The following is a 115,343-nucleotide window of genomic DNA, read 5'->3' as shown; positions in this document are numbered from 1 at the left end:
TGTGATTCGGTTTGATTATGAAATGCACCGTCATATATAAATACGCCTAAATGCATGAACTGTCTTTCTAAGTGCATGAACGGGAATTCACCATCAATTGGTAAAGTTGGAGCAAATTTAACCGCTCCGACCAAAATCAAAGGAGCGACCTCCCCAGCAGCTCTTGCGATTGCCAGGATTACACCCGTCAAAATACCTGGGCTTGCCATAGGCAAGACGACGCTTTTAATTGTTTCATATTTAGTTGCTCCTAGCGCTAATGCACCCGCCCGTTGATTTTTAGGCACACGCCTTAAGCCCTCTTCTGTTGATACAATGACAACCGGCAAGGTAAGTATTCCCATAGTAAGAGATGCCCATAGTAAGCCAGGCGCGCCAAAAGTAGGTGAAGGTAAACGATCGCTATATAGCAATGAATCTAAAGAGCCACCCAAACCATATACAAAAAAACCTAACCCGAATACACCGTAGACAACCGATGGTACAGCAGCCATATTACTTACGCTGATTCTGATCATACTTGTGATGCGATTTTTGGGCGCATATTCATTTAAATAAATAGCGGCAACTGCACCAAATGGCGTCACCAACACCGCCATAATAATTACCATCAATAAAGTACCAAAAATTGCCGGGAAAACACCGCCTGTTGTCGCGCCTTGTTTAGGTGAATCGCTCAGAAAGGTAGCAAGTTTTTTAAACATGAAGACAGTACTTTCTATCCAAGTAAGCTGATTTGGCTGGTATAGTGATTGGATGTCACTCACAGCAATACTCAGTTGTTCATTATTTGCCAATTCTAAGTGAATTCTATGACTCTGAATTTGATCGTTAATATCATTAGCATAGCTTTGCCAGCGTTCAAATTCAGCTAACTTGCGTTTGAAAACTGGCGTTGTTTTATCAACCTGTTTTCGCGTGAGACTTTCTATTTCACGATGCAGAGCCTGTAATTTCTGACTTTGGATATCTTTTAAATTGACTTCTAGGGTCTGCACTAAAGACTGCACATTGACCAACTCAGTCAGATCCAATAAGCTTTCTTCATCGCTAACAAGTTTTACAAACTCCCCTACATATGCCTTACCATTGCGGGTTTCTAATAAATATAAATGACTAGCTTCGGAGACTATAAATTGTGGCTTTTGTTGAGACCTGTCTCCATACTGAATACTAATCTTCTGTTCTATACTCTCGGCTAATCTCTCAGCGGATTGATGGCTTAAACGATATTCCACAATTGGAGGAAGGTTGGGGTTATAAGTGCTAACCTGATAAATTGACATGGGTAAAAAATATCGCACGCCTTGGCCGCCGACAAACAAAAACATTGCGCCTAAACTTACTAACAAAATTGCGCAAGACAACATCACTAATACTTCTACTAAAGATTGCTTAAGCTGTTCTTTATAAGCTCGCAAATTGTTACTTAACAGCACTTATTCATCCTTATATACGCGACGCTTTAACATGGAAGCAATGGTGTTTACACAAAACGTAAAAACAAACAATATTGCTGCTGTTAAAAACAATACATGGTATAGCGTGCTATCAACTTGCGCTTCTTGTAATTCGATGGCTAAATTAGATGTCAGCGTTCGAAGACCTGAAAGCAAGTCCCAATCAGCAATGGGCGTGTTACCCGTTACCATTAGCACAATCATTGTCTCTCCAAAAGCACGTCCAAAGCCCAACATGATGGCTGATATGATACTTGGAAGCGCGACGACCAAAACGACTTTATTTAAGGTTTGAATAGGAGTAGCACCCAAGGCAAATGAAGCTTGTTTAACACCTTCTGGTACCTCATATAATGCATCATCGATTAAGGTGTAAATTGTTGGCGCTATCGCTACTCCTAATGCGAGAGACACTACAATGGCGGTTTTTGATAGGGTAAGATCAGATATGTTTTGGACAATCTCACTACTTTCATTAATATTTGACCAATCAGTAATTAATAAACTAAGTAAAAATATAAAGACAACTGCCAGCAGCATTAATAGTGCATTTAGTGGTAGTTGCCAATTTTCCAATAGCGTATGCGAAAACCGCGATTGCAGATACCCATGGATTGCCGCTATCGAGACAACAACAATTGGTAACAGCACTAAAACAGCAAATATCGAAATCAAGTATTGTTCAGCAAAAGGCGCAAGCCAAACTGCTGCAATAAATCCGATAATGACAGAGGGAATGGCTTCTAACATTTCAATACTGGGTTTAATTGCATTGCGTACATTAGGTTTAGCAAAATAAGCAGTATAAATTGCGGCCCCTAATGCGAGTGGTAGAGCAACAATCAATGCCAATATAGATGCTTTTAAACTACCGATAATTAAAGGAACAAGGCTAAATTTAGGTGACTGATATTCAGATGCCGCTGACGTTTGCCAAATGTAAGCTGGTGCAGGATATGCAGCATAGTCATTTTTTGCAAAGAGCATATCCAAATTGACCAAACCTTGGATATTTTGGAAATTATAATGACTAAACCTGCTCGGATATTGAATCAATAACTCACCATTTTCATGTTTATAATCAATAATTTCGCTTGCTAATTGCATACTATATTCAACATCACCGGTGACTGGATTTAGTAAACGTAATTGGCCTTGCTTGTTAAGAATAATTAACAGGTTATTACTCAAGTCGCTCATTAATTTTGTGTTTGACGCGCTATCTAATGCTAGCTGACGTCTAAAAACCGGCCTAAATACAAACTGACCGTTTTGGTTTATCAAAGTATGCTTAACCAAAGTGTTATCATCCAAAATTGCATACAAATCTAAACCAGAAGGGCTTGCATATAACTGATTAATATTGCGTTGATAATTAATAGTTTGAATAGCTTGCTCACCAACAGGAATCAAAGTAGCCGTTGAGGCCTGCCATTTTATTACATGGGCAAGTGGTATTAAGGGCAACACTTTTTCGTTGACTCCCACTTTAAATAACAAGGGGGACGAAACGCTATTGGTATCGTGCCATAAGTAAGCCGCTTCATTTTGTCCCGGCATAAAGATAAAAACACTATTGTTTCTTTTTTGTATATCCCACAAATATGATGAGGAAACGCCCATAAATGAAGGTAATTTAAAGGATGCATTAAGCCGTAAACTGGGGTTAGACATGTTATCAAGAGTAAATATTTCGAGTATATTGTTATCTCGAAGCATGATTATTTCATTTGCAGAGACATAATTAAGTAAGCGTTTACTGCAGTTAGGTGCAAATTGTTTAATTGGCGTTACGTTTAACGAGTTTTGAAATAATCCATTTACCCTTAATTGACATCCAGATACATCAATAGCATACCATCTACCATTATACTTCGAGACTATTGGCGCGAGTAACGAATCTTCTGCACTCTCAACCTTGCCTTTAGACTGACTGCTATTGAAACTAAGATCGGGAGATTGAAAAAGTGGCGCAGCATTTAAGAGAATGTGTACAATAAGGGTAGTAAATATGGCTAGCACAAAAAAACCAAAGCCAGTGACAAATCGACTAAAAAAATAGTCTATGCGATAGCGTCGTTTATTCTTTGAGATTGACTGACTTTTCATTGGCAGGGTTTCATCAATGTATACTGCAGTTGTAGATCATACGCCGTTGATTTAAAGAAATATCATAAGGTCGTAATAAAACACTAATAAAGTATACAAATCAACTAAAAGGTAAAATGAATATGCAGGCAATGGTGCTTTCAATTATTGGGAAAGACAAATCAGGTTTAGTCGAGCAACTAGCCCAAGCGGTTAAGAATGCAGAAGGAAACTGGTTAGAAAGTAGTTTTTGCCAACTTGGTGGTCAATTTGCTGGTTTTGTTGAAATTATGCTGCCTAGGGAAAACCATAATGCGCTTATTCAACATTGTCACTCCTTATCAAACCTTCAAATTACGCTTGTACCTGCCTCAGAAAAGAAGGCAAATACTCATAAAATAATTAAACTACTAGTCACTGGCAATGATCGCTTAGGAATAGTCAACGACATCGCAAGTGCACTAAAAGGCTTTGATATTAATATAGAGTCATTATCAACAGTTTGCGAGAGTGCGCCAAATTGGGGTAGCCCAATGTTTTCAGCATCTATCAAAATTTCTGCTGAAGAAGGCTTTAACATCGACAGAATAATAGAAACATTAGAGGAAATAGCAGATGACTTAGTTGTTGATATCAAGTCTTGAATATCATTTTTTAATTACTTGGTTTGGCATGTGCATTACAGTAACTGTTGAACTGAACTATTTATCTACATTTATAGGTTTACGCCATGAATTCGCAACATTTTAGTAAGCTTTATTTTCCCAAAGAATTAAGTTGGTTAGCGTTTAATGAACGCGTTTTGCAAGAAGCGATGGACGAAAAGACTCCCCTCATAGAACGGATACGTTTTTTAGGTATTTATAGCAATAATCTCGACGAGTTTTACAGAGTAAGAGTTGCTGATGTGAAGCGACTCATTACTATCAGTCAAAACGAAGAGGATAATGAGCAAGCTGAAAGCTTGTTAACATTAATGCGCACCATCCAACAAAAAGTGAAAGCCTTATCGAAAAAATTCGACAAAACCCACAAGCAAATCACCAAAGAACTAAAAGCGTACAATATTCATATTCTTCATCATGAACAATTAAGCGAAGCGCAACGTGAATGGGTACAAGACTATTTTCGAAATAATGTCCTATTGCATGTCGCCCCTATATTGCTCGACAACAAAGTACAATTGATACAGCGTTTAAACGATAGTTCTGTATATTTGGATGTTGCGCTGTATCGTCCAGGTCGAAATACAAAATATGCGGTGGTTGAGATTCCAACAAGTGCAATGAGCCGATTTGTTGTTCTGCCCGCCGAAAAAACTAAAGCAAAAAAAGAAATTATTTTACTCGATGATGTAATAAAGTTGTGTGTACACGAGATATTTAAAGGATTTATTAAGTTTGAAACTGCCGAAGCCTATTCTTTCAAAATAACGCGAGATGCAGAATATTCGATTAATGACGAAATTGACGAAAGCTATGTTGAGAAAATGTCTGAAGGAATGAAACAGCGTTTAAGTGCCGAGCCTGTGCGCATTATTCATGATTATGGAATGACTGAAGAAATGGTGACGGATTTACGTAAAAGACTTCGAATTTCGTCAGCCGATACTATTCAATCTGCCGGTCATTATCGTAACTTTAAGGATTTTATTGGTTTCCCTAATGTTGGTAGAGCTTATTTAGAGCATCCGAAACTACCTCGTATTAAAAGTAAGATGTTTACTGAACATGACACTGTATTTGAAGCGATCGATAAGCAAGATATTCTGCTGTATTACCCATATCACGACTTTTTACATTTTACTGAGTTTGTTCGCCAGGCCGCGTTTGATCCAATGGTTAAACATATTCGATTGAATATATACAGAGTCGCTTCGCAGTCTCGCATCATTAGTTCCTTGGTTGATGCTGTTGACAATGGCAAAAAAGTCACTGTCGTTGTTGAATTGCGAGCACGCTTTGATGAAGAAAACAATATAGCTTGGTCAAAAAGAATGACTGATGCCGGTATAAAAGTAGTGCTCGGAAACCCAAGTATTAAAATCCACAGCAAACTTTGCATAGTGACCCGTGAAGAAAGAGGCAAAGTACGACATTATTCGCATTTTGGTACGGGTAACTTTAACGAAAAAACCGCTCGAATTTATACTGACCTATCTCTGTTCACCTGTAATGAAGAAATGGCATTAGAAGGTATTCAAGTAATTGAAATGATTCAAAACCCCTATCGTAAATACCGTTTTAATCATCTTCAAGTATCACCGATTAATGCGCGCAGTAAAATTCAATCCCTCATACGACAAGAAATTCAACGCAGCACAGAGGGGTGCGACGCCAAAATAACAATTAAAATCAATAATTTAGTCGACAATGAGCTTATTGATGATTTATACCGAGCAGGTCAAGCAGGCGTCAAAATAAGGGCTATTGTTCGTGGTATGTGCTCTTTGATACCTGGGGTAAAAGGCCTAAGCGAAAATATTGACGTCATAAGTATCGTCGATAGATTTCTTGAACACCCCCGTATTATGGTGTTTGAAAATGGCGGTGATAGCAAAGTCTACATATCTTCTGCAGATTGGATGACGCGAAACATGGATTACAGGATCGAAGTAGGTTGTCCGGTATATGATGAAGATGCAAAAAATACTATCGCTGATTTATTAGAGATTCAGTTTCAGGATACCTTAAAGGCACGCGTGATTGATGCCGAGCAAAAAAATGAATATGTCAAACGAGGAAATCGCAAAAAAATTAGGTCGCAAATTGCCATTCACCAATATTTGACACAAAAAGAGATGCCTTAATTTGAATAATTTGTATCAGGTCTTTAATGATAATCAACAGCGTAAGACTGAACTTTATGCAGCTTTAGATATTGGCTCTAATAGTTTCCATTTAGTTGTCGCCAGAGTCGTCGCAGATGCTTTTCAGGTCATTACCAGAGTCAAACGTAAAGTTAGATTAGCAGAAGGTCTGGGGCCAGATAATACATTATCACAAGATGCAATTGAACGCGGAATCGCCACTCTCGAAAGCATGAAAGAGTCGTTAAAAGGCATTCCCCCCGATGGTATGCGCATTGTAGCAACACATACATTAAGACGCGCAAAAAATGCTAGAGAGTTTCTACAGAAAGCTAAGCTTGTATTTCCATATCCGATTGAAATTATATCGGGCAATGAAGAAGCTCGTTTAATCTTTGTTGGAGTGTCGAGCAATGCCACTTTTGCATCGCAACGCTTGGTATTCGATATTGGTGGGGGCTCTACGGAATTTGCTGTCGGAGAAGGGATCATTGCAAAAATATGCAAAAGCATACAAATGGGTTGCGTAAGCTATCAGCAACGTTTTTTTGCTAATGGATTGATTACACAAGACAACGCCATTCGGGCTATCACAGCAGCTAATATAGATTTAGAACTCGCTGCTGGTAATTTAAATCGCTTTCAATGGCAACAAGTTGTTGCTAGTTCGGGCACCGCAAAGGCAGCTTGTGCAGTTATAAATAATATGAACAAGCGGCCTCTCGACGCGCCTATTAAAGCTCATGAATTAACTGATTTATTAAATAACTGCATTCAAATACAGAATCCACAGTTATTGTCATTTATAGGTTTGAGTGAAGACCGAAAATCAGTTCTTGCGCCAGGTTTGTGTATTTTAATTGCTATTTGTCAGTCTTTACATATTGAAGAGCTCATTTATAGTGACTCTGCTCTAAGAGAGGGAGTATTATTTGAGCTCCAGCCTAACCATAACACGCAAAATATACGGGTTAAAACTGCGCAGAGTCTTGCGACAAGATATGACGTAGATACCAATTATGCACATAAAATACTAACTACCTGTATGTATATTTTAGATGGGGTGAAACTAGACTGGGGTATCTCAGATAAAAGCTATAGGCATCTACTTGGCTGGGCAGCATTGTTACACGAAGTGGGTCTTCAAATTAATTCGCGGGCTATACAAAAACATTCAAGTTATGTATTACTGAACACTGACTTACCGGGTTTTAATCAGGAACAGCAACAAATAATAGCTTATTTGGTTAGATATCATCGCAAAAAAATTGTACCAAACAACTTACTTAATGAAGTCTCTATTGCGCCAGACAAATTAAAATATCTACTCATTATTTTAAGGTTGGCAGTGGTTTTGAATATAAATAGGCATCAAGCTGAGCTACCTCAGTTTTCTATCAAAGTTGGTGTAAATGAAATAAAAGTTGGTTTTGACCAGAGCTGGTTTGAGTTATCACCACTATTACTTGCAGATATTGGCAGAGAGAACGCTTACCTCTCTACCATTGACATGCAATTATCGTTGTTATAATCGAATCCTAGGTGTTAGAAGCGTCATATATAGCTTGAATGGTACTATCTAACTCGCTATCAAAATCACTGTCGCTTTGTTGAGCACTTAAACCCTGCGTTAATGCTCTAGAGAAGCTAGCGATCATACTATTGTTCTCGCGCAATTTATTATTAGCATCATCTCTGCTGTAACCACCTGACAATGCAACCACTTTAAGCACCCGCGGATGCGCAATAAGTTCAGCATAAAAATTAGCTTCCTCAGGCAAGGTCAATTTTAACATTACATTTTGCGTATCAGGCAATGCATCTAACTCTTTTAAGATAGCTTCTTTAAGTAAGGATTCTGCAGCTGCTTTTTCAGGGCTGTTAATATCAACTTCAGGCTCAATAATGGGTACTAAGCCCGCTTCTATGATTTTTTTTCCGACTGCAAATTGTTGTTCAACAACGGCCTTAACACCTTTAGCGTTTGCCATTTTAATTACCGAACGCATTTTTGTACCAAAAACATCCTGGGCAGTTGCTTTAGCTAATAAAGTGTCTAGGTCAGGAATGGGCTTCATGACCTGAGCACCATTGTCTTCGTCAGCTAAGCCTTTATCAACCTTTAAAAATGGAACAATTTGTTTGTCTTGCCATAAAAAATGAGCAGAAGACTTGCCGCCTATGTCTCGGTCTAAGGTATTTTCAAATAATATAGCACCTAACACTCTTTTACCTTCAAATGCTGGACTAGTTACAATCCGCGTCCGCATTGCGTGCACACATGCAAACATTTCATCGTCATTTGAATAAGCGCTTTCGTCGACCCCATATAATTTTAATGCTTTTGGGGTACTGCCACCGCTTTGATCTAACGCGGCAATAAAACCCACTGTTGTTTGTACTTTCTCCAACATTGCTTGTTGTGCTGGACTTGTCATGTAAATGCTCCTTAAATTAAAACAAAATATTAGGGTCTATCTAAAATGCTAACTGCAGGCAACTCTTTTCCTTCTAAAAACTCCAAAAAGGCGCCACCACCCGTCGAAATATAAGACACTTTATCAGCTATCTTATATTTATCGACAGCGGCTAAGGTATCACCGCCTCCTGCAATAGAAAATGCTGAGCTCTCTGCAATTGCTTGCGCAATGGCTTTGGTTCCCTCAGCAAATTGATCAAACTCAAAAACGCCAACTGGACCATTCCAAACAATAGTACCCGCATTTTTGAGTATTTCAGTTAATTCTTTCGCCGATTCTGGACCGATATCAAAAATCATATCCGACTCTTCTACATCTTGCACGGACTTTATGATGGCAGTTTCATCTTTTGAGAAATGCTGGCCAACAACTACATCAGATGGCACAGGAATATTTCCACCATTGCTCTTAGCGTTATTCATTAATAGTTCTGCTTGTGCAATTAAATCACTTTCAAATAGTGATTTTCCAACATTATGTCCCTGCGCAGCAATAAAAGTATTAGCAATGCCCCCACCAACAATAAGTTGGTCTACCTTGCTCGACAAGCTTTCTAGAACAGTCAGTTTTGTGCTGACTTTCGACCCACCAACAATGGCGACCATGGGCCTTGCAGGTTTATCTAAGGCCTTTGCAAGCGCATCGAGCTCTGCTTGTAACAAGGGGCCTGCACAGACTTGGTCGGTATACTTGGCCACGCCATGAGTACTTGCTTGAGCTCTGTGCGCCGTGCCAAATGCATCCATTACAAACACTTCTGCTAGCTCTGCATAGCGTTTTGCTAATTCATCAGCATTCGATTTTTCGCCTAAATTAAACCTCACGTTTTCCAAGAGAGCGACTTGGCCGGGTTCCAGCGTAAAAGCAACATCTAGGTAGTCTTTAACAAATTTAACTGCTTGCCCAAGATGTTCACTTAAATAATCTGCTACCGGTTTTAAAGAATACTGAACATCATATTCACCTTCTTTAGGACGACCTAAGTGCGACATTAAAATTACCGCAGCATTTGCCTTTATCGCTGCTTTTATGCTTGGTAAGGAAGCTCTTAATCTTGCGTCAGATGCAATGATACCCTCATTAATTGGGACATTAAGGTCTTGTCTAATTAATACACGCTTTTGACTTATATCAATATCTAACATGGCACGAATAGGCAATTTTCTTTCCTCTTTATTTATGAATATCCAATAGTATGCATATGCAATGCGGTATCTAACATACGGTTTGCAAAACCCCATTCGTTGTCACACCACACTAGAGTTTTCACCAAGGTGCGATGACTGACTCGTGTTTGTGTTCCATCTACTATGCAAGAGTTAGGGTTATGGTTAAAGTCAACAGATACTAAAGGCTCTTCGGTATAATCGATAATATTGGGGGGTAAATGCTTGCCAGCGTCTTTTAATGCCGCGTTGACTTGTTCAGTTGTCACCGATGCTTTTACGCTAACACTTAGATCCATTGCGGTAACATTGATTGTAGGCACTCTCACCGCAATTGCTTCAAATTTACCGGCAAATTCAGGCAAAATACGTTCAATCCCAGCAGCCAGTTTGGTATCTACTGGTATTATTGATTGACTAGCAGCCCTAGTACGCCGTAAATCCGAATGATAAGCATCAATCACCTGTTGGTCATGCATGGAAGCATGAATGGTTGTTATTGTGCCAGTTTGCACTTCAAAATGCTGATGTAAAGCTTGAATCACCGGTACAATACAATTTGTGGTACACGAGCCATTAGAGACTATTTGATCTTCTGCAGACAAATCAAAATGATTGACACCATAGATAATAGTAGCATCAACATCTTGGCTACTTGGGTGCGAAAAAAGTACTTTTTTAGCCCCTTGTGCAATATGTTTGTGAGCATGTTCTGTCTCGGTATAGACACCAGTGCATTCGAGCACTATGTCAACGTCATGCTCTCTCCAGTTGATGTCTTCAATATTATGTTTGTGTAGTAAACTTATTTTATCCTGGCGGATGGTTAAGCATTGTCCTACAACACTTAATTTTTCATTAAAGCGGCCATGAGAAGTATCATATTTTAATAAATGTGCTATAGCTTTAGGTTCAGCAATCTCGTTAATAGCCACTACTTTGATATGCTCATTGTAGTGATTTTCATAGAGCGCACGAACGATATTACGCCCTATTCTACCAAAACCATTTATTCCTATTCGAAGCAAAAATTAATCCTTTAAGACATTTAGCTCAACATCGACGCTGTTTCTACAATAGCATCTACCGTGATCCCAAAATGCTTAAACAGCTCTCCCGCGGGTGCTGATTCACCAAAACTGTCCATGCCGACAACTGCTCCATTAAGCCCTACATACTTGTACCACGTATCCTTTGCCAACGCTTCTACTGCAACACGCTTGCTTACACTGGTAGGCAAAACCGACACTTTGTATTCGCTTGATTGTCTATCAAATACATCTGTAGAAGGCATTGACACCACTCTCACCGCATTACCTTTATCTGTCAAAATTGATGCGGCTTCGGTGGCTAGATGCACTTCTGAACCCGTTGCGATTAAAATAAGGTCTGGCTCACCGCTACAATCTACCAATATATAACCACCGCGCTCTGCATCTTTGAGTTGTTGTTCATCTCGCGCTTGCTGTGGTAAGCCCTGGCGTGTGAAAATCAGAGTAGTTGGACCATCTTTACGCTCAATAGCAGCTTTCCAAGCAATTGCCGATTCAACTTGATCACACGGACGCCAATTGTCTAAATTTGGTGTCGCTCGTAACGCAACCAATTGCTCAACAGGCTGATGGGTGGGACCATCTTCACCTAAACCAATAGAGTCGTGAGTATATACAAATATGGCCGGTAAACGCATTAATGATGCCATTCTCACTGCATTTCTTGCGTATTCCATAAACATTAAGAAGGTTGCACCATAAGGCGTGAAACCGCCGTATAGCGCTAAACCATTCATCATTGCCGACATACCAAATTCGCGAACACCATAGTAAATATAGTTTCCGCTAGCATCTTCAGCAGTAATGCCTTTGCTCGTTTCATGAATGGTTAAATTTGATCCAGCCAAATCTGCAGAACCACCTAATAATTCCGGTAAAGCCGGTGCATAAGCATTGAGCGTATTTTGCGATGCTTTGCGTGTCGCAACAGCAGCGGGATTACTTTGTAGTTCGTTAATATATTGCGTGCAAGTCTGTGCCCAGTTTTCCGGCAATTCATTTGCTTTACGACGCTTAAATTCTTCGGCTAACTTTGGATACTCTTTTTCATAAGCTGCAAACTTATCATTCCATGCATCTTCAGCAGCCTGTCCTTTCTGGAGGGCGTTCCACCCCTTATAAACATCTTGTGGCACTTCAAATGGTCCATGGTTCCAACCTAAAGCTTCTCGTGTAAGTGCAATTTCATCCTCACCTAAGGGCGCTCCATGACAACCCTCTGTTCCTTGCTTATTTGGTGAACCAAATCCAATTGTTGTTTTACAACAAATCAACGTAGGTCGACTTGAGTCTTCATGCGCTTTAGCAATAGCCGCCGATACTTCCGAGGGGTCGTGTCCATTTACGTCAGCAATCACTTCCCAACCATAGGCTTCAAAACGCGCGGGTGTATCGTCGCTAAACCAAGCTTCTACTTCTCCATCGATAGAAATGCCATTATCGTCCCAAAATGCGACCAGTTTACCTAGGCCTAAAGTGCCAGCTAGCGAACAAGCCTCGTGAGATATCCCTTCCATCAAACAACCATCGCCTAAAAAAGCGTAGGTATAATGGTTAACAATATCAAAACTGCCTTGATTGAACTGCGCTGCTAGTATTTTTTCCCCTAAAGCCATGCCAACGGCATTAGTGATACCTTGTCCTAATGGCCCGGTAGTTGTCTCAACGCCCGGTGCATAACCATATTCTGGGTGTCCTGGTGTTTTTGAATGTAGTTGTCTGAAATTCTTTAACTCTTCAATAGGTAATTCATAGCCGGTTAGATGCAGCAACGAATACAACAGCATTGAACCATGCCCATTTGATAACACAAATCTATCTCGATTAGACCATTGTGGATTTTGTGGATTGTGATTTAAATAATCGCACCACAAAACTTGTGCAATATCCGCCATTCCCATTGGCGCTCCCGGATGTCCAGATTTTGCTTGTTGAACGGCATCCATACTAAGAGCACGAACTGCGTTGGCTAAATGGCGACGAGAGGGCATGAAAACTCCTTAAGGTGTTTGGTCGGTTTTGAATGTTGGGCAAAAAGGGCCTTAATTTAATGTCGGCTATTGTTACCCAGCAGACACACTTGTTCAATAATTAAATCGCCTTTTTCTTATGTTTTATTTCACAAATAAATTTTTCCGCTGAGTTTAATTAAAATTGTATTTTTTTCATAAAGCATATCAATCTGAAATTTACTTTTAGACGTCTAGATGTAAATATAGTCAAAACAGATAATCCGGACCTTTTTGTTAGGCGAAATTTTGCGATAATCTTGCAAAATTTGGCCACCAAAACCAACTTAAAAATTATAGGATACTAAATGACTACAACACTTTTCACTTCAGAATCAGTATCGGAAGGACACCCTGATAAAATAGCAGACCAAATCTCTGATGCTGTTTTAGACGCTATATTAGCATCGGACCCTAAAGCACGGGTTGCCTGCGAAACATTTGTTAAAACAGGTATGGTTTTGGTAGGAGGTGAAATAAATACAAGCGCTTGGGTCGATATCGAAGAATTGACGCGTGATACCGTAAAACAAATTGGTTACACCCACTCTGATATGGGCTTCGACGGCGAGTCTTGTGCTGTTTTAAATGCGATAGGTAAGCAGTCCTCAGATATAAACCAAGGTGTCGACCGCGATAAAGCTGAGAACCAAGGTGCAGGTGACCAAGGTCTTATGTTCGGTTATGCAAGTAATGAAACCGACGTGCTTATGCCAGCCCCGATTACGTTTGCGCACAGATTGGTGCAAAAACAAGCGGAATTAAGAAAATCAGGTGCCCTTGCTTGGCTACGACCAGACGCCAAAAGCCAAATCACTTTTGTATATGAGAATAATAAACCCGTTGGTATAGATGCGGTTGTATTGTCAACGCAACATTGTGACAGCGTTAGCACCGAAACACTGCGAGAGGCTGTGTTAGAAGAAATTATAAAACCTGTTTTGCCAGCAAAGTGGCTAAGTAACAATACCAAATACCATATCAATCCTACTGGTCGTTTTGTAATAGGCGGACCTATGGGCGATTGTGGTCTCACAGGCCGTAAAATAATTGTCGATACTTATGGTGGCATGGCCCGTCATGGCGGCGGAGCTTTCTCAGGAAAAGATCCATCAAAAGTAGATAGAAGCGCAGCCTACGCGGGTCGCTATGTCGCTAAAAATATCGTTGCCGCTGGTTTAGCTGAACGTTGTGAAATTCAAATTTCTTATGCCATTGGAGTGGCTGAACCTACTTCGATTAATATTGAAACCTTCGGTACTGGAAAGGTAAGCACTGAAAACTTAGTGGCCTTAGTTGAGCGCCACTTCGATTTAACGCCTTATGGCTTGATTAAAATGCTTGACCTTGAACGGCCAATTTATAAAGAAACAGCGGCCTATGGTCATTTTGGTCGGGAGTCATTCCCGTGGGAGCAAACAAATAAAGCAGAAGATTTGAAAGCAGACTCAAGTTTTTAATTTGGTCACCATAAAATACTAATCTGTTAGAGTTTGATAAAATTATGAGAATGGTAAAAGTTGTTGTTATTTTAATTACATTAGGGGCAATCTCCGCTTGTGCTACATCACCTACAGGGCGTGCCCAAATCTTATTGTATTCTGACGCTCAGCTTGCGGCTATGGGCAAACAAGCATTTACTGGCATGAAGTCAGAGCTTAAGGTATCAAACAAACGCGTGGAAAATACATTAGTCCAGTGCATCGCTGGCCATATTGCCAAACAAGTGCCAACATCTGTATTTGCGGGGGACTGGGAAGTAGTTGTATTCGACGATCCACAAGTAAATGCGTTTGCCCTTCCTGGTGGTAAAATTGGTGTTTATACCGGGTTATTAGATGTTGCTCAAAATCAGCACCAAATTGCAGCAGTTATTGGGCATGAAGTAGCACATGTAATTGCAAGACATGGTAACTCTCGAATGTCGCAGTCGACTATTCTGAATATTAGTCAACAGGCCGCATTACAAGCGCTTGAAGCAAATCAAGTTGCGCAAACACCAAGCATCATGCAAGCATTTGGACTAATAAGCAACTTAGGTACATTAAAATACGGTCGTGATGACGAATCCGAAGCAGATATTATTGGTCTTGAATTAATGGCAAAAGCCGGCTTTCAACCAAATGCAGCGATTGAGCTTTGGCAGAATATGGCAGTACTTAGTCAAGGCCAAAAGCCACCAGAGTTTTTATCAACTCACCCTTCTGAGGAAACTCGCATTACTGAATTACAAACCAATCTAGCAAGGGCTGAAGCACTTTACCAACAATCGCCGCAAAGACCTAAGTGTTAGAATTAGTAAAAAGCCGTTGCATTTTTAATGCAACGGCTTTTTCAGAACCGGGTTTATGAGCGCTTAAGCGACATAAAAAACCGTTTTAACTCTCTTTATGAACATGCACATCCATTTGTGGGAATGGAATACTAATGCCTTCTGCGTCAAAACGTAATTTTACTGCTTCAGTGATATCAAACTTAACACCCCAGAAATCCCCTGATTTAACCCATGGGCGTACTACAAAATTAACGCTGCTATCACCGAGTTCGGCAACCGCGATTTGTGTACCAGGATCTTTAAGAATGCGTTCATCTGCAGAGACAATCTCTTCAAGCAATGCTTTTGCCTTTTTAAGGTCATCGCCATAGCCAATACCAAATACCATATCTACTCTGCGAGTTTCTTTTGCACTATAGTTGGTAATATTGTTGCTATAGATAGCACCATTTGGCACGATAATTTCTTTGTTATCGGGAGTCACTAATAAGGTAGTAAAAATACTGATATTCTTCACCGTACCCGAGTCACCACCGGCATCAACAAAGTCTCCCGCCTTGAAAGGACGGAAAATCAATAACATCACACCTGCTGCAAAGTTAGACAATGAACCTTGAAGTGACAAACCGATCGCTAAACCTGCCGCACCTAATATAGCGACCAATGAAGTTGTATCAACTCCTAGGTGCCCAATCGCGGCAATAATGACAAATAACATCAATACTGAACGCGCTATGGCTTTCAAAAAATCGACCAACATTGGGTCATATTTTGATTTAGACAATAATTTGCCTAATACACCAATTAGGATGTTGACGACAATTTTACCAACAACGTAAATGATAATCGCAACGACTAATTTCAGACCAAATGGAATTATATAATCATTGAGAATTGCCGAAGCATTTTCGGCACTAATATTTTCTAACATGGACATTTCCTTTGTATTAATTTTATTAATTACATCAAATTTACCGCAAAATTTATAAAAACTAGCCTAAAGTTGTATGTAATTTTCATTTTTTTGTTTTATGAACACCCCGCAAACACAGGGATTTCACTAACATAACAACAAAGTTGAAAAAAACAATAAAAATCTTTTGAAAAAGTGTCACTAATTTGCAACACTATAGGGGTAGACTAAAAAAACAATAACGACTTGAGTAATTTTGTACCCAAGTATGTAATTTTTTAAGGGAGTACTCACATTATGAATTTAGATTTAGTATTAATGATAGGCGCATTGATTTTATTAGCCATTTCAGGATTATTGGTATTCTGTTTTACCGAGTCAAAAGGCAAAAATACACCTCACGCACGCAGAGGTGTTGCAAGTCATACTGAGCGTCAGGCTAGCATAAAGACTGGTCAAACCTTTGGCGTTAACAGTTAATATTTTTCCTCTCCTAGTTTTGATATTATAGGGCGGCATCATAAAGATTGCCGCCTTTTTTTGGGCCATATTAAAAGTACTTTTTTCACCAACGTCGAGCATAATTATCGCACTAATTGAGGATATATGCGCATTTCACGGTTTTATATTGATTCATCTTTAAGTGTAGACACAGAAGTCACGCTCCCTATTGAATTAGTGCACTACATAAACAATGTATTACGATTAAAAGAAAATACACCCATCGTGCTTTTCAATGGCGATGGGAATGAGTATCCCGCAGATTTAACGGTCATAGGAAAAAGAAGGGCCGAGGCCATTGTCACATCTCAAATTGGGATTAGTACAGAATCTCCTCTGTACCTGCACCTTGCGCAAGGCATTTCTAAGGGTGAACGTATGGAAATTGCTTTGCAAAAGGCTGTAGAGATAGGAGTAAGTGAAATTACTCCGGTCATCACGGAGCTCTGTAATGTTAAATTGACTGAATCACGATGGGAAAAGAAACATCAATCATGGCGTAAGTTGGTTATATCAGCCTGTGAACAATGCCATCGTAATGTTATACCCAAAATAAATAAGCCTTTGCCCTTGCATACTTGGTTTGGATTGGCGACTGATTTGCAAAAACTCATATTAGTACCCGGAGCCTCTACATACCTATCGGGATTAACGAAGCCACAAAATGGATTTAAATTACTGGTGGGTCCTGAGGGCGGGTTTACTAAACAAGAAGTTTATACCGCTCAAGAATTAGGCTTTAAAGCGGTAAATTTAGGTCCTAGGGTGCTTCGCACTGAAACAGCTGCGGCTGCAAGTCTTGCCATTCTTCAGGCGCAACATGGCGATATGTAAGCAATATTGGCTTGCTTTTATGCCAAAATCCCACACAATTAGTTTATGAATAAAACGCTTAAAACTCAAAAGTACAATCAATTATGAGACTTAAACTAGGTATCGTGATGGATCCAATTGAATCCATTAATACAAAGAAAGACACTAGCTTTGCAATGTTATTAGAGGCTCAAAAGCGAGGTTATGAGCTTTATTATATGCAAATTGGCGATTTGTATATTAATAACGGACTAGCAAAAGCGCAGGTAAAAAAAATAACTGTCAATATTAACGAAGATCCTGAAAACTATTATTCAGTTTTGAGTGCTCACGATATTGACTTGCACCAACTAGATGTCTTATTGATGCGCAAAGACCCACCTGTTGATAGTCAATTTATATATGCCACGCATATTTTTTCCCTTGCCCAAGCCAAAGGCACTTTAGTCGTCAATGATCCACAAGCATTAAGAGATTTTAACGAAAAACTTTTTACCTCATGGTATCGGCAATTTATTCCAGATACGCTTGTCACGAGCAAGAAGGAACAAATCAAAGCCTTTCATGAAGAACATAAGGACATTATCGTAAAACCCCTTGATGGCATGGGGGGGACTAGCATATTTAGAGTCAAAGAAGATGCGAATAACCTAGGGGTTATTAGCGAAATAATAACTGCCAATGAGCAAGTTCATGCAATGGTCCAAGCCTATATGCCTGAAATTAGTAAAGGCGATAAAAGAATCTTACTGGTAGATGGCGAAGTTATCCCTTATTGTTTAGCCAGGTATCCTAGTGGTACTGAAACCAGAGGCAATCTTGCTGCTGGCGGTAAAGGTGTTGCACAAGAAGTATCTGCCGAAAATTTTGAAGTTGCCAACGCAATCGCGCAAGATATGCCAGAAAAAGGGCTTATCTTTGTAGGTTTAGATATGATCGGTAATAAGGTTACTGAAATTAATATTACTAGTCCCACTTGTGTTAGAGAAATAGAAGCCGCGTTTAAAATTAACATATGCGCCAAACTTTTTGACGCCATTGAAAAACGTTTAAACAAAAGTAATAACCACTCAGGTTTGCATTAAGATTAATTCAAAAAGGAATATAGCCAAGGTGCCTGGTATACAAACACTAACAAGTCTGCAGAATCAATTTTTGATCGCCATGCCGTCGTTGACCGATCGCTATTTTATGCGTTCAGTAATTTTTGTAGCAGAACATTCTGCCGAAGGCGCTATGGGTATTGTAATCAATCAGCCCTCGAGCATGACCTTCAGAGAACTTATTAAGCAAACAGATAAAACCGCGATTATAAATGAAGACTTTAGTGAAAAAATCATTGTATGCGGAGGGCCTGTGCATCCAGACAGAGGCTTTGTTGTGCATTCTAGTCAAACAGGATGGTCATCTTCGGTAGAAGTCAGCTCTGACATTATGATTACAACCTCAAAGGATATTTTATCGGTATTGGGCAATGAAAAAGGTCCAAGAAAGTCCGTAATAGCCCTTGGATATGCTGGATGGGATGCTGGGCAACTTGAAAAAGAAATTGCCGATAATGCTTGGTTAACAGTTCCTGCTGATGAAGAAATATTATTTGATGTGCCCATTAAAAATAAATGGCAGGCAACTATGCAAAAATTAGGTGTAGATGTGTGGCAACTCAGTCAATCAAGCGGAAGTGCTTAAGTGCAATCAAATACTTGTTTAGCATTTGATTTTGGTATGAAAAGCATCGGGGTGGCTATTGGCCAATCAATTACAGGAACGTCTTCCCCATTAAAAGCATTACACGCTGTAGACGGCATTCCTGACTGGCATATCGTTAATTCACTAATCGATGAATGGCGACCCAACATCCTCCTCGTAGGCTTACCTTTAAATATGGATGGAACTGAGCAGGACATTACCAAAAACGTTAAACGTTTCGCAGGCAGACTAAAACATAAATATAATGTAGATGTTCACTTGCATGATGAGCGCCTTTCTACCGTGGATGCTAAAGCGCGTCTATTCGAGTTAGGTGGTTTTAAAAAGTTAGGTAAAGGAAAAGTAGATAGCGTTTCAGCCTGTTTAATATACGAAAGTTGGCTATCTTCACAATAAGCAATTAATGCCTTAAGATTCAGTTAAATTTCGTGGTTGTTGGCATTTCCAACACACCATAAACTGTCCTTCATTATGTTCGTCACAACGCCCACAATACCAAACTGTCCCCGTATTAAAAGATAAGTCTTGCTCTAATTCATCCACTATTCCTTGCGCTTTTTCCCACCACGTTTCGTCTACTAACCAAATTTCAGGTAATGCCTCATGAGGAGGTATTTCTCCACTGGCGCCCTGAATATATTCATTTTTGATAAACGAAGGGATTTTTGCATCGTCGAGCAGTTCTTTTATTTGACGCATTTTGACCAGATTGTAGTCGGCATAAAATCGTTTCATCGGCTTCCTTATGACTATGCATAAAATAGAAAATGGATCTGATCTAATATGTCACAAGCACAAGAAATAGGGAATATTTATTAGTCCATATCAATAGAAACACTAGAGAGCGAGCCCAGTGCTGAGGGATTTTCGCTAGAATCTAGTTTTATCATCAATCGTAAGTCATTTGGTGAGTCAGCATGATGTATTGCCTGCTCTTCGCTTATTCGACCATCTTTAAAAAGCTCATATAGTGCCATGTCGAATGTTTGCATACCTTGTTCTTTGCCTTTTTCCATGGCTTCTTTCAACCCTCCAATTTCATTGCGCTGAATGAGGTCTCGAATGAAAGGGGTATTTAACAAAATTTCTATTGCTGCAACCCTGCCCTTTCCGTCGATTGTTGGCACTAATTGCTGGGCTACTATTGCTCGTATGTTCATACTTAGATCAAATCGCAGTTTATCATGAGATTCTTTAGGTGCTAAATGCATAATCCGCTCGATTGCTTGGTTAGCATTGTTAGCGTGCAATGTAGCGACGCACAAGTGGCCAGTGTCAGCAAATGACATTGCATATTCCATCGTTTCCATTGATCTGATTTCACCTATTAATATAACGTCAGGTGCTTGTCTAAGGGAACTTTTTAAGGCATCGTCAAAAGTATGTGTATCGATACCGACTTCGCGTTGAGTGACGACGCATCGTTGGTGCTCATGTACAAATTCTATAGGATCTTCAATAGTCAGAATATGACCTTTAGAATGTTGGTTACGGTGTCCTATTAAGGCTGCTAAAGAAGTGGATTTTCCGGTACCGGTTCCTCCAACAAACAATACTAAGCCTTTTTTGGCCATAATGATGTCACTTAATACTTTGGGCAAGCCGAGACCCTCAGCTTGTGGTATTTCTGTCACTATGCGGCGCACAACCATGCCAACTTGGTCACGTTGCCAAAAAGCACTGCATCTGAAACGGCCGATTTGTTCACGGGCAATTGCAAAATTACACTCTTTTATTTCTTCAAAGGATTCTTGCTGTTCAAGTGTCATAGCTTGATAGACTAGATCGATAGCATCGGTGCTGCTCAACTCTAAGCTAGTCAAGGGCTCAAGTTTACCGTTTATTTTGGCACTCACTGGCATACCCACTGTTATGAATAAGTCAGAGGCTTCATGCGCCACCATATCTTGTAAACACTGGTCAAGTGTCATCATAGTGCAAAAGTCCTAAAAACCAGGGGTCTTGGGTTTATCAATGGCAAGCGCAGCAGCGTCTTGTTGAGTCACTACGCCCTGGGCGACAAGCTTCTGTAAACACTGATCCATGGTTTGCATACCATGTTGTTGACCTGTCTGAATCACTGAATACATTTGTGGTACTTTATCTTCTCTAATCAAGTTTCGAACCGCCGGTATGCCAATCATGATCTCGTGAGCTGCTACACGTCCTCCGCCTACTTTTTTAAGCAAGGTTTGAGAAATAACAGCACGAAGAGACTCTGATAACATCGAGCGGACCATTGATTTTTCTTCTGCGGGAAATACATCGATGATTCTATCAATCGTTTTTGGCGCCGAATTGGTATGTAGCGTACCAAATACCAAATGCCCGGTTTCAGCAGCAGATATAGCAAGTCGAATAGTTTCCAAATCACGTAGTTCGCCGACTAATATCACATCTGGATCTTCCCTTAGTGCTGAACGTAAAGCGTTATTAAAGCTATGGGTATCACGATGCACTTCACGTTGATTTAGTACACTCAGTTTGTTGTCATGCACAAATTCGATTGGATCTTCGATGGTTAAAATGTGCTCACGTTTATGCGAGTTAATATGATCAATCATCGCAGCCAGTGTCGTTGACTTGCCCGAACCTGTAGCACCCGTGACCAATACAATGCCAGTAGGTTGATTAATAATTTGCTTAAAAATATCGGGAGCGCCCAAGTCATCAAGTGATAATATATCACTTGGAATTGTTCTCAATACAGCCGCTGCACCGCGATTTTGCATAAATGCATTTACCCTGAAGCGAGACAGATTTTCAATTTCAAAAGAAAAATCAACTTCAAGGTTTTCTTCGTATTCTTTACGTTGCTTATCGTTCATAATATCGTAAATAAGCGCGTTCACCATTTTATGGTCAAGGTCTGCAATATTCAGTCGACGCATTTCACCATCGACTCTAATAATAGGGGGCAGCCCTGCTGAAAGATGTAAATCAGACGCTTTATTTTGAACGCTAAAAGCTAATAATTCGTTAATATCCAAAGAATATTCTCCAAATAAGGGTAAAAATCTGTATGGCCGACCAAAGTGATTCGATGTCTAGCAACTGCATTAAAGACAGACTGAGACAAGTCGAAGCGCGCATTCAAAAAGCCGCTTCACTTGCAAACCGCGATGCAAACCATATTACCTTGCTCGCGGTAAGTAAAACCAAACCCGTATCAGATATCGTAACTGCGTATAGCAATGGACACAGACACTTTGGTGAAAACTATGTCCAAGAAGCTGTCGATAAAGTTAAAATACTGTCTGATAAAAAAGACATCCTTTGGCACTTTATCGGCCCATTACAGTCAAACAAAAGTAAATTTATTGCGGAATATTTTGATTGGTTTCACTCACTTGATAGAATCAAGATCGCCAAGCGCTTAAATGAGCAAAGAACGCCTTATCAAAATCCACTGAATGTATGTGTCCAGGTCAATGTAGATGATGAAAACAATAAAGCCGGTATTGCTGTAGAGGAGGTAGAGGATTTTGTTGCTTCTATACAAAAATATGAGCGCATATGCTGCCGCGGCTTAATGACAATCCCCAAAGCTGGGGTCGATGACTCGGAGCGTCGGCAAAGCTTTGCAACAATGCAGGTATTATTTTCTAAGTGTGCCCAAAAATTTGAGCGTTTTGACACGCTTTCAATGGGAATGAGTCAAGATTTGGAATTGGCGGTAGAGTATGATGCCAATATCATTAGGGTTGGTACTGATATTTTTGGTGCACGAAAAAAATGAATTCATTTAGGATAGTACATGAGCCAACTAATTAATAATCTCAACAAAAACATTTGTTTTATAGGGGCCGGAAATATGAGTACAGCAATTATTGCTGGCTTAATAAAAAAGGGATTTCCGTCTGATAAAATTATGGCAAGTAACCCTAGCACACCCAAATTAGACACTTTAGCTGCAGATTTTCGAATAAAAGTCACCCAAGATAATCAAGAAGCTGTCGATTTTGCTAACATTATCATTATGGCGGTGAAACCCCAGATGATGCAGCAAGTGTGTAGCGATTTGGTTTTTTCCCAAGACAAAGTATTGGTGTCAATTGCGGCAGGTATAAAAGTCGACAGGCTCAGCAGTTTTAGTCGACATACCTCTCCTATTATAAGGGTCATGCCGAATACACCTTCTGCTATCGGCCTTGGTATGAGCGGCATTTATGCTTCAGACGATGTAAACGAAGCCGATACACAAATGTTGGTGCAGATCATGAGTAGTGTAGGCAAAGCAATCATTGTAAAAAATGAAGAAGATATCGATACTGTTATCGCGGCCGCAGGCTCTAGTCCGGCTTATTTTTTCTTAATTGCCGAAGCAATGCAAAAAGAAGTTATCAATATGGGGATGTCGCCAGAACAAGCACGCATCCTTATTGAGCAAGCGATGCTGGGAAGTGCTACACTAATGCAACAATCGCCGAGCCTTGAATTTTGCACATTAAGGGCCAATGTTACTTCAAAGGGCGGCACGACCGCAAAAGCAGTAGAAAGTCTGCAACAGTCTAATATTAACGACATTATGGCGAAAGCCATGCGAAGCGCAGTAAAACGCGCGCAAGAAATGTCTAAACAGTTTTAACGGAAGAAAAATATCATGCAAGCACTTACCACCCTTGTGGTTTCAATCATTAATATTTACTTAATGGTTATTGTAATAAGAATTTGGCTACAGCTCGCTAGAGCAGATTTTTATAACCCTTTTAGTCAATTTGTGGTGAAAGCAACGCAACCGGTTGTTGGTCCCTTACGTCGCTTTATCCCTTCAATAGGAAAACTAGACACAGCTTCAGTTGTGTTTGCCATCGTTGTATCGATTATTAAAGTACTTGTATACCATGGGATGCTTACGGGTAGCTTGCCTCCAATTGTGCCTTTAATTATGGTTAGCTTAATGGGCCTAGTGAAAAGTGTGTTGTGGATGATTTTCTGGGTAATGGTGATAAAAGCCATTCTAAGTTGGGTAAGCCAAGGAAATAATCCGATGGAGCTAGTCATTGCACAACTAACTGAACCCCTTTTGACACCTATTCGCAAAATCTTGCCACCTATGGGTGGTTTAGACTTATCTGTATTGGTTTTTTTACTCTTGTTACAGTTTGTCATTAACTTGCTTACTGGTATTTTTGGTCCAACCATCTAAACTATCGTACAAGTAGCTAAATAATGCTGGGGCGAGAGAAATGAAATTGAATATTACACATAAATGGCTAATCGCAAGCATGATTGGACTGTTTTGTATGCATGCCAATTCGGAGCAAAAGAAAACCTTAGGCGATTGGGATATCCACTATATTGCATTCAATACCACAATACTCACGCCGCAAATTGCGAAAGCTAATAATATTGTCCGCAGTGGAAAACGCGCATTAGTCAATATTTCTGTATTAGACAAGCAAACAAAAGAAGCTCAAGAAATTGTTATATCTGGTTCGGCGAGAAACTTACTTGGTACAAAAAAAGTTCTCGATTTTAAGAAAGTGAACGAGGGCGATGCAATATACTATTTAGCGACTGTCGACTACAGCGACAAAGAAGTCTTGAGGTTCGATATTGATATTCAACAAGGCCGAATCTCTCAAAACCTCAAGTTTCAACAAACCATGTATGTAGAAGATTAAACTTCTTAGCTATTTATTGTTGTTCAGCTCGTTTAAACACCAACTCAGTGTCTGTTGACGAAGTAGCATCAAATTGGTATCCAGCCGTATCAAACTGCTTTAGTTGTGCTATTTCGGTTACCTGATTTTCTATGATATATCGAGCCATCAGGCCTCTCGCTTTTTTAGCATAGAAGCTGATAATTTTATATTTACCGTTCTTCTCGTCTTTAAATTGAGGTGTTATTACCCTAGCACTCAATTTGGCAGTATTTACCGATGAAAAATATTCGTTTGATGCTAAATTCACAAGTACTTCAGCCTGACAACCCTGTAAGCTAGTGTTAAGTGAATCAGTAATTGTGTCGCCCCAATATTGATACAAATTATTGGCTTTATTTACCGCTATTTTTGTCCCCATTTCTAGGCGATAAGGTTGCATAAGATCAAGTGGCGCTAATACCCCATATAACCCGGACAAAATGCGTAAATGAGATTGAGCAAAAGTCACCGACGCTGGCGATAAAGACTTTGCATCTAAGCCAGCATATACATCACCATTAAAAGCATACATAGCAGGTCGTGCATTATTACTGGTAAACGGAAACTCAAAACTAGAAAATCGTTCCGCATTCAAAATTGCCAGCTTGTCACTAATTTTCATCATAGAGCTCAAATCGGCAGGAGATAATTTCTTACAAATGGCCACGAGTTCTTTAACATTTTTAATTAAACTCGGTTGAGGGGCCCTATCTTGCTCAATATCCTGTTCAATAAAAGCAGGCAATTCGGAATCATAATCAAGATTTTTGGCTGGAGATACGACAACTAACATGATGAACTTTTTCCTAAAACAATAATGCATATAACGTACGTAGATCATAACATTTACGACCAATGTATTTGAGCGTAAATTTAGTAATTATTGCATTTATGTTAATTTTCAGCAGGATGTTCCATTTTTGTTAGGCATACATCACAATTAATTGATATGCTTTTGATTATAAGCAATAGACATCCCATCCAGTCCTTGGTAACGAAGTGCTAAAACAAAAAGAGAGAATACAATGGAAAAGCTAAAACAAACGCCTGCTTGGATCAATCTCGAACATCATGCGCCTTTAGTAAAACGCTATCACATGCGGGACATGTTTGTTGCTGACAAAAACCGTGCGACAAAATATTCACTTGATGCTGCAGGTATTCACTTAGATTATTCAAAAAACAGAGTGACACAAGAAGTACTTGATAATCTTTTTGACTTAGCAACTCAGCGTCAACTTGCAGAAAAAATTAGCGCAATGTTTTCTGGCAAGAAAATTAATACGACAGAAAATCGTGCTGTACTGCATACAGCGTTAAGGAATTTTTCAGATAAACCAGTGATGGTCGACGGCGAAAATGTCATGCCACAAGTCAAAGCAACCTTGACAAAAATGGAACAATTTACCGTTGACGTGCATAGTGGAAAACATACAGGGTATACCGGTAAAGCCATTAAAAAAGTGGTGAGCATTGGTATTGGAGGTTCCTTTTTAGGGCCTAAAATTGTCACCGAAGCCCTCAAGCCATATTGGCACAAAGACATTAGCGTAGTATTTGTAGCAAACGTCGACGGTTGTCATATCCACGACGTACTAAATACTTGTGACATCGAAGAAACACTATTTGTGATGTCTTCAAAATCTTTTGGTACCCAAGAAACACTGCAAAATACCCTAAGTGCCAAAGCCTGGTTTTTAAATAACGGTGGTAACCAAAACGATATTGCCAAACACTTTGTTGCCGTTTCATCAAATGTGAAAGCAGCTGTTGATTTTGGGATGGCTGAACAAAATGTTTTTCCTATGGCAGATTGGGTCGGCGGCCGCTATTCTTTATGGTCTGCTATTGGTTTGCCAATTTGTTTAGCATTAGGCTACCAACACTTTGAAGCATTGTTACATGGTGCCTATGACATGGATTGTCACTTCCAAAGCGCACCGTTTGATCAAAACATGCCTGTGATTCTTGCCATGCTAGGCATTTGGTATCGTAATTTCATGGGAGCCCAATCCCATGCCCTGCTACCTTATTATCACTATTTACGGGGCTTACCCGCATACGTGCAACAACTCGATATGGAAAGTAATGGCAAAATAGCCACTCTGGACGGCAGAACCGTTGACCATGGCACTGGGCCTATTATTTGGGGCAGTGAAGGTAGTAACGGACAGCATTCTTTCTACCAATTAATACATCAAAGTAATTTGCCTATTCCCGCTGATTTTATGTTTCCAATAAATGTTCCGTCTCTTAGTGACGAAAAACAAGAAAGAGAAAATCAAACACTTCATCACCAAATGCTTGCGTCAAATTGCTTTGGGCAAACCCAAGCTCTTATGCAAGGAAAATCATTTGAAGAGTGTTACAAAGACCTAGATGGTAAGGGATTAAGTGATGATGAACGCCATACCTTAGCCGCTCACAAAACCATGGCTGGAAACAATCCAAGTAATACCTTGGTATTCGATACCCTCAACCCTAAAACACTAGGTGCGCTGATTGCTATGTACGAACACAAGGTCTATGTACAGGGCTGCATTTGGGGATTAAATTCCTTCGACCAATGGGGTGTTGAGCTAGGAAAAGTGCTTGGCAATCAGGTGCTTGATATGATCCAAGGTAAGTCATCGATGAATGAAGCAGATGCTTCTACCCAAGCATTAATAAAACGTTTTTTACAACAATAAAAATATTAGTTTGTTAATTAATTAACAAATTTGTAACTTTTATGTTTTATTCTTAATATAGCTGTGCTAAAAAGACTGTAGTCTTATGTGCGCAATTGGTCACGATGACCATTGTTAGCTCACTATAGACTAATTGGATAACAAGGTACTCATTTAGCCCAGTTTTAATTTTTATAAGATTAACGCTTTTCTAAATTGCAGTAGTTATCATAATTCGATGTAGCTTGAAGGAGTAGATTCATGGAATCAGTAGATTTTCTTAAAACCATCGATCGCGAGACCCGCGGTGCCAAAACTAACAGTAAAAAAAGAAAATGGAGAGAAATAGAAGCGATTCAAGAAAATTATCGCTTGAAAAAAGAGCTTTGCGATATGGATATGGAGTTTGCCCAAGAGCTTGAACGAGCTCGCTAAGCTCGGCTAATTATATATTTGCCAATCAACAATTTGTTTGCCGGCATTCTTTAATAGCTCGTTCGCTTGAGTAAAATGTCGGCAACCTAAAAACCCTCTGTGCGCGGACAAAGGTGAAGGATGTGCAGACGTTAATATATGGTGTTTTTCAGCACTTATTAACGTAGATTTTAGTTGCGCGGGTTTACCCCAAAGCAAAAATACTATATTTTCACCATGTTCACTTATTTTCTCGATGACTGTATTAGTGAAATTTTCCCATCCTTTATTTTTATGCGAATGAGCCGCACCATCTTCAACAGTTAGCACTGTGTTTAATAATAATACCCCCTGCTTTGCCCAGTAACTTAAATTACCATGCTCAGGCATAACAAAACCGTCTATATCGTTATTGAGTTCTTTATAGATATTCCTTAATGATGGCGGAATTTTCACTCCCTTTTTGACCGAAAAACTTAAACCATGAGCCTGTCCCTGGCCATGATAAGGGTCCTGCCCTAAAATTACGATCTTAAGATCCTCAAATCTTGTCAGGCTAAATGCATTAAAAACATCTGCCGCTGGTGGGTGCACTATAACACCAGACTCTCTGCGCTTGCGCACAAAGTTTAATAACTCAAGAAAATAGTCTTTTTCTTTTTCGGCTGCAAGTAAGTCAGACCAAGTCAACATGCGTAATACCCCAATATTGACATGATTAACTAATGACTGACATTTAAGCTTCACCTACAATAGAAAATAAATGCGCTTTCAAGGCAGCATAGCTATTATCTACATCAATCGCCAAGCTCTCTTTAGCAGAACTATCTGCCAGTGCTTGAGGTAGGCTTATTGGCTGGCCAAGGACATTTTCTACTGTTTCTCTGAATTTAGCAGGATGTGCTGTCCCTAAAAATATACCCACTTCATCTTCTACAAGCGATTGACTGAGGCTTTTAAAAGCAACAGCAGCATGAGGCTCAGATATATAACCTAAGTTAGCAAGCTTGCGCATGGTAGCTTGTGTATACTCCTCATCTATTGCTTCTCCTTTTAAAAGAGAAGCATCGAACATTCCAGTGTCTACCATTGCTTGTATTCTGGGCCAATTATTCGGCTGACTCACATCCATTGCATTCGAAATCGTAGCAACAGTTGGTTTTGGTTCCCATTTTCCGGTTTGTAAAAAACGTGGCACCGTGTCGTTACTATTGGTTGCTGCAATAAAACGTTTGATGGGTAAACCCAGCAATTTAGCAATAATGCCCGCTGTTAAATTACCAAAATTACCACTGGGAACCGAAAATACAGCTTTACTTTGTTGATCTTTTGGCAGCTGAGCAAGGGCTTCAAAGTAGTAACATATTTGTGCCATTAAGCGACTAATATTTATTGAGTTTGCTGAATTCAAGTGCAAACCTTCGCGCACTTCGGGGTCGTCAAATGCTGTTTTAACTAATTGCTGACAATTGTCAAAGTCACCTGGAATCGCAACCGTGTGAATATTTCTATCTAAGGTACTAAACAACTTTTCCTGCAGTGGACTAATCTTTCCTTTTGGGAACAATATAACCACCTTAATGTTGTCGATACCATAAAATGCATGTGCTACTGCTGCACCAGTATCACCAGAAGTGGCTGTTAAAATAGTAACGGGTTCACCTTGACTAATATGAGCGAGCGTTTGTGCCATAAATCGACCACCAAAGTCTTTAAATGCTAAGGTTGGGCCATGAAACAACTCCAAACTATGAATATTGTCAGTCACTTTTTTTAGTGGTGCTGCAAAGCTAAAAGCCTTGGTCACAAAACTTGAGATATCTTCCTGGGATAATTCGTCACCAATGAGGTGAGTCAAAATTTTAATACTGCGTTCAACCAAAGGTAATGCCAATAAAGTATCTATATCCTCCATTGGTGTTATTGATTCAGGGAAATATAAACCTTGATGTTTGCCCAAGCCTTTTTTTACCGCTTCACTAAATGAAGCAACATCACTACTGTCTTTCAAATTTACTAATTTCACTTACTTAATATTCCTGTTTATATATGCTAAGCAGCAAAGCGCTTTTCTATAATGGTTTAGCTGTTGTGCTCTACTCTTCTAACTTTACAATGTTCGGGTACCTGCTTGGTCAATTTTGCAAATATGACTAAAGCCATCTTCATTTTGTATATAGTGTTGGGCCAACCAACTTTGAATCGATTGCGCAGATTCGAGTGTCTTAGTAACGGCAAAGACTGTCGGGCCTGAACCAGAAATCCCAAAACTTAAGGCCTGATTTTGTATCGCAAAAGCACGGGCCTCATCAAAATATGGCAACAAGGCTTTACGATGTTGCTCTGCAATGACATCAATCATAACACTTGCAGCGAGTGCCTCATCGCGTTTATGCAGGCTATCAACAAACACCGCTAATTGCCTTCCAAACTGTAAAGTATCACTCATCGAATAACTGGTGGGTAAGATCGCTCTGGCCTTGGCTGTTGATACTGACAATCCCGAGTAGCATGCTACCCAATACCACTTATCTAAAACAGGCAAGTTTAAAGCGATTTGTGTGTCTTGACCGCTCATTAAAGTCATACCGCCCAAATAACTCGGAGCAACATTGTCATAATGAATGCTGCCACTTATTTGCCCTTCTAATTCGCCCATCATTTTTAATAATGTATTTTTGTCAAAAACCTCGGCTTCAAAAACCTTTGCCGAATACTGATTGAGTGCATAAAACGCAGCCACAATAGAACTAGCGCTAGACCCTAAACCACTGCCAATAGGCAAGTCTTTGTGTAAATGCATTTTTACTTTAAGCGCTTTATAGCCAAGTGCTAATCGTTTTTTCTGAAAATATTCATAACACTGAGTAACAATATTATCGACCGAATTTGGTGGTAATTTATGCGCAAAACGGCCATCACAACTTAAACTAAACTGCTCAGCGTCAGCGACTTCGACCCAATCGCCTAACAAAGAATTGTCTATTGGCGCAAGCGCAGCCCCTAAAACATCGAAACCCAAACTAACATTGCCGATAGATGCAGGTGCAAAAGCTTTGGTGGTATTATCTGTTTTAAGCATTAACTAAATTCCGTTTGATTGGGCGTAGTGCGCATTACATCTGCAAAAACACCAGCAGCGGTGACCGTCGCTCCTGCTCCGTACCCTCTTATTACAAAAGGAATGGGTTGGTAATATTTACTGTGGATTGCCAATGCATTCTCACCGTCTTTTACTGCAGCAAGTGGATGCGAGAGTGACACAGCTTGTATAGTGACCTTGCATTTTCCCTCTTCAATACTGCCCACGTATCTTAATACTTTATTTTGTTCTTTTGCGCTTAGTCCAAGTTCTGCAAAATGCGAATCAAGCTTAGGTAGATTGCCCATAAACTCATCTATGCTGCCGCTTGCATCAAACCAATCAGGTAAAACTGACTCTATTTCAATATCTACCAACTCGAGCTGTAAACCTGACTCTCTGGCCATAATGAGTAGCTTTCTGGCGACATCCATACCACTTAAATCGTCACGAGGATCGGGCTCAGTAAAGCCATTATCTTTTGCTATTGATGTCGCTGCGGAAATACTCAAGCCTTCGTCTAGCTTACCAAAAACATATGACAAAGAGCCTGATAATATTCCTTCAAATTTTGTTAACTTGTCGCCGGCAAGCACGAGTTTTTGTAAATTATCGATAACAGGTAAGCCTGCGCCTACGGTGGTTTCATACAAAAACTGACGGTTATATTCTAAAGAGGTTTTTTTAAGGGTTAAATACGAGGCGTAGTCACCCGTGTTGGCCTTTTTATTAGGTGTTACCACATGGAAACCCGCTCGCATTAAATAGGTATATAAACCTGCGATATGTTGATTACTAGTGCAGTCAATTAATACAGGGTTAGTTAAGCTATTACTGGCGACAAACTTTGCCAGTAAATCGATACTCAATTTGTCTGTTGCTTGTGGTAATTGTGGCGCTATTTCAGCGTCTAAATTGATACCATTCGGTGCCAGTAAACACTGCTTTGAATTAGCTATTCCAAATACTTTGAGCGAAATATTGCGCGCCAACAAAGCCTTTTGCTGACTACCAATTTGTTTTAGTAACTGTGAACCCACAGTGCCAATACCAATTAAAAACACATCGATATTAAGCATATTGCTGAAGAAATTCTGATGGATAACTTTTACGGCTTTCTTTGCTTTTTTGTTTTCAATGACAGTCGATATTGAGCGTTCTGAAGAACCCTGCGCTATGGCCACATTATTTACTCTAGCCTGTGCCAATGCTTTAAAAAATTTAGCGGCTAAGCCTTTTGATTGACGCATACCATCACCAACTAAGGTAACAATGGCAAGGTCTTCTCTTACTTCAATAGGTTCAAGCAGTTTATTGCTGAGTTCTAAAGCAAAACTCTCTTCTAATAACTCACGCGCTTTGTCTGCATCTTTATGGGTAATACAAAAACTAATGCTGTATTCAGACGAACTTTGAGTGATTAGGCTAATCGATATGTTACCTTTCGAAATGACATCAAAAATCCGACTGGCCATACCGACCATGCCTTTCATACCTGGACCAGACAAATTAAACATGGTGATATCTTCAAGGTGCGATATGCCTTTAACACTTGTCCATTTTTCACTTGCCTCGTGACTGATCAATGTTCCTGGAGCAGATGGGTTTAAGGTGTTTCTTATTAAACATGGAATACCAAATTGAGCAATTGGCCCTATCGTTTTTGGATGAAGGACTTTGGCACCAAAGTAAGACAACTCCATTGCTTCTTGATAAGTCAGTTTATCGAGTAACACAGCACCTTCAACTTGGTTTGGATCAGCATTGTACACACCATCAACATCGGTCCAAATTTCACAACAATCCGCATTAATACAAGCAGCTAGAATGGCTGCTGAATAATCTGAACCATTGCGGCCCAATGTGACTTTTTCGTTATCTTCATTTACTGCGACAAAACCAGGCATTATGAGCAATTTACTGCCGTCGGAAGGGATTTCACTAAATCTAGCACGGCTTTCTGAAAGTAACGCTAAACTATCAAGGTAGTCCCCTTCAGCAATCACATATTCAACAGGGTCTATAATGAGATTTTCAATGTTTTTGGCCGTCATAATAGCACTAAAAATATTCACACTGACATATTCGCCCATGCTTAAAATACTTGCTGTAACTTGATCAGGGCATGTATTTAGTAAGCTAATTCCCTGTAATTGATGGCTAAGTTTATTGAGTTTGTCGGTAATGAAAGCATCGACATTATCGTATGCAAAATTTGGCAATTCATCGTGCAATTCGCGAGCAATACCGTGCAGAGTCATATCAAGTTTGGCCAACAGTTCTCTGTAGTCTTTGCCTTGTTGAGCCTGTTCGCATAAAAGTGAAAGCGCATTTGTTACGCCTTTGGGCGCAGACAACACCACCGCGGCACCTTTAGAATTTTTCCACTTTTTATCAGATTTATTATGCGCATCAGCACTAATTTCAAATACTCGCATATAGCGTGTCGCATCTGCTAATGAAGACCCGCCAAATTTTAGCACTTTCATGGATAACTCCTGTCCACTTTTTCAATTTTTGTCAACGCGCTTTTTACTTGTTTATCTTGCATAAACGATTAAGCAAAAAAAGCCAAAAAAAAACCCGCTATTTGCGGGCTTTCGTTAAATTGTTTTATGACACAAACTAACGACCGCCCCCTATTAAGGTGGTTCCCATAATGCGCATAATCTTCTTAGATGTTACAACTATGGCTTTATAATTCATGTCGTTAATATTATTGTTTGTTTTCATAGCATCAATTTGCCGTATAGACGTCTATATGTCAACCAGTAATTTGGTTCAGACGCTTATTTTTGAGGATTATTTCAGAACACTTACCAATATTGAAACATATCAATAGGTGAGCTCAAATGTTTTTTGTATTATTAAGGCGTCGTTACTTGCGCGATGACGAGATAGTTTTAAGATTTCAATTGCCTGCTCTTTCGATTGATGCCACCTTTCCATTTGGTGCGATTTCAATATCATTTCCAAAGAACTGACTCTAAAAGACATACTGATACCCGCCCGCGAAAATAATTTGTTAATCCAAGGTAAATCAACTACCCAGCCATCGCAATATACTTCAGAACTAGCTAAGAACGCATTTAACTCCAAACAGGCTTGGACACCAGATATCCCTGTTTTTGTTAATAGGGAATGCGAGATGCCGTGGACTTTTTCGGCCTCTTGATCCCAGTATGTCCAGTCTTCAAAAGGTTTTATTAGTTTACAGAAACGATTACCATCTTGCCGCACAACACCCACTTCTATTGGGTAGCTGTGCGGCCCAAAACCACTTGCTTCTATATCTATGATAGTGGGTAAATTAATAAGTAATATCCTTTTAAAACTTAGGCGAGCAGCAACCAATAATGACCAATAATTGTTGCCATCCCTATTAACCAGAAGGCACTTCTTACCTTGTCCCAATTTGCCCAATAGCATACTAGATAGCATAGTCTTGCTATCACAAACACTAGTGACAGTTGCACTGTATTTACCGTGTGTTCATCTAAAGCCATCACTAAAATAACTGTTGGTGCAAAATAAGCGATCGCCTCATAACAATTTTGATGCGCGGCTAACGCTCTTTCTCCTAAACCACCCAATGTAGCCTGTTGTTTTCGCGGGTATTTATTGTCATACCCACCGGCTTGTGACATTTTTATAGCGACAGGAATTTTGGCTATTAGCGGCATAAAAACGACTATTGCCACACAAATAATAATAACGAACATAAAAAGAATCCAATAATTACACCAATTTAACCTGACAAAGTTTACCTTTTTGACTATCTTTTTGATATGAAAATATTATTAGTTGAAGATGAGCCAACTGTCGCAAGATTTATCCAATCTGGATTAGTAGACAATGGCCATGAAGTAAAGCACGCCGATAACGGTAAAACGGGACTAGATTGCGCACTATCTGGAGACTATGACGTTGTCATACTTGACCGGATGTTACCGCAAATAGACGGCATAGACGTATTAACCGAGTTTCGTGGGCAAGGCATATTGACCCCTACTTTAATTTTAAGTGCAAAAAACAAAGTAGACGACAAAGTCAAAGGTCTACGTGCTGGTGCAGATGACTACTTAACTAAACCTTTTGCCTTTGAAGAACTACTAGCACGTGTGGAAATTTTAGCCTCACGCGCGCTTGCCAATTCGCCCGCTCAAACGAGCTTAGTACTCGGTCAATTAGAACTCGACTTGATTAATCGCAAAGTGACTCGTGAGGGCCAGATTATTGATTTGCAATCCAAGGAATTTAAATTACTTGAATACCTTATGCATAACCCTGGCAAAATAGTGACTCGAGCCATGTTGTTAGAAAAAGTATGGGAATACAACTTTGACCCGCAAACAAACGTCATTGACGTACATATAAGCCGCTTACGTAACAAAATAGATAAAGGTTTTGGACAGCAAATGATTGAAACTATTCGCGGTGCTGGCTACATGATTAGCGTCAAATAACAAGAGTGACCGCATATGCGCGCGATTAAGGCCTATAGAAAAAGCTCTAGTTTTGTTGTTAGCTTTGTTTTCACAAGTCTACTGATGTTCGGTGTTGGTTTTAATTCATACACGCTTAGCGTAGCTAACGACGACCTTCTAATTCGTGAAACTGAAGCGGCCATACAAGCAGACATTGGTGGTTTTAGAAGTTTATATAATACCGCTGGCCGCAAAGCAGTAATACAAGCGGTAGAAGACCGACTTCAAAGTTATTCCAACGATTTTTTATATTTCCTCAAAGATAGCGATGCTAACTATATCAGCGGCAATCTTGCCTCATGGCCTGAAGATAACGTAGATTTTGTCAAAAACGGCTTACTCGAGATAAGGGTAGAGCTGCGTGAGGAATACCGTTCCGAGCAAAGCTCAACGACAAGAGCTGTAGCAATGGTAATGGAATTTAGTAATAAAGATACCTTATTGGTAGCGCGCAATGTTCAAGATATCGAGTTTGCAGTCGCACTAGCGCAAACATCCTCATGGGTAATGATCGCTATTCTGTGCATTGTTGCTATAGGAAGTTTAGGTGTTGCATATTATGTGGTAACACGCATCAACAAGATATCGGATACAGCTGACGCAATAATTTCAACAGGCGATTTAAGTGACCGTTTGCATGTCGATTCTAGTTGGGATGACCTCAGTAAACTAACCTTAGTGTTAAATCAACTTCTCGATAAAATAGAGCAATCGGTCCACGCTATTAGTTTAGTATCTGATAACATCGCGCATGATTTACGCACGCCACTCACTCGTTTACAGAGTCATATTGAAGTCATTAACGACGACGAAGAGAAACAACAATTACGCAAAGAGTGTGACAATTTGCTCGGAATTTTTAATTCTTTGTTGCGCATTAGTGATATTGAAAATACGAGTAAAAGAGCAGGGTTCGCTCTCATTTCGCTGACAGACGTTGCAAATGACGCCGTTGACCTTTATCTGCCAATTGCAGAAAGTAAACAGATTGAAGTACACAGTATTATCGAAGATCAAACACCCATACTTGAAAATTTTTACGGTGATAAAAATTTATTGTTTCAAGCTTTTGCAAATGTTTTGGACAATGCAATTAAATTTACGCCGGAACATGGAAAAATCGAGATACATTTGACCAGCCACAACAAACAAATAGTGTTTTCGGTTAACGATACTGGCTCTGGTGTAAACGCCCAAAGCATTGACAAGCTAACCCGCCGCTTTTTCAGAGAAGAGAAGAGTCGCACCACAGTTGGCAATGGTTTAGGCTTATCCTTAGTGAGTGCAATTATCGCTTTACACGACGGTGATTTAATATTTGAAAAAAGCCACATACCCTCAACAACAAAGGAAGTTGGAGGAGGTTTGTGCTGCAAGATGATTTTTTCAGTAGCATAACCACAAACCTTATTATAACTCTTATTGTTTTTGCATGAATATAGTAACTTCTGCCATGACAATACCAAATTTTTTGATGTAAGAACGATTCATCATTTGTTTGTCGTCAAAAGCCCAAAACCAATCGTCAAAATTTACCCGATATGTACTGCCATCAACATCTAGGTCCATTTCGTATACAAAATTAAACGCATTTCCATAAGACGTTCCCGTCGCTGGCCCAGCAATGTCACTCGCGTTCCCTGTGTAGATACCATTAGCATTTTTTGATAATGTCCAAATTCTCTTTACCGGACCATCACCTAAGCCATAGTCGAAGGTTTCATCCAAAATTAACTTATCGTTTTCAATGCGTCCGTCAATATCAACAACAAACCGTTGCACTAGCTCACCCGAGCGATCTTGCACAATTCCCCAGGCTATCACCTTTCCGTTAAAAAACGTTTCTAAATCAAAAGTTGGTTGCTGAGATTGATAATTGCTACCGTCAATTGATACCGAACACCCGATCGTCAGCGATATCGCAGCAAACAATATAAGACATTTTGAAATTATTTTAGCATGCATGAATGTAATCTCTTTTAATGATAGTGATTATTTTGATTTTCCAATAAGCGCCAAACGCATATCAGGTTGTGAGGTGTTTTCGGCCAGCCAAATGTTAAAAAACCATTTGCTGAATTCCTTATCTTCAACTTTCCCTAAATGTTGTGAATCAAAATAAAAATGACTTACTTGATTTGCATCGACAATACCCGTAATGGTTTGCCCCTCCTTGACATTAGGAAAAAGCTGCTTCATCTGTTGAAACCATTTAGCGAGTTTTACCTCGTCTTCCATACCCTGTTTTCGCATTTCATCAATGCTACGACTAGCGATGTCTTTCCCATCAAAATCGCGTAAATACTTGAGTTTTAATGCAAAAGGTTGGTCGTCAACAAACACGCCATTTTGCGCAATTAATGACGCATCATATATTTTGAAAAAAAACATCTTCAGTCGCGCTTCACCAACCACTTCAGGATTGTCGATATAAGCTTGTAGGTTTTTAGCCTCTGCATGGCTTAAATGGCTTAAGTTCATAAATATTATAGAGAGCAAAAAAATCAAGCGTCTCATTATTGTTCCTCTAATCATTGATTTGCTTTTCAGGTACACTACTTCTTTAATAAAAAGCACTATTTGGTATCTTATAGTATCGGTCGTTATGAGAATTAAACGAGTGCACCACATACATCAGATCATTAAGTTTGTGTAATTTAAGAATAGCTGGCCAATGACCATACAAAAGCCCTTAGACATTATATTACCTTCTCCTTTGCAGCGATTGCCCTCTTTTGACAGCGAATCGGAACAAGCTGTTAACACCTATTGCAAACGTGACGACCTTATTCATGAATTAATATCTGGCAATAAGTGGCGTAAACTAACAGGTTTAGTCCCTATACTACTAGACTTAAAACGCACAAATAAGGAAATTAAAATACTAAGTTTTGGCGGCGCTTATTCAAATCATTTACATGCTTTGGCTTATCTTTGCTTTACCCTAAATATACAATTGATCGCCATTGTTCGTGGTCACTATGAAAAACACCTAACGCCTACCTTAACTGACATTCAAAAGTGGCATGCGCACATCCATTTTGTTGATAAAACAGAATATAAATTGCGAACTGATGAAGAGTATTTATTCCGCTTAAAAACAATGCATGGTGCTAACTTGATTGTCCCTGAGGGAGGCTCGAGCGAATTGTCATTTGTTGGTCTTAACTCATTAGGAAAAGAGCTCGATGAGCAAATTGATCAAGCAACACATATTATAATGCCAGTTGCTAGTGGAGGTACAATGGCAGGCCTTATAGATTATTATGTTAGGCAAGAGCACAAACCAAACTTAATCGGGATTGCTGTGCTAAAAGGCGAAGGCTATCTTGAACAACTTGTTACAGACTTATTGCCTTCAACTACCAACGAACTGCTGAAATATACGCCCTTGTCCTGGCACATTCTGCACGACTTTCACCAAGGTGGATATGCAAAAAGCACCCTCGCGTTAAGCCAATTTATTAGCGACTTTACAAGTCTTAACAAAATTCAATTGGAGCCTGTTTATTCCGGCAAGTGTTTTTATGCAGTTAAACAACTTATGAATAATGCTTTTTTCCCTAACGGTAGTAAAATCGTTATCCTTCATACGGGTGGTTTACAAGGAAAAAGAAGAGTGAATGTATAGCCAAACTGAACCAATATGCCTTGCAGCGCGTTTTTATTATATACATTCTGCCATTTAGACGAGGAACAAGTGAAACAAAGCATGATATTACATCAACATGTGCCTTTTGCGTCTGTGATATATAAGGCCATTGCATTTTGCGAAACCATGCTTACTTTTTCTGACGTAATGTACCCTTTTGCAGTGCTTACCATAGACAACGACACACAATGTGTATTTACGCCAAGCACAGAGCAGCAGGCTTCTGAAGGAATGATTGAAGAGCTAGAAATGCGTATTAACGAACGCAAGGTCTTTGCTGAATTGTCGGTTAGCTTACTTGTTTACTCTGCCACTATAAAACATGCAACACGCAAAACAACAGACGCTATGGTGTTCACTATCACTGACAGTGCAGGTAACAACACATTAACAGTGTATCCTTATACTCGCGCGCCGAAAGGCGTTAAATTTGAGCGACCTTACACTTGCGATTTTTCTGACTAACACCTACGATATCAGTTCTTATAAAACAAATTGGTAAGGTTAATTCTTAATGGCAAATGTGTTAATCATTGGAGCTGGCGGTGTTTCGGCTGTTACTCTGAAAAAATGTGCTCTTTTACCACAGCATTTTGACGATATCTATTTGGCAAGTCGTACGTTAGCGAAGTGTGAAAACCTGCAACAAGAAATAGGTAAAGACCGAATAAAAGCCGTTTTTGCCCTTGATGCTGACAATGCACAAGAAGTCACCACGCTAATTAAAAAGTTAAATCCAGATCTAGTCGTCAATTTAGCTTTGCCTTATCAAGACTTACCAATTATGGATGCTTGCTTAGCGACACAAACCGACTACCTAGACACTGCTAATTATGAACCTAAAGACCTAGCGAAATTTGAATACTCGTGGCAGTGGGCCTATCAAGCAAAATTCAAAGAAGCAGGTATCATGGCATTGTTAGGTAGCGGTTTTGATCCTGGCGTGACAAATGTATATACCGCATATGCAGCCAAGCATTTTTTTGATGAAATACACTACTTGGATATAGTCGATTGTAACGGTGGTGATCATGGACAAGCATTTGCCACTAACTTTAATCCAGAAATTAACATTAGAGAAATTACACAGCCGGGCCGTTTTTTTGAAAATGGTGAATGGAAAGAGACCGCGCCATTAAGTGTAAGGGAAGATCTTGATTATCAAAACATTGGTGTCAGAGCATCATATTTGATGTTCCATGAAGAATTAGAGTCGATTGTAAAACACTTTCCTAGCATCAAAAGAGCTCGATTCTGGATGACTTTTGGTGATGCCTACCTAACTCATTTGAGGGTGCTAGAGAGCGTCGGCATGACGAGTATTGCACCCATCGATTTCAAAGGTCAGCAAATTGTACCATTGGAGTTTCTAAAAGCAGTATTACCTAATCCTGGCTCTTTAGCAGAGGGATATACCGGAAAAACCTGTATTGGAACATACATTACGGGGCTTAAAGATGGAAAAGAAAAAACGATTTTTATTTATAATAATTGTGACCATAAGGCTTGTTATGAGGAAGTAGGCGCGCAAGCAGTTTCTTATACAACAGGGGTGCCCGCCATGATTGGTGCGGCTCTTATGCTAAATAAAACTTGGCATAAGCCTGGTGTTTGGAATATGGAACAATTTGATCCTGACCCATTTATGGAAATGCTAAACGAACATGGTTTACCTTGGCATGTGCTTGAATGTGAGAGCCCCTTTACAAAATGAACGATATTGATATTCCAAGTCCATGTTACGTATGTGACGAAAGTAAGCTATTGCGTAATCTTCGCATTATGCAAAACGTGCAAGAGCAAGCAGGTATCGACATCATACTTGCACTAAAAGGCTTTTCTATGTGGTCGACCTTTGACATGGTTCGACAATTCTTAAAAGGTGCAACAGCCAGTTCTGTTTGGGAAGCAAAATTAGCAAAAGAAGAAATGCGCGGTGAAGTACATGCATATTCACCCGCATATAAGGATGCAGATATTAAACAGCTTGTTTCACTATGCGAACATATTTCTTTTAATAGTATTTCACAATTTCGACGTTTTGAAACCCAAGTAAAAGCTGCAAAGGTATCGATTGGTTTGCGAGTAAACCCAGAAAATCAAGAAGCTCAGACGCCCATTTATGACCCCTGTGCACCCGGCTCTCGTTTAGGTATTTTAGCGAGTCAACTTTCCAATCAGGATTTAACAGGGGTTGAAGGTTTTCATATACACAACTTATGTGAATGTGATTCATATGCCGCTGAACGCACACTATTGGCAATAGAGGACAAATTTGCTCAATATTTACCTGGCTTGAAATGGTTAAATCTAGGTGGTGGGCATTTAATGACAAGTGCTAATTACGACCTTAGTCACTTAATTTCAGTGCTTAATACGTTTAAAGCAAAATATCCCCATTTACGAATTATCATGGAGCCTGGTTCAGCGGTTGCATGGCAAGCAGGCTATTTAGTTAGTGAAGTAGTTGACATTGTTAAAAATGAAGATGAAATCGCTATTTTAGATATTTCAGCTACCGCCCATATGCCTGATGTATTAGAAATGCCTTACCGACCAGAAGTACGTTATGCCGCTATGCCTAATGTCTTACCTTTTAACTATAAACTTGGTGGTAACTCATGCTTGGCTGGAGATGTCATAGATAAGTACAGTTTTGAAAAACCTTTAAAGATAGGTCAGCAACTTATATTTGAAGATATGCTTCATTATACCATGGTGAAAACAACTTTCTTTAATGGCGTAGAACATCCAGCTATTGGTATTTTGCGCGAAAATGGTCAATTTGAACTAGTTAAGAAATATTCATACTCGGACTTCAGAAACCGTTTGTCGTAGCAGATGAACCCTATTGGCTTTGAGTATCTTGCACGTTTTTCTGGTTTATTATTTTGCAAATTATTAATTAAATTGATGTCGATGCGCAAAGACATGATCCACAAATAAATGTAACGGTTAAGAATAAATAAAAAACCCGAGCATAGCTCGGGTTTTTTTTACGTATCTATTACTCGTTATTAGAACTTGTAATTAACACCTACACGAATTTCCCAAAGCGATGGAGCACGAGAAATACTTTGTCCCGGCTCACTGAAGTCACTGTAGAAGAAGTTACCCGCTCCGTCAGTATCAACATCTATGACAGTGTCACCGACAAACGAACCTTGTCTGTAATCACCCCATTCATCGTTTAAGAGATTAGTGAAGTTTTCGATAACCAAGAACGCGCTTGCTCTATGACCTTCCATAAAACCAGGTAATTCTTGTGATATACGCACATCGGTTTTTATCCACCAATCAGCATTACGGCTATTACGTGACGTGTTTTCGCCTCTTTCGAAACCTTGAGCATCTGCCCATGCAAAGAAAGCAGCTTCATCAGCAGCATCAGTGAAGGTAACGCCATCAGAACCGTCGCCTACTGGTACGTATAACAATTGACGTCTGTCAACTGTATCCCAAGGGAAGGCGTCTTCGAAGCCATCTCTAGCGTTGCCTTGATCCATTGTGTAAGAAATCGGCTCACCGTCAGACGCTTGTCCAAACATTGTGAAACGAGTTTCGTAACCATCAATGAACTCTTGTGCATAACTAAGGCTCAAAGTAACACGATGCGGTGTTTCGTAATCCGAAGTTGCAACAACTGGATTATTAGGATCAGTAGTCGCAAAGTTAACATAGTTAGAAAATGCTACTGCACTTGTCATAGGGTTTGCGTCTTCAGCTTCAACATAAGCATAACCAAATGTCGCATCAAAACCGTTGTCCCAATCTTTAGATATACCAATTGAAATAACAGTTGATTTACCATCACCACTAGCATTGCTTAAGATATAATCAGAACCTACACGACGTCCTGAGTCAACTAAACCATACGCTGGACGACCGCCAATAGACGTAGTAGAACCAACATAGGTAAGGTTAGCATCACGATACAAAGCAGAATCTTCTTTGTTTGTGAATATGTAATCACCAGTAATTACATAATCGCTTTCAGTTAGGTATGTGAAGCCTAGTGAATACTTCCACTCTGACGGAATAGTAAAGTCAGGGTCAGTTGCAACAGTATTACCGTCGCCTGATGCTAGACTAGTACCAGCAACAACATCTACAAGATCCTGAGGAGGATTATAGATTGGGCTACCATCACCCGAAATTGTTATACCGAATAAGTCAGTCGTTCCACCCGCATAACCGGTAAGATCAAATTCACGTGTGCTAATGTTAGTTACACCGTCATTAGAATAAGCATTAGAAATCCAAACATTTGGATTACCACCAGAATACAATCCTAAGCCACCACGTAGTTCAAAATCATCACTAATTGCCCAGTTAAACCCAGCTCGTGGCTGTAATAGGTCAATTCCGTCAACATTATTAGTGTTGAAGAAACCATAGCGAGCAGCAAAGTTTTGGTTTAGGCGTGGTTCATCATCTGTTGACCAAGCATCATAACGCAAACCAAGCATTACTTGTAAATCGTCAGTCAAATAAAACTCATCTTGAATATAAAACGTAGTCAATTTTTGAGTAAACGATGCACCGGCATCTGCTGGGTTATTTGTGCCTGCAGAGTTGTTGTAATAAATTCTGTCAACTAAACCAGATTCAAACTCTTCAATGCTTCCAAAACGGTATTCACCGATAGTGTGCTGCATAAATAAGTTAAACACGTCAAGCTCTTCTACTTCAACACCTGCTGTAATAGTGTGGTTATCCATATAATAGGTACCAGCAAGTTTAAAGTTCAGCATTTCCCAATTAAGGTCGTTAGATTGACGAGAATCATCTGGTCCAATGAACACAGTTCCGCCATCAGCCGTTCTAATTTGTGCTTCACCGAATCCAGAAGCCGCGTCTAACGATGTCTGACGGTTGTCTAGGTTAGTACTGCCAATACGAAGCTCTGTAGAGAAATTATCTGTCCAGTTAGAATAAACTGACAAGATAGTTGCATCTAACTCTGCGCCACGCTCATAAAAGTGGTTTGACAATGAAACACGACCAAAACCACCATCTGATTGGCTCAAACTAAACCCATCATTGTAGTTGTAAGTTAATGTAGCACGGTGATCATCGTTAATGTTCCAGTCCAACTTAACTAAGATTTTTTCGTCTTCAACTGGAGCACTACCCGGGGTACCACCTACATCGTAGTTATATACGCGCTGGGCAATTTCAGTGATTCTTGAAATATCATCACTGGTAACACGGTCGCCAAAGTTGTAATCAAACAACTGGGCACCTTCTAATTTTTCGTAAGCTGCAAAAATAAACAACTTATCTTTTATGATAGGCGCGCCAATATGAACACCATATCGTTTTTCAGTATAATTACCGTTGTCTTGCTCTACGCCATCTGCAGTATCGCCGCGGAAAGAGTCGCTGGTGTAATCATAAAAAACACCACCAGATATTTTATTAGTACCTGATTTTGTTACCGCGTTGATATTACAAGCAGTAAAACCGCCATATTGAACATCAAAAGGTGCAAGTTCTACCGCAACTTCTTGGATAGCGTCAAAAGAAAACGGCATACGCTCAGTAGGGTAACCGTTACTGTTCAAACCAAAACTGTCGTTCATACGAACACCGTCGAGGGTTAAACTGTTGAAACGAGGGCTTGCACCACCACAACGCACGGCATCATTAAAACTTTCGTCAACGAAAATACGCGGGTCAGCTCTTATTATGTCGTTAATATCGCGGTTTATGGCAGGGGCATTTTGTAAATCTTCAAGACTAAAAATTGACTGAGGACCAGTTGAACCAAAAGCCGAAGTACTAACAGAAGAAGCATTAACAGAAATAACTTCAACGTCCGATGCATCTTCTAGCTGAAGACTTACGTCAAACGCTTCACCTAGGTTCAAGAATACGCCATCAACCGTAGTGTCTTGAAACACATTAGAATCAGCAATAATTTGGTAAGGACCACCAACACGTAAACCACGCATTGTGAATGTTCCGTTTTCACTTACAGTTACTTGGCGACTAGTACCTGATGGCACGTGAACAACTGTCACTAATGTACCAGCAGCAGATTGGCCACCAGGCCCTATTACTCGACCTTCCATCGCTGAAGATGTTTCTTGTGCCATAGCGGCAGTAGAAAGACCAACAGATAAAGCAACCGCTGCAGCGATTTTGCTTATTTTGTTGTTTGTAAACATTATAGTTTTCCCTATGTGTATTTTAATAAAGCTATGAAACCGGCGCAATTGTCGGCTTATTTCTTTACAGTTTTATTACAGTTTTGTCATTTAACCAATTCTTAATATATTTTTTGTTTTGTAATGTTTTCAAAATGCCCCTAATATGTAGGGCAAATCAAAAATATAAAAGAATTCGCGTTACAACTTTTTATGCTTAAACCTATTATTCTTGCTATCTCCGGCGCTTCGGGTTCAGGTAAATCTTTGTTTACTCAGAACCTTACGCTCTCATTAGAAAAACATGAACAACTTGTGCTTGTATTGCAAGAGGACCATTATTATAAGTCTCAGGATCATATAGCAGTGGCGGATCGCGCAAAAACAAATTACGACCACCCTGATGCCTTTGAACATGATTTATTATTGCAACATTTGCAGGCTTTATGTAACAAGCAAAGTATAGACTATCCAAGCTATTGTTACAAAACTCACACCAGACTTCAAGAAACACAAAAAGTACAAGCAAAACCTATTATCATTATCGAAGGGATCATGCTGTTAACTCAAATCCAACTATTTGACTATTTTGATCTTAAAGTGTTTGTCGATACACCTTTGGATGTTTGTTTAATGCGTCGAATGTTAAGAGATACCCAGGAACGAGGCCGAACTTTAGATTCTGTTGCTCGTCAATATGAAAAGACCGTAAAGCCGATGTATCACAAGTTTATTCGACCAAGTAAAAACTTTGCCGATTTAATCGTACCCCATGGAGGCGAAAACTTTATCGCTGTGGATATTTTAGGGGCATACCTCCTTAACCAACAACACGGAAAAAAAAATAATGGTTAGTTTGATTGGCGTAATATTTATTTTAGCGCTTGGCTATGCTTGCAGTCGCTCCAGAAAAGACATCAATTGGCGCACAGTAGGAGGTGCTTTTGCGCTACAGGCGTCCATAGGAATATTTGTCTTGTATACCGATTTTGGCGTAGAGTTTTTAAACAATGTCACTGTTTTTGTGCAAAACATCATTGACTATAGTAAAGCTGGCATCATGTTTTTGCTAGGGCCAATATTGGGTGATCCTGCTTCAGGTAGTGAAAAATCACTTGGCTTTATTTTCGCCTTTAATGTGCTACCTGTTATTATTTTCTTTTCTTCGCTTATTTCAGTCTTATACCACCTAAAAATAATGAATGTCATTATTGCAGCGATTGGCGGCGGTCTGAAAAAACTACTGGGAACAAGTAACCCTGAATCCATGTCAGCAGCGGCGAACATTTTTGTTGGGCAAACTGAAGCACCTTTGGTGGTCAAGCCTTTTATTCCTAAGTTTACTCGCTCTGAGTTATTTGCGGTAATGGTAGGTGGATTGGCATCCGTTGCAGGCAGTATTATGGCTGGTTATTCAAGTTTAGGCGTTGAACTTAAATATTTATTGGCGGCTAGTTTTATGGCAGCGCCTGCGGGCTTAATGATGGCAAAATTATTCGAGCCTGAAACCGATACCCCAAACCAATCACTTGACGATATTAATAAAGACAAGCAAGAATATGCCAATATTTTTGATGCAGCGGCGAGCGGTGCCTCATCCGGATTAAAACTGGCGGTAAATGTTGGCGCAATGTTACTTGCATTTATTGCCCTTATAGCGATGTTAAATGGCATTATTGGATTTTTTGGTGGTTTAGTGGGACAAGAAGAGCTAACCATACAAATGATATTAGGTTACGTTTTCCAGCCAATAGCATGGATCATTGGTATACCTTGGAACGAAGCGCAATTGGCAGGAAGTTTTATTGGACAGAAGTTGGTCGTAAATGAATTCGTCGCTTATTTGGACTTTCTCAGTTACAAGGATCAACTAACTGAGAGTACTCAGGCAATCGTCACTTTTGCTCTTTGCGGCTTTGCTAATTTAAGCTCCATTGCGATACTGTTAGGCGGAATTGGCGCAATGGCGCCAAATAGGCGCACTGAAATTGCTAAATTAGGCCTTAAGGCGGTTATGGCTGCAACCTTAGCTAATCTAATGAGCGCTGCTTTAGCCGGCATATTTTTATCCATCGCGTAAAGTAAGAATTGTTTAGAGGAATATTATGAAACTAGTTGCAATTGATTATAAGTCACCAACAGCTGCTGAAGAGTTTGTTGAGTCTTTGCGTCAAACCGGCTTTGGTGTTTTGAAAAACCATCCTATCCAACAGAGTCAGGTTAGTTCGATATACCAAAGCTGGGAAGCATTTTTTAATTCTGAGCAGAAATCGGATTTTGTTTACCACAAAGGGACCCAAGATGGCTTTTTTCCACAATCCGTCTCCGAAGTTGCTAAAGGGTTTAAGAAAAAAGATATAAAAGAATATTACCATTATTATCCTTGGGGCCAATGTCCTACTGAACTTAAGGCACAGGCACAAAATTATTATGACGGCGCTCTTTCTTTAGCAATAGAATTATTAAATTGGATAGAAGAGTATTCACCTAGTGAAGTTAGCGTTCACTATAAACAAACACTATCATCTATGATTGCAGATAGTGATCAAACACTACTACGGATTTTACATTATCCACCTCTTCACGGAAACGAAGAATCGGATGCAATTAGAGCGGCTGCGCACGAAGATATTAACCTAATAACAATATTGCCGGCTGCTAATGAGCCAGGTCTGCAGGTCAAAAGTATGGAAGGAGAGTGGTTAGACGTGCCAAGTGATTTTGGTAATTTAATCGTTAATATAGGCGACATGCTACAAGAAGCATCTGGTCATTACTTCCCATCAACAACCCATAGGGTGGTTAACCCCGTGGGCAGTGATATGAGCAAAGCTCGCATTTCACTTCCGTTATTTTTACATCCAAGCCCAAACGTAGAATTGTCTGACAAGTATACTGCCAAGAGTTATCTAAACGAACGTTTAAAGGAACTTGGGGTGATTTAAGCTCAAGGGCTTGCGCTCAACAAAGCGTGCTTTGTTGCATAAAGCTCTGTTTGACTTATATTTTGGCTGTGTCTTATGGCTTTTTGTAAGCTCTGTTTAGTGCGCTTGGTATCTCCCATTGCCCAATGAGCACGGGCTAAGCCAAAATAAAACTCGCTATTTTTTTTCTTCAATTTTATTGCTTTTTTAAAATACGTAACAGCCTTGTCATACTGACCATTTTCTAGCGCTATCTCAGCCTTCATGGACTGATAATACGGGTTGCTCTCACGTTCATTTGCAAGCCGGAGCAGCATAGATTTAGCTTTGTTGTATTGCCCAAGTCGTTTATAAAGCTTTGCCATATTTTCTTTTGCTGAATTATATGACGGCTTTATTGAAAGCGCTTTTAAGTAGGCCTCTTGTGCTTGATGGTACAGGCCCTTTTTCACATACAAAACACCCAAGTTCAACCACGCTTCGGTACTATATTCATTGCTGTTTAAAGCCGCTTTAAAATACGCATATGCTTGGCTAAGTCTTTTATTCATCATTAACTCCGCCCCCTTATTGACGTAAAACAACGATACAACTTCAGATTTGCTCAAGGCTTGAACAGGAAAACTTTGACGGGTTTCTAAAGGTTGGAAGTCAATGATTGTGTCAGAATTGGAATTAATAATTAAATTTGAATTACTTTTCTTGACCCTTAAATTAACGTGGCCATTCAGAATAGTATTACCGTCTCTTCGAGTCCAATATTCAGGTATCATTATTTTTTGAAATCTCGAATCTAACCCCATTTTTTCAGCCATGGCGTAGGTCATAATGGTCAAAGACAAGCAGTTAGATATCCCTTGATGAAAAGTCTGTGTTGCCGTAGTGTTGGCATTGGCTGAATAATCCATAGCGAGCTGAGTGCGGCCAAAGATACCATCTACTAAGGCTTGTGCTTTTTCTCTATTAGTTTTCCCATGAGTACTAAGCTGCTTTACAAAATGTATCGCGTTTTCATCAAGAGCAAAAATTTGTTCAGGGCTTTCTACAAGTGTTTGCTGGTATTCTGGAAAATGTTCAGAATGGAATACGATTGGCTCATGCAATGTGTCGCTGGAACTCGCACAGGCGTGCAAAAAAAATATAACGATGTTTAGCAATAGGATTCGTTTAAGTAGTCTACAAATATCCTTCAACAAAAGCGAAGAAGAAAATATTCCTAATGTCGACCTTAGTATCGAAGATGGTGAACACTTAAAAAATGGCATGACTGTTTTCCTACCGCTTTTACTGCATATCTCATTAATACTGTACGCCTAAAAACGCTAACTCACAACTATGCACTATCGTTTTTAAAGTTCTTCATCCTTTGCTGGTGGTTCTAACTGTAATTCAGAAGCAATTAAAACGGCTTGTGTTCTATTGTTAATGCCTAGCTTTCTAAATATTGCCGTAACGTGTGCTTTTACAGTTGCTTCTGCAATATCCAAGTTAAAACCTATTTGTTTATTCAATAGGCCATCACGCATGTAACACAATACCTTATATTGAGAAGGCGTAAGACTTGCAACATCTTCGGCTAACTTACTGAAATTTTCATCGACATCTTTAATTTTTAAGCGCACCGATTCAGGCAACCAAACGTCCCCCTCTAACATTGCATCAATAGCCGAATGGATATCTTCTGCACTCGCCGTCTTGGGAATAAAGCCTGTTGCACCAAGCCCGACGATTTTAGATATTAAAGCAGCATCTTCAGTGCCAGATACCACCGCAATTGGAAGATCTGGAAATGTCTTTTGAATGTGTAAAAAACCAAATAAATCACTACTACCAGGCATATGTAAATCGAGTAAAAGCAAGTCAAATTCGGTTTTTTCTAAGGCCGACACAGTTGTGTTTAAATCGCCTGTTTCATGTATAGAAAGCGCTTGATACTTTAGTTTTAAGGCACCTTTTAAAGCATCTCTATACAAAGGATGATCGTCTGCTATGAGGAGTGAAAGCATTACTAGACCTTTTAGTTTTATCGTTATTTAAGTCAAATTTAGATGCGCACAATCATTCTGCACTCAGTTAAACTAGCTTAACAATTTAGCGTTAAATTTCAACATATTGAAAGCAAAAAAAGGCAAGCATTGTGCTTGCCTATATCATCTTAGCGATTCAAACGCTTATCAATAAGCGATTCTACAACGGTAGGATCAGCTAACGTAGAAGTGTCGCCCAATTGCTCATATTCATTCGCTGCAATTTTGCGTAGAATTCTTCGCATGATTTTCCCTGAACGGGTCTTGGGCAATCCATTTGTCCATTGTACTAAGTCAGGAGTGGCAATTGGACTGAGTTCTTTTCTTACCCATTTACGAATCTCAAGCGTCAATGCTTCATCAGCCACCACACCGTCATTTGGCGTCACATATACATATATTCCCTGCCCTTTAATATCGTGTGGATAACCTACTACTGCAGCCTCAGCAATAACGTTATGTGATACCAAAGCACTTTCGATTTCTGCGGTGCCTAAGCGATGCCCAGAAACATTTAAAACATCGTCAACACGTCCTGTTATCCAATAATAGTCATCAGTGTCTCTACGGGCGCCATCACCCGTAAAGTACACGTTTGGATAGGCTGAAAAATAAGTATCGATAAATCTTTTATGGTCACCATATACCGTTCTTGCTTGACTGGGCCAACTATCTTTTATGACTAAATTGCCCTCTGCGGCATCTTCAAGTTCATTGCCTTCAGCATCAAATAAAGCGGGTTGAATACCAAAGAAAGGTCGAGTTGCAGAGCCTGGTTTTAGGGCCGTCGCACATGGCATTGGGGCGATCATCATACCGCCAGTTTCAGTTTGCCACCAAGAATCAATGATAGGACAACGACTTTGACCAATGACTTTATGATACCATTGCCATGCTTCTGGATTGATTGGTTCACCTACTGAGCCTAAAATGCGTAAACTCGATAAATCGCAACCTTCCACAGGTTTCTCACCGTGGGCCATTAATGCTCTGATTGCGGTAGGCGCTGTGTATAGCGAATTAACACCATATTTTTCGACAACCTGTGCAATTCTTCTGATATCTGGATAAGTAGGCACGCCTTCAAAAAACACCTGAGTAGCGCCATTGGCTAGCGGACCATATGTCATATAACTATGACCAGTTATCCACCCAACATCAGCAGTGCACCAATAAATATCATCAGGCTTATAATCAAAAGCATATCTAAATGTTAGCGAGGTATATAATAGATACCCACCTGTTGTGTGCACAACACCTTTGGGTTGGCCTGTTGAACCTGAGGTATACAAAATAAATAGAGGATCTTCTGCGTCCATTACCTCTGGTTCACACTGACCTGAGCACTCGTCAGTTAATTCATGCCACCATACGTCGACATCATCATTCCAATTGACTTGTCCACCGGTGAGTTTATGCGTTAGCACAGCAGTAATACTGGGACAGGCATTATTTAATAGTGCTTCATCAACGTTAGCTTTCAGCGGTACGCTGCGTCCGGCTCTGCGCCCTTCGTCTGCAGTAATAACTACTTTAGCGTCACTGTTGTTAATTCTGTCAGCAATAGCATTGGGTGAAAAACCACCAAAAATAACAGAATGGACCGCGCCAATCCGAGCACATGCAAGCATAGCGTAAGCAGCATGAGGTACCATCGGCATATATATCGCCACCCTATCGCCCTTTTTAACGCCTAGTTTTTTCAAACCATTCGCTAACTTACATACTTCATAGTGCAATTGTTGATAAGTGACTTTTTCTGAATTTTCTGGCGAATCACCTTCCCAAAATATTGCTACTTTTTTTGCATGGTCTTTTAAATGACGATCAATACAGTTATAGCTAGCATTTAATTTTCCGTCTTCAAACCATCTAATGTCACATTTTTCAGGTGAAAAGTCTGTATTCTTAATAATGGTTGGTGTTTTGTACCAATCGAGTTCTTCGACCTGTTTTGCCCAAAATGCTTCAGGATTGTTTACTGACTCATCATACATGGCTTTGTATGTTTCTTCGCTTAAGTAAGTTCCTTGGGTTAACGACTCTGGTACTGGATAGATATTAGCACTCACGCTCATTCTCCATTCTTTTTTATTTAAATGTTAAGTTATAGTTAACAATAAACCTAATTCATTAAACAAAAATGCTACTTTGGTAGTAAAGACGACAAACAGAGTAATTAGTTTATAAAAAGTAGGGAGTTAGCGTGTATTTAGACCATGGTCGCAATAAGGTTTTATGATAAGAACAAAACCGCTGCAAGCGGTAATAAAAAGAATACGCCAATAATGTACATCAAACCATATACTTTTTGTTCAGCGACTTTTAGCGATAGTTGATAAGATAAACTGGGTGGCCATTCTCGCCAAAAAGCTAAACCATATATGACCAAAACGGCGAGTGTATTGTAACAAAAATGCACCAAAGCAATCTGTAAAGCCAGTGAGGCATTGGGACCGGTAATAGACAAGGCAGCAATTACCGCCGTAATACAAGTACCAATATTCGCTCCCAATGTAAAAGGGTATATTGAACGCGCCGTGACCACACCGGTCCCTACTAGTGGCACCATGAGCGAGGTTGTAGTTGAACTAGACTGCACCAAAACAGTCACTAATGTGCCTGATGAAATGCCCGAGATAGCGCCTTTTCCCAAGCTATTTTGAATAAGCTCCTTGGCACGCCCTACCATCAATGATTTCATTATTTTACCCATCCATGTAATGGATAAAATAATAAAAACCAAGCCCACCAAAATACGAGCGCTACCATCCCATACCGGTGGCAATTCTGTTGTGAGCATCTTTACCATATCAACTAACGGACCAGTTATCATTTTGATTGGATTGAACCCGCCAACATCAGTACCTCCGTCAAAGCTTAATAACACCACCATAGATGCACTTAGCTTTTCTAAAATACCAAACATAATTTCCAAAGGTAAAAATACCAATACGGCAAAAATATTGAAAAAATCATGGATAGTGGCCGCGTTAAAAGCCTTCTGAAACTCATTTTTATCGCCAATATGGCCAAGGCTAACAATTGTATTGGTTATGCTTGTACCTATATTTGCCCCCATCATCATTGGTACTGCAATACTTATAGGTAAACCACCCGCAACCATGGCAACGATGATAGAAGAAACGGTTGACGATGACTGTATTAGGGCCGTACAAACCATGCCAATAACTAAGCCAAGTATTGGATTGGAGGCAAATTCGAATAGTTCTTGTGCTTGCGCCTCTGTGGCAATTCTAAAACCACCACCAATAAGACTTACCGCCGTCAACATCAAAAATATTAAAGCTAACAAACATAACCAACGAAGCCACTTGGGCCAAGCATTAAAGGGATTAAAAGTTTGCTCTTGGTCTAACTTTGACATTCTACAACCTTCACTTACTGCTTCCATTTCATTCTATTCGCTTCACGTTGTACAGGCTTTAGATGAACCTTTTATGAACCTCTATGGTGAAAATATAGAAAACTTAAAAAGGGAGTCCATATTGTTTGAGTGTAGCTTCTATTTCTTGCAGACACTGCTTAGATAATTGAATATCAAACGCAGCAATATTTTCAGCAAGTTGCTCTTGATTAGTTGCACCAATTATTGTCGAAGTAACACCGTCGACTTGATCACACCATGCTAATGACATTTGTGTCGGTGAAATATCGTACTTTGATGCAATATCACAATAAGCTTTTGTAGCCGCTTCGCTCTGAGCGTTTAAACGAAAAAGTCCATTGCGTTGCATCAAAGTCCAACGCGAACCCTCAGGTCTTTTGCCGTTCAAATATTTGCCAGTTAACATACCAGTAGCCAGTGGTGACCATGGTAAATAAGCTATTTCTTCAAATACACACGATTCAATTAAATAAGGCCAGTCTTTGACATGCAATAGATTAAATTCGTTTTGAATAGAAACGGGCTTTGGAACATTTAATTCTTGGCAAAGTTTAAGATAGGTATGAATTCCCCAACAAGTATCATCTGACAAGCCCCAATGGCGTATTTTACCTGACTCAATCGCACTGCCGATCCCGGTAACAATGTCACGCATTCTATCCACTTCTTGTTCGACGTTTGTTTTACTGGGTTTTATATGGTTTATCCAATGCTTACCAAAATGTGGACTATTTCTGTTTGGCCAATGTAGCTGGTAAACATCAATATAATCTGTGTTGAGTCTTTGCAACGACCCTTCTATAGCGGTTTGAATAGTCGAACTACTTATCATGCTACTATCGCGAATATACTGAAAACCCGGCCCAGCAATCTTAGTCGCAATAATCAGCTTCTCACGCATATAAGGATGTCGAACTAACCAACTCCCAATGCAACGTTCAGTATCGCCTTGGGTTTCAGCATTTGGGGGAACTGGGTACATTTCTGCAGTATCGATAAAGTTGACGCCGGCATCGACTGCATAGGCAATTTGCGCATCAGCATCAGCTTGTGTATTTTGAATGCCCCATGTCATAGAGCCTAAACATACTCTAGAAACTGATAAGTCTGAACTCCCAAGTATAGAATACTGCATATATCCTCATTAAAAATTGCCAAATAAAAAATAGATACGCAAAATTATAGCTTTAGACACAAAAATATCTGAATAAGCCTAAGGGCTACTTTTAAATATCACATTTGCGGGGTATTTCGCGGGAATTTTTTCGAAATAAGCATAAACTTTTTGCATGTCTTGCTCAAAGTCACCGCTTGTTTCAATCAACTTTTGGATATCTACTTGCTTATTTTTAAAATCAAAACCAATCAGCAATACGGGCACCTTTGCCTTATGTGCAATCGCTAAAAACCCACTTTTCCATGGAAATATCGGCGAGCGTGTGCCCTCTGGCGCCAATGCGAGAATCATTTTTGGATGCTGATTAAACGCGTCAACAACCTGATCAACCACACCATGGGCAGAACGACGATCAACCGGAATACCCCCAATGCTGACTAAAAACTGTTTAAACGGCGTCACAAAAATACTATGTTTACCCAAAAAACTAATTTTTATTCGTAAAACAAAGAGTACCGCAACACCAAGGAAAAAATCCCAGTTGGAGGTATGGGGGCCAACGGCAATTACCATTTTTGGACAACTTGGCAATTGTCCGACTATTTTCCAACCACTTAATTTTAGCATAAACCTACCAAAGGCAGCGCTAATCGCATTGCCGCCTCTCGGAGGGTTAGTGTTCATTTCTGTCATTTAATAATTATCTAATAAAGCCATATTAACAAATATGATTTCTAACGGACGAACACTATAAGTAAAAGCATACATTTATGCTAGTGAAGTTTAACGTCGCAAGCTTGAGTCTCAAGCACTAAGGTGCAGAGTTAATTTCTTGGCGTAATTGAAACGTTGATTGTTCTTTTTCAACGTATTGCTTCCATTGTCTTGCCGCTGCTCTGCTTGATGCGAAGGTTTCGGCCAAAGACAACTGTTCAATCGCTTGTGGAAAGCGTTTTTTGTTATACAAAGACAAACCTAAAACCATGTGATTATCACCAGGACGAGTAATTTCACCTTTTTCGATTGCCTTGCTTGCGCTCTCGATTGCCTTGTCAAAGTCCTGCAGGTTGTAATGTAACAGCGCTATTTGCGCATCAAGATTCCCATCATCGGAAAGTTCAGCAGCTTGATACATGACTGGAATCGCTTTCTCATCTTCTTTTGCAAGTTGCCATGACTGAGACAGAAATTTCAAATTGCGAAGATTAGCATCTAACAAACCACTATCGATGGCTTGTTCCATTAAAAGTGCGCCTTTATATGGCACGCCGTGATAATAGTATAACTGCGCTAAATTGAAGGTATCGGCAGCTGAGGTGACAAATCCGCGTTGATAAGCAATCTCCATTGCCGCAAGTTGTTTCTTTTCTTGTTCTAACTCACCGTACATGCCAGCAAGTTGGATCCAGTACTTTGGCTCATCGTATAATCGGATTAACTTAATAATGATATCTTTGACTTTTTCGGGCTGCTTTAATTCAAAATACAAAGCTCTTTGTAATACAAGCCAGTTTTCATCAGGCAAGTATCCCTCTTCTTCGTGATTTTTAATCGCTGTCTCAATGTACCCTATAGCCGCTTGATACTGCTTATTTTGATACAATGCTTGCGCTTTTAAAATATTGTTTTGTGGAGGTATCACACCATCATTTAGGCGCTCCCAGCGCTCAAGATAATCGATTACTTGATCATAATTGCCCTGTGCCATACTTAACTGTGCCAAGCTAAACACAGTTGTTTTTTCAAAGCTAACAGGGATAGGTGTTTGTTCGATAGCGAGAGAAAATGACTCTATCGTTTTATCAAAATCTTCTTCTGCATAATAAATAAAACCGTAAAAGTTGAACATCATGGCTCGTTCATAGCTGTTCATGCTATTCATTTTGGCCTTGACGTCATCTAAAATAGTTATGGCTCCCGCTACATCGCCATTATCACCCAATTGTTGGGCTCGCGATAATTGGTCATATACTCTGGCGCGTAATGCTGGCGTTCGTCTGGTTTCCCTCTCACCCACACTTGTTTGTGTTTGAGCCTGAGCTTGATTAAGCATCATTAATGTGTCAGCGCTTAGCATTGTTGCCATACCGCACACACAAACAAAGCTGCGAAGTAAATAGTTGCCTAGTTTACGACTACGTTGAGATAATTCTTTGTTTATCATAAACAGACTCCTTTAGTTCAACTCAAAGGTAATTTTATTTTGCACACCGGCAACTGAAGTTGGCTCACCATTAATCACCCGGGGCTTGTATTTAAACTTCAGAACGGCATCAATTGCAGCTTGTTCGAAAATACCTTCTGGGTTAGCTTCAACCACAACGGGTTCGCGGACTGCACCGGTGGGCCCAACGGTAAACTCAACTACAACATAGCCTTGAATCCCGCGTTGCATAGCACGCCTAGGATAAACCGCTGCCACTTTAGTGATTGGCACATATTCGCCGTCACCAGATTCTAGCGCTAAACCACCACCAAGCGCGACTTCGTTACCTATGTCAGCGGCAAAATCAAGGCCACTGCCTTCGCCATCAGGTGCTGATGACTCCATTTGTGGCGGTGCCATTTCTGGCGGTGGCGCTTCTGGCTTGGGTGGCTTTTTAGGCTTACGGTCTACTTTCTCCACTTGTTCTTCGGGTTTTACTCTAACGAAGTCAAGTACGCTACCTTCAGGCGGGTCAGTTAAGGCGCTTCCGCCAGCTGCAATCAACGATTGCATCAAAAAAAACAAGCCTAAGGTAATTGCACCGGCGCCGGCGATAGCGATAAGAAATCTTAGCATGAGCTTACTCGTTGTTAGCCGCTATAGAGACATCCATCACACCTGCTGCTCTGGATGCATCCATGACCTTGATTAATACATCAGTGGTCGCTTTCTTGTCAGCCTGTATTACTACAGTGCCTTGGGGGTTTTCAGCATATAAGCGTTCAATGTTGGCTTGCACAGCTCTAACATCAACACGGCGTTTATTGATCCAAATCTCGCCTTTGTCGCTTATCGCGACCAAAATGCTTGCTCGATCTTTAGATACTGCTGTGGGTGCATCTGGGCGGTTAACATCAATACCCGCTTCCTTAACAAACGAAGCTGTCACAATAAAAAATATCAACATAATGAAGACCACATCAAGCATGGGGGTCATATCGATATTAGCTTCTTCTTCGTCTACCAAGTTTTGAAAATGTTGTTTCATAAAAAATCCTATATATTCCGACGTTGACTTCCACTAAGGAAGTTAAGCAATATCTTTTTGTAAGGGCATCGCTTCTTGCAAATGCAATTTTTCAGATTTTGACGTTCGCATAAGCCAAGTAGAGGCGAACACACCCGATAATGCCCCAACCATGCCTGCCATAGTCGGTATCGTCGCTTTTGATACCCCTGAGGCCATTGAACGTGCATTTCCTGAGCCAGAAATAGCCATGACATCGAATACTTCTATCATGCCGGTGACGGTTCCCATTAAACCTAACAATGGACATAAAGCAACCAAGGACTGAATAATCGGTATAGTGCCATTTAGTTGCATGCTTAAACGCGATATATACGCTTGTCTAATTTGCTCTGCATTCCAAGATTTACGCTCGTTTCGCGCCATCCACTTCGCAACTAAGTCATTTTTCAGTTTTTTATGTGTAAAGTTAATGTACACAATTCTTTCGAGTATCAACAGCCACATAAAAAAGATAAGGCACCCAATCACCAGCAATACATCGCCACCGGTTTCGGTAAAGTCTCTAATCGCCTCAAAAATCTCTGTCATAGTTAAGCCTCTATGTCATTTATAAATTGGCGTTAAGAAGATGATTTGCTGTTTATACTTTCAGCTCGTTCGGCAATTACGCCCGACGCTTGCTCTTGCAGTATATATACAATATTTTTACTACGCGTATTTAGCATGGCATAAAGTAAGGTGGTAGGAATCGCCACCACAAGCCCAAGCACTGTTGTAACAAGCGCTGTTGATATACCGCCTGCCATCATGCGAGGGTCGCCAGTACCGAATAAAGTGATCGCTTGGAAAGTTGTTATCATACCGGTAACTGTTCCTAATAAGCCCATCAATGGCGCCACTACAGAAATAATTTTAATGATAGTTAAAAAGCGACTCAGTTTAGGCACTTCCGCCAATATGGCTTCTGTCAAATGCAATTCTAAAGACTCTACATCAGCATGTGGATATTTTTTACGTACTTGTAAAATGCGACCAAGTGGATTGTTAGTTTTTACTTCGTCAGATTTAAGCTGTTTATTAACACCCATTTTTATGAATGTAAGACTAATAAGCCTCTCTAAAGCGAGTAATAAACCTATCGCACCCACGACAAGAATAATGTAACCAACTAGACCACCTTGCTCTACTCGTTCTTTTAAACTAGGAGCTTGCACTAACAGACCCAAAATTGACCCCCCAGTAGGGTCCAAACCGAAGCCAACAAGCTCACCCGAGGAGTTCTCAAGAGCAGAAACCGTATCTAAAAAGCGCGCCTGAGGCTGACGTTTCAATTCGAGCACAGTGTCAATTTCGCCTTTGTATTCTAAATATTTGCCGTCTGCGATAAGGGCAAAAGGACCGACTCTAGTGATTTCTTTACTGACCTTCTCACCATCTGCTTGGATAACCTCAGTAGTAAATTTAGTCACCTTACCAGCTTCTGTCATTTCACGCTGTATTTCAAACCAAACACGTTCAATCTCTTCAATTGAAGCCAGTTTAGAAGACTTACCCATGGATTGAGCCATATTGTCTAAAAACGCAGCTCTGCCAGGCAGTTGAGCCGAAATCACTGAATTTGAGAATTTGCTCTTGGTATCTCCAGCAACTTGTTGTAACACACCAAAAAGTTCCTTTAATGAACCCAAACGTGTGTCGAGGGCACCGCTCAAATCAGCAAGTTTGAATTCGTTTTCTTCAAATTCAGTTTCGAGTGTTTCTGATTGTCGTAACAATCCATCACGTCTTGCAACTGTTTCACGTAGTATCCGATCTTGCTCAGAACGTTTGGCGATAAAATCAGATTCTCTAGCTTTATTTTGCTGACTCTGCGAAAACTTACCTTCTTCTAATTGCTGCAAAAGCGCATCTAAATCTAAGGCACGTTCGTTTTCTTGTGACTGCAATGGCAAAGCAGTAAATATACCTATCACCGCGCTAACAAAGACTAATTTTTTGCTTATATTTTTCATCAATTTCATTTTGTTTATTCCTAGTCTTTAATTAGTCAGTAATCGCGACAGGCACGGTCAATAAATTAGGCGCAACTTGCTTTTTAGCAATACGCAAGCCTTTTTGTATCGAAGTACGATAGCTAGAATCTAGTTCATCCCATTGACGGGTCTGTTTATTCCATACGCCTTGCAATTGACCATCATTTGTTTGGTACAACAAAGCGGTTCTGCCAATGCGTAAAAATTCAACTGCTCGCTCTTGGCCATTAATTGGATGTAAACCTGTGTATGCTTCAATTGAACGTCCGTAGTCAAGCTCAACTTGGTACGCCTCCATTACCCGGCGGAATTTTTCAGAAGGGGCAACATCTGCTCTGTCCATCATGGCTTTTAAATCTGCAATACGAAAACTACGCTCTTCTTCCAAAAACGGTATATCAAGTGCAACAAACTGCTCCATCCCGTTTATCATATTTAGCATTAGCGGCGTGATTTGGCGTTCGATAACACTCACTTCATCTATTGAAGCGTTTAAATCACGCATTTCTTGTTCTTGGTTGCTTATTTGTTTACGAAGCTGACCGTTATATACTTCCAAGCCTTCGATTTCTTTTACTAGCACCTGATATTGCTGCAGCTTGCTATCAATTTGTTCAGTAATGCCATTGATAGTTTGCTGTGTTTTTTCAGCAGAATCATTTATTTCCTGAGCAGTTTGGCTAGCATTATCTAAAACCGTTTCTTCCTGTGCATTAGCAATATTGCAACTAACCAGCACCGCGCCTAACATCGAAGCTAACCTGAGTGAGCGTAAAACCTTCATAAACATTCCTGAGTGTTATTTGTCAAAAATTTGAACGTGGAGATAGTAGATATATTGTGTGACATTTTTATGACAAAACGCTCATAAAAAGCTTGTCGTAACAAATGTTTCACAAAATAAAAAGCCTAGAATGCTACACAATATTTAGTGAAAATTATCAAATATGAATGTTGAGCTAGTGTGAGGAATAAGGATTGGCTGGACGCCTAATTCTTGCTTAAGGCGACTTGATTTCGGCCTTCCATTTTTCCTTTGTATAATGCGTTATCGGACCTTTTTAAACACGACTCAATGTTTTCCTCGATACCACATTCGGCTACGCCTATTGTTACAGTAACCTTGTAAGCTATCAGCTCAGCTAGTTTTTCTTCAATTTCGCAACGCAATTTTTCAGCGATAAAGGCTGCACCTTGCAGGTTGGTATCCGTTGCCAACAAAACAAACTCTTCTCCTCCCCAACGGCCAAACTTATCTTGCTCACGAATAATTGCTTGGATGAGTTCACAAGCCTTTTTTAAAGTAAGGTCACCCACATCATGACCTAGAGAATCATTCACTGTTTTAAAATTATCAAAATCAATTAAAGCAATACAAAATGGTGTTCCCGAACGTTTTTGTACTGCTTTTGCTTGCTCTAGAAAAACAGAAATACCACGCCTATTGTATGCACTTGTCAAAGCGTCTTCATTTGCTAAAAGTTCTAATTTACGATTAAGGTTTTCCAATTCTTCCGTTCGTTCTTCGACTTGTTTTTCAAGTGAATTGGAAAACTGCTGCAGCTCATTATTTTGTTGCTCTAACACTCGATTCAATTTTTTATTGTTGGTACTCGCTAAAATGAAATCCGCATAAGTAATGTAGTTCTGACACATCACAAAAGCCACTAAGCCTAAACTAACAAGGGGAACAGTATTGATCCAACCAAGGCTCAAAAAAATGTCATGGATTGATAGGCAGGCTAAAATCAAGCTGCCAATAAAAAGCGTTCCTGCATTGCGTTTTTTTAAGTAAATGGCCTTGATTAAGCCAAATATCAAATAGACGATAATACCCATTATTAAAAACTGAAAATAAGGCAACTTATTACTAAAAACATGAATTGGGGCTAAACCAATAAAAAGACTAAAACCCACTGTGATAGCAACAATCATGTATATTGCTATTTTGTTATACACATTTTTAAAAGACAGATAAAAATACATTATCAAAAGAGGAGCTAAACCAGTAAATGACAGAAAGTTTGTGCGAATATTAATCAAAAAGTTCGAGTCAAATATGTTTACATAATGCAACAGGTTGTTAATCTCTGCTTCACGTATACCAAAGCCAATACTTATCATCGCGATGATTAGAGGAAGAATGTTTCTTATGCGTAAGGAAAATAGCAATAAATTAAACAATGAAATGGTAAAGAATATAGCAACGATAAACGACGTTTTTAATGTTTCACGAACCAACTTTTCCTGGAGCTGATCATGCGTGCCAAGCTCTAGTGCGTTCCACGAGCCACCCCAATAGTAGTCATAATTTGATATTTGCAAGAGCAGTTTAAATACTTGCCCATCGGGTTTGAATGCATATGTACCTGGTGAATATTTTGAAACATGTCGTTCTGCATTGTTTGCCACCTGACCGCCAGAAGCAATCAAGTTTTCATTCACATAAAGCCTATAAGCACTGCCAATATTAGGCACTCTAATAGCTAAATGTTCATAGTTTTTTGGCAAAGACACCTCAACAACGTATGTCGCAAAACCATTATGATCAAGGGTTTTTCCTTGGTGATTCTTTCCTCGCCAAATTCCAGGAAATTCAACTTGGGTCGGTGTATCTTCCTGAAGGCCAAGTTCATCAAAAGTTAACAGCTTTTGCCAATAAAAATCCCATGAGCCAGACAATTTTATTGGTTGGCGTTGAGTAATATCGGTCCCAGTCAGATCTAATTTACCTTCAGATACCTTAGGCACCTCAGACGCCTGTTGGTCTGCACTAAGCAAGGTAAAAACAGTCACCAAGATAGACATTAATATCGCAAACAAAACAAGAATAGAGAGCGCCGAAAAAGTCGCTCTTACATCAATAGGTGGGGTAGTTCCGGCTATATTAGGTTTAATGTTTCACTCAAATAACTCTGTCGCTTATTCCCCCAATATCGGCGTAATGTAGCGAATACTTGAATAAATTGAATGTTTTTATTAATAGAAACATTTCCGTCTTGTGTTGAATATTAATTTAACTCAAACACAAGACGAAAATCGACATATGACTATTAATAGAAATCGTACTTGTAGCTGAGACTCAAGCCTCTGCCACGCGTTTCAGAACGCAGTAATACTCCTTCAAATTCAAGTTCTTTATCTTGATCTAACAGATTCTGAACTTTAAACGTAATGGTTGTATTAAAGTTAGGATAATATTTGTAAACCGTATCCAAAGAATGGAAAGGGGTTTCAAAGCTATCATCAAAACCATCTATACCGGGTATCAAAATACGATCGCCAAACACGTTGTATACCAATGACGCAGAATGTTCACCATTTACCGAGTCATAACCCATTTGTAAATTTGCCACAAACTGCGAGTGACCTGTTAATCGCCTTTTGATATTTGTAATGGCTGCCGAAACACCTGTTTGGTCAACAATGCTTTGTCTGTCTAACTCAATCTCAGAATCACTCACAGTCAAGTTACCTGACAAAAACAAATTCTCCCAAATACCGTCACCTACAAAGCTTAAGTCCTGCAAAAACTCCAGTTCAACCCCATAAACCACGCCAGACTCAGCATTAGCAATCCTGATCAATGGTGGACCATCTTGCGCAGGCGATTGTACAGATTCAATAGGATCTTCCATATCTTTATAGAATAAACCTATGGACAAATTGTTGCCTAGTTCTCGATACCATTCCCAACGCAGGTCATAGTTGATGATAGATGTAGTACGAACACCTGGTGTACCCGCAATAGGGAACTCAGTTAATGGGTCAATAAAGGTCGCTGAACTCACTTCACGTAAGTCGGGACGCACTACTGTTTGCCCAATACTAGCTCTAAATTGCATGCTATCATCTTTAATATAGGTAACTGCAAAAGCTGGGTAAAAATCATCTTCTTGAAAGGCCAGTTCCGACCGGTCAGCATCGTCAGCTAAATCAAACTGATTAGTGCGTGGGTCGAGTGGCGCAACAACTTGTCTAAAATCTTCCCATCTAAAGCCACCAGAAAAACGCCACTTATTTTTATAGAAAAAATCACCCTCTATGTAATAAGCATCGATTTTTTGTCCAGCAACATAATCATCACCGGCAATTGTAGTGTCTCTAATAATGGGTGCCGAATTAAATGCCGCAGAATTTAACACATCGTTACTCAAGATATCGCCAAAAGAATTTCCGATAAGTAATGATGAATCAGCAATTGCACGGGTATTAATATCGAACCGACGGTTTTCAGCAGTTCTTGATTTTGTTACAAAATCTGCACCGTACTTAAATTCCATTTCCCAGTTTTCACTGCTAACAGGGTAAGTAAAGTTGTAGCCCGAGTTCTCAAGTCGATCATTTAGGGTTTGGAAAGAATATCGACCCGCTGTAGGTGCGTTAATCAAACTAATTTCATTGACTTCGTCAAAAATATCATCCTGATTAGCATCTTCAATAATGAAACGAGCTTCCATGTTTCCAGGCGCATTTCGTAAAGAACGACCCACCGAAACACGCCAATCAAAGCCCAAAAAGTTGAGCTCAGGAAAGGTGTGCTTGCCGCGTACTTGATTAGTAAACAAGCGACGTTCTTCATATTCAGTCACAATATCGCGAATTCTTATGCCTTCCGCTTGACTAAGGTTCTCAGTGTTACCAAACTGCGTACGAATTTCGTCGCGAGTATCGTTTAACACAATTAACGAGTAATCAATTTGATGGTTACGATTGTAGTCAATACCCAGATTAAACAAATGAGACCACTGCACCGTGCGCTCAGTTGCGCTTATATCATCAAAAAAACGTACATTGATAATATCGTCACCAACACGGTCAGCCTGCTGTAATTCGTATTGCTGAGAAACTTCCGTAGACGCTTTATAACCAGCCGTCGCCAAAAATCCTACTCGCCACTTTCTGTCATCATCTAGGTCGAAACTATTACCAAGAGTAAGGTTAAAGCTTCCGTCAGGTCCTATTGACTCTTCGAAAGGGTCATAATCGCGTTTTACCTGCGAAAGTAACCCCACCGCAACATCTTGTTCTAAATTATCCAAAAAGTTTTTACTGGCCCAACGCTGTGCGATAGCATCGGGAGCCGCCCTTGAACCATCGTCCTGACCACGCCAGTCATCACCACCGCCATTGTAGTCCAAGCCATTGCTGCCATTTTCGGTGTTATAGCCTGTTCCTACTGAAGCATTGAACACTAATTGAGCCGGGATAGACTTCAATCGAATGTCAACGTTACCACCACCAAAAGAAGCTGGCATAGAAGGCGAATAAGACTTCTGTACTGACAAACTTTCAATGATATCTGCCGGAAACAAATCCAAGGGTATAACATTTCGAGTTGGGTCAGGGCTAGGAACACTTGCAGAGTTTAACGCAGTACTTGAATACCGCTCACCCAAGCCTCTTACGTAAATAAACTTGCCGTCGACTAAGGTTAAACCTGTTACCCTTCTTAGCGCAGATGCAGCATCTGAATCGCCCGTCCTGGATATTTGCTCTGCACCCAAAATATCGGCAACAAAAGCTTGGTTCTTACGTTCCTCAATCACCGCTGTTGCGGTTCCTTTCAACCTTGTTCCGGTTGTTACAACCTCTTCAATCGCATCATCCTCTGACTGCTGGGCAATTGCTTGCCCAGTATTTGTCAGCGCGGTCATTACTATCAAAGACACCGCAGATAACATGAACCTCTTGTTAGGTTTACACATGTTTGACCTCTTTTCCCGCATTAGACTGTCTAATTTAACTATCTCGTTTTGCATACTATTACTGGCTTAGTATTATTCTAAGCCAACAGTCCAATCTGCAGTCCAGTCGTTATCAGCGTCTTTTACTGCGCCTATAAAGTCAACTGACATAAAGAAAGAATCAACAGTTGTAACATCAGTCGGTGTTGTAGCGTCTATTGTATAAATGCCGTTTAATACCGCTGCTTGATTAGCCGCAAAGCTGTTACCAGTTTGTCCAGTAAACCAAGCTGTTTGGTCAAAGGTACCAGAATCTTTAATTGCTTCATCACACGCAATTACTGATGATTCGAATATCAAGCGTGTATCTGCAGTGCTCGCCATGTTCGCTTCAAGAGTAGTGTCGCCATCGCTCAAATCAGCCTCAAAACACTCACCCATACCGCTAGGACCTGTTACTACAAAATTATAAAGTTTTGCATTTGTTTGGTCACGTAACAACACACCTTCAGAATCAGCGTCACTTGTATCAAATGTATTGCCAATAATCGTCATGTTAGAAATCATTGGGTCTGAGAAGTCAGGACCTGTGCCGCCGTCACCGTCACCCTCGATACCACGGTTTGCATCTGAGTTGTCGTCAGCATGTTTAACTAACACATACTGCATTTTACCTTGATAACCATTATCCCAGTCAACAGAGTCATCTTGAATACCAGTAAGTACAAGGTATCTAGCATTAACAAATCCACCAAAGAATTCTACACCGTCGTCTGCATTTTTATGCACTTGTAAATATTCAACAGTTGTTGCTGAACCTACACCGCCAAACGTGATGCCATTTAGCTCATTATCTGGTGCAATTTCAAATCCACCGTGCATAACGCGGACGTAACGCAAAGTACCTGAATTATCGTCGTTCGTGCTACCACCAAATACTGCACCTTCTTGCGCGCCTTCAACCTGCAACGCACATGCTGTACCGTCAGTTGGACATTTCGAAGAGTAAGCATTACCTAAGATGATCATACCACCCCACTGGCCTGCTTCTCCGTTAGCTAAGCCATCTACTAAACCGTTTGCTGCGTGCTCACGTGAAGTAAAAGTAATTGGGCTATCAGCCGTACCATCAGCTACAATTTGAGAGCCACGACTAACAACCAAGTAATCGTTACCAGAAGCACCATAAACAACAGTACCAGGGTCAACCGTTAGTGTCGCACTGTCAGTGTTATCGCCACCCACAAACACCGCACCTGAAAGTGCATAAATGTTATTGTTAGTTAAGCGCAAATCAGAAGTAATACGACCTGAAACTTCACAAGTATTAGTGTTACCGTCTACTGCTGCAATAGTAGTAGTTCCTGCAGGACAACCTGAGGCACTTTGCACTACTTCTATAGTTCCACCGCCAAACCCAAAGGCCCAGCCGTCGCGCCAGTCAGTATCACCAACAGCACCCACAAACTCACTTGCAGTAAAGAAAGAATCTAGCGTCGAAGGATTGCCACCGCCAGTACGTAGTGCACTCTCAGATGTCAACGTGCCGTCTTGGTTAAGGCCAAGTTGAGCACGGTCTTCAAACGCTAACAGGGTATTACCCGTTTGAGTTGTAGTGAACCAAGTGTTCAAATCAACACTGCCATCTTCAACTTTAAACGCTTCAGAGCAAGCAATATACGAGTTAGTAATTGCAATGTCGCCATCACTTAAGTTGCCTTGTACTGTATCGTCGGTATCCATTTCAAGACATTCGCCCATCCCTGCAGACCCAGTAATCAGCATATTCATGATAATAGCACCAGTTTGGTCGCGCAATAACACACCTTCTGAATCAGCATCAGAAGTGTCAAAGTCATTCCCGATTATACTGATGTTTGCCACCATAGGTTTTGAAAATGCATCACCATCTCCGCCGTCACCATCACCTTCAATACCGCGGTTGGCGTCAGAATTATCAGCAGCATGCTCTACGTATACATATTGCAAACGCCCATTGTAACCATTATCCCAATCAACCGAGTCATCTTGAATGTTAGTTAACACTAAATGCTTGGCATTAACTGAACCACCAAAAAATTCCACACCGTCATCTGCGTTAGCATGCACTTGAACGTAATCTACCTCTGTACCAGAACCAACACCGCCAAAAGTAATACCGTTAAGTTCATTATCTGGTGCAATCTCAAAACCAGCGTACTTAACCACTAAATAACGTAGGCTTCCAGAACTGTCTGCGCTGTCTGTACCACCAAATACAGCACCTTCTTCAACACCTTCGACTTGAAGCGCACATGAAGAACCATCTTGAGGGCATTTGGTAGAAGGCGCATTACCTAAGATAACCATACCACCCCATTGACCAGCACCTACTTCATCACCTAAAACATCATTCAAAGAGGTCATGATAACTGGGCTAGCTGCCGTTCCGTTTACGTCAATTTCCGAATCACGACTCACTACTAGATAATCACCACCGGTTCTACCTAAGATGATTGTACCTTCTTCAATTCTTAGCGTGACACTGTCGGCCTTATCGTTACCAACAAACACTGGACCTTCAAGCGCCCAAACCGTGTCATTAGTTAATTCAATCACACCATTTGTTGCATCAGCGTCGGTTAATCGACCACTGATTGTGCGCACTTCAATAGTTTGTCCTAACGCTGTGCTAACTTCTCCACTCAAGAAACTATTCGTTTGTCCTGGTTTAGTATCATCAGGTGTTGTTGGCGTAGTTGGCGTATCGCCTCCACCATTATTATTAGTAGTAACAGACGAATTATCGACGATATCGCCTTCGGAAATATTTATATCGCCGCCACACGCCGCCAAGACAATGGCTGAAGCTATTGCTGAGGCCTTAAAAAATCGGTTGAGTTTCATGTTTGACTCCAAGTTAGAAAATGCACAAATACATAAAAGTGGCAAAAGAATAACTCAGCTAAATGACAGAATTGTTACAAGGGAAAGATGTCATAAAACTTTAACAATTAAATGCTATCCCATTGTTTTTATTGATTTTAATTTATTTATGAGATGTTAAAGACTTCATGCTAAAGCGAGTCAATTGTCGCTTAATCATAGGCTTAGAGACTGAAAAATAGCCATTGTTATCCACAATCGCTTGTCCCTCATCAGACAATACAAAACGTAGGAAGGTTTGTTCTAATGTAGCTAAGCGTTTATTCGGTGCTTGGTTAACAATAATATACAGGAATCTTGTAAAGGGATATTTACCTTGTCTTAAGTTATCTGGAGTTGGGGCATAAAACTCCCCATCTGTGCCAGCTAAGGCCAAGGTTTTCACATTGTTACTCTGGTAACCTAAGGCTGCATAACCTAAGCCACCGATACTAGATGCTACTGATTGAACAACAGACGAAGATGACGGCATTTCATTAACAGAGCGCAAAAAGTCACCCTCACAAAGTGCTTTTTGTTTGAATAAATCATAAGTGCCAGAGGCAGAGTTTCGACCAAATAACTGAATAGTTTGCTTGCTACCAAATTTGTCAATATTAAGTTGTTGCCAATGTGTAATTGCTGTGTGATATCCACAAATCCGCGTAATTGAAAATAAAGCGTCAACTTGTTGCAGCGTTAGTATTTCAATTGGATTATTCCGCTCGGCATAAATAGCAATTGCGTCGATGGCGACAACTAGGGTTGTGGGCGGGTAGCCGTGAACATCGGTAAAATTGGAGATTTCTTGGTTGCTTAGTATTCTCGACATCGGACCAATACTAGCACTGCCTTGAGTCAATGCTTGACTTGCTGTAGCAGAGCCACTCGCTTGAATTTGAAAATTAACATGTGGATATATTTCTTGAAATCGCTGTGCCCAAATCGATATCAAACCCGCCAAGGTGTCAGAACCCACCGAGGTAATGGTACCGTATACACCTGGCGTAGAGTGGTAAGGATACTCTTTCTCTGGGACATTTGCGTTGGCGTTGGTGTTAAGTGTTTGTGCAGCAAATGCTTCATAAGCGCATACATAAATTAATATTGCCAACAAAATACGCATGTTAATCATCCCATTCGTCGGCAATTAATTCTTGTGGTAATAAAAATGAAAACTCACTACCTTTGCCTACCACACTGTTTACATCCAGTACGGCGTTATGATGGTGCAAGACATGTTTTACAATCGACAGACCTAGACCAGAACCTCCGGTTTTGCGCGAACGTGCTTTGTCTATGCGGTAAAAACGTTCAGTTAGCCGTCTTAAATGCTTGTCTTCTATGCCATCACCATTATCCTTGACGCCAAAATAAGCACCATTCGCTCTGCGTTTCCAAATAAGCTCAATTTTCCCATTAGGCGGCGTGTAATGAATCGCGTTAAAAATTAGATTTGAACAAGCACTGCGCAGCTCTGTCTCTACACCATAAACACTCAAGTCTTCATCAATATTGAATTTTATTTTATGGCCTTTGTCTTTATTCAATGCCTCAGCTTCAAGCTTTATCTGCATAAACATAGCTGGCATATCAACGATTTTTTCAAATATGCGCTCATTTGACGATTCAATTCGTGACAAAATTAATAAGTCTTCGATTAAAACTTGCATGCGCTGAGTTTGTGACCCCATTTCTGCCAAGGCCTTTTTTAAGATTGGATCACTTGAATCGTCTTTTACTTCTAATACTTCGAGATAGCCATTGATTACTGTTAATGGGGTTTTTAGTTCATGGGAAACATTAGCAACAAAATCTTTACGCATTTCTTCTAGTTGAGATACACGAGATATATCTCTAATGATTAACAATAGTTGATCTTGTCCATACTCCATTATCCTATATTCAAATATTTTATTAGGATTAGTTGGAGCTGGCACTTCTATCGGATATTGATAATCCCCTTGATGCAAAAAATCGACAAAACTTGGATGACGAATTAAATTATCGATTCGTCTACCATTATCTTCGGGCCAATGTAAGCCAAGTTCAATTCTAGCATTACGATTACACCAAACTATACGGGCTTCGTTATCAATAATTACTACCGCATCAGGTAAGGCTTCTGAACCTTCTCTAAAGCGTTTTATTAACTCGCCTAAACTTTTACGTTTGCTGCGATTTCTTCGTTGCAGGTGATAAACACCTTCATAAATATGATGCCAAATTCCTGGCGCACTTGGCGGTGATAAACTTCGACTTTGCCATAACCATCGGGTAAGCCTGTATAAATGAAAATAGTTTGATATCAATAGAGCCGACAGCGCTAATATCAATGCTAAAAGCAGTTGGTCAAAAACTAGACCCAAAGCCACAGTCATTGCTACAAAAAAGCAAAAACGTATCAACGAACGCGTCCATGACTGCGGGTAATACATAAAACTATATTACCGTTTTACCGAAAATCTATAACCCGATCCACGCACCGTCTGGATAAGTGTGTCGTGGCCATTTTCTGAAATAGCTTTACGAAGTCGTCTAATATGCACGTCTACAGTACGGTCTTCAACATATACATTAGTACCCCAAACATTATCTAGAAGTTGTTCGCGGCTATAAACACGTTCTGGGTGAGTCATAAAAAAATGCAAGAGTTTGAATTCGGTGGGTCCCATATCGATAGGCAAGTCCTTACTCATGACGCGATGTGAAACTGGCTCTAATACCAAACCATTAAATTCAATTGGTTCTTCTTTTGAGGTAGGCGTAACACGGCGCATTACCGCTTTTATTCTTGCTACCAACTCTTTGGGCGAAAATGGCTTAGTTACATAGTCATCGGCACCCGCTTCAAGACCGCGGATTTTGTCGTCTTCTTCAGAACGAGCTGTAAGCATGATAACGGGAATATCTTTTGCAAACTCATGCTGCTTCAATTTTTTTGCTAACTGTACACCACTGCCGCCAGGCAACATCCAATCAAGTAAAATCAAATCGGGGTAAGGTTCACAAATTTTATTTAAACCAACGTCGTAGTCTTCTGCTTCGTCCACAATAAAACCCGCCTGCTCCAAAACAAGGCTAAGCATGTCGCGTATAGGTGCTTCGTCTTCAACCAAAAGGATAGTATGAGACATCTTCTTTTTCACTCGTGTCATAGATTTTGACCGTATTATTGGAGTGATGTGTGACAGTTTTATGAAACATCTAACAAAATAAGTCAAGTTTTTTGCTTTTTTATGACAAAACGATTTTGACCTGTCTTAGTCAGACTGCTACTCTCTCGCCTCTTTTTTCTTGGATATTCAAAATATGTGGTTCAAAAACATAAAAATTTATCGCCTACCCGAAGACTTTACGATCGACACTGCACAATTACAACTACAATTAGAAGCTATGTCTTTCAAAGCATGTCAATCACAAGAAATTCATAGTATGGGATGGGTAAGCCCTATTCCGCAAACTGATAGTCTTTTCCAACAAGCAAATCAAGATATATTATTCAAACTTAAACGGGAGAGTAAATTATTACCTGCTAGTGTCATCAATGATGAACTCAATTTAAAAGTTGGCGAATTTGAATCAGAGTCAGGTTCACCTATGCCTAAAAAAGCACAAAAAGATTTAAAAGAAGAAATTACTAATCGATTATTGCCGCAGGCTTTTAGTAAGTACAGCCACATTAATGGCTTTGTATCATTAGATAAAAAGCTAGTCATTATTGACGCTAGTTCCGATGCAAACGCTGAGGTTTTTTTAGCATGTTTACGTAAATGCTTAGGGTCATTGCCAGCGCTCCCTTTAGCCAAAGCCTCACAACAGCATATATTGACTGATTGGTTAATGAAAGATTGTCCAGCAGACGTAGAATTGCTAGACGAGGCTGAATTTCAGTCAAGTGCAGATAATGGTGGCACTATTAAAGTTAAAAAACAGAATTTAGACGAAGACGAAGTGCTTGCCCATATCCAAGCTGGAAAACTAGTGCAGAAACTAGCCATTGCTTTCAGCGACCGCTTGACTGCTATCATAGAGCATGATTTGTCTGTCAAACGTATCAAATTTACCGATATTGTCATCGAGCAAAACGAAGATATTCCAAAAGGTGATGTCGCGGTTAAGTTAGATGCTGACTTTGTTTTGTTTGCTAGTGAGATAAAAAGCTTTATTGCCAAGTTGGAAAATGCATTTGAATTAAACGAATAGTACGCAGTATGGGCCACAAACACGCGTTGCACTGTCATCCCACGCGTTGTAATGTCATCCCACGCGAAGGCGTGGGATCTCCAAACTCTCTTGCCTAGCCTAAGCGAAAATACCCTTAGCGGCGTCAGTTAAAGCAACAAACTCGTCTGAGTGGTATTCTTGAACATCTTTGAAAAGACCTCTTTTTTGTGCACTAGCAAGCACTTCATCTTTTTCATCTATATTGCCAGACAATGCCGCACCCACGCGAATAAAATCGATATAACCTACAGACGACGAGGTATAGTCTAATTCACGCCAATGCTCAGCCACTTCTATAAAAATTTCGTTAAACTTCCATTTACGCATAATACTGCCGCCAATTCTCCCCGATAGCTTGTCTATTGCTACATCTAAAAAAGTTGGATTTGCAAATACGCTGTCATGTCTTTCGGCTTCAGTCAAAACTGGTAAGGCGCCAATATCGGCAACTAATGCCGAGAGCGTCATAGTGTCTACGCTCAGTGAATTGTCTTTTGTGGTTTTTTGAAAGTGCGTCATAGCGGCCATGGCATGCGCAACCACGTCAATCATTTTAACCCACTTTTTATCCATATAAGCTTTAACAATTTCATTTTTTGATACAAATAATTGCTCCATAGCTAGCGCGGTTGCAATATTCTTAACTTGTGATAAGCCAATTCTAGTAACGGCTTGGGATGTTGAAGCAACTTTAATCGCACGTCCTAAATAGGCGCTATTGGCAATTTTTACCATTCGCGCACTCAACGATGGATCTTGGCCAACAACCTCTGCCATCGAATTTAAATTAATATTTGGGTCATCTGCCGCTTTTCGCACTTTCAGCGCTATTGCAGGTAATGTAGGTAGTACTAAGGTGTCATTGTTGATTTTTTCAACCAAAATTGTAAGAAGTGCATTTTGCGTAGACATTTAATAAGCCTTATTTATTGAGTCAGTATTTTACTATTCCTTAAGCACTCGACGCGTTATGTATGTATTTTTTACATAACAACTATCGTAATACATGCTGATATTTAATGAAGAATCTTTAGATTGGATGGTTTTAACAATGCGCTTATTCAACTTTTAAACGGTCAGTATAGGGTGGCCAACCAAGAGGTTTACCTGCCAATACATGTAAATGAATATGATACACAGTTTGACCGCCATCTGCGTTACAATTCATTACCGTCCGATATCCTTGCTGGTCAACGCCAAAGTCTTTAGCTACTTTTGCTGCAATCCGATGCATGTAACCAACTACTGCCTCATCTTCCGCAGAAATATCGTTCGTTGTCGCTATTTCTTTTTTTGGAATCACCAAAAAATGTATAGGTGCTTGAGGACTAATGTCTTTAAAAGCCAACACTCTTTCATCTTCAAATAAAATATCGGCAGGAATTTGTTTTTCAATAATTTTTGTAAAGATAGTAGTCACTTTTTATCCTTATTTTTTTAAAGGGATTATTTGTCTAGATAATATAAGCAATATTAACTGGCAAACACCATTTGTAATTTAACAAAATTGCATGAATTTTATACAACTGAAAGCTCGTAAGACTTAGTTAAGTAAAAACAAAATACAGTAAAACAAGGCCTAAAATTAAACGATAAATAACAAAGGGCAACATGCCAATTCGCGATATCCAACTTAAAAATAGAAAAATACAAAAATAAGCGGCTACAAATGAAAAGCCTGCTCCATAAATAAGTGCTTGCCAATCAACCGTTGTTTTTGCCTCAAGTAAGTCCAAGGCTGAAAAAAGCCCTGCCGCTAGAATAATCGGTATTGAAAGTAAAAAAGAGAAGCGCGCGGCACTTTCTCTATTTAGTCCCAACATCAGACCTGCAGTCATGGTAATCCCTGAGCGTGAAGTACCAGGAATTACTGCGATAGCCTGCGCTATACCAATCAATATAGTGTCTTTAAGTGTCAAATTGTCGGTAGTGCGCGTTTGTTTTGCCTTTGCATCGGCATACCAAAGCAATAAACCAAACACAATGGTAGTTATTGCGATAACTAGTGCTGAACGTGCATTTAATTCAATCCAGTCTTTCATTAAAAAACCGAACAAGCCAGCCGGTATTGTGCCTAGCACGACCCACCAAGCTAGTTTGCTATCGTTGCTTTGTTGCCGAGTAAACCCCTGACCAAACCAAGCAAGAGACAAGCGCCAGATATCTTGTCTAAAATAAATCATGACCGCGAGTAAGCTACCAACGTGCACAGCAACATCAAAGGCTAAACCTTGATTGCGCCAGCCCAAAATTTCGGCCGGTAAAATCAAATGAGCAGAGCTCGAAATGGGTAAAAACTCAGTTAAGCCTTGAATAATAGCTAAAATGATAATTTCGTAAATGGTCATTTAGGGCTTTTGCTCCATGTAAAAGTAATTGGCCATAATTTTTGTTTCTGGCCTGCCACGCTTTTAGAAAAATTCGCCCACAAATCAGCATAAGTATGACGTGTAACAGGGTGACGAAGTTCTGGCACTAATTCAGCCATAGGTTGCAATACAAAAGCGTTATATTCGATTTCATCACGTGGTAACACAACTGGCTGCTCACATACTTCATTATTGTAGGTCAATAAATCTAAATCCAAGGTCCGACTTGAGAACTTTACTTCTCGCTTACGACCATGGTCGTCTTCGATTTTTTTTAAACATTTGCACACTTCACCGATGGTCTTTGATGTGTTAGCTTTTACTACTAAATTATAAAAATTATCACCATTAAAACCGACTGATTCGCTCTCATAAACACTTGAACAAGATAAATCATCAAATGCCAAGGCTAAGGCATTTAAGCCACTTCTAGTATTGTCTATTTTATTTATGTTTGAGCCAACACTAATGAGTATTAAAGAGCTCACTATGCATTTCCTTGAGCTTGACGGGTAATTTGAATCCCTACCGCGCTGACATTGTTTAAGATATCAGGTTTATTTATTTTGAGAGTGAGCGTTGTAATCGCAAATTTGTCTAAAATAGTCGTCGCCATTTCTTCGGCGAGAGCCTCCAACAACTGATATGATGCCATGTCACATATTTGTGCTAGACAATTAGCAACAGCACCATAATCAATGGTGTCTTTAACATTATCTGACTGCGCTGCTTGGCTTAAATCGCCCTGCATTATAAGATCGACGATGATACGTTGTTTGGCCTTACGTTCAAACTCATAAACACCAATAAGTGTTTCTAGCTCTAGCCCTTCTATAAAAACAGTATCCATTTTCAAATATTTCAACGCTGTCATTCTTGTCAATAGTTCGCTAAGCGCAGTTTGTTATGTCGCGCTAGCTCTAGTACCCTATAAATAGTGTATCGCGAAACAACGGCTTAAGTATATGACTACATCAATAGTTTTTTTTGTTGTTGGCGCATATCTTATTGGTTCAGTTTCAAGTGCCATTATTGTAACTCGCTTGTTTGCCATACAAGATATTCGTCAACAAGGTTCTGGAAATGCTGGTGCAACTAACGTTCTCAGAGTTGCCGGCAAAAAAGCAGCTGCTATCGTTTTTTTGTTTGACCTATTGAAAGGCGCTATTCCAGTCTATGCTGGTTTTTTGTTTGGCTTGGCTCCCATAGCATTAAGCTTAGTTGCAATTGCGGCTTGTTTAGGCCATATATTCCCCGTGTTTTTTCAATTCAAAGGGGGAAAAGGCGTAGCCACCGCTCTTGGTGCGTTAATGCCTTTAGATTGGGCTTTGGCAGGATGTTTATTTGGCACATGGCTATGCGTTTTTACAATTGCTCGAATTTCGTCGGTCGCGGCGATAGTTACCTTTAGCCTTGCACCTATTTACACCTATATTTTCGAACCCGACTACACCATTGCAGTGACACTTTTATGCCTGCTTATTATTGGCAAACATCGTGACAACATTAAACGCTTGTTTAGCAGTAAAGAAAAAGCAAAAAATAAGTCTTAGTGATGTCTGCTTTTGCCATATCGTTTAAACCCAAGTAATACTAACGAAACGCTAAATAATAGGGATATAGCAGGGCCATTTACCTCAACTGATTGTGGATCAAACAAAACGGTATTTCGCTGACTAAAGCCGGTTAAAAAATCGAAGCGGGTACCAACATCCATGTCAATTAGTATGCGATAACTAAATGCCTCGCTAATACTGGCAGTACTTATATTACCGCCACCTTCAGCACGGGCCGAAGTTGAAAGCAAAAAGCCACCAAAGTTTGGCTCATTTGTGGTGAGTCTTTCAAATACCGATGCATTAGCGTTGCTCTGGACAATATCTGGGTCATAAACGCTAGTTAAATCTAAAGTTGCGTTTACGCCCGCAACGTTCTCAAACAATGTAAATAAACTCATTGCCGAGTTTGCAAATCCACCTAAGCCTTCATATTCACTAAACAAATCAAAACTCACATTACCTGTTATAAAAAATTGTTGGCGTTGATTGCTAATATTTTCTAAGGTATACCCTCGGGTCATGTTGTATCTAGATTCTGCTTCAGCGGCAACGGTTTGGCTCAACAAGACTAACTCAGCAGCTCCGCTATTATTTGTATCTCTCTGAATAATTGAGGAGGCTGTAGGATCAGCATCAGGGTCATTAACCGTTCGTACCGAAATATCATAATCGCTTTGTGCACCCTCGGCACCTGCATTAAATGTAGTGCGGTTATTTCGGCGAGCCTCATATGGCAGTACCGGATTACTAAATGGGTTAGCTACTTGAACTTCACTCGCATTTTCATTTATAGCACTTTCCTCATCCACCTCACTACGCGCATTCCCTCCAATAGAAAGAGTCTGCGGCGTTGTTGAAAGTCTTATTCCTTCAGGCACGCGTCCATTGTTTACCGAGTAATTGTGTGTATACTCTAATTCACTTGTTGCTTGCGTAATGATGGCAGCTTGTGCGTTGTTTCCCAGAACAGTTCCGAGAAAAATATTAGAAAAGAGGGCAACAGAAAATAAAGAGCTTACGCAAAAAAAGTGTTTTTTTAATAGCATGTTCTAATCCTTAGATATAAGTAAATGATAAAAATCTCATATCCAATAACACACCAATTTTCTTAGTTTTACATGAGTATGTTTACCTAATTTTTATTTCCGCATACCTAGTTTTAGTGTTAGCTTGAGCTTAAATAGCGCTCAAGGACTCTAGTGACCAACGAGGCAAAGACTTTGTGCTTACATCGCTAGTTTCGCCAGCCAACATGCGTTGACAACCTGCATAGGCGATCATGGCGCCATTGTCAGTGCAATACTCAAAACCAGGATAATACACTTCAAAACCATGTTTGCCGCTGGCCTGCGCAAATTTTTCTCGAAGCATTTTGTTGGCCGCGACACCACCGGCCATTACAATGCGCTTTAAACCTGTTTGTTTTAGTGCTCTTTTGCACTTGATGAGCAAAGTGTCTACTACTGCTTCTTGGAATGCGTAGGCTATATTAGCTTGTGTTTGTGGATCGTTTGGCTCCGTGCGAATCGTATTAGCCACATGGGTTTTTAGGCCACTGAAGCTCATATCCAAACCGGGGCGGTCGGTCATTGGGCGAGGAAATTTGTATATACCACCGCGTCCATTTTCGGCTAATTTTGCTAATAAAGGCCCACCTGGATAATCTAAACCCAACAACTTAGCCGTTTTATCAAACGCTTCACCTGCTGCGTCGTCAACAGATTCGCCGAGTACTTTATATTGACCAATGCCCTTTACATCAACCAGCATGCTATGACCACCCGATACTAAAAGGGCGACAAATGGAAATTCAGGTGGATTATCGTCGAGCATTGGCGCCAATAAGTGCCCTTCCATATGGTGCACTCCTAAACTAGGAATATCCCACGCATAAGCCAATGCTCGTGCCATCGATGAACCCACTAGCAACGCACCAATTAAACCAGGCCCTCGCGTGTAGGCTATGCCGTCAATATCAGTACTGTTAAGATTTGACTTTTCTAGGGTAGCTTGCACCAAAGGAACAATCTTACGCACATGATCTCTTGATGCGAGTTCGGGCACTACACCGCCATAATCGGCGTGTAACTTCACTTGACTATACAACTGTTGAGCAAGTAAACCTTTTTCGTTATTGTAAATAGCGATGCCTGTTTCATCACAAGATGTTTCTATGCCTAATACGTTCATATTTAAATGTTTTTCGCTATATTAAAGATTACGCGTTATTATAATTGATAAGCGTGCGAATATCCTGTTTTGCAAGCAACAAACATGATTTTCAAGTTGAATGTAAATTTATGTACTTTAATCGCTTCATTTTCACTATTTATGCTTTACAAAAGGCAAAATAAGCATTACTATTTCGCACCATTTTTTAACCCGAGTGCCAAATTGGGCGCGTCTTTAATAAGAAACAGACGCAAAATACTCGGACGATTTAATTGCAAAGGTGAAGAGTAAACATGCCAATCGTGAAAGTAAGAGACAACGAACCGTTTGATATCGCATTGAGAAGATTCAAGCGTTCATGTGAGAAAGCGGGAGTGCTTTCTGAAGTTCGCCGTCGCGAATTTTTTGAAAAACCAACGTGGGAACGTAAGCGCAAAAAAGCCGCTGCTAAAAAACGTCACATGAAAAAATTGGCTCGCGAGAACGCACGTCGCGTAAGATTGTACTAATTAAGTACGTCAATTAATTTCGAAAACGGGCGTCTTGAGACGCCCGTTTTTATTTGTATCGATTCTTTTGTCCACCTATTTGAATGAATAATGTTAAGGAAGCTTCAAAATGTCATTATTAGTAACTTTAAAAGACGCCCAAAAAAATGCTATGCGTAACAAAGACAAGCTAGCTTTGGGAACTATTCGAATGGCACTGGCAGCTGTGAAACAACGAGAAGTAGATGAACGTATCGAACTCAACGACACAGATGTTTTGCAAATTTTAACCAAAATGGTAAAACAGCGCCAAGAGTCAATCACACAGTTTGTTAAAGGTGGTCGTCAAGATTTAGCCGACAAAGAACAAGCCGAAATTGAAGTGATTCAAACATTTTTGCCACAACCGCTTAGCCAAGACGAAGTGATGAGTATTGTCGAACAAGCAATTGCCGAAACCGGCGCTGCTAGCATGCAAGATATGGGTAAAGTTATGGGAAAAATAAAACCACAATTACAAGGTCGCGCAGACATGGGCGCAGTAAGTGGTATAATTAAGTCTAAACTAAATGCGTAAGTAAACTTTTATGGCTGGTCGTATACCCAACGATTTTATTGATGACTTAATCGCCCGCAGCGATATAGTTGATATCATTGATAGCCGAGTAAAACTAAAAAAAGCAGGCCGCAACTATCAGGCTTGCTGCCCCTTCCATAATGAAAAAACCCCTTCGTTTTCGGTGAGCCAAGAAAAACAGTTTTATTACTGTTTTGGTTGTGGCGCAAAAGGCAATGTTATTAGCTTTATCATGGATTACGACCGTCTCGATTTTGTTGAAGCGATAGAAGATTTAGCAGGTCAATATGGCCTTGAAGTTCCCCGTGAGCAAGGCAAAGCAGGTGCAAACCCGAAACCAGATAAAAACGAACGTGAGCAAGACTATCAGTTGATGGAACAAGTTGCGCAGTTTTTTGAACACCAACTCAAACATCACGAAAACGCTGACAAAGTGATTAATTATTTAAAAAATCGAGGGCTCACAGGCCAGGTTGTCAAGCACTGGGGCATTGGGTACGCACCAAGTGAATGGGATGGCGTTACATCTAAATTTGGTATTAAACCAGAACAAATAAAAAGACTGATTGATTTAAAATTAATCAACGAAAACGATAATAAACGCCGCTATGATTTTTTTAGGAATCGGGTCATGTTCCCCATTCGTGATAAACGCGGCCGCGTTGTTGCCTTTGGTGGGCGAATAATAGATGAAGACGGCCCCAAATATCTTAATTCTCCAGAAACACGCTTGTTCCATAAAGGCTATGAGCTATATGGTCTATATCAAACGCGCCAAGCTAATCGTCAATTAAGCCGCGTATTAGTGGTTGAAGGATATATGGATGTTGTTGCGCTATCTCAGTTTGAGATCAATTATGCAGTAGCTGCGCTAGGCACAGCCACTACGCCTGAACATATTCAAATGTTGTTTAAATCTACAAGTGAAGTTGTATGTTGCTACGACGGAGACCGAGCAGGACGCGACGCAGCATGGCGTGCACTTGAAAATGCATTAGCGTTTTTACAAGACGGTAAAGTGATGAAATTTTTATTTTTACCTGATGGCGAAGACCCTGATTCTATGGTTCGCAAAATTGGTAAAGACGCATTTGAAGCGCTAATGGCAAAGGCAAAACCACTATCGAGCTTCTTTTTTGACAACCTTACCGACAAGCATCCCGTGGATTCCATTGAAGGCAAAGCAGCATTAAAGGCTCAGGCAATACCACTTATTGATAATATTGTCGGCGAAAATCAACGTGGTCTAATGCATGCTCAATTGAAAAGGGTTTGTGGCGAAGGAGACGGCCATGACTATAGCAACGATGTAAAAAAAGCGAATCAACAACGCAAAATTAAAAAAATGGATTATGCTGAGCCTCAGCAATTGAGTTTATCACCTGTACGGATGATGATTAGGCTATTGCTTGAGTCGCCAAGTTTAGCCACTGAGGTCAAACTCGCCGACCCTAGTATGCTAAATCCTAGAATGATTAAAGGCTTGCCTATGCTCTTAGAAATACATCAATACTGCCAAAAATCCCCTAGCGCTAATACTGCGCAGGTGTTTGAAGCATTTAGAGAGCATCGTCACATAGCGCACTTAAGTCAATTATTTATGTCTCCCATAGAAAACAAAATTGATCTGTCTGCAGAATATGTTGCTTGTTTCAAGACCTTAGTAAAGTGGCAGGTAGAAGCTCGCTTAGATAGCTTAATGGCTAAACAGAGTATGCAGCCCCTAAGTCAAAGTGAGACTGAAGAACTAACACTATTATTGAAAGAATCAGACCGTTAATTTTCAACAGTACAAGCGCAAAAACAGTAATTACTTTTAAAGTGATGAAAGTGAGGATTAAAGGTGCACTAATTAGCCACTTAACTCGTATACAAACAGTAGAAATGAAACACTTTCGTATGCTATACTAGCGAGTTCGAATTTATAGCGTTGTTATTAATGAACTGATAGTCAACTTATAACAAACTGGTAGCGCATGAACGCTCGAGTTAACTAAAGAAAATGCTAGATGCGACAAGGTAAAAGTGTGCGCTATCGGGTTTTCTCAATTAAGGTTTAAGGTATATTGTGCAAAGCAAGCAATCCCAGATAAAACTCCTGATTGCCAAGGGAAAAGAGCAAGGTTATTTAACTTTTGCTGAAGTAAACGATCACCTTCCGGCTGATATCGTCGATTCGGACCAAATTGAAGACATCATTCGCATGATTAACGACATGGGAATTCAGGTATTCGAAGCGGCTCCTGATTCTGATGAGTTGTTAATGCAAGAAACAACAACCGACGAAGACGCTGCAGAAGCAGCTGCGCAAGCCTTAGCGACCGTGGAAAGCGAAATTGGTAGAACGACCGACCCAGTCCGCATGTACATGCGTGAAATGGGCACCGTTGAACTGCTAACGCGCGAAGGCGAAATAGAAATAGCCAAGCGTATTGAGGAAGGTATTAACCAAGTACAATGTTCAGTTGCTGAATATCCTGAAGCAATTACATATTTGCTTGATCAATGGGACTTATACGAAGCTGAAGAAATTCGTTTAAGCGATATTATTATCGGTTTTGTCGATCCTAACGAAGACGACGTTGCTCCTACTGCTACACATGTTGGGTCTGAGTTATCGCAAGATGAGCTTGATGACGAAGATGACGATGATGACGATGACGAAGAAGAAGACAATTCTGTCGACCCAGAAGAAGCTCGTGAAAAATTTGCGGCGCTTCGTAAGCAATATAATATTGCGCGGGACATTATAGAATCAAAAGGTCGTTCTCATAAAGAAGCAAAAGCAGAAATTAAAGAATTAAGCGAAGTATTTAGAGAGTTCAGATTAGTACCGAAACAGTTTGATCGTATGGTTAAAAACATGCGAAACATGATGGATCGTGTGCGCATTCAAGAACGTTTGGTAATGAAATTTTGTGTTATCAATTCTAAAATGCCGAAAAAAGACTTTATCAAAGCTTTTGCTGGCAATGAAACAACTACTGACTGGTTATATACACTACTCGATAGTTCAGCAAGCTACGTACCTAATTTGCTCGAATTTAAGGAAGAGATTGAACGCTGTGTAAGTAAGATGAACGCAGTGGAACAAGAAACTGGCTTGATCATTCCGGACATTAAAGACATTAATCGCCGGATGTCCATTGGCGAAGCCAAAGCGCGTCGTGCGAAAAAAGAAATGGTCGAAGCTAATTTACGTCTTGTTATTTCAATTGCTAAAAAATATACCAATCGTGGATTACAATTCTTGGATCTTATCCAAGAGGGCAACATCGGTCTTATGAAAGCCGTTGACAAATTTGAATATCGTCGTGGTTATAAATTTTCTACTTATGCCACTTGGTGGATTCGACAAGCAATCACTCGGTCAATTGCCGACCAGGCTAGAACAATCCGTATTCCAGTGCACATGATTGAAACGATTAATAAATTAAACCGTATTTCGCGTCAAATGTTGCAAGAAATGGGTCGTGAACCAACACCTGAAGAACTTTCTGAGCGCATGATCATGCCTGAAGATAAAATTCGTAAGGTATTGAAGATTGCAAAAGAGCCAATTTCGATGGAAACGCCAATTGGCGATGATGAAGATTCGCACTTAGGTGATTTCATCGAGGATACTACCATTACGCAACCACTTGATTCAGCTACCGGTGGCAGTTTAAAAGATGCCACTCAGGAAGTATTAGCTGGGCTAACTGCACGTGAAGCGAAAGTATTAAGAATGCGCTTTGGTATCGATATGAACACCGACCATACACTTGAAGAAGTGGGTAAGCAGTTTGATGTAACCCGTGAGCGGATCAGACAGATTGAAGCGAAAGCTTTACGTAAACTTCGTCACCCGAGTCGTTCTGAGCAACTTAAGAGCTTTTTGGACGAATAATTCAGACAGCTTAGCATCTATTGAAAAAGCCAGACATAGTCTGGCTTTTTTGTATTCACTGACTAAACTTAGCCACACTTAATTTAACCGTACTTGATACACCCAATCAATAAAAGGATTCGCTTCAGGTAACCACTCTTTGCCTTTCACCTCAATATTATCAACGCCCATTTGTCTTAAACTACTTATATCGTAATAAAATCCATAGTATTTGTAAGACTGGTAAATTGATTCATATTCATTCCATTGTCCATAATATGGAATGTTTTTATCTAAAGCAGGGCTTATTTTATTGTAATACTGTTCTTCAATTTGAAGTAAATCGGCTAGATAAATTTCAGCAGTAAAAGGGACACATTGTCCAAAGCGATCTCTAATTTGCATCATTTGAGGACAGTTCGAACGCTGTTGCAAGCGCTCAACACGATCACTTAGATTATTTTCTACAATAACCATCTCATAGTTTAATCGCCCGACAGACATTAAATTATTTCGACCATTAAATGCTGCTTCTAATTGTTTGAGTATATTAGCTTGTCGAGGCCCGCCATGATAAACGACTAATGAGCTGCGATTTAAAATCTTTTTAGAAGCAGCAACAAATAGGTAATTAGCACAAGACGACATGCAAAGGTCAAGAACTTCGATGACCGTATTGTTCTCTATCATGAAGTTACCCAGTCGCATAGCGCTTGCCATATCGCCACCGCCACTATCTATGATTAACTTATCGTCAGGACGCAATAAGTTTAAAGCTTTATCAACCTTAGGAGGAGTAATTTCACCAACAAAGTAAACGCTAGATTGACCATTTGACTCTTTGCGATAAACGTCTTCTTCATCCAAATAATGGTCAAAAAATGCGAGCAAAGCCCCTAAAAGCAAAATCCATACAGCAAAATTAAATATAAGCTTCATAGTAAAGACAACTAACTAGTCATCAACTCTCAGCACCTTTAACATAGGGTATTTCTTCACTCAGTTTTTCTAACTTCTTAGTGCGCTTAAGTGGTGATCCAGTGCGTCTTGCCAAATACGAATATGCTGTAGGTATAATAAAAAGCGTCATAAATACACTGAACAATACCCCTGAAAAGATTACCATCCCTATCACGGCTCGAGATTCTGCGCCCGGGCCCGTTGCTAATACAAGAGGTAAAGCACTAAACAGTGTTGTAAAAGCAGTCATAACGATAGGCCTTAAGCGCAGCATCGATGCACGTTTGATGGCTTCTTCAAATTCAGCTCCGGCATCCCTGAGTTGGTTCGTAAATTCAACAATCAATATCCCATTTTTTGCTGCTAAACCAATCAACATCACTAAACCTATCTGACTATAAATATTAATCGAAAAGCCAGATAAATATAAGCCTACGTATGCTCCAACCAAGGCTAAAGGTACAGTTAGCATAATCACCAATGGATGTATCCAACTTTCAAACTGAGCGGCAAGCACCAAGTATGTCACGGCTAAAGCAAGCGCAAAAATAAACACAAATGATGAACCCGATTCTTGATATAACTGTGATTCACCTTTGTAATCAATAGATACTTCTGCGGGTAATTCTGTAGCCACAATATTTTCTAAAAATGCTAGAGCTTCACTAATCGTATAACCATCTTTTAAATTTGCACTAATGGTAACTGCTCGCATCCGATTATATCGATTAAGTGTATTTGATGTTGCTTGCTCATTGACTTCCAATAGGTTATCCAAAGGAATTAATTGTCCACTACGATTGCTACGTACATAAATATTATCAATACTATTGGGGCTTCTATAATCAGCTTCATTGCCTTCCATGATCACGTCATATTCTTGGCCACGATCGAGATAAGTTGACACTCTGCGCTGTCCTAGCATAGTCTCAAGGGTTCGCCCAATCTCAGAAATAGACACGCCTAAATCAGCGGCTCTATCGCGATCAATGCGCACCAATAACTGTGGTGAAGTTTCTTTATAGTCAGAGTCAATGCGCAACAAATTGGGGTTTTCCGATGCTTTTTGAATGAGTATATCCCTCCATTCAACCAACTCTTCATAGGTATTGCCTTGGAGTACAAACTGAACTGGCCTGCCAAGTCCTCTGCCACCCAGCGCAGATCTCATTATCGCAAATGCTCGCACATCAGGAATCGACGAGAGTTTCCCACTTACTTCGTTCATTAAATCAAAGGTCGTGCGTTCTCTACTTTCCCAGTCACCCATACCCACTATCGCAATCCCAGCAGTACCACCAAAGCCAGGTGTTCTAACCAACACCCTTACTACTTCGCCAGTCTCTCTATAGGGCAAAAGTATCTCTTCTATTTTCTCAAGATTACGAGAATTACTCTCGTAACTGGCACCCTGTTGCGCTTGCATGGCAATAAAAAAGTTTCCGCGGTCTTCTTTGGGTACAAACTCTTCGGGAATTTTGCTTTGCAACTGATAAATAATTGCCAAGCTTGCAAAAATCAATATTGCCATCAGTAGTGGCTGTTTCATACTTGTACCAAGAGTATTGTAATATTTGCTTTCGAGGTTTTTAAAACTCTTATCGATAAACTGACCAAAACCAGATGAACGTTCTCTTTTCTTTAAAAGCTTCGACGCTAGCATTGGTGAAAGTGTCAAAGCGGTAAAGCTTGAAAATGCAACAGCTGCGGCTATGGCGATTGCAAATTCAGTAAACAAACGGCCAATGTTACCTTCCAAGAATACTAGAGGGACAAAAACGGATATAAGCACCAAAGTGGTCGCGATAACCGCAAACCCAACTTCTCTAGCACCACGATAGGCAGCTAAAATAGGGTCTTCTCCCATTTCAATCCGTCTATAAATGTTTTCCAATACAACAATCGCATCATCAACCACCAATCCAATAGCTAACACCAATGCTAGTAGCGTTAGCAAATTTATTGAAAAACCTAACGCAAACATCACTATAAAAGCGGCGACCAAAGACACAGGTACTGTTAATGCAGGGATAAGCGTTGCTCTTACGTTGCCTAAAAACAAATAAATGACGACGATTACCATAAGCATAGCAATGCCTAAAGTATTGTATACTTCACTAATAGATTCTTCGATAAAGACCGAAGAATCATAACTGGGGACAATAAAAATATTGTCGGGTAAGGTTTTCTGAATTTGCGTAATAGCGTCGCGAGCTGCTTTCGCTACTTCAAGGGTATTTGCTTTTGACTGCTTAACAATCCCTAAGCCAATCATATTGACGCCGTCGCCTCTGAAATCAGTCTCATCATCCTCTGCGGTGAGTTCGACTTGAGCAACATCTGACAATTTAATTAAATAGCCGTCAGCCCCTGCCCCTACCGTTAATTTAGCAAAATCATTGGGTGATAAAAAACTACGGGCAACACGTACATCAAAATCTCTATCGTTTGACTCAACTCGCCCAGCAGGCAACTCAACATTCTCTGAAGAAATGACTCGCTCTATATCGTTTACAGTGATTCCGCGCGCGGCCATTGCATTTCGGTCAAGCCAAACTTTCATCGCATATGTGCGGCCCCCACCGATGTTTATTCTGGCCACACCATCGGCAATTGATAAGCGATCAACAACAAATCGGTCAGCATAATCGGTAAGCTCCATAGTATTGAGGTTTGTACTTCTTAGGTTATACCAAACAACAACATCTTCGTCAGAATTAGACTTTGCAACCTCAGGTGGAAAGGCTTGATCAGGCAGGTTATTGAGCGCTCTTGAAATACGTTCACGAACATCATTAGAGGCCGCATCTATGTCGCGACTGAGATTAAATTCAATGGTAATAGACGAGCGGCCGTTCCGACTTGAAGAAGAAATATTTTTAATGCCTTCAATACCAGAAATACGATCTTCTAATATCTGCGTGATCCTTGTTTCAATTATTTCGGCAGATGCTCCAGGGTAACTAGTATTCACTGAAACAATAGGGGGATCGATATCTGGATATTCGCGCAACGATAAAAAGGTAATTGCGACAATTCCAAATACTAATAATAAAAGATTAACGACACTAGCGAATACTGGCCGTTTGACTGACACATCTGAGAGTAACATTTATACCGCACCTTGGTTGTCTAACAAGCGTACAGGTGAGCCATCACGGACTCTCAATGTGCCTTGTGTAATCACTTTTTGCCCCGCATTTAAGCCTGACGTTATTTGCACCCAACCTGGCTTACGCTCACCCACTACAACGAGCGTTTTAATGGCTTTGTTTTCGCCATTTACCACAAAAACAAACTGTTCATCGCCCTGCGGAACCAGCGCACTTTCTGGCACAACTAAGGCATTTAGTACACGTTTCTCTAAATTTATTTGCATCAACATACCTGGACGCAAACGCAAGTCTTTATTAGGAATCTGCGCTCTAACTTGTATTGATCGAGTCTGGGGGTCAATGCGAGATTCTATATTGGTTATTTGTCCTTCGAATTGTTCACCCGGATAGGCTATTGAGGTCACAAAAACACGTTGTCCTTGTTGTACGCTTGATAAGTGAACCTCAGCAATGGAAAAGTCGACCTTCATAATACTTAAGTCATCAAGGGTAGTTATAGTATCACCTGGCCTGATCAAGCTGCCGATACTCACTTGTCGTATGCCAAGTCGACCCGAAAATGGGGCACTTACTGTAAGTTCTTGCAAATTTGCTTTGGCAACTTCTCGTTGTGCCAAGATGCTTTGTACTCGAGACTGTTGTTCATCTAATAATTGCTCAGAAGCTGCACTTTGTTGTGCTAAACCTTTGATTCGTTCGAGTTGTCGTTTAGCTTCAGTAAGGTTGATATTTAACTCATTAAGTCTAGCAATTTGCGCACGATTGTTAAGTTCAACTAATAACTGACCTTGCTTGACAACAGCACCATCCTCGAATAGTACTTTAGTAACTGTTTGCGCTTGTTGTGCGGTGATGTTTACAGACTCATTGGCGACTGCTGTGCCCAACGCTTCAACCACGATTGGAAAGGCTTCGTTAGTGGCCTTTTGCACTACCACTGGTGTCAGCCCACCGGCACGGCCACCTTGTTGACCTTGTTCTTGTGGCCAATTTAAATAAATTAAAAAAGCTACTAAGACGATTACACCAACCAATAAAGGTGAAAACTTAAAAATTTTAGACATATTACTCTCTTGTTTAAGGGTACAAATATTTACTTTCGCAAAATAACCCTTGTATATCGCTATGGTGCCCACTAAAGTGCGCTCTATTAATCATCATTATAGTACGCCAATCATGATTTCTGGATTTAAAATTTCTGTTTTATTATTCATTAGCCTATTTATTGTGGGATGTAGTGAACCTAACCCAGCAGATCCTAGCTGTAGAGTACTTCCGCAGGCACTATCTAGCCAAACAGGTAAAGGCGCTTGTATCATAAAATTAAATAATAAGTTGTTGGTCACAATTAATACAGATGGACTATATGACCTAGCAAAGACGAATAATCTTTCAATTCAACCTGCACAATGTGCTGCTCATAATAGTTTGTGGCTACAGACCGGTTTTAATGCGCAAGTGCAACACTCTGTTGGTGTTCAAAAAGATGGCACTTGGTTATATCAATGCAGTCTACGAGCTGGTTACGATGGCAACGAAGCGTCTTTTGACGCACCTTATTGGAGTGAGTCAGACATTAAAGCTGTGGGTTTTATTGATATATTTTCTACAAACCAAGACCAATGGGCGTATCCCGACGAATTGGTGTTTATTCGTGACGCTTTTATAAGAGCAAATTAACAATAAGTTCTACTTACCCTAGGCATCAGTAAAATAAATGAGCATTTTCAGGAATTATTCGTATTATAAGCGCAATGCTTTAATAGGAGTTATGAATGCCTCAATACCTTGCCCCACTCACCGATTTTGAATTTTTGTACAACGATTGGCTTGATCTCAATAGCCATTATCTCGCCATTAACGCTGAGGGTATGGACAGCGAACTAGCGCTAGAAGTGCTAAATCAAGGCGCCAAATTTGCTCAAGACGCGGTTTCTCCACTTAATAGAGAAGGTGACGAAATAGGCTGCAAGCTCATTGACGGTAAAGTTATTACTCCCAATGGATTTGCCAGTGCCTATCAAGAATATATCGCTAATGGCTGGAACGCTATGTTAGGTAATCCAGATTTTGATGGCCAAGATTTACCATATTCGATGGCAGTTCCCGTGCACGAAATGCTAAATTCTGCCAACCTGAGTTGGCGATTGACATCTATGCTGACAGAAAGTGCGGTATTAGCCGTCAACAAACATGCGACCGACAAATTGAAAGAGCAATATTTGGCAAAGTTAATTAGTGGTGAGTGGACTGGTACGATGAACCTTACCGAACCACAAGCAGGCACTGACCTATCGTTATTATCGACTAAAGCTATTCCACAGCAAGACGGCAGTTATGCTATTACCGGAAGCAAAATTTTCATTTCAAGTGGTGATCACGATTGGACGAATAATATTGTGCATTTAGTGCTAGCAAGACTGCCCGACGCCCCTAAAGGTGTGAAAGGGATAAGTCTATTTTTGGTTCCCAAATTTATTTTAGACGATGACAACGAGCCTGGCGAAGCAAATACCCTCAGTGTGGGTAGCATTGAAAAGAAAATGGGCTTAAAGGGCAGTCCAACTTGTGTGATGAATTATGACAGCGCTAAAGGTTGGTTGATAGGGGATGAAAATCAAGGTTTAGCGTGTATGTTTACGATGATGAACGACGCCCGTTTTCAGGTAGGTATGCAGGGCCTTGGTACATGTGAAGCCTCGTATCAAGGCGCACTAAAATATGCGCGTGAACGGCTACAATCTAGGTCGCCTAGTGGACCAAAGCAAACTGACGCGAAAGCTGATGCCATTTTACATCAACCTGATGTGCGAAAAATGTTGCTTACACAAAAAGCATTTACAGAAGGCTTGCGTGCTTTGTCGTTGCTTTATGCACAACAAATGGATATTGAAAAATTCTGCAAGGATTATCGTCAACAGCAGGCTCAACAAATTATTGCGTTTTTAACACCAATATTTAAAGGGTTTGCCACTGATATAGCTACCGAAGTTTGCAATTTAGGTATTCAAATATACGGTGGACATGGCTACGTGCGCGAATGGGGAATGGAGCAATTGGTTCGCGACACACGTATCGCACAGTTATATGAAGGTACTAATGGTATCCAAGCCGCTGATTTAATTGGCCGTAAATTAACACGTGATGGCGGCCTTATGCTCAATGCTACGGTCGAAATGTTGTCAGCTAGAATAAACGGAATGACAAATAAAAAACAACTCGAACAAGCGCAGTTGCTTTTACATGAGTGGCATCAAACATCTTGTCAACTAATGGGATTAGACAATGTTGATGTGGCCGGAGCGGCAACAGACTACTTGCATTATAGCGCCTATGTACTTTTAGGTATTTTGTGGCTAGAAATGGCTGATGCTGCCAAAGGTTCAAGTAATTCTTTAATAAAAGCAGGTAAAATGCGAACTTGTGAGTTTTATTTAAAACGGATATTACCTCGCAAAGATACACATAAAAGTGCATTACTAACATCGGCGGACGATCTTATGTCGATAGATGACCAAGAGTTTGACTACATCTAAACCCATCAAAGCTAAGATTTGCATAAGACATCTGTTACTCATGTCTTGCTTTGGCATATGGTTTTAGTGCAATTTACGTTAATTTTGTTAGCGATGCGCATGCATTGTAAATTACTTATTAACCAAATTGCACTCTATTGATAAAAAATGTAATTAAATTACATTTATTAAGTAAACCGAACATTAAATTAAGTTATTTTCGTAATATAATTACAAAAAAGGCTTTATTTTCCTAATTTTTGACAGATAATGTAATTGACTTTCAAATTGGTGAGGGTCAATTATATATATTTCATCTTAGGGGAATACTATGAAAATTCGCACAATCGCAATGTTAGCCGCTATGGCTTCGGCAAGTTCTTTTTGCGCAATAGCAGAAACGCAAGAATTTAAGTTTAAAGCTGTTGATCAAAACCTAGAAACACAGGTATGTTTAAAGGCTGCTACTGAAGGTCTAGCATCAGCTAAACAATTAGTGTCAGAAAACGATATTAACTTCAGCTTTTTTAATAAAACAGTCACGTGTAATGGTGAGTCACTTAAAAGCTTTGCCAATTTATATTACAAAAGCGCTGTTGACGTTAATGAGCCAAAAGTTGTTGCTGTTAGAGCTAAGAACGCCAATGTAGAGTCTCAGTTATGCCTAGATGCATTAATTATCGGCGAAGAACAAGCGCGTCAGAAGCACGATTTGCAAGGTGTTGAAGTGACTTGTAATGATAAACCTTTGTCAATATTTGTTCGCAAGTTTGAAAGACAAAACTTGACTGTAAAGTTGGCAGATTAAATGATAAGTATTGCTGAAGTTAACCTAAATTCAGGTTAATATGTGGCTCCTACTTTGGGTAAGAGCCACTATCAGTTTTATCATAGTTAAGTAGATGACATTGCCTTACTAGGCAACTGTTTTAATTGACGAATTATTTAATGCTTGTTGCAAGTCGTCAATAATATCATCGCAAGATTCTAGTCCCACCGACAATCGTATTAAATCATCACTAATGCCATGATGAATGCGCTGCTCTGGGCTATATGTGCTGTGAGTCATACTCGCTGGATGTTGTATTAAACTTTCTGCATCTCCTAGAGAAACCGCACATTGAATTAACGATAGTTTGTCTATCAGCCTTTTCCCAGCCAACATCCCACCATGTACTTCAAACGCTATCATACCGCCAAACAATTGCATTTGTTTAGTAGCAAGGTGATGTTGACTAAAACTTGATAATCCTGGGTAATATACGTTTTTTACCTGTGTATTATTTTCTAAGTATTTTGCTATGTTCATGGCTGACTCACAATGCTGTTTCATGCGTAGTTCAAGTGTTTTTAAACCACGCATAATTAACATTGCTGTAAAAGGTGACATACATGCACCCGTCATATCTTTTACGCCCTCAATTCGTATGCTTTGAATCAACTCTGCCTTGGCACAAATTAAACCAGCAATTAAATCTCCATGCCCACCTAAATACTTGGTGGCAGAATGAACAACTATATCTGCTCCTAGCGCTATCGGTTGTGTAATGAACGGACTTGCATAGGTATTATCCACAACAGTTAATATACCCGCATTTTTTGCGATTTCCGACACCAATTTAATATCGACTAACGCCATTGTTGGATTGGCTGGCGTTTCGTAATAAATAACTTTGGTTTTATTTGAGATAGCTGGGAGTAAATTGTCAGTATTAGACAAATCGATATGCGTTACTGTTACACCAAATTTTGCTAAACCCTGATGCAAAAATGCATAAGTGCAACCATAAAGTGTTTTGTCGACTATAATTTCATCGCCTGCGCTTAGCAGCGTCCATAAGGTTGATGTAATTGCAGCTATGCCTGAAGCTACTGCGAGTCCTTCTTCAGCGCCTTCTAAACAGGCTATTCGTTGCTCTAGAATAGATAAAGTGGGATTAGAAACCCGAGAATAAAAATGCCCTTCACATTTTCCTGCAAATAAGGCTTCACCGTGTTCTGCATTTTCAAAAGTAAAAGTTGAACTAAGGTGCATAGGTGGATTTAGTGCACCTTGATGTTCCTGAGCATCGTAAGCATGATGGATTGCCCTAGTTGCAAAACCCTGGCCTTTGTTATGTATCATAAAACTTAACCGCTAATAAAAAATAATTGTACACATTACAATGTTATTCCAATATGCTCGCAATTAAATTGTTAATTATTCCACGTTGAGAAGAAATTTTGGCAGATTATGCTAACATTAAATTTTCATAATACGCTTTATTGCGCTTCACAATATACAAATAATATAAGGAGTGAGTGAATATGGACAAAGTAGATCGCCATATTATTAGAGAGTTACAACAAAACTCACGCATTACAAATCAAGAGCTATCTGAGAGAGTGAATTTAAGCCCTTCTCCCTGCTTGCGAAGGGTAAAAGCTTTAGAGCAGAGCGGCATTATCAAAGCTTACACGCTTGAGGTTGACAACGAAGCATATGGACTGCCGGTAACTGTGTTTGTGCAAGTACAATTAGAAAAACATACACAAGATGTCGTCAAACACTTTGAGGCTCAAATATTAATGGTCGACAGTGTGTTAGAGTGCTTTGTGATGACAGGAAAAGCCGATTACTTATTAAAAGTGTTAGTAAAAGACCTGCATGACTATGAATATTTTGTGCGTCAAAGCCTCCACCCTATAGGCAGTATAGCTTCTATTGACACAAGCTTTGCTTATGGGGTGATTAAAAAAACCGCCGTACTTCCCGATAGAAAAGTTCAAAAATTAGGTTAACTTAGACTTTTTTGCCAAAATTGTGCATCACCTAACTCAGGGTTTAATTGGTAAGGGCTAAAACCTGCTTTTTTATATGCCTTAATGGCTGGTGTATTGCCACTCAGCACTTCGAGGGTTAACTTTTTATATCCATGCTCTCTTGCAAATGACTCAATACCTGCCATTAGCATCAAGCCAATCCCCTTGCCTCTATGTTGAGTATTCACTGCAAAGTCGTGGACATTTAGAATAGAACTTGCAGAGAAGGTAGAAAAGCTTTCAATGCAGTTGGCAAAACCAAGAGCTTCGTCTTCGTCGTAAACAATAAAAGAATGCATAAAAGGTTTAGATTTAAGTTTTTGAGGAAGCTTCTCCAGCACCTCGTTCTCGATAGCTTCAGCCCCACCCATTGGATCAATTGCGTACATTTGCAACAAATCCATTAACGTGGCTACTTGTTCAGCAGAACAATAATCAACCTTTTTAACAATGTAAGTAGACAAGGACAATATAACACCTAGCGCTCAAGTGCAGTTTGCTAAGATTTAACAAACTGCGTTTATACCCATTATGCGTCAGATTTCACTAAGTTGTCTTTAAACCACTCACTGAGCATGTGTTTTTCATAGCTGTATGGCTCATTTCTTCTTGTAATTCTGGGACCATCTAAAAAGCCCATATCCTTAAGATTTACTTCTTCGGTCTTTAAGATTTGTCCCTCTGCATCGAGCAAATCATATTCAAAAGTAATTCTTGGAATATCGATTTGACGCACAACCCTTATATCACCTGAAGTACCAAAACCATTAATGCCACCTGGCTCAACCCGACCTGCTAAATCTAAGTCAGTAACGCGTATTTTTAGAGATTGACCTTCTGGTAAATCCTCAGATAAATCGACCAGATGCTCTTCAAGTTCTTTAAATACTTGCTTGCGAAACTTAGTACTAGAGGAATTAGCCGAGCGCACATCTCTGTATGATTTTGGCTCAAGCCATTCAACCGCTACTCTGCTCTCATCTTGCGCTACTTCGGTATCCATTGCCGAAGTTGCGTTTGCTGTTTGAACACCCACAAATATGCAGGCCAAAGGAATCATTAATTTTTTCATAAAAATACCCATATTAGTCATACTAATTACCCAGTTAATACTCACTGTAAGTTAACACCGTTTGCAACATCGCATCTTTGTTTGAGGTGCCAGCGAGTTTTTCAAAAATTGCTTCTTGAACAACAATCACGCGTTTTTACCTTTGTATATAAGAGTCAAGAACTTATTAAAAGTTCAGAGTCTGCAATGTCATTGCAAAACTTTTTTAAATTTGCGCCGTATATATAAGGATTTTTATCATCTTTGACACAATACAGTTGGTAAAATTTATTGATACTTTCAACCGTTTCTGTCACTTCTATGACGTAATCAACCTGATGAGGTTTTAAAGACATATTATTGCGCATAAATGTATCACGTAAAGTCATGATTTGTTGGCGCTCTGGCAAACTAGATACCGATTCAAACCATGTTAAAACCTGTTTTGCAGCGTCACCAAAAAAATGTTGCGCAAAAGACGAGCGCAAAAATAGAACCAATAAAATTATTTGTATAATGAGTACGATGGTTTTACGCATACTTAACTTTTAGCTCCAAATGTAACATTACGCGTCAATACGCGATGAACAAGTGCTATATAGGTCGTTTAAGATACAATATGCCTATGCAAGCAGAGTCGTCTACTTTACATTATTTTTATAGGTATACAATATCGATGCCATTACGCTTGATAATAATACAAAAAAACTGATGATTTTGAGGGTTTAGACTCCAACATCTATGCTTTCCTATTTAGTACTCATAAATACTGAATAGGTGTTATCTTAGCCATACAACTAATTTACTAGTTTATTGATCTCAATTAACTTTTATCATCAGGGTTTTGATATACTCAAAGAATAAGCTAATCCCTTGCTACTGACCCTTTGTCATTGAAGATAGCACATATGTGACGGTAACCAATAATGGTCCTTTTATATGACTGAAAAAATTAAAATCAAAGATGTCACGCCGGTTAAAATAGAAAAGTCGGCAGTTCAAATCACCAAACCTAGCTATTCTGCTCGCAACCGAATTTATGTTCGAAAAGTACAAGGTGCATTTGAGACTTTTCGACGTTTATTTGGGTTTATCTTTTTAGGAATATTTGCAATCGGCCCATGGATTAGTTACGCAGGCCAGCAAGCTATTCTGTTTGATCTTGCTGAGCAACGTTTCAATATATTTGGCTTAACTCTGTGGCCACAAGACCTCACGTTATTGGCCTACACCTTAATCGTCTCTGCATTTGCCTTATTTTTCATCACCACTTTTGCAGGTAGAGTTTGGTGTGGTTTTATGTGTCCACAAACCACTTGGACCTATATTTTTATTTGGTTTGAAGAAAAAACAGAAGGTGCTCGAAATAAGCGAATAAAGCTCGACCAACGTAAAATGGATGTAGACAAATTTATACGAAAAGCGGCAAAGCATACTGCATGGGTGCTTGTTGCACTATTAACTTCTTTAACATTTGTTGGTTATTTTGTTCCTATTAATGAGTTATTTATCGACTTCTTTACCTTAAACGTCGGGTTTTGGGCTGGTTTTTGGGTGATTTTCTTCACAGTTTGTACTTATGGAAACGCAGGTTATATGCGAGAAATTATGTGTACTCACATGTGCCCTTATGCCCGTTTTCAATCAGCTATGTTTGATAAAGATACTTTTACAGTTGCGTATGATGCTAATCGTGGCGAAAAAAGAGGACCTCGTTCAAGGAAATTAAGTTCAGATGAGGTTAAACAAAAAGGTCTAGGGGATTGTGTTGATTGCAACCTATGCGTACAGGTATGCCCTACCGGAATAGATATTCGTAATGGTTTACAGTATGAGTGCATAAATTGTGGTGCTTGTGTTGATGCTTGCAATGGTGTGATGGAAAAAATGGGCTATGCCAAGAACTTAATTAGCTTTAACTCCGAACATCAACTAGCTGGTGGAGAAACAAAAATAATTCGACCCAAGTTGGTCGCGTATGCTTTTGTTCTTGCGGTTATGAGCACTTTACTAGTATGGGATGTTGTATCTAGAGTCCCCCTTGAGGTTGACATCATTCGTGACCGTAATTCTTTGGATCGAGAAACAGTTGATGGTTTAATTGAGAACGTATATACCCTAAAAATACTAAACAAGGGCCAAAGCACACAAACCTACACAATAAAGGTTAAGGGGCTCGAAAATGCGACTTATTTTGGTGATAAAGAGCTTACCGTAGAAGGCGGTGGCGTGTATACTTTACCCATCAGTGTTGCGGTCAATCCAATGCAAATTGAAGCAGGAACAAAACAAATTTATTTTCATGTACAAACAATTGGCGATAACGATAACGTTATAGAAGTAGAAGAACCCACCACATTTATTTATACCGGTGTCTGATTTTTCTTTTGCTCATTTAACCCCTTCGTTAATTCTTGATGCTATAGAAAGTCTCGGTGTGCGTGTTAGCTCGGGTCTGCTTGCATTAAATAGCTATGAAAATCGGGTTTACCAGTTTTCAACTGAAGAGCATGGGCGTTTAGTCGTAAAATTTTATCGTCCGCAGCGTTGGACACATGCACAAATTATAGAAGAACACACTTTTTCTGCCGAACTCAAGGCGCATGAATTACCCGTAATATCGCCAGCTATTTTTGATAATAAAAGCCTGCATGAGTATGAAGGGTATCATTTTGTTTTATTTCCTTCAGTTGGTGGAAGAGAGTTTGAAGTAGACAACCTAGACCAAATTGAATGGATGGGCCGCTTGATTGGCCGCATTCATGCTTGCAGTGCAAAACAAGCTTTTGAGCATCGCTTAAGTATAAACGTTGAAGAATATTTACAACAGCCACAAAAAATACTTCGCGAAGGCGATTTAGTTCCTCATCATTTGCATATTCCTTTTTTTACCATATTGGAGCAAGTTAGCGACCTTGCCACCCGACTCTATGCGCAAGGTGAAAGTGGTATTAATATGATAAGACTCCATGGAGACTGCCATCCGGGAAACATTTTGTGGCGCGATGGTCCAAGTTTTGTTGATTTTGATGATTGTCGGTCGGGGCCGGCTATCCAAGACTTGTGGATGATGTTGTCGGGCGATCAACAGCAGCAACAATTGCAACTCATGACCCTACTCGAAGCTTATGAAGAGTTTAATGAATTTGATACACGAGAGTTGGCGTTGATCGAGCCTCTGCGCGCCATGCGCATGGTTCATTATATGGCATGGCTATCAAAAAGATGGGCAGACCCAGCTTTCCCCCGCGCATTTCCATGGTTTGGAGAAGACAAATATTGGGAAAACCAAATTTTATCTCTTAAAGAACAGTTCTCAGCACTACAACAACCTGCAATTCGTCTGCACCCCTGAAATAATTATTTTATATAACATTCTTTTTTATTGTAGTAATTTTTTATTAACACTTTACTATACGGGGTGAGAAGGTGCTTTGACCAAGACGTATGGATAAACGCTTGTTCAAAGGTAAACGGGAAATAGGTGAAAAACCTATGCTGCCCCCGCAACGGTAAGCAACTGAATTTATTCTGACGTTACTATGCTTAGCTAAATTGACGATTCCCAAAATCGTTTTTGGTTTCGCAGGTCATCCACTGTGTTTTCGCAAGCCTCTATTCTTTGGGCTAGCCAACTACAAACATGGGAAGGAGTAACGGAAAATGTTGTGAGCCCGGATACCGGCCTACTCAGGTCGAGTGATTGCTTCAATCACTTTTTTATTTTGTATTGCTCGGGTGGAGCAACCACAAGGAATACCAATCATGTTTTTATACAAAGCAGTGCCCGCTTGTGTCATTTTTACAACGACGCTTGCATATACGTGTGCTCATGCTCACGTTCAAGAACCCACGTTATTAGAAGAAAACGCTAACGATATCGAAAAAATTAGCATTGTTGGGTTTAGAGACAAACTACCCACACCTTTAATTGCAGGTAGTGTTAACGTTATTGACGAGACACAGATTCTCGCGGCAGGTGCCATTTCTATTGTCGATCTCTTACGCACTTTACCCAGTGTCAATATAAGTCAATCAGGTCCTATTGGCAGCTTGAGTGAAATTCGACTAAGAGGAAGTGAAAGCAACCATGTAATGGTACTAGTAGATGGAGTCGAGATAAACGACACCGGCCAAGGCGGCTTAGTTGATCTGTCGCATATATTGTTGACCAATATTGAACGAATAGAAGTACTAAGAGGGCCTCAAAGCGCATTATGGGGCAGCTCTGCTATTGCAGGTGTAATTAGTATTACCAGCAAACAAGCAAGTTCTGAAGAGAACAAAGGGCAAGTTAAACTTGGATGGGGCAACCGCAACACTAGCCAAATATCAGCTCATGCATCACAAATTATAGATAAGTTAAGTATTGCGATGAATCTAAATATGCTTAACACCAATGGCGAAAACATCAGCCGTGAAGGTAGCGAAAAAGATGGCTATAGCAATACCAGCCTATATTCAAAACTTGCATATCGTTTTGATAACTATAATCAGTTAAGAGGAACGATTCGTTATCTTGATTACGAAAATGATTTTGACGCAACTGACTTTTCTACCGGTTTATTAGCCGATGCTAACAATAAAACCCAAGGAGAGCAGATTTCGCTCGGTTTAGATTGGGAATTTGCACCAAGTACTGAGGACGCAGGACAACCATTCTATTCGCAGTTGTTGACAGCTCAATACTCGAAACAGTCTAACGATAACTTTTCAGAAGGTATCTTTAACGGTTCAACAAAGGGGGAAAAGTTGCGCATACTTTGGAACAACCGTTTCCAATTTTCAGGCGATAACTCACTAAATTTAGGTCTTGAAAGCGTAGAAGAGAATTTTGAACAAGTTGGCATTATTAGCTTTGGAGATCCCAACCAAACACAAGATAATTTTAGTTATTCTTTTGTTAGCAATGGCCAATATGCACTAAGCGATGCAATGAATGTTAGCTTAAGTTATCGCTACGACAATAATGATGAGTTCGACAATGCTAGTAGCTACAGGATAGGCGCAACTTATCAAATAAATAATCATTGGAGAGCGTTTATAAGCAATGGTACTGCAGTTAACAACCCAACATTCACTGAGCGTTTTGGATTTTTCCCACAAACATTTTTAGGTAATCCAGATTTAGAACCAGAACAACAAGAAAGCGTAGAGTTGGGGTTAACTTGGTCTGGTGCTTTTTTTGGTGGTTACTTGGGTGGATGGTTGGGTAAAAACAACGAACTACAACTAGCCTGGTTTAAAGCAACACTGCAAAATGAAATTCTTGGCTTTGTTTTTGATGCTAATAGTGGGCAATTTACGGCTCAAAACGCTGACATCAATAGCACTCGAGAAGGTTTCGAAGTAAGCCTTAATGGCGAAATAGACACTTTTAAAAATGGTGCTTCAGTAAATTGGAAGGCTCATTATAGCTATTTAGATGCCAGCGAAAATTCACAAGCAGAATTACGTCGCTCGCCCCATTCAGGCTCTGTTAATATCTCTTATATCAATAACACTCATCAATTCTATCTTCAAGCAGATTACACGGGGAGTCGCCTTGACCGTTTTTTCCCGCCCTTTCCTGAGCCTTCCGTGGTAATAGGATTACAGAGTTATTGGCTTTTAAGTGCAAATTATATATTCACGTACAATAGGTATGTAAACTTCAATGTCAGATTGAGTAATATATTAAATGAGAAGTATGAAGACGTAATTGGCTTTAGCGGAGAATCTAGCCGAGTTATGCTAAGCGCCAGCTATAGGTGGTGAGTTATGCACAAAGATATATTTATCTATGTGCTACAGCGTCGCGAGAGATACCATCTCTCTTCTATGAAATAGAGCGTGTCTTATGATATCCTTGCGGCGGTTTTTCTGAACTAGTAAAGTAATTAGATGTCTTTACTGTTAGCTTTTTTTAAATAGGAATAAACGATGAAAACACTTTTTGCAGCACTTGTATTATTAATGACGGTGTCACTTTTACTGCCAATACAAGCAAATGCTCAAGTAGAACTTTGGCAAGAAGGTAAGCACTATAAGATAATTTCAGACACTAAAACGGCTAAGCCAGAAGTGACTGAATATTTCTCTTTTTGGTGTCCAGCCTGCTATCGCGCTGAGCCCGTAGTTAAGCAAATCAAGGCGCAATTACCAGAAGGTGTCGCATTTAATAAAGTGCACGTTAACTTTATGGGAATGGCCGGTCCGCAGGCGCAAAATGACGCTACTATGGCGATGCAAATTGGGCGTGCTTTGAAGCAAGAAGACGCAATGAATGGCGCTATTTTTAACTATATTCATCGTCAACGCTCTGTAATTAATGACCTAAGTGATATACGAAGCATTTTTGTTGTTAACGGCGTAGACGGGGCGCAATTTGACAAATTGGCAAAGAGCTTTAGCGTTCGCAGCCTAGTAAAACGTAATAACGATAAACTAGCTGAGTTTAGAGAGCATGTATCAGGTGTACCTAATTTTATTATTAACGGTAAATACCAGGCAACATTTACACGAGATATGACTGTACAACAAATGATTGATTTAGTGCTCTGGTTAACAAAGCAAGCTTAATAATCATTCAAGGTTAAAATCGTTTTAATCAAGTCTTGCTTAAAGGGCCTTGTTTAAAAAAATACCGGCGATAAAGGCCGGTATTTTTTTGTCTTATATTCTCAATATTATATCAGTTAGCCAAGGGTATCGCTTGCCACTTTGTAGCGGGGATCTTCGTTTACGTTAATTTCTACATAACGACCGGCTTTTTTCAGCAATACCCGACACTCAGGGCTAATATGACGAATGTGTAAGGTTTTTCCAACACTTTGGTATTTGTCGGCTAAATTATCTAGAGCGTCTATTCCTGATGAATCCCAAATTCTAGACTCGTTAAAATCAATAACCACATCTTGCGGATCGTTTTGTACATCAAAAATATCTTTAAAATGGGTAACCGAACCAAAAAATAACGGGCCTTCGAGTTCATATACTTTCCACCCGTCATCATCTGTATGGGTTTTTGCCATAGTATGCGTTGCATGTTTCCAAGCAAACACTAGTGCCGAAACAATTACGCCAACTACAACTGCAACCGCCAAGTCAGCAATGACAGTAATGCCTGTCACTAAAAATAATACAAAGGCATCTTCCTTATTTACACCTCGGATAATTCGGAAGCTTGCCCACTCAAAAGTAGCAATAACCACAACGAACATTACGCCTACTAAGGCCGCAAGCGGAATCATTTCAATCAATGGCGCTGCAAACAAAATGAATGCCAACAAGACCATGGCAGCGGTAATACCTGATAATCTGCCTCGTCCACCAGAATTGATGTTAATCATGCTTTGGCCAATCATTGCACAACCACCCATGCCACCAAAGAAACCATTGACAGTATTTGCCACACCTTGACCTACACACTCTTTGTTACCACGACCACGGGTGTCTGTCATTTCGTCTATCAACGTAAGTGTTAATAATGACTCAATAAGTCCGACAAGGGATAAAATAATAGCCGTTGGCAGCACGATATAAAGCGTTTCAAGTGAAAACGGCACCATAGGAATAGAAAAACTTGGTAGCTCACCAGCTAATGAGGCCGATTCACGTTGATCGGCAGGCAACATATCACGGACATAATCAATTACCGTGCGGGCATCTAAATCCATAAACGTAACCAACAGCGTTACTGCAACAATAGCCACTAGTGATGCTGGAATGGCGGTGGTTATTTTTGGCAAAATATAAATTATCGCCATGGTCAGGGCAATAAGGCCAAGCATCATATATAGAGTAGAGCCCGTCATCCACTCCCATTCGCCTTGGGCATTCAGCACTTCAAATTGCCCAAGTTGGGCAAGAAAAATTACAATGGCTAAGCCATTCACAAAGCCAAGCATTACCGGATAAGGTACAAGCCTAATAAACTTACCTAACCTGAATACCCCAAACAAGATCTGAATAATACCGGCTAACACAACTGCCGCGAACAAATATTGAACACCATGATTCATTACCAAAGCGACCATAACAACAGCCATGGCTCCGGTTGCGCCAGAAATCATACCAGGGCGACCACCAATTGCTGATGTGATCAGCCCCATCATAAATGCAGCATATAATCCCACCATGGGTTCTACACCGGCTACAAATGCAAATGCTACCGCTTCTGGGACCAAAGCTAAAGCGACCGTGATACCCGAAAGTACATCGTTTTTGACGTTTCCTTGAGCACCATTAAAATGATTAAACATGTAAATTCTTTGCTTGTTGACTTAAGTGGGCGGGAGTTTAACAGAAGTTCAAACAGAATTCTTTTAACAGTTTGTTAATAAAAACCGAGCTTAAATCTTAGAACCTCCCAAACAATTGGGTGAATCAGGACTTTCGGCCTGTCTTTTTAACCATTCGCTTTTGGTGTAAGTATGCAAAGCTAGCGCATGCACTGGTCCTGCTAGTTCTTCTGCAAGCAAGCTGTTAATGCTTCGATGACGTTGCAGTAAACGCTTGCCTTCAAACGTATCACTGATAACTGTTACCTTAAAATGAGTTTCTGAATTTGCAGGCACATTATGCATATGACTCTCATTAACCACGTCCAAGAAATCTGCATTGATATTATCCGATATTTTGTTTTCTATACTTTGTTTGACTGTCATTCTGCGCTTTACTCCAAATACCTGGCATTTTTTAAAATATTAGGCTGTCTCATCTTTATGCCGGATGAACAAACCTAAATGTGAAGTTTATCCTAGGGCCTGTTTGTGTGCGACTTTTATTCATACCGTGTTGCCAATATGTTTGCGTTTGCCCGGCCATTGTTAGCAATGACGAATGTTGCAATTCTATTTTCACACTTTCTTTAGACTGCTTTTGCTTAAAGGTAAAACGACGGGTTTGACCCAAGCTGACAGAGGCAATGGTAGGATTTACACCAAGTTCGGGTTCGTCATCAGCATGCATGCCCATGCTGTCTGAGCCATCACGATATAAATTAGCCAGCACCGAATTAAAACAAACATTGAGAGTTTCTTCACAGAGTGTTTTTAAATGTTTAAGCACTGGATCCCAAGCTAAGGGTTGCATCAATAAGCCAGAATATTTATAAGCCGTATTCGGGTCACCATACCATGCCTGTAAGCGCGGTATTTTATGTTGCTTACCATAAAGCGTTATATGGGCTTGTTGCCAAGCTAATTGGCGGTAAAAGTATGCATACAAACTCATACCGTCTTCATGGCTTAGCCATTTTTCCCTTACATCAACCTTAGCGTTTGGTAGCACTAAGTCGGCAATTAGGCACTCTTTGTTAGCTTTAATCAAACAAAGCTTAGTGATTAAGGCTTCATCTATTGCTTCTTGATTGGCGCCTTGTTCATTTTCTAGGAGCAGCATTTGCGGCTGCTTATATTCATTTTTTTGCATGATTAAAGCGACTATACAACGTTTATTGTCTGTACTGATCCATACGGAAACTATGCTTATGAGTTCATTTTCTTAAAACTCGAAGTTTGGTACCAAAATTATATTTTGCACCTTTGCATCAACTCACCCGAATAGTAGCTAAACTCTTGGATTACATAAGACACACCAATAGAAAATAAGCTTTCACTTTATTTTTAAGGTAAGCTCTACGGTGGCGTAAATAATAGATAAAGGACTTCGCTAGTGGTGACCCAAACTCAGCTCAACAAACATGACTTTTCAATAAACTTACAGCGTTTTCCCACAAAGTCATCTGACAAATCTTTGCGCGCATGGGATGCTGCAGACGAATATTTAATCGACCAACTGGTTGAAAGTGTTAATTTGGCAGATATAAAAACAATCATTGTGATTAATGACAGCTTTGGCGCACTTTGCTGCGCTATACAAGCCTTAGCTCCACACATAAAGATTGACACTTTCACCGACTCATATATGAGTAAATTAGGGATTCAAAACAATATCAACAACAATGCACCTTTAACGGGAAAGAACACTCACATTACCGTCAATAGTAGCCTCGATTTTAATAGCAAGTTAAACAAAGCAGATATTGTTTTGCTTAAAGTGCCAAGAACCCTAGCCTACCTTGATTATCTGCTTGCCCAACTGCGTCTGTATTTGTCTAATGATACCAAGATTCTTGCCGGCGGTATGGTCAAATTAATCACCTCTTCCGTGGTAAAACTGTTTGAAAAACACTTTCCTGGCACAAAGACATCGTTAGCAAAAAAGAAAGCCCGTTTGTTAATTTCTGCGTCTTGTGACGAAATTGAAAATGCGGGGACAAGCGATAATTATAAGGTCAATATAAGCCAAGTAAAAGACGAAGAGCTGGGTTTTACCTTATACAATTGGCCTAATGTATTTTGCCGTGAACAGGTTGATATTGGCGCGCGTTTTCTTTTAAAAACACTTATTAATTATGACTTTGCACAAAAGAATATCATCGATTTGGGTTGTGGAAATGGCATACTTGGTGTTAGCGTGTTACAGCGCTCACCAAACACTCATATGGTCTTTGTCGACGAGTCTTTTATGGCTATTGCATCAGCGAAACAAACCTTAGCACAAGCAGCCGTCGATGATGTTAGTAATGCTGCTGAATTTTATGTTAATCATTGCTTGTCCAATATCACCTTGAAATCGGTAGACGCTGTGTTATGCAATCCTCCATTTCATCAACAAAGCACCGTTACAGAAGATATTGCGTGGCAAATGTTCAAAGACGCATACAAGGTACTAAAACCCCGTGGTCAGTTTTTTGTGGTAGGCAATAGACATCTTGACCACCATATTAAATTAAAGAAATTGTTTGGCAATTGTAAGGCAATTGCAAGTAATGCTAAGTTTGTTGTTTTACTTGCAAGCAAAAGCATTTGATTTTAGTCTGTTGAGCGAGTCTATGGCAATTAGGGCCTTCTTTTTTTATCAGGGTTATTTATGCAAAAATATTGTTGGATTTTACTGTTTTCTCTGCTGACTATAACTGGCGAATTACACGCTCAAGCTCGCCAAAAACCAAAATTGGAAGCACCTATTGGTGCCGCCATCCAAAAAGACAATTATTACCCAAGGGTTAAAATGGAAACCAGTGAAGGTGACATTGTTGTGGAATTAAATAGAGCAAAAGCCCCTCTTACAACCAATAACTTTCTAACATACGTGAAACAAGGTGAATATGACAACACACTGTTCCATCGCATTATTGTTGACTATATTGTACAAGGTGGCGGTTATGATCCTGAATACAAAGATAAAAAAGAAAATTTCAAAATAATTAACGAATCGGGCAATGGTCTAAAAAATGAAATGTATTCGGTTGCGATGGCTCGTATGGGTGACCCACATTCTGCTAAACGCCAATTTTTCTTTAATATGGGTGAAAACAAAAACCTAGATCCTGGCCGAAGATGGGGATATGCGGTTTTTGGCATGGTGATGGAAGGACACGAAGTATTGGACAAGATATCTGCAGTGGAAACACACACTCACCCAGAACTTGGTTTTATTGACGCGCCTATAGAAAACATCATTCTGAAGCGCGTCAGTATCTTACCTGACCCCAATTTTGAATGAGGGCCAGAATACATTTAACGTTTTTTAAATAATAAGGTCATACGGTTAGACTCACCTACTGCGGCGTACTTTTCTTTGTCAACTTCAGTGCGAAGACTCGGTGGCAATGTCCAAACACCACCTTCAATGCCATCAACTACGATAGTATCTTTTGGGTTGTTATGAAAATATGCCTCAGCGACTAGTTCAAAGCCTGCAGCTTTAGCTACCGCAATAACATGAGACTTAGGTAAATATCCTTTCTCGGCCGTTTGAATTGGGTCGTAACCCTCAGGCGCTTCATGTTGCACAATGCCTAATGAACCGCCTTTTTTCAACATCTGGTTAAACTGACTAAAAGCAGCTGCCAAGTCTCCACCGTTTTGTAGGCCATGCAACCCTCTAAAGGTCAACACAAGGTCAGCATTTTTAGTTGCCTCGTGCACATTGGCTTTTGGGTTAAATTCAGCTAACACAACCTTACCATAAACATCGCTATTTTCTTCGAGTTTGGACTCGTAATTGGCGCGCGAACGCTTTCTGTAGCTAGATGCAGAGTCAGCTGGATGATGGGCAGCAACAAATTCACCCGTATCACGCAGCATTGGTGCTAAAATTTCTGAATACCAACCACCTCCTGGCAAAACTTCAACCACTTTGTGATCAGCTTTAATGCCAAAAAATTCGAGTGTGCGATACGGCTGTCTAAACTCATCACGTTTTTGGTTCGCCTCACTACGATGCTCATGTGAATGTTGGCTGTGTCCCTTATGCCCATCAGCATACGCAATGCCACTTAGAGTCACAGCAACACTTAGGCATATTCCAGATATTAGTTTTTTTGTTTTCATAAAATCTTTCCAATGTTAGTAAATCAGTACATTTTTTACTAATTTAACGCTGGGAAAGCTCACTTGGTGAAGGTTTTATTTAATTAAGCAATAAAAAAGGGCCCAAAGGCCCTTTTATTAATATATTGACTTACTTATTGAATAAACTCCAATAAGGGTTTTTATTGGATGTTTTTCGAGTTTATGGATTGCAAAAATTACAATAAAACGCACTGGCAAAAGCTGGAATTTGCTCCTTAGGTTTGTTGTCATTGTTAGAGTCAGCTATAAAACCACAGCCTTTGCATTTTAAAATTGGTGGCTTAGGTTTGTTCGTCGCTTGCCCACATAATTCACAAGGTAAGCCTTCGTTACTCGGCATGGGCACAAAGTCGATTCGCTTGCATTGAGGGCATATAGCACTTAAACGCGAAATCAGATTATCTGTAGCTGCAAGTATCGTCTTTTGACGATAGGGGGAATGCATCGCTCTAAAATCAGGCTCTATACTAGCTGGCCAGGATTGAATTTCAGTCACGATGGCTTTAGCATCAAGACCTTTATGCCAGCCATTTGCTGATTTAAACATCCATTTTTGTTCAGGCTGATATGCTTTCAGTTTCTCTGTGGCATCTATTTCGTTGTCCGCTTCGATGACAAAGTTAGGTAGATTTTGTTGCGCGCTTGCAATGACTTCTATGTTTTTTGATGTATCTACGTACGCAATTATTTCAGTATTCTGTAAACCTAAGCCCATAAAACTGCTAAAGCTACCCTCACTGCCCAAACCTTTATCACAATCAGTCAAGTCACAGGCTAAATACGCTTTTTTTAGAGCAGCCTCGACCGGACTAAGTTTGCGTGGCACAGTTAAGTCAAAGGTACCGAGGGTATCTGTATCAAAAGCATCAGTATGCAGCAGTTCTAAAGATAACGCAGCACTTAATTTTGACTCTATTAAGCGCTCTTTTCCATGCTTAGTTAAAAAACTAATAGTTGTCCCAGTATCTACTTTGCTCATTCAGATGATGCCTCATATGTTCCGCAATATATGTAGACTCGACAGTCTACCAGTCGATTTTACCTTGCCTCGCTCTAAAAAACAGTCCCACAAAACTTTATTAATAGGTTTTTTAATGATGAAAGTGAAGAGACATAGGTCTATCATAAAGCGATACTTGAAATTTTTAATTCATACTGCGGTCTTTGTATGCACACATAGTGAAATATCGCGATACGTTTTTTGCGTTATCCACTTTATAAAAAAGCAAAAAGGAATAAACATGAAAGCGTCTGATTTAATGGTTAAAGCGCTCGAAGCCGAAGGCGTTGAGTATATTTTTGGTATTCCCGGCGAAGAAAATTTAGATTTACTAGAGTCCCTTCGAAGTTCTTCTATTAGATTAATTTTAACAAGGCATGAACAAGGCGCAGGTTTTATGGCTGCTACTTATGGGCGGTTAACCGGCAAAGTAGGTGTATGTTTGTCTACCCTTGGCCCTGGCGCCACCAACTTAGTTACCCCCGCGGCTTATGCTCAATTGGGTGCAATGCCAATGCTCATGATTACTGGGCAAAAACCTATCAAAACCAGTAAACAAGGCCGATTTCAAGTAATAGATGTTGTCGATATGATGCGCCCTATAACCAAATATACTACCCAAATAGTCAGTGGCGATCGTATTCCTTCTGTCGTTAGGGAAGCATTTAGAATAGCCAGCGAGGAGCGCCCCGGAGCTGTACATATTGAGTTACCTGAAGATATAGCTGATGAAGATACACAATCTGCATTATTGGCACCAAGTGTTGTAAGGCGACCCATTGCAGAATATAAGTCAGTAAAAGCGGCTGTAAATATGATTGAAGCTGCAACATCCCCGGTTATATTGATTGGTGCAGGAGCAAATAGAAAATTAACATCTAAAATGCTAGGAGAATTTGTCGCCAAAACTGGCATCCCATTTATAACAACACAAATGGGTAAAGGCGTTTTAGACGAAACCGATGAACTCTTTATGGGCAATACCGCACTATCTAGCGGTGACTTTGTGCATAGGGTCATTAGCCGTGCCGATCTCATTATAAATGTTGGCCATGATGTAGTTGAAAAACCACCTTTCTTTATGGAAGACGATAGCCAGCAGGTCATTCATATTAATTTTGATTCTGCTGCGGTCGACCCCGTTTATTTTCCCCAGTTAGAAGTTGTTGGTGATATTGCAAATAGTATTTGGCAAATCAAAGAAGCGATTGACCCTGCTTGCAAATGGGAATTAGATTTTTATAGTGATGTTCACGATGCTTATATCGCCCACAGAGAAGCCTCTGAAAATGACAATAGATTCCCTATTTTGCCAGAAAGAATGGTCAACGACGTCCGTAAAGCAATGCCTAAAAATGGCATTGTAACGCTTGATAATGGCGTTTATAAAATTTGGTTTGCTCGAAACTACCCAGCGGCTATGCGAAATACTTTATTGCTCGATAATGCTTTAGCAACAATGGGCGCCGGCCTACCCTCAGCTATGGCGGCTAAATTAGTTTATCCTGATCGTGCCGTTATTACCGTTTGTGGTGATGGTGGTTTTATGATGAACAGTCAAGAAATTGAAACCGCGGTGCGTTTGAATTTGCATATAGTGGTAATAATTCTTCGTGACGACGCCTACGGTATGATCAAATGGAAGCAAAGCAACATGGGCTTTGATAACTACGGGCTGGATTACGGTAATCCAGACTTTGTGAAGTATGTCGAAAGTTATGGTGGGAAAGGCTGGCGAATTGCTGCAGCCAGTGAGTTGGAACAACAAATAAAAGACTGTTTAGCAGACCCCGCCGTGCATTTAATTGATGTGCCAGTAGACTACAGTTTGAATGATGAAACATTAAACAACAGTATCCGTAAATTAAGCGCTAAATTATAAGGAAATCAACAATGTTAGCAAAGCAATATCCCTATTATCTGGCCAACGAGGCAGTATTTGCCAACAACGATTTGGTTGTCACTAACAAATATACACAAGCAGCGGCAACCACTGTTGCACTAGCAGATGCTGCAGTCATCGATCAAGCTATTGCGGCGGCAGAAAGCGCGCAAGTATTGCTTAATAAAATGCCTGCTTTTGAACGCCAACAAATATTAGAACATTGTGTTAAGCGCTTTACTGAACGTTATGACGAACTTGCATACGCATTATGTATTGAAGCTGGCAAGCCGATAAAAGATGCGGAAGGTGAGGTAACTCGCTTAATAGATACCTTCAAGATAGCCGCAGAAGAAGCGGTGCGCATTCAAGGTGAAGTGTTAGAACTACAAATTACCAAGCGCGCAAAAGGCTATTCAGGTATGACTAAACGCGTCCCTATTGGGCCCTGCTCGTTCATATCACCGTTTAATTTTCCGCTGAATTTAGCCGCCCATAAAGTGGCCCCTGCCATTGCTGCTGGCTGTGCTTTTGTGCTGAAACCAGCTAGTAGAACGCCTATTGGTGCGCTTATTATTGCTGAAGTATTAGCCGAAACAAACCTGCCCAAAGGGGCTTTTTCAGTATTACCCTGTAGTCGAGATGGCGCCGATTTATTTACTACTGATGATCGGTTTAAATTACTTAGTTTTACGGGTAGTCCTGATGTAGGTTGGGCCTTAAAAGCAAAAGCAGGTAAAAAACCCGTAGTTTTAGAACTGGGAGGAAATGCAGCTTGTGTAGTTGATCACGATGCCGACATTATTGATGCGGTCGAACGCATTGTATTTGGTGCCTATTATCAGAGTGGACAAAGTTGTATTAGCGTGCAAAGAGTCATTGTGCATGACAGTATTTATGATGAATTTAAAAAAGCTTATGTAGCTAAGGTCAGTGGTTTAATCGAAGGTGATCCTTTAGATCCAACTACGTTTATTGGTCCCATGATAGCTGAGTCAGAAGCTGAACGCTTGGATGCATGGATTCAAGAAGCAATTGAAAGTGGTGCATCTTTGTTATGTGGTGGAAAACGCAATGGAGCTATGTTGAGCGCAACACTATTAGAAAATGTACCAAACGACGCCAAAGTGAATAACGAGGAAGCCTTTGGCCCTGTTTCAATATTAAGTCGTTTTAGTAATTTTGATGACGCCTTAAAAGAAGTGAATAACAGTCAATTTGGCTTGCAGGCAGGCATTTTTACCCGAGATATTTATAAAGCGCATAAAGCTTGGGACGAGCTTGATGTAGGCGGTGTAGTCATAGGTGATGTACCTAGTTGGCGAGTAGATAACATGCCTTATGGTGGCGTCAAAGAATCTGGACTTGGTAGAGAAGGTATCCGCTATGCCATTGAAGACATGACTGAAATTAGACTAATGGTCTTACGAAACCCAGAATAGTCATTGCAAATACGTAAAAATTGGTAGATAGCGTTTATTTACTATGCAAGTTAATGAGCGCTTCAATATCAAATGAGCTCATCCCTTGTGTGGCTGCCCTCGGATATTTAGGAGATGTCGAATCATTAACAAACTTCGACGAACCCCAGCCCTTTGTGTATCGAAAAAACTCATCGATGCCTTTTGCTCCCATTAATTCTTGCGCACCTAATAAACAAGTATGAATGTAAGAAAAACTAACAGGGTACTTTTCGTTGGCCGGATTAATATCAAGACTTTCACAAATATATATTGGTTGAGCTTGTAAAACTTCAACATGGGACTCAAACCCGCTTGGAAGCAAAAACTCAATGGCCGCGGGCTCCAAAAGAGTAAATCGATAGTCTTGTTCACGTTGCTGAAAACTAGGGTCTATGTCTAATGCTAAAATACATGCATTAATGCATGCCCCAGGCTCAGGTGTAGCCCCAACATAAGTTTGCTTTTCGGATAAAGAACGCGTTATCCAGCTACGCTCCCAGTTATGCACTAACACTGGCATTACTAGGCTATTAATTTGACTAAAATGTTGGCGAGAATATTGACTCAGTAAACTGCCATACCCAGCAATAATAGTCTTGCCATTAGCATGTTCTAAAAATGTTTGAATATGCGTTGCTGAAATTTTAAGCATTGTCATTATCGAAACTTATCACTTGCTTAATATGGGTTTTGCCCAATAAAAGCATAATAAGCCTATCAATCCCCAACGCAACACCAGAACATGGGGGTAAACCACTGTCGAGTGCAGCAATAAAAGCACTATCTATTGGACGCTCTGCTTTTCCTAACACATTGCGTTTTACATTGTCTTGCTCAAAGCGTTGGCGCTGCTCTTTTGCGTCTGTGAGTTCATTAAAACCATTGGCTAATTCAATGGATTTAAAATAAACCTCAAATCGATTAGCGCTTAAACCATCTTCTGACATTGTGGCAAGCGCACTTTGGGCAGCGGGAAAGTGAGTAACAACCATGGGTATTATTTGGCCTATGTTTGGTTCAATCTCAGTGTAAAACAGCATTTGCAATAAGCTATCTTGTATATGCGATTGACTGTTACCCTGTTTTTGTAAACTTTGCAAATATGCAAGATGCCCTTTGTGCGTAGCGTATTTCATAAGCTCTTTAGCAGTGATTTGCAATGGGTCAAACTGACAGTATTTCAGAAACAAATGTTGATATGTTGTTTGCTCAAGATTTGGAATGCCCAATAACATACAAAGTAAATCACTGACTTCATTTATTAAATCCTGCATATCGAAGTTACTTCGATACCATTCTAAAATAGTGAACTCGGGATTATGATACTGGCCTATTTCGTCATTTCTAAAAGCTTTACATATTTGATAAATATCTCCGCTTCCAGCCGCCAGCAATCGTTTCATTGCATATTCTGGCGATGTTTGCAGGTAACGTGTGGTATTTTCGCCAAAACATAGCGATTGAAGTGAAAATCCATCGATGAAAGGGTCTGTAACCGTCCCCCTAGACAAAGCAGGGGTCTCCACCTCATATAGACCACGAGCATCAAAAAAAGCTCTAATATGAGCAAGTATTTGAGCCCGTTTTTTCAGACTAACAATGTCAGCACTTGGCCGCCATGCAAGCTTATTTTTGGGCGCGTGAGGCATACTCTCCGCTTCGAGTATCTACTCTTATAACTTCACCGGTTTGCACAAACAAGGGAACACGCACCACTGCACCTGTGGCTAAGGTTGCTGGCTTACCTCCGGTGCCTGCGGTATCACCTTTCAAGCCTGGATCGGTTTCGGTTATTTCAATTTCAACAAAATTGGGTGGCGTGACCACAATTGGACTGCCGTTAAATAAGGTTATTGTGCACACATCGTTCTCAACCAACCATTTTGCATTGTCGCCTAAAGCTTTTTCATCGGCAGCAATTTGTTCAAATGTTTCATTGTTCATGAAGTGCCAAAATTCGCCGTCATTGTATAGATAGGCCAATTCGGTATCCATAACGTCTGCACCTTCAACCGACTCACCTGAACGGAATGTTTTTTCTAACACCTTTCCCGACACTAATTTACGTATCTTTACACGATTAAAGGCTTGGCCTTTACCTGGTTTTACATATTCGTTTTCTAGTATGTTACAGGGTTCCCCATCTAGCATTATCTTAAGGCCTGCTTTAAACTCGTTGGTACTGAAATTAGCCATTTGTTCCTCTAATCAAAAATTCGAAGTAAAATAAACATGCAGATGATACCTAAAAAAACACTAACTGTAGAGCCTCATTGGCAAAAAGAGTTAGCAAATTGCTTTACCACCATCGAAAGCTTGGCTGAGTATCTGCAACTTCCAGCATTGTCGACCCAAAACATTGAACAACATTCTAAGGCTAGACGCTTATTTCCAATGCGCGTCCCTAGGCCTTTTGCCGATTTGATGGAGATAGGAAATTGGGACGATCCTCTCTTAAAACAGGTCCTCCCGAGTAGTAGCGAATTTATTACTGCAAAAGGCTTTGTCGACGATCCTTTAGAGGAACAATCTAATCAACAAACTGGTCTTATCCACAAATATAAAAGTCGCGTTTTGCTTATTCTTAAAGGCGCTTGTGCGGTCAACTGCCGATATTGCTTTCGACGACACTTTCCGTATAAAGATAATCATTTACGTAAAAGTGATATCGACAATATTTTTCATTATATTCAGAAAGATACATCACTTAATGAAGTGATATTGTCAGGTGGTGACCCGCTAATGGCCAATAACAAGGCCTTGCAAAACATTGTCGAGCAATTACACACACTTGATCACATCAAACGACTGCGTATTCATACTCGTTTGCCGGTTGTTATTCCGCAAAGAATTGACGATGGCTTTTTAGCTTTATTGCAACACATCCAAGACCGAAATAAGCAACTTAAGGTCATCCTTGTATTTCATATTAACCATGCTAATGAAATTGGTCAGGCACTTCGCCAAAAATGTGAATTACTAAAAGCACATGGCGTTCTATTGTTAAATCAATCAGTACTGTTAAAAAATATAAATGATAATGAAGACACGCTATGTGAATTAAGTGAGAATTTAATAGATGCTGGAATATTGCCTTATTATTTACATATGTTTGACCCAGTAAAGGGAGCAAGCCATTTTGATGTAAGCCGACACAAAGCGACAACACTCATAGCTGAAATGATAAAGCGCTTACCGGGATTTTTAGTCCCAAAACTCGTTAAAGAAATTCC

General features: G+C 40.0%; 105 protein-coding genes and 1 riboswitch (2 of these 106 running past the window's edge). Of the genes, 45 read left to right on the top strand and 60 right to left on the bottom strand.

Going from position 1 to position 115,343, the window contains the following annotated elements; all coding sequences use genetic code 11:
* Together pstA and RM552_RS01285 are read right to left on the bottom strand one after the other, a co-directional pair.
* Positions 1–1,439 carry the 5' portion of a phosphate ABC transporter permease PstA gene (gene pstA, locus RM552_RS01290; RefSeq protein ID WP_311366987.1) on the bottom strand. 115 nt of this gene lie to the left of the window's left edge, so only the first 1,439 of its 1,554 coding nucleotides appear in the window; its start codon is at positions 1,437–1,439; the stop codon falls past the left edge of the window.
* Positions 1,440–3,569, bottom strand: a complete 2,130-nt coding sequence (locus RM552_RS01285) for an ABC transporter permease subunit (protein WP_311366986.1) — start codon at positions 3,567–3,569, stop codon at positions 1,440–1,442.
* Positions 3,570–3,685: 116 nt separating this feature from the next.
* On the opposite strand from RM552_RS01285, the gene RM552_RS01280 reads away from it, so the two are divergent.
* The 3 genes from RM552_RS01280 to RM552_RS01270 all read left to right on the top strand — a co-directional run bounded on the left by RM552_RS01280 (position 3,686) and on the right by RM552_RS01270 (position 7,888).
* The gene (locus tag RM552_RS01280) at positions 3,686–4,192 is read left to right on the top strand and encodes a glycine cleavage system transcriptional repressor (protein ID WP_311366985.1); all 507 of its coding nucleotides are present in this window, start codon (positions 3,686–3,688) and stop codon (positions 4,190–4,192) included.
* Positions 4,193–4,278: 86 nt separating this feature from the next.
* Positions 4,279–6,357: a polyphosphate kinase 1 gene (ppk1, locus tag RM552_RS01275; RefSeq protein ID WP_311366984.1), complete on the top strand. Its 2,079-nt coding sequence runs from the start codon at positions 4,279–4,281 to the stop codon at positions 6,355–6,357.
* Position 6,358: 1 nt separating this feature from the next.
* On the top strand, positions 6,359–7,888 hold the full coding sequence (locus RM552_RS01270; RefSeq protein WP_311366983.1) for a Ppx/GppA phosphatase family protein: 1,530 nt from the start codon (positions 6,359–6,361) through the stop codon (positions 7,886–7,888).
* A 7-nt stretch (positions 7,889–7,895) separates the two neighbouring features.
* On the opposite strand, the gene RM552_RS01265 is transcribed toward RM552_RS01270, so the two are convergent.
* Genes RM552_RS01265 through tkt form a run of 4 tightly spaced genes read right to left on the bottom strand, consistent with a single transcriptional unit; the run spans position 7,896 to position 13,046 of the window.
* On the bottom strand, positions 7,896–8,795 hold the full coding sequence (locus tag RM552_RS01265; RefSeq protein ID WP_311366982.1) for a fructose bisphosphate aldolase: 900 nt from the start codon (positions 8,793–8,795) through the stop codon (positions 7,896–7,898).
* A gap of 29 nt (positions 8,796–8,824) precedes the next feature.
* Positions 8,825–9,997, bottom strand: a complete 1,173-nt coding sequence (locus RM552_RS01260) for a phosphoglycerate kinase (protein ID WP_432277169.1) — start codon at positions 9,995–9,997, stop codon at positions 8,825–8,827.
* 17 nt (positions 9,998–10,014) lie between these two features.
* Positions 10,015–11,031, bottom strand: coding sequence for an erythrose-4-phosphate dehydrogenase (gene epd, locus RM552_RS01255; RefSeq protein WP_311366981.1), 1,017 nt, complete (start codon positions 11,029–11,031; stop codon positions 10,015–10,017).
* A gap of 20 nt (positions 11,032–11,051) precedes the next feature.
* The gene (tkt, locus tag RM552_RS01250; protein WP_311366980.1) at positions 11,052–13,046 is read right to left on the bottom strand and encodes a transketolase; all 1,995 of its coding nucleotides are present in this window, start codon (positions 13,044–13,046) and stop codon (positions 11,052–11,054) included.
* Between the two features lie 326 nt (positions 13,047–13,372).
* Here tkt and metK point away from each other — a divergent pair, with 326 nt between their 5' ends.
* Together metK and RM552_RS01240 are read left to right on the top strand one after the other, a co-directional pair.
* Positions 13,373–14,524 (top strand): methionine adenosyltransferase, encoded by a 1,152-nt coding sequence (metK, locus tag RM552_RS01245; RefSeq protein WP_311366979.1) that lies wholly within the window; start codon positions 13,373–13,375, stop codon positions 14,522–14,524.
* Between the two features lie 44 nt (positions 14,525–14,568).
* Positions 14,569–15,357, top strand: a complete 789-nt coding sequence (locus RM552_RS01240; protein ID WP_311366978.1) for a M48 family metallopeptidase — start codon at positions 14,569–14,571, stop codon at positions 15,355–15,357.
* 85 nt (positions 15,358–15,442) lie between these two features.
* Here the strand turns inward: RM552_RS01240 and RM552_RS01235 are convergent, their stop codons facing one another.
* Complete coding sequence (locus tag RM552_RS01235; RefSeq protein ID WP_311366977.1) at positions 15,443–16,270, bottom strand: mechanosensitive ion channel family protein; 828 nt, start codon at positions 16,268–16,270, stop codon at positions 15,443–15,445.
* A gap of 279 nt (positions 16,271–16,549) precedes the next feature.
* On the opposite strand from RM552_RS01235, the gene RM552_RS01230 reads away from it, so the two are divergent.
* The 5 genes from RM552_RS01230 (at position 16,550) to ruvX (ending at position 19,672) form a co-directional block, all read left to right on the top strand.
* A complete protein-coding gene (locus tag RM552_RS01230) occupies positions 16,550–16,732 on the top strand; it encodes a hypothetical protein (RefSeq protein WP_311366976.1) in 183 nt (60 codons plus the stop codon).
* Between the two features lie 126 nt (positions 16,733–16,858).
* Entirely contained in the window at positions 16,859–17,587 is a 729-nt protein-coding gene (locus RM552_RS01225; RefSeq protein WP_311366975.1) for a 16S rRNA (uracil(1498)-N(3))-methyltransferase, read from the top strand.
* 83 nt (positions 17,588–17,670) lie between these two features.
* Positions 17,671–18,651, top strand: coding sequence for a glutathione synthase (gene gshB, locus RM552_RS01220; protein WP_311366974.1), 981 nt, complete (start codon positions 17,671–17,673; stop codon positions 18,649–18,651).
* 37 nt (positions 18,652–18,688) lie between these two features.
* Positions 18,689–19,255: a YqgE/AlgH family protein gene (locus tag RM552_RS01215; RefSeq protein WP_311368248.1), complete on the top strand. Its 567-nt coding sequence runs from the start codon at positions 18,689–18,691 to the stop codon at positions 19,253–19,255.
* The gene (gene ruvX / locus RM552_RS01210; RefSeq protein WP_311366973.1) at positions 19,256–19,672 is read left to right on the top strand and encodes a Holliday junction resolvase RuvX; all 417 of its coding nucleotides are present in this window, start codon (positions 19,256–19,258) and stop codon (positions 19,670–19,672) included.
* 12 nt (positions 19,673–19,684) lie between these two features.
* Here the strand turns inward: ruvX and RM552_RS01205 are convergent, their stop codons facing one another.
* The 3 genes from RM552_RS01205 to RM552_RS01195 form a co-directional block, all read right to left on the bottom strand.
* Entirely contained in the window at positions 19,685–20,011 is a 327-nt protein-coding gene (locus tag RM552_RS01205) for a putative signal transducing protein (protein WP_311366972.1), read from the bottom strand.
* An 80-nt stretch (positions 20,012–20,091) separates the two neighbouring features.
* Positions 20,092–21,207, bottom strand: coding sequence for a PilT/PilU family type 4a pilus ATPase (locus tag RM552_RS01200; RefSeq protein ID WP_311368247.1), 1,116 nt, complete (start codon positions 21,205–21,207; stop codon positions 20,092–20,094).
* 15 nt (positions 21,208–21,222) lie between these two features.
* Complete coding sequence (locus RM552_RS01195) at positions 21,223–22,266, bottom strand: type IV pilus twitching motility protein PilT (protein ID WP_311366971.1); 1,044 nt, start codon at positions 22,264–22,266, stop codon at positions 21,223–21,225.
* Positions 22,267–22,298: 32 nt separating this feature from the next.
* Here RM552_RS01195 and RM552_RS01190 point away from each other — a divergent pair, with 32 nt between their 5' ends.
* Genes RM552_RS01190 through RM552_RS01175 form a run of 4 tightly spaced genes read left to right on the top strand, consistent with a single transcriptional unit; the run spans position 22,299 to position 24,903 of the window.
* Positions 22,299–23,015, top strand: a complete 717-nt coding sequence (locus RM552_RS01190) for a YggS family pyridoxal phosphate-dependent enzyme (RefSeq protein WP_311366970.1) — start codon at positions 22,299–22,301, stop codon at positions 23,013–23,015.
* Positions 23,016–23,033: 18 nt separating this feature from the next.
* Positions 23,034–23,864 carry a pyrroline-5-carboxylate reductase gene (gene proC / locus RM552_RS01185; RefSeq protein WP_311366969.1) on the top strand — a complete coding sequence of 277 codons (831 nt, stop codon included), beginning with the start codon at positions 23,034–23,036 and terminating at the stop codon, positions 23,862–23,864.
* Between the two features lie 15 nt (positions 23,865–23,879).
* Positions 23,880–24,425, top strand: a complete 546-nt coding sequence (locus RM552_RS01180; protein WP_311366968.1) for a YggT family protein — start codon at positions 23,880–23,882, stop codon at positions 24,423–24,425.
* 40 nt (positions 24,426–24,465) lie between these two features.
* Entirely contained in the window at positions 24,466–24,903 is a 438-nt protein-coding gene (locus RM552_RS01175) for a DUF4426 domain-containing protein (protein WP_311366967.1), read from the top strand.
* Positions 24,904–24,916: 13 nt separating this feature from the next.
* On the opposite strand, the gene yaaA is transcribed toward RM552_RS01175, so the two are convergent.
* The gene (gene yaaA / locus RM552_RS01170; protein WP_311366966.1) at positions 24,917–25,717 is read right to left on the bottom strand and encodes a peroxide stress protein YaaA; all 801 of its coding nucleotides are present in this window, start codon (positions 25,715–25,717) and stop codon (positions 24,917–24,919) included.
* A 232-nt stretch (positions 25,718–25,949) separates the two neighbouring features.
* Between yaaA and pgi the strand changes: the two genes are divergently transcribed.
* Together pgi and RM552_RS01160 are read left to right on the top strand one after the other, a co-directional pair.
* A complete protein-coding gene (pgi, locus tag RM552_RS01165) occupies positions 25,950–27,614 on the top strand; it encodes a glucose-6-phosphate isomerase (protein ID WP_311366965.1) in 1,665 nt (554 codons plus the stop codon).
* Between the two features lie 240 nt (positions 27,615–27,854).
* On the top strand, positions 27,855–28,028 hold the full coding sequence (locus RM552_RS01160) for a DUF3545 family protein (RefSeq protein WP_311366964.1): 174 nt from the start codon (positions 27,855–27,857) through the stop codon (positions 28,026–28,028).
* Between the two features lie 6 nt (positions 28,029–28,034).
* On the opposite strand, the gene ung is transcribed toward RM552_RS01160, so the two are convergent.
* From ung to RM552_RS01130, 6 genes are all read right to left on the bottom strand, one after another.
* Positions 28,035–28,700 (bottom strand): uracil-DNA glycosylase, encoded by a 666-nt coding sequence (gene ung, locus RM552_RS01155; RefSeq protein WP_311366963.1) that lies wholly within the window; start codon positions 28,698–28,700, stop codon positions 28,035–28,037.
* A gap of 43 nt (positions 28,701–28,743) precedes the next feature.
* Positions 28,744–30,033, bottom strand: a complete 1,290-nt coding sequence (thrC, locus tag RM552_RS01150) for a threonine synthase (protein ID WP_311366962.1) — start codon at positions 30,031–30,033, stop codon at positions 28,744–28,746.
* A gap of 84 nt (positions 30,034–30,117) precedes the next feature.
* Complete coding sequence (gene thrB, locus RM552_RS01145) at positions 30,118–31,089, bottom strand: homoserine kinase (RefSeq protein ID WP_311366961.1); 972 nt, start codon at positions 31,087–31,089, stop codon at positions 30,118–30,120.
* Positions 31,089–33,578: a bifunctional aspartate kinase/homoserine dehydrogenase I gene (thrA, locus tag RM552_RS01140; RefSeq protein ID WP_311366960.1), complete on the bottom strand. Its 2,490-nt coding sequence runs from the start codon at positions 33,576–33,578 to the stop codon at positions 31,089–31,091. Before thrA ends, thrB begins: the two co-directional genes overlap by 1 nt.
* Before the next feature lie 346 nt (positions 33,579–33,924).
* Positions 33,925–34,443 carry a 3'-5' exonuclease gene (locus RM552_RS01135; RefSeq protein ID WP_311366959.1) on the bottom strand — a complete coding sequence of 173 codons (519 nt, stop codon included), beginning with the start codon at positions 34,441–34,443 and terminating at the stop codon, positions 33,925–33,927.
* On the bottom strand, positions 34,425–34,811 hold the full coding sequence (locus RM552_RS01130) for an MAPEG family protein (RefSeq protein ID WP_311366958.1): 387 nt from the start codon (positions 34,809–34,811) through the stop codon (positions 34,425–34,427). The genes RM552_RS01135 and RM552_RS01130 overlap by 19 nt, the downstream gene beginning before the upstream one ends.
* 66 nt (positions 34,812–34,877) lie before the next feature.
* Here RM552_RS01130 and RM552_RS01125 point away from each other — a divergent pair, with 66 nt between their 5' ends.
* Together RM552_RS01125 and RM552_RS01120 are read left to right on the top strand one after the other, a co-directional pair.
* Positions 34,878–35,555: a response regulator transcription factor gene (locus RM552_RS01125; protein WP_311366957.1), complete on the top strand. Its 678-nt coding sequence runs from the start codon at positions 34,878–34,880 to the stop codon at positions 35,553–35,555.
* Positions 35,556–35,570: 15 nt separating this feature from the next.
* Positions 35,571–36,974, top strand: coding sequence for a sensor histidine kinase (locus tag RM552_RS01120; protein ID WP_311366956.1), 1,404 nt, complete (start codon positions 35,571–35,573; stop codon positions 36,972–36,974).
* A gap of 21 nt (positions 36,975–36,995) precedes the next feature.
* Here the strand turns inward: RM552_RS01120 and RM552_RS01115 are convergent, their stop codons facing one another.
* On the bottom strand, positions 36,996–37,541 hold the full coding sequence (locus RM552_RS01115; RefSeq protein WP_311366955.1) for a DUF3833 domain-containing protein: 546 nt from the start codon (positions 37,539–37,541) through the stop codon (positions 36,996–36,998).
* 27 nt (positions 37,542–37,568) lie between these two features.
* On the bottom strand, positions 37,569–38,093 hold the full coding sequence (locus RM552_RS01110) for a chalcone isomerase family protein (RefSeq protein WP_311366954.1): 525 nt from the start codon (positions 38,091–38,093) through the stop codon (positions 37,569–37,571).
* Positions 38,094–38,250: 157 nt separating this feature from the next.
* Between RM552_RS01110 and RM552_RS01105 the strand changes: the two genes are divergently transcribed.
* The 4 genes from RM552_RS01105 to nspC all read left to right on the top strand — a co-directional run bounded on the left by RM552_RS01105 (position 38,251) and on the right by nspC (position 42,066).
* The gene (locus RM552_RS01105; protein WP_311366953.1) at positions 38,251–39,207 is read left to right on the top strand and encodes a 1-aminocyclopropane-1-carboxylate deaminase/D-cysteine desulfhydrase; all 957 of its coding nucleotides are present in this window, start codon (positions 38,251–38,253) and stop codon (positions 39,205–39,207) included.
* A 69-nt stretch (positions 39,208–39,276) separates the two neighbouring features.
* Complete coding sequence (locus RM552_RS01100) at positions 39,277–39,693, top strand: hypothetical protein (RefSeq protein WP_311366952.1); 417 nt, start codon at positions 39,277–39,279, stop codon at positions 39,691–39,693.
* 49 nt (positions 39,694–39,742) lie between these two features.
* Positions 39,743–40,942, top strand: a complete 1,200-nt coding sequence (locus tag RM552_RS01095; RefSeq protein WP_311366951.1) for a saccharopine dehydrogenase family protein — start codon at positions 39,743–39,745, stop codon at positions 40,940–40,942.
* Positions 40,939–42,066, top strand: coding sequence for a carboxynorspermidine decarboxylase (nspC, locus tag RM552_RS01090; RefSeq protein ID WP_311366950.1), 1,128 nt, complete (start codon positions 40,939–40,941; stop codon positions 42,064–42,066). Before RM552_RS01095 ends, nspC begins: the two co-directional genes overlap by 4 nt.
* A gap of 179 nt (positions 42,067–42,245) precedes the next feature.
* Here the strand turns inward: nspC and RM552_RS01085 are convergent, their stop codons facing one another.
* A complete protein-coding gene (locus tag RM552_RS01085; protein ID WP_311366949.1) occupies positions 42,246–45,401 on the bottom strand; it encodes a TonB-dependent receptor in 3,156 nt (1,051 codons plus the stop codon).
* A gap of 192 nt (positions 45,402–45,593) precedes the next feature.
* Here RM552_RS01085 and udk point away from each other — a divergent pair, with 192 nt between their 5' ends.
* The 3 genes from udk to RM552_RS01070 are packed head-to-tail and all read left to right on the top strand — an operon-like array spanning position 45,594 to position 48,325.
* Positions 45,594–46,235: a uridine kinase gene (udk, locus tag RM552_RS01080; protein ID WP_311366948.1), complete on the top strand. Its 642-nt coding sequence runs from the start codon at positions 45,594–45,596 to the stop codon at positions 46,233–46,235.
* Positions 46,228–47,460 (top strand): NupC/NupG family nucleoside CNT transporter, encoded by a 1,233-nt coding sequence (locus tag RM552_RS01075; RefSeq protein ID WP_311366947.1) that lies wholly within the window; start codon positions 46,228–46,230, stop codon positions 47,458–47,460. The genes udk and RM552_RS01075 overlap by 8 nt, the downstream gene beginning before the upstream one ends.
* Positions 47,461–47,485: 25 nt before the next feature.
* Positions 47,486–48,325 (top strand): 2OG-Fe(II) oxygenase family protein, encoded by an 840-nt coding sequence (locus RM552_RS01070; protein WP_311366946.1) that lies wholly within the window; start codon positions 47,486–47,488, stop codon positions 48,323–48,325.
* A gap of 2 nt (positions 48,326–48,327) precedes the next feature.
* Here RM552_RS01070 and RM552_RS01065 read toward each other — a convergent pair whose 3' ends face one another.
* A complete protein-coding gene (locus RM552_RS01065) occupies positions 48,328–49,407 on the bottom strand; it encodes a tetratricopeptide repeat protein (protein WP_311366945.1) in 1,080 nt (359 codons plus the stop codon).
* Between the two features lie 43 nt (positions 49,408–49,450).
* Here RM552_RS01065 and RM552_RS01060 point away from each other — a divergent pair, with 43 nt between their 5' ends.
* Complete coding sequence (locus tag RM552_RS01060) at positions 49,451–49,621, top strand: hypothetical protein (protein ID WP_311366944.1); 171 nt, start codon at positions 49,451–49,453, stop codon at positions 49,619–49,621.
* A 32-nt stretch (positions 49,622–49,653) separates the two neighbouring features.
* On the opposite strand, the gene RM552_RS01055 is transcribed toward RM552_RS01060, so the two are convergent.
* The 17 genes from RM552_RS01055 to phoB form a co-directional block, all read right to left on the bottom strand.
* The gene (locus RM552_RS01055) at positions 49,654–50,310 is read right to left on the bottom strand and encodes a response regulator transcription factor (RefSeq protein WP_311366943.1); all 657 of its coding nucleotides are present in this window, start codon (positions 50,308–50,310) and stop codon (positions 49,654–49,656) included.
* A 149-nt stretch (positions 50,311–50,459) separates the two neighbouring features.
* Positions 50,460–52,403 carry an acetate--CoA ligase gene (gene acs / locus RM552_RS01050; protein ID WP_311366942.1) on the bottom strand — a complete coding sequence of 648 codons (1,944 nt, stop codon included), beginning with the start codon at positions 52,401–52,403 and terminating at the stop codon, positions 50,460–50,462.
* A gap of 164 nt (positions 52,404–52,567) precedes the next feature.
* Positions 52,568–53,719 carry a Na/Pi symporter gene (locus tag RM552_RS01045; RefSeq protein ID WP_311366941.1) on the bottom strand — a complete coding sequence of 384 codons (1,152 nt, stop codon included), beginning with the start codon at positions 53,717–53,719 and terminating at the stop codon, positions 52,568–52,570.
* Positions 53,720–53,822: 103 nt separating this feature from the next.
* Positions 53,823–54,875, bottom strand: a complete 1,053-nt coding sequence (locus RM552_RS01040) for an aldo/keto reductase (protein ID WP_311366940.1) — start codon at positions 54,873–54,875, stop codon at positions 53,823–53,825.
* Positions 54,876–54,953: 78 nt separating this feature from the next.
* Positions 54,954–55,541: a lysophospholipid acyltransferase family protein gene (locus RM552_RS01035; RefSeq protein ID WP_311366939.1), complete on the bottom strand. Its 588-nt coding sequence runs from the start codon at positions 55,539–55,541 to the stop codon at positions 54,954–54,956.
* Positions 55,542–55,668: 127 nt separating this feature from the next.
* Complete coding sequence (locus RM552_RS01030) at positions 55,669–57,021, bottom strand: tetratricopeptide repeat protein (RefSeq protein ID WP_432277168.1); 1,353 nt, start codon at positions 57,019–57,021, stop codon at positions 55,669–55,671.
* A 12-nt stretch (positions 57,022–57,033) separates the two neighbouring features.
* Positions 57,034–57,639 carry an energy transducer TonB gene (locus RM552_RS01025; RefSeq protein ID WP_311366938.1) on the bottom strand — a complete coding sequence of 202 codons (606 nt, stop codon included), beginning with the start codon at positions 57,637–57,639 and terminating at the stop codon, positions 57,034–57,036.
* 4 nt (positions 57,640–57,643) lie between these two features.
* A complete protein-coding gene (locus tag RM552_RS01020; RefSeq protein WP_311366937.1) occupies positions 57,644–58,051 on the bottom strand; it encodes an ExbD/TolR family protein in 408 nt (135 codons plus the stop codon).
* A 42-nt stretch (positions 58,052–58,093) separates the two neighbouring features.
* The gene (locus tag RM552_RS01015; protein WP_311366936.1) at positions 58,094–58,621 is read right to left on the bottom strand and encodes a MotA/TolQ/ExbB proton channel family protein; all 528 of its coding nucleotides are present in this window, start codon (positions 58,619–58,621) and stop codon (positions 58,094–58,096) included.
* A gap of 32 nt (positions 58,622–58,653) precedes the next feature.
* A complete protein-coding gene (locus tag RM552_RS01010) occupies positions 58,654–60,054 on the bottom strand; it encodes a MotA/TolQ/ExbB proton channel family protein (RefSeq protein ID WP_432277167.1) in 1,401 nt (466 codons plus the stop codon).
* Between the two features lie 22 nt (positions 60,055–60,076).
* Positions 60,077–60,850: a DUF3450 domain-containing protein gene (locus RM552_RS01005; protein ID WP_311366935.1), complete on the bottom strand. Its 774-nt coding sequence runs from the start codon at positions 60,848–60,850 to the stop codon at positions 60,077–60,079.
* Positions 60,851–61,056: 206 nt separating this feature from the next.
* On the bottom strand, positions 61,057–62,874 hold the full coding sequence (locus RM552_RS01000) for a sensor domain-containing diguanylate cyclase (RefSeq protein WP_311366934.1): 1,818 nt from the start codon (positions 62,872–62,874) through the stop codon (positions 61,057–61,059).
* A 245-nt stretch (positions 62,875–63,119) separates the two neighbouring features.
* Positions 63,120–65,774, bottom strand: coding sequence for a TonB-dependent receptor domain-containing protein (locus RM552_RS00995; protein WP_311366933.1), 2,655 nt, complete (start codon positions 65,772–65,774; stop codon positions 63,120–63,122).
* 72 nt (positions 65,775–65,846) lie between these two features.
* Positions 65,847–68,639 carry a hypothetical protein gene (locus RM552_RS00990; RefSeq protein WP_311366932.1) on the bottom strand — a complete coding sequence of 931 codons (2,793 nt, stop codon included), beginning with the start codon at positions 68,637–68,639 and terminating at the stop codon, positions 65,847–65,849.
* A 142-nt stretch (positions 68,640–68,781) separates the two neighbouring features.
* Positions 68,782–69,783, bottom strand: a complete 1,002-nt coding sequence (locus tag RM552_RS00985; RefSeq protein WP_311366931.1) for a PstS family phosphate ABC transporter substrate-binding protein — start codon at positions 69,781–69,783, stop codon at positions 68,782–68,784.
* A 1-nt stretch (position 69,784) separates the two neighbouring features.
* The gene (gene phoR, locus RM552_RS00980; protein WP_311366930.1) at positions 69,785–71,095 is read right to left on the bottom strand and encodes a phosphate regulon sensor histidine kinase PhoR; all 1,311 of its coding nucleotides are present in this window, start codon (positions 71,093–71,095) and stop codon (positions 69,785–69,787) included.
* 9 nt (positions 71,096–71,104) lie between these two features.
* Positions 71,105–71,794, bottom strand: a complete 690-nt coding sequence (phoB, locus tag RM552_RS00975; RefSeq protein ID WP_311368244.1) for a phosphate regulon transcriptional regulator PhoB — start codon at positions 71,792–71,794, stop codon at positions 71,105–71,107.
* A gap of 175 nt (positions 71,795–71,969) precedes the next feature.
* On the opposite strand from phoB, the gene rdgC reads away from it, so the two are divergent.
* The gene (gene rdgC, locus RM552_RS00970) at positions 71,970–72,863 is read left to right on the top strand and encodes a recombination-associated protein RdgC (RefSeq protein ID WP_311366929.1); all 894 of its coding nucleotides are present in this window, start codon (positions 71,970–71,972) and stop codon (positions 72,861–72,863) included.
* Positions 72,864–72,962: 99 nt separating this feature from the next.
* Here rdgC and RM552_RS00965 read toward each other — a convergent pair whose 3' ends face one another.
* The 5 genes from RM552_RS00965 to folB form a co-directional block, all read right to left on the bottom strand.
* Positions 72,963–73,796: an HDOD domain-containing protein gene (locus tag RM552_RS00965; protein ID WP_311366928.1), complete on the bottom strand. Its 834-nt coding sequence runs from the start codon at positions 73,794–73,796 to the stop codon at positions 72,963–72,965.
* Positions 73,797–73,941: 145 nt separating this feature from the next.
* Positions 73,942–74,304: a histidine triad nucleotide-binding protein gene (locus tag RM552_RS00960; protein ID WP_311366927.1), complete on the bottom strand. Its 363-nt coding sequence runs from the start codon at positions 74,302–74,304 to the stop codon at positions 73,942–73,944.
* Positions 74,305–74,431: 127 nt separating this feature from the next.
* On the bottom strand, positions 74,432–75,232 hold the full coding sequence (locus tag RM552_RS00955) for an undecaprenyl-diphosphate phosphatase (protein WP_311366926.1): 801 nt from the start codon (positions 75,230–75,232) through the stop codon (positions 74,432–74,434).
* Positions 75,229–75,744 carry a 2-amino-4-hydroxy-6-hydroxymethyldihydropteridine diphosphokinase gene (folK, locus tag RM552_RS00950; protein WP_311368243.1) on the bottom strand — a complete coding sequence of 172 codons (516 nt, stop codon included), beginning with the start codon at positions 75,742–75,744 and terminating at the stop codon, positions 75,229–75,231. The genes RM552_RS00955 and folK overlap by 4 nt, the downstream gene beginning before the upstream one ends.
* Positions 75,741–76,118, bottom strand: a complete 378-nt coding sequence (folB, locus tag RM552_RS00945) for a dihydroneopterin aldolase (RefSeq protein ID WP_311366925.1) — start codon at positions 76,116–76,118, stop codon at positions 75,741–75,743. The genes folK and folB overlap by 4 nt, the downstream gene beginning before the upstream one ends.
* Positions 76,119–76,218: 100 nt before the next feature.
* Here folB and plsY point away from each other — a divergent pair, with 100 nt between their 5' ends.
* Positions 76,219–76,806, top strand: a complete 588-nt coding sequence (gene plsY, locus RM552_RS00940; RefSeq protein ID WP_311366924.1) for a glycerol-3-phosphate 1-O-acyltransferase PlsY — start codon at positions 76,219–76,221, stop codon at positions 76,804–76,806.
* On the opposite strand, the gene RM552_RS00935 is transcribed toward plsY, so the two are convergent.
* On the bottom strand, positions 76,803–77,858 hold the full coding sequence (locus RM552_RS00935; protein ID WP_311366923.1) for a hypothetical protein: 1,056 nt from the start codon (positions 77,856–77,858) through the stop codon (positions 76,803–76,805). The two genes, plsY and RM552_RS00935, sit on opposite strands and share 4 nt — an antisense overlap.
* A 130-nt stretch (positions 77,859–77,988) precedes the next feature.
* Positions 77,989–79,002 carry a tRNA (adenosine(37)-N6)-threonylcarbamoyltransferase complex transferase subunit TsaD gene (gene tsaD / locus RM552_RS00930; RefSeq protein ID WP_311366922.1) on the bottom strand — a complete coding sequence of 338 codons (1,014 nt, stop codon included), beginning with the start codon at positions 79,000–79,002 and terminating at the stop codon, positions 77,989–77,991.
* A gap of 275 nt (positions 79,003–79,277) precedes the next feature.
* Between tsaD and rpsU the strand changes: the two genes are divergently transcribed.
* The 4 genes from rpsU (at position 79,278) to rpoD (ending at position 83,938) form a co-directional block, all read left to right on the top strand.
* Positions 79,278–79,493, top strand: a complete 216-nt coding sequence (gene rpsU, locus RM552_RS00925) for a 30S ribosomal protein S21 (protein ID WP_006013751.1) — start codon at positions 79,278–79,280, stop codon at positions 79,491–79,493.
* Positions 79,494–79,602: 109 nt separating this feature from the next.
* Positions 79,603–80,049, top strand: coding sequence for a GatB/YqeY domain-containing protein (locus RM552_RS00920; protein WP_311366921.1), 447 nt, complete (start codon positions 79,603–79,605; stop codon positions 80,047–80,049).
* A gap of 10 nt (positions 80,050–80,059) precedes the next feature.
* The gene (gene dnaG / locus RM552_RS00915; protein WP_311366920.1) at positions 80,060–81,829 is read left to right on the top strand and encodes a DNA primase; all 1,770 of its coding nucleotides are present in this window, start codon (positions 80,060–80,062) and stop codon (positions 81,827–81,829) included.
* Positions 81,830–82,114: 285 nt separating this feature from the next.
* Positions 82,115–83,938: an RNA polymerase sigma factor RpoD gene (rpoD, locus tag RM552_RS00910; RefSeq protein WP_311368242.1), complete on the top strand. Its 1,824-nt coding sequence runs from the start codon at positions 82,115–82,117 to the stop codon at positions 83,936–83,938.
* 78 nt (positions 83,939–84,016) lie between these two features.
* Here rpoD and RM552_RS00905 read toward each other — a convergent pair whose 3' ends face one another.
* The 3 genes from RM552_RS00905 to RM552_RS00895 are packed head-to-tail and all read right to left on the bottom strand — an operon-like array spanning position 84,017 to position 89,057.
* Entirely contained in the window at positions 84,017–84,856 is an 840-nt protein-coding gene (locus RM552_RS00905; protein WP_311366919.1) for a hypothetical protein, read from the bottom strand.
* A gap of 22 nt (positions 84,857–84,878) precedes the next feature.
* Complete coding sequence (locus RM552_RS00900) at positions 84,879–87,989, bottom strand: efflux RND transporter permease subunit (RefSeq protein WP_311366918.1); 3,111 nt, start codon at positions 87,987–87,989, stop codon at positions 84,879–84,881.
* Complete coding sequence (locus RM552_RS00895; protein ID WP_311366917.1) at positions 87,990–89,057, bottom strand: efflux RND transporter periplasmic adaptor subunit; 1,068 nt, start codon at positions 89,055–89,057, stop codon at positions 87,990–87,992.
* A 76-nt stretch (positions 89,058–89,133) separates the two neighbouring features.
* Between RM552_RS00895 and RM552_RS00890 the strand changes: the two genes are divergently transcribed.
* The 3 genes from RM552_RS00890 (at position 89,134) to RM552_RS00880 (ending at position 92,316) form a co-directional block, all read left to right on the top strand.
* A complete protein-coding gene (locus RM552_RS00890) occupies positions 89,134–89,673 on the top strand; it encodes a hypothetical protein (RefSeq protein WP_311366916.1) in 540 nt (179 codons plus the stop codon).
* 95 nt (positions 89,674–89,768) lie between these two features.
* Complete coding sequence (locus RM552_RS00885; RefSeq protein WP_311366915.1) at positions 89,769–91,529, top strand: acyl-CoA dehydrogenase family protein; 1,761 nt, start codon at positions 89,769–89,771, stop codon at positions 91,527–91,529.
* 310 nt (positions 91,530–91,839) lie between these two features.
* Positions 91,840–92,316: a DUF3718 domain-containing protein gene (locus tag RM552_RS00880; RefSeq protein WP_311366914.1), complete on the top strand. Its 477-nt coding sequence runs from the start codon at positions 91,840–91,842 to the stop codon at positions 92,314–92,316.
* A gap of 108 nt (positions 92,317–92,424) precedes the next feature.
* On the opposite strand, the gene megL is transcribed toward RM552_RS00880, so the two are convergent.
* Complete coding sequence (gene megL / locus RM552_RS00875) at positions 92,425–93,633, bottom strand: methionine gamma-lyase (protein WP_311366913.1); 1,209 nt, start codon at positions 93,631–93,633, stop codon at positions 92,425–92,427.
* 182 nt (positions 93,634–93,815) lie between these two features.
* Here megL and RM552_RS00870 point away from each other — a divergent pair, with 182 nt between their 5' ends.
* Positions 93,816–94,289 (top strand): Lrp/AsnC family transcriptional regulator, encoded by a 474-nt coding sequence (locus tag RM552_RS00870; RefSeq protein WP_311366912.1) that lies wholly within the window; start codon positions 93,816–93,818, stop codon positions 94,287–94,289.
* Here the strand turns inward: RM552_RS00870 and RM552_RS00865 are convergent.
* The 3 genes from RM552_RS00865 to RM552_RS00855 form a co-directional block, all read right to left on the bottom strand.
* Positions 94,286–94,774 carry a GNAT family N-acetyltransferase gene (locus RM552_RS00865; protein WP_311366911.1) on the bottom strand — a complete coding sequence of 163 codons (489 nt, stop codon included), beginning with the start codon at positions 94,772–94,774 and terminating at the stop codon, positions 94,286–94,288. The genes RM552_RS00870 and RM552_RS00865 overlap by 4 nt on opposite strands.
* Before the next feature lie 65 nt (positions 94,775–94,839).
* Positions 94,840–95,382 carry a DUF3016 domain-containing protein gene (locus RM552_RS00860; RefSeq protein ID WP_311366910.1) on the bottom strand — a complete coding sequence of 181 codons (543 nt, stop codon included), beginning with the start codon at positions 95,380–95,382 and terminating at the stop codon, positions 94,840–94,842.
* Positions 95,383–95,537: 155 nt separating this feature from the next.
* Complete coding sequence (locus tag RM552_RS00855; protein ID WP_311366909.1) at positions 95,538–95,900, bottom strand: hypothetical protein; 363 nt, start codon at positions 95,898–95,900, stop codon at positions 95,538–95,540.
* Between the two features lie 400 nt (positions 95,901–96,300).
* Between RM552_RS00855 and ccoG the strand changes: the two genes are divergently transcribed.
* The 4 genes from ccoG to RM552_RS00835 all read left to right on the top strand — a co-directional run bounded on the left by ccoG (position 96,301) and on the right by RM552_RS00835 (position 101,922).
* Complete coding sequence (gene ccoG, locus RM552_RS00850) at positions 96,301–97,740, top strand: cytochrome c oxidase accessory protein CcoG (protein WP_311366908.1); 1,440 nt, start codon at positions 96,301–96,303, stop codon at positions 97,738–97,740.
* The gene (locus RM552_RS00845; protein WP_311366907.1) at positions 97,733–98,716 is read left to right on the top strand and encodes a serine/threonine protein kinase; all 984 of its coding nucleotides are present in this window, start codon (positions 97,733–97,735) and stop codon (positions 98,714–98,716) included. Before ccoG ends, RM552_RS00845 begins: the two co-directional genes overlap by 8 nt.
* Before the next feature lie 55 nt (positions 98,717–98,771).
* Positions 98,772–99,065: riboswitch (cobalamin riboswitch) on the top strand.
* Between the two features lie 61 nt (positions 99,066–99,126).
* Positions 99,127–101,118: a TonB-dependent receptor plug domain-containing protein gene (locus RM552_RS00840; protein ID WP_311366906.1), complete on the top strand. Its 1,992-nt coding sequence runs from the start codon at positions 99,127–99,129 to the stop codon at positions 101,116–101,118.
* 165 nt (positions 101,119–101,283) lie between these two features.
* Complete coding sequence (locus tag RM552_RS00835) at positions 101,284–101,922, top strand: thiol:disulfide interchange protein DsbA/DsbL (RefSeq protein ID WP_311366905.1); 639 nt, start codon at positions 101,284–101,286, stop codon at positions 101,920–101,922.
* A 116-nt stretch (positions 101,923–102,038) separates the two neighbouring features.
* On the opposite strand, the gene RM552_RS00830 is transcribed toward RM552_RS00835, so the two are convergent.
* The 3 genes from RM552_RS00830 to RM552_RS00820 all read right to left on the bottom strand — a co-directional run bounded on the left by RM552_RS00830 (position 102,039) and on the right by RM552_RS00820 (position 104,745).
* Positions 102,039–103,604 carry a SulP family inorganic anion transporter gene (locus RM552_RS00830; protein WP_311366904.1) on the bottom strand — a complete coding sequence of 522 codons (1,566 nt, stop codon included), beginning with the start codon at positions 103,602–103,604 and terminating at the stop codon, positions 102,039–102,041.
* Between the two features lie 90 nt (positions 103,605–103,694).
* Entirely contained in the window at positions 103,695–104,009 is a 315-nt protein-coding gene (locus RM552_RS00825) for a BolA family protein (RefSeq protein ID WP_311366903.1), read from the bottom strand.
* 55 nt (positions 104,010–104,064) lie between these two features.
* Positions 104,065–104,745 carry an alpha-ketoglutarate-dependent dioxygenase AlkB family protein gene (locus RM552_RS00820; protein ID WP_311366902.1) on the bottom strand — a complete coding sequence of 227 codons (681 nt, stop codon included), beginning with the start codon at positions 104,743–104,745 and terminating at the stop codon, positions 104,065–104,067.
* Between the two features lie 273 nt (positions 104,746–105,018).
* Here RM552_RS00820 and RM552_RS00815 point away from each other — a divergent pair, with 273 nt between their 5' ends.
* Together RM552_RS00815 and RM552_RS00810 are read left to right on the top strand one after the other, a co-directional pair.
* Complete coding sequence (locus tag RM552_RS00815; RefSeq protein WP_311366901.1) at positions 105,019–106,218, top strand: methyltransferase; 1,200 nt, start codon at positions 105,019–105,021, stop codon at positions 106,216–106,218.
* 60 nt (positions 106,219–106,278) lie between these two features.
* Positions 106,279–106,914 (top strand): peptidylprolyl isomerase, encoded by a 636-nt coding sequence (locus RM552_RS00810; RefSeq protein WP_311366900.1) that lies wholly within the window; start codon positions 106,279–106,281, stop codon positions 106,912–106,914.
* A 14-nt stretch (positions 106,915–106,928) separates the two neighbouring features.
* On the opposite strand, the gene RM552_RS00805 is transcribed toward RM552_RS00810, so the two are convergent.
* Both RM552_RS00805 and RM552_RS00800 read right to left on the bottom strand, forming a co-directional pair.
* Positions 106,929–107,744, bottom strand: a complete 816-nt coding sequence (locus RM552_RS00805; RefSeq protein WP_311366899.1) for a class I SAM-dependent methyltransferase — start codon at positions 107,742–107,744, stop codon at positions 106,929–106,931.
* A 181-nt stretch (positions 107,745–107,925) separates the two neighbouring features.
* Entirely contained in the window at positions 107,926–108,744 is an 819-nt protein-coding gene (locus tag RM552_RS00800; protein ID WP_311366898.1) for a DUF6671 family protein, read from the bottom strand.
* Between the two features lie 262 nt (positions 108,745–109,006).
* On the opposite strand from RM552_RS00800, the gene RM552_RS00795 reads away from it, so the two are divergent.
* Entirely contained in the window at positions 109,007–110,647 is a 1,641-nt protein-coding gene (locus RM552_RS00795) for an acetolactate synthase large subunit (RefSeq protein WP_311366897.1), read from the top strand.
* Positions 110,648–110,658: 11 nt separating this feature from the next.
* Positions 110,659–112,089, top strand: coding sequence for an aldehyde dehydrogenase family protein (locus RM552_RS00790; protein ID WP_311366896.1), 1,431 nt, complete (start codon positions 110,659–110,661; stop codon positions 112,087–112,089).
* A 34-nt stretch (positions 112,090–112,123) separates the two neighbouring features.
* On the opposite strand, the gene RM552_RS00785 is transcribed toward RM552_RS00790, so the two are convergent.
* The 3 genes from RM552_RS00785 to efp are packed head-to-tail and all read right to left on the bottom strand — an operon-like array spanning position 112,124 to position 114,306.
* Complete coding sequence (locus tag RM552_RS00785; protein WP_311366895.1) at positions 112,124–112,768, bottom strand: hypothetical protein; 645 nt, start codon at positions 112,766–112,768, stop codon at positions 112,124–112,126.
* Positions 112,755–113,759, bottom strand: coding sequence for an elongation factor P--(R)-beta-lysine ligase (epmA, locus tag RM552_RS00780; protein WP_311366894.1), 1,005 nt, complete (start codon positions 113,757–113,759; stop codon positions 112,755–112,757). The genes RM552_RS00785 and epmA overlap by 14 nt, the downstream gene beginning before the upstream one ends.
* Positions 113,737–114,306 carry an elongation factor P gene (gene efp, locus RM552_RS00775; protein ID WP_311366893.1) on the bottom strand — a complete coding sequence of 190 codons (570 nt, stop codon included), beginning with the start codon at positions 114,304–114,306 and terminating at the stop codon, positions 113,737–113,739. The genes epmA and efp overlap by 23 nt, the downstream gene beginning before the upstream one ends.
* Positions 114,307–114,342: 36 nt before the next feature.
* On the opposite strand from efp, the gene epmB reads away from it, so the two are divergent.
* Positions 114,343–115,343 carry the 5' portion of an EF-P beta-lysylation protein EpmB gene (gene epmB, locus RM552_RS00770; protein WP_311366892.1) on the top strand. The gene runs 46 nt beyond the window's last position, so the window shows 1,001 of its 1,047 coding nt (coding positions 1–1,001); its start codon is at positions 114,343–114,345; its stop codon lies beyond the right edge, outside the window.

This window comes from Glaciecola petra, assembly GCF_031846345.1.
In the GTDB taxonomy this organism is placed as follows: domain Bacteria; phylum Pseudomonadota; class Gammaproteobacteria; order Enterobacterales; family Alteromonadaceae; genus Glaciecola; species Glaciecola petra.
The sequence above is the reverse complement of the archived record's forward strand: the minus strand, read 5'-3'. Positions and strand labels throughout refer to the sequence as shown.

Excerpts from the sequence above, each read along its gene's own strand:
- RM552_RS01285 (WP_311366986.1), bottom strand. The coding sequence starts at position 3,569 with ATGAAAAGTCAGTCAATCTCAAAGAATAAACGACGCTATCGCATAGAC.
- RM552_RS01280 (WP_311366985.1), top strand. The coding sequence starts at position 3,686 with ATGAATATGCAGGCAATGGTGCTTTCAATTATTGGGAAAGACAAATCA.
- ppk1 (WP_311366984.1), top strand. The coding sequence starts at position 4,279 with ATGAATTCGCAACATTTTAGTAAGCTTTATTTTCCCAAAGAATTAAGT.
- RM552_RS01265 (WP_311366982.1), bottom strand. The coding sequence starts at position 8,795 with ATGACAAGTCCAGCACAACAAGCAATGTTGGAGAAAGTACAAACAACA.
- tkt (WP_311366980.1), bottom strand. The coding sequence starts at position 13,046 with ATGCCCTCTCGTCGCCATTTAGCCAACGCAGTTCGTGCTCTTAGTATG.
- metK (WP_311366979.1), top strand. The coding sequence starts at position 13,373 with ATGACTACAACACTTTTCACTTCAGAATCAGTATCGGAAGGACACCCT.
- RM552_RS01240 (WP_311366978.1), top strand. The coding sequence starts at position 14,569 with ATGAGAATGGTAAAAGTTGTTGTTATTTTAATTACATTAGGGGCAATC.
- RM552_RS01235 (WP_311366977.1), bottom strand. The coding sequence starts at position 16,270 with ATGTTAGAAAATATTAGTGCCGAAAATGCTTCGGCAATTCTCAATGAT.
- RM552_RS01230 (WP_311366976.1), top strand. The coding sequence starts at position 16,550 with ATGAATTTAGATTTAGTATTAATGATAGGCGCATTGATTTTATTAGCC.
- RM552_RS01225 (WP_311366975.1), top strand. The coding sequence starts at position 16,859 with ATGCGCATTTCACGGTTTTATATTGATTCATCTTTAAGTGTAGACACA.
- gshB (WP_311366974.1), top strand. The coding sequence starts at position 17,671 with ATGAGACTTAAACTAGGTATCGTGATGGATCCAATTGAATCCATTAAT.
- RM552_RS01205 (WP_311366972.1), bottom strand. The coding sequence starts at position 20,011 with ATGAAACGATTTTATGCCGACTACAATCTGGTCAAAATGCGTCAAATA.
- RM552_RS01200 (WP_311368247.1), bottom strand. The coding sequence starts at position 21,207 with ATGACACTTGACCAGTGTTTACAAGATATGGTGGCGCATGAAGCCTCT.
- RM552_RS01190 (WP_311366970.1), top strand. The coding sequence starts at position 22,299 with ATGGCCGACCAAAGTGATTCGATGTCTAGCAACTGCATTAAAGACAGA.
- proC (WP_311366969.1), top strand. The coding sequence starts at position 23,034 with ATGAGCCAACTAATTAATAATCTCAACAAAAACATTTGTTTTATAGGG.
- RM552_RS01180 (WP_311366968.1), top strand. The coding sequence starts at position 23,880 with ATGCAAGCACTTACCACCCTTGTGGTTTCAATCATTAATATTTACTTA.
- RM552_RS01175 (WP_311366967.1), top strand. The coding sequence starts at position 24,466 with ATGAAATTGAATATTACACATAAATGGCTAATCGCAAGCATGATTGGA.
- yaaA (WP_311366966.1), bottom strand. The coding sequence starts at position 25,717 with ATGTTAGTTGTCGTATCTCCAGCCAAAAATCTTGATTATGATTCCGAA.
- pgi (WP_311366965.1), top strand. The coding sequence starts at position 25,950 with ATGGAAAAGCTAAAACAAACGCCTGCTTGGATCAATCTCGAACATCAT.
- RM552_RS01160 (WP_311366964.1), top strand. The coding sequence starts at position 27,855 with ATGGAATCAGTAGATTTTCTTAAAACCATCGATCGCGAGACCCGCGGT.
- ung (WP_311366963.1), bottom strand. The coding sequence starts at position 28,700 with ATGTTGACTTGGTCTGACTTACTTGCAGCCGAAAAAGAAAAAGACTAT.
- thrB (WP_311366961.1), bottom strand. The coding sequence starts at position 31,089 with ATGCTTAAAACAGATAATACCACCAAAGCTTTTGCACCTGCATCTATC.
- thrA (WP_311366960.1), bottom strand. The coding sequence starts at position 33,578 with ATGAAAGTGCTAAAATTTGGCGGGTCTTCATTAGCAGATGCGACACGC.
- RM552_RS01130 (WP_311366958.1), bottom strand. The coding sequence starts at position 34,811 with ATGTTCGTTATTATTATTTGTGTGGCAATAGTCGTTTTTATGCCGCTA.
- RM552_RS01125 (WP_311366957.1), top strand. The coding sequence starts at position 34,878 with ATGAAAATATTATTAGTTGAAGATGAGCCAACTGTCGCAAGATTTATC.
- RM552_RS01120 (WP_311366956.1), top strand. The coding sequence starts at position 35,571 with ATGCGCGCGATTAAGGCCTATAGAAAAAGCTCTAGTTTTGTTGTTAGC.
- RM552_RS01115 (WP_311366955.1), bottom strand. The coding sequence starts at position 37,541 with ATGCATGCTAAAATAATTTCAAAATGTCTTATATTGTTTGCTGCGATA.
- RM552_RS01110 (WP_311366954.1), bottom strand. The coding sequence starts at position 38,093 with ATGAGACGCTTGATTTTTTTGCTCTCTATAATATTTATGAACTTAAGC.
- RM552_RS01105 (WP_311366953.1), top strand. The coding sequence starts at position 38,251 with ATGACCATACAAAAGCCCTTAGACATTATATTACCTTCTCCTTTGCAG.
- RM552_RS01095 (WP_311366951.1), top strand. The coding sequence starts at position 39,743 with ATGGCAAATGTGTTAATCATTGGAGCTGGCGGTGTTTCGGCTGTTACT.
- nspC (WP_311366950.1), top strand. The coding sequence starts at position 40,939 with ATGAACGATATTGATATTCCAAGTCCATGTTACGTATGTGACGAAAGT.
- RM552_RS01085 (WP_311366949.1), bottom strand. The coding sequence starts at position 45,401 with ATGTTTACAAACAACAAAATAAGCAAAATCGCTGCAGCGGTTGCTTTA.
- udk (WP_311366948.1), top strand. The coding sequence starts at position 45,594 with ATGCTTAAACCTATTATTCTTGCTATCTCCGGCGCTTCGGGTTCAGGT.
- RM552_RS01075 (WP_311366947.1), top strand. The coding sequence starts at position 46,228 with ATGGTTAGTTTGATTGGCGTAATATTTATTTTAGCGCTTGGCTATGCT.
- RM552_RS01070 (WP_311366946.1), top strand. The coding sequence starts at position 47,486 with ATGAAACTAGTTGCAATTGATTATAAGTCACCAACAGCTGCTGAAGAG.
- RM552_RS01060 (WP_311366944.1), top strand. The coding sequence starts at position 49,451 with ATGTTTAGCAATAGGATTCGTTTAAGTAGTCTACAAATATCCTTCAAC.
- RM552_RS01055 (WP_311366943.1), bottom strand. The coding sequence starts at position 50,310 with ATGCTTTCACTCCTCATAGCAGACGATCATCCTTTGTATAGAGATGCT.
- RM552_RS01045 (WP_311366941.1), bottom strand. The coding sequence starts at position 53,719 with ATGTCAAAGTTAGACCAAGAGCAAACTTTTAATCCCTTTAATGCTTGG.
- RM552_RS01040 (WP_311366940.1), bottom strand. The coding sequence starts at position 54,875 with ATGCAGTATTCTATACTTGGGAGTTCAGACTTATCAGTTTCTAGAGTA.
- RM552_RS01035 (WP_311366939.1), bottom strand. The coding sequence starts at position 55,541 with ATGAACACTAACCCTCCGAGAGGCGGCAATGCGATTAGCGCTGCCTTT.
- RM552_RS01030 (WP_432277168.1), bottom strand. The coding sequence starts at position 57,021 with ATGATAAACAAAGAATTATCTCAACGTAGTCGTAAACTAGGCAACTAT.
- RM552_RS01025 (WP_311366938.1), bottom strand. The coding sequence starts at position 57,639 with ATGCTAAGATTTCTTATCGCTATCGCCGGCGCCGGTGCAATTACCTTA.
- RM552_RS01020 (WP_311366937.1), bottom strand. The coding sequence starts at position 58,051 with ATGAAACAACATTTTCAAAACTTGGTAGACGAAGAAGAAGCTAATATC.
- RM552_RS01015 (WP_311366936.1), bottom strand. The coding sequence starts at position 58,621 with ATGACAGAGATTTTTGAGGCGATTAGAGACTTTACCGAAACCGGTGGC.
- RM552_RS01010 (WP_432277167.1), bottom strand. The coding sequence starts at position 60,054 with ATGAAATTGATGAAAAATATAAGCAAAAAATTAGTCTTTGTTAGCGCG.
- RM552_RS01005 (WP_311366935.1), bottom strand. The coding sequence starts at position 60,850 with ATGAAGGTTTTACGCTCACTCAGGTTAGCTTCGATGTTAGGCGCGGTG.
- RM552_RS01000 (WP_311366934.1), bottom strand. The coding sequence starts at position 62,874 with ATGTCTATCTTGGTGACTGTTTTTACCTTGCTTAGTGCAGACCAACAG.
- RM552_RS00995 (WP_311366933.1), bottom strand. The coding sequence starts at position 65,774 with ATGTGTAAACCTAACAAGAGGTTCATGTTATCTGCGGTGTCTTTGATA.
- RM552_RS00990 (WP_311366932.1), bottom strand. The coding sequence starts at position 68,639 with ATGAAACTCAACCGATTTTTTAAGGCCTCAGCAATAGCTTCAGCCATT.
- RM552_RS00985 (WP_311366931.1), bottom strand. The coding sequence starts at position 69,783 with ATGCGTATTTTGTTGGCAATATTAATTTATGTATGCGCTTATGAAGCA.
- phoR (WP_311366930.1), bottom strand. The coding sequence starts at position 71,095 with ATGTATTACCCGCAGTCATGGACGCGTTCGTTGATACGTTTTTGCTTT.
- phoB (WP_311368244.1), bottom strand. The coding sequence starts at position 71,794 with ATGTCTCATACTATCCTTTTGGTTGAAGACGAAGCACCTATACGCGAC.
- rdgC (WP_311366929.1), top strand. The coding sequence starts at position 71,970 with ATGTGGTTCAAAAACATAAAAATTTATCGCCTACCCGAAGACTTTACG.
- RM552_RS00965 (WP_311366928.1), bottom strand. The coding sequence starts at position 73,796 with ATGTCTACGCAAAATGCACTTCTTACAATTTTGGTTGAAAAAATCAAC.
- RM552_RS00955 (WP_311366926.1), bottom strand. The coding sequence starts at position 75,232 with ATGACCATTTACGAAATTATCATTTTAGCTATTATTCAAGGCTTAACT.
- plsY (WP_311366924.1), top strand. The coding sequence starts at position 76,219 with ATGACTACATCAATAGTTTTTTTTGTTGTTGGCGCATATCTTATTGGT.
- RM552_RS00935 (WP_311366923.1), bottom strand. The coding sequence starts at position 77,858 with ATGCTATTAAAAAAACACTTTTTTTGCGTAAGCTCTTTATTTTCTGTT.
- tsaD (WP_311366922.1), bottom strand. The coding sequence starts at position 79,002 with ATGAACGTATTAGGCATAGAAACATCTTGTGATGAAACAGGCATCGCT.
- rpsU (WP_006013751.1), top strand. The coding sequence starts at position 79,278 with ATGCCAATCGTGAAAGTAAGAGACAACGAACCGTTTGATATCGCATTG.
- RM552_RS00920 (WP_311366921.1), top strand. The coding sequence starts at position 79,603 with ATGTCATTATTAGTAACTTTAAAAGACGCCCAAAAAAATGCTATGCGT.
- dnaG (WP_311366920.1), top strand. The coding sequence starts at position 80,060 with ATGGCTGGTCGTATACCCAACGATTTTATTGATGACTTAATCGCCCGC.
- RM552_RS00905 (WP_311366919.1), bottom strand. The coding sequence starts at position 84,856 with ATGAAGCTTATATTTAATTTTGCTGTATGGATTTTGCTTTTAGGGGCT.
- RM552_RS00900 (WP_311366918.1), bottom strand. The coding sequence starts at position 87,989 with ATGTTACTCTCAGATGTGTCAGTCAAACGGCCAGTATTCGCTAGTGTC.
- RM552_RS00895 (WP_311366917.1), bottom strand. The coding sequence starts at position 89,057 with ATGTCTAAAATTTTTAAGTTTTCACCTTTATTGGTTGGTGTAATCGTC.
- RM552_RS00885 (WP_311366915.1), top strand. The coding sequence starts at position 89,769 with ATGCCTCAATACCTTGCCCCACTCACCGATTTTGAATTTTTGTACAAC.
- RM552_RS00880 (WP_311366914.1), top strand. The coding sequence starts at position 91,840 with ATGAAAATTCGCACAATCGCAATGTTAGCCGCTATGGCTTCGGCAAGT.
- megL (WP_311366913.1), bottom strand. The coding sequence starts at position 93,633 with ATGATACATAACAAAGGCCAGGGTTTTGCAACTAGGGCAATCCATCAT.
- RM552_RS00870 (WP_311366912.1), top strand. The coding sequence starts at position 93,816 with ATGGACAAAGTAGATCGCCATATTATTAGAGAGTTACAACAAAACTCA.
- RM552_RS00860 (WP_311366910.1), bottom strand. The coding sequence starts at position 95,382 with ATGAAAAAATTAATGATTCCTTTGGCCTGCATATTTGTGGGTGTTCAA.
- RM552_RS00855 (WP_311366909.1), bottom strand. The coding sequence starts at position 95,900 with ATGCGTAAAACCATCGTACTCATTATACAAATAATTTTATTGGTTCTA.
- ccoG (WP_311366908.1), top strand. The coding sequence starts at position 96,301 with ATGACTGAAAAAATTAAAATCAAAGATGTCACGCCGGTTAAAATAGAA.
- RM552_RS00840 (WP_311366906.1), top strand. The coding sequence starts at position 99,127 with ATGTTTTTATACAAAGCAGTGCCCGCTTGTGTCATTTTTACAACGACG.
- RM552_RS00835 (WP_311366905.1), top strand. The coding sequence starts at position 101,284 with ATGAAAACACTTTTTGCAGCACTTGTATTATTAATGACGGTGTCACTT.
- RM552_RS00830 (WP_311366904.1), bottom strand. The coding sequence starts at position 103,604 with ATGTTTAATCATTTTAATGGTGCTCAAGGAAACGTCAAAAACGATGTA.
- RM552_RS00825 (WP_311366903.1), bottom strand. The coding sequence starts at position 104,009 with ATGACAGTCAAACAAAGTATAGAAAACAAAATATCGGATAATATCAAT.
- RM552_RS00820 (WP_311366902.1), bottom strand. The coding sequence starts at position 104,745 with ATGCTGCTCCTAGAAAATGAACAAGGCGCCAATCAAGAAGCAATAGAT.
- RM552_RS00810 (WP_311366900.1), top strand. The coding sequence starts at position 106,279 with ATGCAAAAATATTGTTGGATTTTACTGTTTTCTCTGCTGACTATAACT.
- RM552_RS00805 (WP_311366899.1), bottom strand. The coding sequence starts at position 107,744 with ATGAAAACAAAAAAACTAATATCTGGAATATGCCTAAGTGTTGCTGTG.
- RM552_RS00800 (WP_311366898.1), bottom strand. The coding sequence starts at position 108,744 with ATGAGCAAAGTAGATACTGGGACAACTATTAGTTTTTTAACTAAGCAT.
- RM552_RS00795 (WP_311366897.1), top strand. The coding sequence starts at position 109,007 with ATGAAAGCGTCTGATTTAATGGTTAAAGCGCTCGAAGCCGAAGGCGTT.
- RM552_RS00790 (WP_311366896.1), top strand. The coding sequence starts at position 110,659 with ATGTTAGCAAAGCAATATCCCTATTATCTGGCCAACGAGGCAGTATTT.
- RM552_RS00785 (WP_311366895.1), bottom strand. The coding sequence starts at position 112,768 with ATGACAATGCTTAAAATTTCAGCAACGCATATTCAAACATTTTTAGAA.
- epmA (WP_311366894.1), bottom strand. The coding sequence starts at position 113,759 with ATGCCTCACGCGCCCAAAAATAAGCTTGCATGGCGGCCAAGTGCTGAC.
- efp (WP_311366893.1), bottom strand. The coding sequence starts at position 114,306 with ATGGCTAATTTCAGTACCAACGAGTTTAAAGCAGGCCTTAAGATAATG.